This is a genomic window from Nostoc sp. (genome assembly GCF_036917655.1).
GTDB lineage: Bacteria > Cyanobacteriota > Cyanobacteriia > Cyanobacteriales > Nostocaceae > Nostoc.
This window is the reverse complement of sequence record NZ_JBALCY010000079.1, coordinates 1-103,307: the sequence shown is the minus strand read 5'-3', so window position 1 is coordinate 103,307 and position 103,307 is coordinate 1. Positions and strand designations below refer to the sequence as shown.

General features: G+C 42.1%; 90 protein-coding genes, 2 pseudogenes and 1 CRISPR repeat array. Of the genes and pseudogenes, 48 read left to right on the top strand and 44 right to left on the bottom strand.

Annotated elements, in window-relative coordinates; genetic code table 11:
* The 4 genes from V7K30_RS30665 to V7K30_RS30650 all read left to right on the top strand — a co-directional run.
* A partial coding sequence (locus V7K30_RS30665; RefSeq protein ID WP_335005861.1) for a WD40 repeat domain-containing protein occupies positions 1–1,085 on the top strand: 1,085 nt, incomplete at its 5' end.
* Positions 1,078–2,136: an ATP-binding protein gene (locus V7K30_RS30660; protein WP_335005859.1), complete on the top strand. Its 1,059-nt coding sequence runs from the start codon at positions 1,078–1,080 to the stop codon at positions 2,134–2,136. The genes V7K30_RS30665 and V7K30_RS30660, both read left to right, overlap by 8 nt.
* 233 nt (positions 2,137–2,369) lie before the next feature.
* Positions 2,370–2,639, top strand: coding sequence for a YciI family protein (locus V7K30_RS30655; protein ID WP_335005857.1), 270 nt, complete (start codon positions 2,370–2,372; stop codon positions 2,637–2,639).
* Between the two features lie 127 nt (positions 2,640–2,766).
* Positions 2,767–3,561 carry a Tab2/Atab2 family RNA-binding protein gene (locus V7K30_RS30650; protein WP_335005855.1) on the top strand — a complete coding sequence of 265 codons (795 nt, stop codon included), beginning with the start codon at positions 2,767–2,769 and terminating at the stop codon, positions 3,559–3,561.
* A 72-nt stretch (positions 3,562–3,633) separates the two neighbouring features.
* Here V7K30_RS30650 and V7K30_RS30645 read toward each other — a convergent pair whose 3' ends face one another.
* The 4 genes from V7K30_RS30645 to V7K30_RS30630 all read right to left on the bottom strand — a co-directional run bounded on the left by V7K30_RS30645 (position 3,634) and on the right by V7K30_RS30630 (position 8,902).
* Positions 3,634–4,833, bottom strand: coding sequence for a DUF4159 domain-containing protein (locus V7K30_RS30645; RefSeq protein ID WP_335005853.1), 1,200 nt, complete (start codon positions 4,831–4,833; stop codon positions 3,634–3,636).
* A gap of 321 nt (positions 4,834–5,154) precedes the next feature.
* Positions 5,155–6,186, bottom strand: coding sequence for a phage tail protein (locus V7K30_RS30640; protein ID WP_335005851.1), 1,032 nt, complete (start codon positions 6,184–6,186; stop codon positions 5,155–5,157).
* A gap of 104 nt (positions 6,187–6,290) precedes the next feature.
* Entirely contained in the window at positions 6,291–8,492 is a 2,202-nt protein-coding gene (locus V7K30_RS30635; RefSeq protein WP_335005849.1) for a putative baseplate assembly protein, read from the bottom strand.
* Positions 8,489–8,902, bottom strand: coding sequence for a GPW/gp25 family protein (locus tag V7K30_RS30630; protein WP_335005869.1), 414 nt, complete (start codon positions 8,900–8,902; stop codon positions 8,489–8,491). Before V7K30_RS30630 ends, V7K30_RS30635 begins: the two co-directional genes overlap by 4 nt.
* Before the next feature lie 967 nt (positions 8,903–9,869).
* On the opposite strand from V7K30_RS30630, the gene V7K30_RS30625 reads away from it, so the two are divergent.
* Positions 9,870–12,947, top strand: coding sequence for a response regulator (locus tag V7K30_RS30625; RefSeq protein ID WP_335005847.1), 3,078 nt, complete (start codon positions 9,870–9,872; stop codon positions 12,945–12,947).
* Positions 12,940–13,902 carry a GGDEF domain-containing response regulator gene (locus tag V7K30_RS30620; protein WP_335005845.1) on the top strand — a complete coding sequence of 321 codons (963 nt, stop codon included), beginning with the start codon at positions 12,940–12,942 and terminating at the stop codon, positions 13,900–13,902. The genes V7K30_RS30625 and V7K30_RS30620 overlap by 8 nt, the downstream gene beginning before the upstream one ends.
* Positions 13,903–13,986: 84 nt before the next feature.
* Here the strand turns inward: V7K30_RS30620 and V7K30_RS30615 are convergent, their stop codons facing one another.
* The 6 genes from V7K30_RS30615 to V7K30_RS30590 all read right to left on the bottom strand — a co-directional run bounded on the left by V7K30_RS30615 (position 13,987) and on the right by V7K30_RS30590 (position 21,946).
* A complete protein-coding gene (locus tag V7K30_RS30615; protein WP_335005843.1) occupies positions 13,987–14,484 on the bottom strand; it encodes a PAAR domain-containing protein in 498 nt (165 codons plus the stop codon).
* Between the two features lie 84 nt (positions 14,485–14,568).
* Positions 14,569–16,305, bottom strand: coding sequence for a VgrG-related protein (locus tag V7K30_RS30610; protein ID WP_335005841.1), 1,737 nt, complete (start codon positions 16,303–16,305; stop codon positions 14,569–14,571).
* An 85-nt stretch (positions 16,306–16,390) separates the two neighbouring features.
* Positions 16,391–16,948, bottom strand: coding sequence for a CIS tube protein (locus V7K30_RS30605; protein WP_335005839.1), 558 nt, complete (start codon positions 16,946–16,948; stop codon positions 16,391–16,393).
* Between the two features lie 38 nt (positions 16,949–16,986).
* Positions 16,987–21,159, bottom strand: coding sequence for a hypothetical protein (locus V7K30_RS30600; protein ID WP_335005837.1), 4,173 nt, complete (start codon positions 21,157–21,159; stop codon positions 16,987–16,989).
* A 23-nt stretch (positions 21,160–21,182) separates the two neighbouring features.
* Complete coding sequence (locus tag V7K30_RS30595; RefSeq protein WP_335005835.1) at positions 21,183–21,707, bottom strand: phage tail protein; 525 nt, start codon at positions 21,705–21,707, stop codon at positions 21,183–21,185.
* Positions 21,707–21,946 carry a hypothetical protein gene (locus V7K30_RS30590; RefSeq protein WP_335005833.1) on the bottom strand — a complete coding sequence of 80 codons (240 nt, stop codon included), beginning with the start codon at positions 21,944–21,946 and terminating at the stop codon, positions 21,707–21,709. The genes V7K30_RS30595 and V7K30_RS30590 overlap by 1 nt, the downstream gene beginning before the upstream one ends.
* 189 nt (positions 21,947–22,135) lie before the next feature.
* On the opposite strand from V7K30_RS30590, the gene V7K30_RS30585 reads away from it, so the two are divergent.
* Both V7K30_RS30585 and V7K30_RS30580 read left to right on the top strand, forming a co-directional pair.
* Positions 22,136–23,608, top strand: coding sequence for an eCIS core domain-containing protein (locus V7K30_RS30585; RefSeq protein WP_335005831.1), 1,473 nt, complete (start codon positions 22,136–22,138; stop codon positions 23,606–23,608).
* 556 nt (positions 23,609–24,164) lie between these two features.
* Positions 24,165–25,268 carry an AI-2E family transporter gene (locus V7K30_RS30580; protein ID WP_335005829.1) on the top strand — a complete coding sequence of 368 codons (1,104 nt, stop codon included), beginning with the start codon at positions 24,165–24,167 and terminating at the stop codon, positions 25,266–25,268.
* Positions 25,269–25,340: 72 nt separating this feature from the next.
* Here V7K30_RS30580 and V7K30_RS30575 read toward each other — a convergent pair whose 3' ends face one another.
* Positions 25,341–26,780 (bottom strand): sensor histidine kinase, encoded by a 1,440-nt coding sequence (locus tag V7K30_RS30575; protein WP_442941122.1) that lies wholly within the window; start codon positions 26,778–26,780, stop codon positions 25,341–25,343.
* A 475-nt stretch (positions 26,781–27,255) separates the two neighbouring features.
* Between V7K30_RS30575 and V7K30_RS30570 the strand changes: the two are divergent.
* The 4 genes and pseudogenes from V7K30_RS30570 to V7K30_RS30555 all read left to right on the top strand — a co-directional run.
* Positions 27,256–27,904: pseudogene (locus tag V7K30_RS30570) on the top strand (alkaline phosphatase D family protein); the annotation flags it as partial.
* Entirely contained in the window at positions 27,897–28,361 is a 465-nt protein-coding gene (locus tag V7K30_RS30565; protein WP_335005827.1) for a hypothetical protein, read from the top strand. The pseudogene V7K30_RS30570 and the gene V7K30_RS30565, both read left to right, overlap by 8 nt.
* Before the next feature lie 103 nt (positions 28,362–28,464).
* On the top strand, positions 28,465–29,613 hold the full coding sequence (locus V7K30_RS30560; protein WP_335005825.1) for an AAA family ATPase: 1,149 nt from the start codon (positions 28,465–28,467) through the stop codon (positions 29,611–29,613).
* Positions 29,607–30,236, top strand: coding sequence for a DUF4276 family protein (locus V7K30_RS30555; protein ID WP_335005822.1), 630 nt, complete (start codon positions 29,607–29,609; stop codon positions 30,234–30,236). Before V7K30_RS30560 ends, V7K30_RS30555 begins: the two co-directional genes overlap by 7 nt.
* Before the next feature lie 54 nt (positions 30,237–30,290).
* Here the strand turns inward: V7K30_RS30555 and V7K30_RS30550 are convergent, their stop codons facing one another.
* Positions 30,291–30,803: a hypothetical protein gene (locus tag V7K30_RS30550; protein ID WP_335005820.1), complete on the bottom strand. Its 513-nt coding sequence runs from the start codon at positions 30,801–30,803 to the stop codon at positions 30,291–30,293.
* Positions 30,804–31,148: 345 nt separating this feature from the next.
* Here V7K30_RS30550 and mutS point away from each other — a divergent pair, with 345 nt between their 5' ends.
* The 8 genes from mutS to V7K30_RS30510 all read left to right on the top strand — a co-directional run bounded on the left by mutS (position 31,149) and on the right by V7K30_RS30510 (position 42,217).
* Positions 31,149–33,767, top strand: a complete 2,619-nt coding sequence (mutS, locus tag V7K30_RS30545) for a DNA mismatch repair protein MutS (protein WP_335005818.1) — start codon at positions 31,149–31,151, stop codon at positions 33,765–33,767.
* 287 nt (positions 33,768–34,054) lie between these two features.
* Entirely contained in the window at positions 34,055–35,764 is a 1,710-nt protein-coding gene (locus V7K30_RS30540; RefSeq protein WP_335005816.1) for a type I restriction-modification system subunit M, read from the top strand.
* Positions 35,765–36,092: 328 nt separating this feature from the next.
* Positions 36,093–36,350, top strand: coding sequence for a DUF2281 domain-containing protein (locus tag V7K30_RS30535; RefSeq protein ID WP_335005814.1), 258 nt, complete (start codon positions 36,093–36,095; stop codon positions 36,348–36,350).
* Positions 36,347–36,769 carry a type II toxin-antitoxin system VapC family toxin gene (locus V7K30_RS30530; RefSeq protein ID WP_335005811.1) on the top strand — a complete coding sequence of 141 codons (423 nt, stop codon included), beginning with the start codon at positions 36,347–36,349 and terminating at the stop codon, positions 36,767–36,769. Before V7K30_RS30535 ends, V7K30_RS30530 begins: the two co-directional genes overlap by 4 nt.
* Positions 36,770–36,780: 11 nt before the next feature.
* Positions 36,781–37,971: a restriction endonuclease subunit S gene (locus V7K30_RS30525; RefSeq protein ID WP_335005809.1), complete on the top strand. Its 1,191-nt coding sequence runs from the start codon at positions 36,781–36,783 to the stop codon at positions 37,969–37,971.
* Entirely contained in the window at positions 37,968–41,147 is a 3,180-nt protein-coding gene (locus V7K30_RS30520) for a type I restriction endonuclease subunit R (RefSeq protein ID WP_335005807.1), read from the top strand. Before V7K30_RS30525 ends, V7K30_RS30520 begins: the two co-directional genes overlap by 4 nt.
* Positions 41,144–41,476: a M48 metallopeptidase family protein gene (locus V7K30_RS30515; RefSeq protein ID WP_335005805.1), complete on the top strand. Its 333-nt coding sequence runs from the start codon at positions 41,144–41,146 to the stop codon at positions 41,474–41,476. Before V7K30_RS30520 ends, V7K30_RS30515 begins: the two co-directional genes overlap by 4 nt.
* Before the next feature lie 354 nt (positions 41,477–41,830).
* Positions 41,831–42,217, top strand: coding sequence for a hypothetical protein (locus V7K30_RS30510; RefSeq protein ID WP_335005803.1), 387 nt, complete (start codon positions 41,831–41,833; stop codon positions 42,215–42,217).
* Positions 42,218–42,287: 70 nt separating this feature from the next.
* On the opposite strand, the gene V7K30_RS30505 is transcribed toward V7K30_RS30510, so the two are convergent.
* Entirely contained in the window at positions 42,288–42,962 is a 675-nt protein-coding gene (locus tag V7K30_RS30505; protein ID WP_335005801.1) for an ankyrin repeat domain-containing protein, read from the bottom strand.
* A gap of 503 nt (positions 42,963–43,465) precedes the next feature.
* Positions 43,466–44,731 (bottom strand): lipid-A-disaccharide synthase, encoded by a 1,266-nt coding sequence (locus tag V7K30_RS30500; RefSeq protein WP_335005799.1) that lies wholly within the window; start codon positions 44,729–44,731, stop codon positions 43,466–43,468.
* 102 nt (positions 44,732–44,833) lie between these two features.
* Between V7K30_RS30500 and V7K30_RS30495 the strand changes: the two genes are divergently transcribed.
* From V7K30_RS30495 to V7K30_RS30485, 3 genes are all read left to right on the top strand, one after another.
* Positions 44,834–45,604, top strand: coding sequence for an Rpn family recombination-promoting nuclease/putative transposase (locus V7K30_RS30495; RefSeq protein ID WP_335005797.1), 771 nt, complete (start codon positions 44,834–44,836; stop codon positions 45,602–45,604).
* A gap of 1 nt (position 45,605) precedes the next feature.
* Entirely contained in the window at positions 45,606–45,827 is a 222-nt protein-coding gene (locus V7K30_RS30490) for a hypothetical protein (RefSeq protein WP_335005796.1), read from the top strand.
* Positions 45,828–46,014: 187 nt separating this feature from the next.
* Positions 46,015–46,617, top strand: coding sequence for a hypothetical protein (locus tag V7K30_RS30485; RefSeq protein ID WP_335005794.1), 603 nt, complete (start codon positions 46,015–46,017; stop codon positions 46,615–46,617).
* A gap of 15 nt (positions 46,618–46,632) precedes the next feature.
* Here V7K30_RS30485 and V7K30_RS30480 read toward each other — a convergent pair whose 3' ends face one another.
* Together V7K30_RS30480 and V7K30_RS30475 are read right to left on the bottom strand one after the other, a co-directional pair.
* Positions 46,633–46,734: a DUF2283 domain-containing protein gene (locus tag V7K30_RS30480; protein WP_335005865.1), complete on the bottom strand. Its 102-nt coding sequence runs from the start codon at positions 46,732–46,734 to the stop codon at positions 46,633–46,635.
* A gap of 277 nt (positions 46,735–47,011) precedes the next feature.
* Positions 47,012–47,467 carry a hypothetical protein gene (locus V7K30_RS30475; protein WP_335005792.1) on the bottom strand — a complete coding sequence of 152 codons (456 nt, stop codon included), beginning with the start codon at positions 47,465–47,467 and terminating at the stop codon, positions 47,012–47,014.
* A 529-nt stretch (positions 47,468–47,996) separates the two neighbouring features.
* Here V7K30_RS30475 and V7K30_RS30470 point away from each other — a divergent pair.
* From V7K30_RS30470 to V7K30_RS30460, 3 genes are read left to right on the top strand one after another with little or no spacing between them, the layout of a single operon-like run.
* On the top strand, positions 47,997–51,983 hold the full coding sequence (locus V7K30_RS30470) for a magnesium chelatase subunit H (RefSeq protein WP_335005790.1): 3,987 nt from the start codon (positions 47,997–47,999) through the stop codon (positions 51,981–51,983).
* A 58-nt stretch (positions 51,984–52,041) separates the two neighbouring features.
* Entirely contained in the window at positions 52,042–53,439 is a 1,398-nt protein-coding gene (locus V7K30_RS30465; protein WP_335005788.1) for a DNA cytosine methyltransferase, read from the top strand.
* 12 nt (positions 53,440–53,451) lie between these two features.
* On the top strand, positions 53,452–54,291 hold the full coding sequence (locus V7K30_RS30460) for a TdeIII family type II restriction endonuclease (RefSeq protein ID WP_335005786.1): 840 nt from the start codon (positions 53,452–53,454) through the stop codon (positions 54,289–54,291).
* A gap of 67 nt (positions 54,292–54,358) precedes the next feature.
* Here V7K30_RS30460 and V7K30_RS30455 read toward each other — a convergent pair whose 3' ends face one another.
* The 5 genes from V7K30_RS30455 to V7K30_RS30435 form a co-directional block, all read right to left on the bottom strand.
* A complete protein-coding gene (locus tag V7K30_RS30455; RefSeq protein WP_335005784.1) occupies positions 54,359–54,958 on the bottom strand; it encodes a hypothetical protein in 600 nt (199 codons plus the stop codon).
* A 6-nt stretch (positions 54,959–54,964) separates the two neighbouring features.
* The gene (locus tag V7K30_RS30450; RefSeq protein WP_335005782.1) at positions 54,965–55,408 is read right to left on the bottom strand and encodes a type II toxin-antitoxin system VapC family toxin; all 444 of its coding nucleotides are present in this window, start codon (positions 55,406–55,408) and stop codon (positions 54,965–54,967) included.
* Positions 55,396–55,617, bottom strand: a complete 222-nt coding sequence (locus V7K30_RS30445) for a hypothetical protein (protein ID WP_334826188.1) — start codon at positions 55,615–55,617, stop codon at positions 55,396–55,398. Before V7K30_RS30445 ends, V7K30_RS30450 begins: the two co-directional genes overlap by 13 nt.
* 130 nt (positions 55,618–55,747) lie before the next feature.
* Positions 55,748–56,044 (bottom strand): type II toxin-antitoxin system VapC family toxin, encoded by a 297-nt coding sequence (locus V7K30_RS30440; RefSeq protein WP_335005780.1) that lies wholly within the window; start codon positions 56,042–56,044, stop codon positions 55,748–55,750.
* Positions 56,045–56,099: 55 nt separating this feature from the next.
* Positions 56,100–56,363 carry a hypothetical protein gene (locus tag V7K30_RS30435; RefSeq protein WP_335005779.1) on the bottom strand — a complete coding sequence of 88 codons (264 nt, stop codon included), beginning with the start codon at positions 56,361–56,363 and terminating at the stop codon, positions 56,100–56,102.
* A gap of 207 nt (positions 56,364–56,570) precedes the next feature.
* Between V7K30_RS30435 and V7K30_RS30430 the strand changes: the two genes are divergently transcribed.
* Genes V7K30_RS30430 through V7K30_RS30420 form a run of 3 tightly spaced genes read left to right on the top strand, consistent with a single transcriptional unit; the run spans position 56,571 to position 57,456 of the window.
* Positions 56,571–56,960, top strand: a complete 390-nt coding sequence (locus tag V7K30_RS30430; protein WP_335005778.1) for an addiction module protein — start codon at positions 56,571–56,573, stop codon at positions 56,958–56,960.
* Entirely contained in the window at positions 56,957–57,253 is a 297-nt protein-coding gene (locus tag V7K30_RS30425; RefSeq protein WP_335005777.1) for a type II toxin-antitoxin system RelE/ParE family toxin, read from the top strand. The genes V7K30_RS30430 and V7K30_RS30425 overlap by 4 nt, the downstream gene beginning before the upstream one ends.
* Positions 57,235–57,456, top strand: coding sequence for a hypothetical protein (locus V7K30_RS30420; protein ID WP_335005775.1), 222 nt, complete (start codon positions 57,235–57,237; stop codon positions 57,454–57,456). The genes V7K30_RS30425 and V7K30_RS30420 overlap by 19 nt, the downstream gene beginning before the upstream one ends.
* 132 nt (positions 57,457–57,588) lie before the next feature.
* Here V7K30_RS30420 and V7K30_RS30415 read toward each other — a convergent pair whose 3' ends face one another.
* The 3 genes from V7K30_RS30415 to V7K30_RS30405 form a co-directional block, all read right to left on the bottom strand.
* A complete protein-coding gene (locus V7K30_RS30415) occupies positions 57,589–57,894 on the bottom strand; it encodes a hypothetical protein (RefSeq protein ID WP_335005773.1) in 306 nt (101 codons plus the stop codon).
* A 287-nt stretch (positions 57,895–58,181) separates the two neighbouring features.
* Positions 58,182–60,431: a CHASE2 domain-containing protein gene (locus V7K30_RS30410; protein ID WP_335005771.1), complete on the bottom strand. Its 2,250-nt coding sequence runs from the start codon at positions 60,429–60,431 to the stop codon at positions 58,182–58,184.
* Between the two features lie 97 nt (positions 60,432–60,528).
* Complete coding sequence (locus V7K30_RS30405) at positions 60,529–61,287, bottom strand: DUF928 domain-containing protein (protein WP_335005769.1); 759 nt, start codon at positions 61,285–61,287, stop codon at positions 60,529–60,531.
* 174 nt (positions 61,288–61,461) lie between these two features.
* Here V7K30_RS30405 and aroA point away from each other — a divergent pair, with 174 nt between their 5' ends.
* The 7 genes and pseudogenes from aroA to V7K30_RS34460 form a co-directional block, all read left to right on the top strand.
* The gene (aroA, locus tag V7K30_RS30400) at positions 61,462–62,742 is read left to right on the top strand and encodes a 3-phosphoshikimate 1-carboxyvinyltransferase (protein WP_335005767.1); all 1,281 of its coding nucleotides are present in this window, start codon (positions 61,462–61,464) and stop codon (positions 62,740–62,742) included.
* Positions 62,743–63,404: 662 nt separating this feature from the next.
* Positions 63,405–63,956, top strand: coding sequence for a PEP-CTERM sorting domain-containing protein (locus V7K30_RS30395; RefSeq protein WP_335005766.1), 552 nt, complete (start codon positions 63,405–63,407; stop codon positions 63,954–63,956).
* A gap of 227 nt (positions 63,957–64,183) precedes the next feature.
* Positions 64,184–65,800 carry an alkaline phosphatase D family protein gene (locus V7K30_RS30390; protein ID WP_335005764.1) on the top strand — a complete coding sequence of 539 codons (1,617 nt, stop codon included), beginning with the start codon at positions 64,184–64,186 and terminating at the stop codon, positions 65,798–65,800.
* Between the two features lie 298 nt (positions 65,801–66,098).
* Positions 66,099–66,278, top strand: a complete 180-nt coding sequence (locus V7K30_RS30385; RefSeq protein WP_190892099.1) for a chlorophyll a/b-binding protein — start codon at positions 66,099–66,101, stop codon at positions 66,276–66,278.
* Positions 66,279–66,687: 409 nt separating this feature from the next.
* Entirely contained in the window at positions 66,688–67,011 is a 324-nt protein-coding gene (locus tag V7K30_RS30380) for a hypothetical protein (RefSeq protein ID WP_069073361.1), read from the top strand.
* A gap of 358 nt (positions 67,012–67,369) precedes the next feature.
* Positions 67,370–69,856: a CRISPR direct-repeat array (repeat unit 37 nt; unit sequence ATTGCAATTACCTAAAATCCCTATTAGGGATTGAAAC).
* Positions 69,857–70,144: 288 nt separating this feature from the next.
* On the top strand, positions 70,145–70,444 hold the full coding sequence (locus tag V7K30_RS30375; RefSeq protein ID WP_335005762.1) for a hypothetical protein: 300 nt from the start codon (positions 70,145–70,147) through the stop codon (positions 70,442–70,444).
* Between the two features lie 333 nt (positions 70,445–70,777).
* A pseudogene (locus V7K30_RS34460) lies at positions 70,778–70,993 on the top strand (DUF3011 domain-containing protein); the annotation flags it as partial.
* A gap of 704 nt (positions 70,994–71,697) precedes the next feature.
* Here V7K30_RS34460 and V7K30_RS30370 read toward each other — a convergent pair.
* Both V7K30_RS30370 and V7K30_RS30365 read right to left on the bottom strand, forming a co-directional pair.
* Entirely contained in the window at positions 71,698–72,912 is a 1,215-nt protein-coding gene (locus V7K30_RS30370; RefSeq protein ID WP_335005761.1) for a glutathione S-transferase family protein, read from the bottom strand.
* Between the two features lie 196 nt (positions 72,913–73,108).
* A complete protein-coding gene (locus V7K30_RS30365; RefSeq protein WP_335005759.1) occupies positions 73,109–74,164 on the bottom strand; it encodes an ABC transporter substrate-binding protein in 1,056 nt (351 codons plus the stop codon).
* Positions 74,165–74,391: 227 nt separating this feature from the next.
* On the opposite strand from V7K30_RS30365, the gene V7K30_RS30360 reads away from it, so the two are divergent.
* On the top strand, positions 74,392–76,170 hold the full coding sequence (locus tag V7K30_RS30360) for an asparagine synthetase B family protein (RefSeq protein WP_335005757.1): 1,779 nt from the start codon (positions 74,392–74,394) through the stop codon (positions 76,168–76,170).
* A 263-nt stretch (positions 76,171–76,433) separates the two neighbouring features.
* Positions 76,434–76,688, top strand: coding sequence for a DUF7219 family protein (locus V7K30_RS30355; RefSeq protein ID WP_335005756.1), 255 nt, complete (start codon positions 76,434–76,436; stop codon positions 76,686–76,688).
* 660 nt (positions 76,689–77,348) lie between these two features.
* On the opposite strand, the gene V7K30_RS30350 is transcribed toward V7K30_RS30355, so the two are convergent.
* Positions 77,349–78,380 (bottom strand): VOC family protein, encoded by a 1,032-nt coding sequence (locus V7K30_RS30350; protein WP_335005755.1) that lies wholly within the window; start codon positions 78,378–78,380, stop codon positions 77,349–77,351.
* 296 nt (positions 78,381–78,676) lie between these two features.
* On the opposite strand from V7K30_RS30350, the gene V7K30_RS30345 reads away from it, so the two are divergent.
* The 5 genes from V7K30_RS30345 to V7K30_RS30325 are packed head-to-tail and all read left to right on the top strand — an operon-like array spanning position 78,677 to position 83,840.
* Positions 78,677–79,300 (top strand): DUF3859 domain-containing protein, encoded by a 624-nt coding sequence (locus V7K30_RS30345; RefSeq protein WP_335005753.1) that lies wholly within the window; start codon positions 78,677–78,679, stop codon positions 79,298–79,300.
* Positions 79,301–79,305: 5 nt separating this feature from the next.
* A complete protein-coding gene (locus V7K30_RS30340) occupies positions 79,306–81,318 on the top strand; it encodes an asparagine synthetase B family protein (protein ID WP_335005752.1) in 2,013 nt (670 codons plus the stop codon).
* The gene (locus V7K30_RS30335; RefSeq protein WP_335005750.1) at positions 81,319–82,545 is read left to right on the top strand and encodes a diaminopimelate decarboxylase family protein; all 1,227 of its coding nucleotides are present in this window, start codon (positions 81,319–81,321) and stop codon (positions 82,543–82,545) included.
* A 29-nt stretch (positions 82,546–82,574) separates the two neighbouring features.
* Complete coding sequence (locus tag V7K30_RS30330) at positions 82,575–83,198, top strand: hypothetical protein (RefSeq protein WP_335005748.1); 624 nt, start codon at positions 82,575–82,577, stop codon at positions 83,196–83,198.
* Positions 83,199–83,258: 60 nt separating this feature from the next.
* Entirely contained in the window at positions 83,259–83,840 is a 582-nt protein-coding gene (locus tag V7K30_RS30325) for a hypothetical protein (RefSeq protein WP_335005746.1), read from the top strand.
* A 97-nt stretch (positions 83,841–83,937) separates the two neighbouring features.
* Here the strand turns inward: V7K30_RS30325 and V7K30_RS30320 are convergent, their stop codons facing one another.
* Positions 83,938–84,558 carry an rRNA large subunit pseudouridine synthase E gene (locus V7K30_RS30320; RefSeq protein WP_335005744.1) on the bottom strand — a complete coding sequence of 207 codons (621 nt, stop codon included), beginning with the start codon at positions 84,556–84,558 and terminating at the stop codon, positions 83,938–83,940.
* Positions 84,559–85,052: 494 nt separating this feature from the next.
* Complete coding sequence (locus tag V7K30_RS30315) at positions 85,053–85,817, bottom strand: methyltransferase domain-containing protein (RefSeq protein WP_335005742.1); 765 nt, start codon at positions 85,815–85,817, stop codon at positions 85,053–85,055.
* A gap of 118 nt (positions 85,818–85,935) precedes the next feature.
* Between V7K30_RS30315 and hisC the strand changes: the two genes are divergently transcribed.
* Entirely contained in the window at positions 85,936–86,997 is a 1,062-nt protein-coding gene (hisC, locus tag V7K30_RS30310; RefSeq protein ID WP_335005740.1) for a histidinol-phosphate transaminase, read from the top strand.
* Between the two features lie 54 nt (positions 86,998–87,051).
* On the opposite strand, the gene V7K30_RS30305 is transcribed toward hisC, so the two are convergent.
* The 9 genes from V7K30_RS30305 to V7K30_RS30265 form a co-directional block, all read right to left on the bottom strand.
* Positions 87,052–87,264 carry a hypothetical protein gene (locus tag V7K30_RS30305; protein ID WP_335005739.1) on the bottom strand — a complete coding sequence of 71 codons (213 nt, stop codon included), beginning with the start codon at positions 87,262–87,264 and terminating at the stop codon, positions 87,052–87,054.
* Between the two features lie 31 nt (positions 87,265–87,295).
* A complete protein-coding gene (locus V7K30_RS30300) occupies positions 87,296–88,111 on the bottom strand; it encodes a class I SAM-dependent methyltransferase (protein ID WP_335005737.1) in 816 nt (271 codons plus the stop codon).
* Between the two features lie 55 nt (positions 88,112–88,166).
* Positions 88,167–88,730 (bottom strand): NUDIX hydrolase, encoded by a 564-nt coding sequence (locus V7K30_RS30295; protein WP_335005735.1) that lies wholly within the window; start codon positions 88,728–88,730, stop codon positions 88,167–88,169.
* A gap of 40 nt (positions 88,731–88,770) precedes the next feature.
* The gene (locus V7K30_RS30290; protein ID WP_335005733.1) at positions 88,771–89,343 is read right to left on the bottom strand and encodes an O-methyltransferase; all 573 of its coding nucleotides are present in this window, start codon (positions 89,341–89,343) and stop codon (positions 88,771–88,773) included.
* Positions 89,344–89,354: 11 nt separating this feature from the next.
* Positions 89,355–89,741, bottom strand: a complete 387-nt coding sequence (gene hpxZ / locus V7K30_RS30285; protein ID WP_335005732.1) for an oxalurate catabolism protein HpxZ — start codon at positions 89,739–89,741, stop codon at positions 89,355–89,357.
* Between the two features lie 68 nt (positions 89,742–89,809).
* On the bottom strand, positions 89,810–91,063 hold the full coding sequence (locus V7K30_RS30280; protein ID WP_335005730.1) for an MFS transporter: 1,254 nt from the start codon (positions 91,061–91,063) through the stop codon (positions 89,810–89,812).
* Between the two features lie 26 nt (positions 91,064–91,089).
* Positions 91,090–91,866 carry a sulfite exporter TauE/SafE family protein gene (locus V7K30_RS30275; protein ID WP_335005728.1) on the bottom strand — a complete coding sequence of 259 codons (777 nt, stop codon included), beginning with the start codon at positions 91,864–91,866 and terminating at the stop codon, positions 91,090–91,092.
* Positions 91,866–92,525, bottom strand: a complete 660-nt coding sequence (locus V7K30_RS30270) for an HAD family hydrolase (protein WP_335005726.1) — start codon at positions 92,523–92,525, stop codon at positions 91,866–91,868. Before V7K30_RS30270 ends, V7K30_RS30275 begins: the two co-directional genes overlap by 1 nt.
* 129 nt (positions 92,526–92,654) lie before the next feature.
* On the bottom strand, positions 92,655–93,617 hold the full coding sequence (locus V7K30_RS30265; RefSeq protein WP_335005724.1) for a DMT family transporter: 963 nt from the start codon (positions 93,615–93,617) through the stop codon (positions 92,655–92,657).
* A 56-nt stretch (positions 93,618–93,673) separates the two neighbouring features.
* Here V7K30_RS30265 and V7K30_RS30260 point away from each other — a divergent pair, with 56 nt between their 5' ends.
* The gene (locus V7K30_RS30260) at positions 93,674–93,931 is read left to right on the top strand and encodes a hypothetical protein (protein ID WP_335005723.1); all 258 of its coding nucleotides are present in this window, start codon (positions 93,674–93,676) and stop codon (positions 93,929–93,931) included.
* Between the two features lie 517 nt (positions 93,932–94,448).
* Here the strand turns inward: V7K30_RS30260 and V7K30_RS30255 are convergent.
* The 4 genes from V7K30_RS30255 to V7K30_RS30240 all read right to left on the bottom strand — a co-directional run bounded on the left by V7K30_RS30255 (position 94,449) and on the right by V7K30_RS30240 (position 97,701).
* The gene (locus tag V7K30_RS30255) at positions 94,449–95,363 is read right to left on the bottom strand and encodes a TauD/TfdA dioxygenase family protein (protein ID WP_335005721.1); all 915 of its coding nucleotides are present in this window, start codon (positions 95,361–95,363) and stop codon (positions 94,449–94,451) included.
* Positions 95,364–95,445: 82 nt separating this feature from the next.
* A complete protein-coding gene (locus V7K30_RS30250) occupies positions 95,446–96,267 on the bottom strand; it encodes an SDR family oxidoreductase (RefSeq protein ID WP_335005719.1) in 822 nt (273 codons plus the stop codon).
* Positions 96,268–96,390: 123 nt separating this feature from the next.
* Positions 96,391–96,738 carry a hypothetical protein gene (locus V7K30_RS30245; protein WP_335005717.1) on the bottom strand — a complete coding sequence of 116 codons (348 nt, stop codon included), beginning with the start codon at positions 96,736–96,738 and terminating at the stop codon, positions 96,391–96,393.
* Positions 96,739–96,753: 15 nt separating this feature from the next.
* On the bottom strand, positions 96,754–97,701 hold the full coding sequence (locus tag V7K30_RS30240) for a zinc-binding dehydrogenase (protein WP_335005715.1): 948 nt from the start codon (positions 97,699–97,701) through the stop codon (positions 96,754–96,756).
* A 795-nt stretch (positions 97,702–98,496) separates the two neighbouring features.
* Between V7K30_RS30240 and V7K30_RS30235 the strand changes: the two genes are divergently transcribed.
* Positions 98,497–98,898: a VOC family protein gene (locus tag V7K30_RS30235; RefSeq protein WP_335005713.1), complete on the top strand. Its 402-nt coding sequence runs from the start codon at positions 98,497–98,499 to the stop codon at positions 98,896–98,898.
* Positions 98,899–98,982: 84 nt separating this feature from the next.
* Here V7K30_RS30235 and V7K30_RS30230 read toward each other — a convergent pair whose 3' ends face one another.
* Positions 98,983–99,468, bottom strand: coding sequence for a pentapeptide repeat-containing protein (locus V7K30_RS30230; RefSeq protein ID WP_335005863.1), 486 nt, complete (start codon positions 99,466–99,468; stop codon positions 98,983–98,985).
* A gap of 180 nt (positions 99,469–99,648) precedes the next feature.
* On the opposite strand from V7K30_RS30230, the gene V7K30_RS30225 reads away from it, so the two are divergent.
* Entirely contained in the window at positions 99,649–100,563 is a 915-nt protein-coding gene (locus tag V7K30_RS30225) for an ion channel (RefSeq protein WP_335005711.1), read from the top strand.
* A 20-nt stretch (positions 100,564–100,583) separates the two neighbouring features.
* Here V7K30_RS30225 and V7K30_RS30220 read toward each other — a convergent pair whose 3' ends face one another.
* Positions 100,584–100,778: a hypothetical protein gene (locus V7K30_RS30220; protein WP_335005709.1), complete on the bottom strand. Its 195-nt coding sequence runs from the start codon at positions 100,776–100,778 to the stop codon at positions 100,584–100,586.
* Between the two features lie 296 nt (positions 100,779–101,074).
* Here V7K30_RS30220 and V7K30_RS30215 point away from each other — a divergent pair, with 296 nt between their 5' ends.
* On the top strand, positions 101,075–102,772 hold the full coding sequence (locus tag V7K30_RS30215; RefSeq protein WP_335005707.1) for an alpha/beta hydrolase: 1,698 nt from the start codon (positions 101,075–101,077) through the stop codon (positions 102,770–102,772).
* The last annotated feature ends 535 nt before the right edge of the window (positions 102,773–103,307 follow it).

The window sequence follows — 103,307 nt, the reverse complement described above, 5'->3', positions numbered from 1 at the left end:
ATGGAAAAACAGCCGTTTCTGCTTCTTATGACAAGACCCTGAAACAGTGGGATCTAGAGACAGGAAAGGAAATCTCTACCCTGACTGGTCATAACGACATTGTAAGAGCAGTAGCGATCGCCCCAGATGGAAAAACAGCCGTTTCTGCTTCATCTGACAACACCCTGAAACAGTGGAATCTAGAGACAGGAAAGGAAATCTCTACCCTGACTGGTCATAACGACATTGTATATGCAGTAGCGATCGCCCCAGATGGAAAAACAGCCGTTTCTGCTTCTTATGACAAGACCCTGAAACAGTGGGATCTAGAGACAGGAAAGGAAATCTCTACCCTGACTGGTCATAACGACATTGTAAGAGCAGTAGCGATCGCCCCAGATGGAAAAACAGCCGTTTCTGCTTCATCTGACAACACCCTGAAACAGTGGAATCTAGAGACAGGTAAGGAAATCTCTACCCTGACTGGTCATAACGACATTGTAAGAGCAGTAGCGATCGCCCCAGATGGAAAAACAGCCGTTTCTGCTTCTAATGACAACACCCTGAAACAGTGGGATCTAGAGACAGGAAAGGAAATCTCTACCCTGACTGGTCATAACGACATTGTATATGCAGTAGCGATCGCCCCAGATGGAAAAACAGCCGTTTCTGCTTCTTATGACAAGACCCTGAAACAGTGGGATCTAGAGACAGGAAAGGAAATCTCTACCCTGACTGGTCATAACTCCTTTGTAAATGCAGTAGCGATCGCCCCAGATGGAAAAACAGCCGTTTCTGCTTCACTTGACAACACCCTGAAACAGTGGGATCTAGAGACAGGAAAGGAAATCTCTACCCTGACAGGTCATAACTCCAGCGTAATTGCAGTAGCGATCGCCCCAGATGGAAAAACAGCCGTTTCTGCTTCAGATGACAACACCCTGAAACAGTGGGATCTAGAGACAGGAAAGGAAATCTCTACTTTTATTGGTGATAGTTCTATATATTGCTGTGCATTTTCCCCAGATGGATTGACAATTATAGCAGGAGAATCCTCAGGGCGTGTTCATTTACTCCGTTTAGAAGGGGGTTCAGAAAATGAATAACATCACCCAAAATACAATTAATATCCCCAGATATCCCCCAGAATTTCAGCAAATCATTACCACCAAAAACCACAATTTTGTCGGTCGTGAATTTGTCTTTGCTGCTATCAACAACTTTCTCAATCAATCTGACCGAGGCTACTTTACTATTATCGGTGAGCCTGGAATTGGTAAAAGTGCCATTCTTGCCCATTATGTCAGCCAAAATTCGGGAGTTGTTTATTACAACGTCGAAATCACAGGTAAAAATCGCGTTGAGGAATTTCTGACGACAATTTGCACTCAATTAATAGAAATCGCCCACAATCAAGGCATTAAAAATTTCACCACTAACTTTACTAAGTCTACCACAGAAGACAGTGGTTTTTTATCGTTATTACTGCAACAAATCAGCAATAGATTGCAACCAAAACAACGTTTAATTATTACTATAGATGGCTGCGATAGAATTGATATCAAAAATCAACCACGCGGCTCAAATATTTTCTATTTACCCCGTTATCTCCCCGAAAAAGTTTATTTTATCCTGAGTCGTCGTCCTTTTTTGACAGATAAATCAGGTTTATTAATTGAAACACCAGCCCAATCTTTAGATTTATCAAATTACCCTGAACAAAATCGCGCTGATATCCAGGAATATATTAAAAATTATTTAAATTCTCCCAATATTAATCATCAATTATTAACGCAAATTAGCAAAAATGAAACTAATTTTCTGTATGTTAGGGAAATTTTAGCAGATATTAATGAGGATATTTACCACCCAAATTTACAACTTTATTACCAAAATCACTTAGAAAAGATGAATTTAGCAACCAGTAAACAGCAACTAATGGCTTTACAGGTGTTAAATATCTTAATTCAAGAGCAATCAATATCAATAGAAATAATAGCAGAAAGATTAGATGTAGATGAATATGAAATCAAGGTAATTTTAGACAAGTGGCGAGAGTTTTTACATTTAGAATCAATAGCAGCCGAAATGCATTATAGTCTTTATCATGCTAGTTTTCGTGATTGGTTGAGGCAACAAAGTGAGTCTAAATTTTGAGTTTGGCATAGTACTAACTCTTCTTTTCTAGAGAAAATTTAGGGTGAAAGCAAGCAATATCTTACGCGATGCGCGACTTATTGTTAAAACCCCACTTCCATTCCTCTCCCCGAAAGGTCGAGAGCCTTTGATTCTAGCTCCCCTTCCCTTGTAGGGAAGGGGTTGGGGGTTAGGTCTGAGAGTAAAGTTGCACACGGCGTTATCTTATTAATCAGTAGGAGTAACAAGGAATTATGCCTAAATATGTAGTCTGGGGAACTTACTGCGAAGACGTTCTCGAAAAACGCGCCCCCCACCGTCAAGCTCATTTAGACGGATTAGCAAAACAGAAAGAATCGGGTGTGCTGATTACTATTGGCCCCACCAAAGATGTTACAAAAGTTTTTGGGATTTACGAAGCCGAAGACGAAGCCACCGTGCGCCAGTTAATTGAAAATGACCCCTACTGGAAAAATGGCATCTGGACTGAATATTCTGTCAAAGAATGGATTCAGGCTTTTTAAATTAAGTATGGGGAATAGGGTATAAGTCTTTTACACCCGCTGACGAGTCTTTGATACTCGTGAATGAGTCTTTGAACTCCACTCCTCTGCTCCCTCTGCTCCCCCTACCACTCCCCACTCCCAGCGTATGAAAATTTGGCAGGCTGATTTTTATCGTCGTCCCTTACAGGATGCATCTGGACAAATTTTATGGGAGTTGTTGATTTGTGACGCAACTCGCAGCTTTAAATATGAAGCTACCTGTCTCCAGTCAGCAGCAAATTCTAATTGGGTTGCGGCTCAACTTGAGTTAGCATCTGGCGACAAATTGCCAGAAGTGATTCAGGTGTTTCGTCCTCAATCTCTAAGTTTAATTGAGGCGGCTGGACGCAATTTGGGTATTAATGTCGAACCTACCCGCCACACTTTGGCACTGAAGCAGTGGCTACAAGAAAAACAATATCCCTCAACGCTGGATAAACCGCCCCCAGCACCATTATCAGAAAACCTCTGGGGAGAACAATGGCGTTTTGCGACTCTAGCTGCTAGTGATGTAGAAACGAGATTTAGCGATCGCCCCATTCCCATTTTGCACATCCCAGAATTTCTCAAACCCATCAATTTGGGTTTAGCGTCAACAGTGCCCGTCCCTGGTGTGGTAATTTATGGTGGACGGCAATCGATGCGCCTAGCACGGTGGTTGCAGCAAGCCCGTCCCGTAGGCTTAAACTACATTTCTGGCGCACCAGACGGCTTAATATTAGAAGCTGGCTTGGTAGACAGGTGGATTGTTGCCACATTTGAAGATTCAGAAGTTACAACAGCAGCCCAAGCATATCAACAACGGAAACAGCAAAGCCGAGGATTGCATTTTTTGTTAGTGCAACCAGATGATTCCGGGATGACTTATAGCGGCTTTTGGCTGTTGCGGGCAGAAGATTGATATTAATTGCCAAAAAAATGTGGAATAGGTGCAATATTATTTAAAGCAATGCCCATCCTACTAACTTGGCTTTCACCACTGCCCGGAATTATCTTCCTGTTGCAAACCTATCAACTGTCGCCGTTTCCAAGCATAGTGAAGAATATTAATTCCGAGTTCCTGAGCTGTACGAATGGTCAATCTGGGTAAACTCAAATCTCTATCCAGTCCCCAAGCAGTTGCTAAATCTCCAATCGCTAAAATAATTCCTCCACCGATTAATAGTTTAATCTGCTGTTGATTAACCATTGGCAAGGCAGCAAATAAGAAAGGTTTTGTCCTTAAAGGATGACTCCGTTGCAATTCTTCTAAAGGTCTTAACGGACTTTCTAACTGTTGTGCTAAAGCTTGAGTACTCTCAATTAGAGCATTAGCATTTGTTGGTGCATCAACTAGAAGTACACCACCTAAATTTAAGTAATTTTTTAGAGATTCAAATTCGAGACTATTTAAAGATATGGCTTGTCCACCTGTCAGATAAAGTATGTCATAGTCTTGGATATTTTCCCCTAAAGAAACCTGACCTGGTTCATCAGCCCCTCGCAAACTGGGATATAGGGGTTCTACTGCTTGTAATAAGTACGAAAGGCTGAAAAAATTACGCGCACATTCAGGATCACTATGATTCGCCTGCGCCATACACACAAGTGCTTGGGGACGCATTTGTGCCTGACGGCGATAACGTAAATCAATATTGTTATATCCAGGAAAGAAAGCATCCGCAGGTTGGTTAATTTCAGTATGTCCGGGTTGCAGAAGTATCCGGCATATTTCTATTTCTGAACTGACTGGTGTGGAGTTTATTTGGTCAATTCGATAAGTTTCTTGAACGATATCTCTTTGCTGTCCGCGCCGCAATTCATCAGGGTCTACATAGCTAACGACTAAATAGATCATCAGCGGTTCTGAACTTGCTACTTCTATATCAATGGGAAAATCATAAGAAGTCGGTATAACAATTAGATTACCAGCTAAATCAATTGCAATACCAGGTTGAATTTGCACCCAACGTCCATCTCGATATTTAGCTTCTACTTGGCTTGGGGCAGTCACATCTCGGACGCCTAAACCGCAGACAATTCCTGGTTGGTTTAAACTTTGATATTGAGCATTTTGCCGATTCCGGTGGTAATCATGGGCTGTGCGCCAGCGTTCCGCATTGATTAGTAACCCGTCTGCGGCTTGCAGGCGTTCAAAGGATTTAATTGGTGGGGGTGGGAAAGGATGGGACATATCAATTTTGGATTTTAGATTTTAGATTTGGGATTAAAAGCCTGTTCCAGCAATTTTAAACAATACTAGCTATTCAATTTTGGATTTTAAATTAGATGTAGATGTAGAGTGTGTTATGCAAAAGGCTAGCGCACCTTGAATTATTGATATAGCAATCCTAAATCATTTGTGAGAAAGAAAATCGCTGAAAATCCTATATATATGTACTTTTAATCTCCGTATTTTCTCAGTTTCAATTCGGATTGCTATAGTGGGTTACGCTAAAGCGATAACACACTCTACAATTTAATTTTACTTACTTAATTACGAATTACGAATTATTTAATTAGGGGAATTTTCGATAGATAATTCATAAGTGCAGAAAGCAGGTTTTTCTTGTTCTATAATTCTTTGGATAAGCTGTTCATTGATGATGCCACTAGCAATGTTTGAACGCAAACGCACTATAAAGTGATATGGCTGCCCACCTGCTAAAACTGCATTTCCTAATTGTGCGTCTCCTATAATGAAACTTGGGCCAAAAGGTTCTGTAATACTAATATGCTTATCAGCTTCATTAGGTAAATGTTCGTCTAGAGGTAAACCAGTATAAAGATGTAAATAAAGACGTAATCCTTTACGAGTTCCTCGCCAGCGATAAAGTTCTACAGCCCGGCGAATTAAACGCCGCTGTTGCTGGAGATCCCAAATTGAATCTACTTGCCAAGCAACCCAATGAGCCATAAAGGGTAGTAATGCTTGCGGTGCTGTCAAGGGATCGAGGTTTGCCCACATGACTTTGTAACTATCAACTATTGGTTGAAAAGCTTGCTCAAATATCTTCATGAAGCGACCAATAAAGTCCACTTCCCGATACAAAATTGGCAAGAATTCCATGTAGGCAGTGTAGGGACGGATATATAAATCAAAATACTCGCTTCTCTCGATTTTTTCGTTGTCTGCGCCTGGGTCTATATGTAGAGTAATTAGGCTGCGAAAATTGAGAGTTAGTTTGTCTTTTTTTCCAGGAGCGATCGCTTCTTGGTCTTCAAAAAATGTGTCGGGAATTGAGAAGTAGAGGACGGCATCCATTTGTCCACGAGGCGGTATCTCACTGCCTTCTGTGCCAATCTGACACCACTGGGACGGAAAGTTTCCTTCAACGCTTAATCTCACCCGCAAAGGACGTTGTTCTAAGTTTTGCACTTGCACAATCATCTCGCTGGGATGCCCAGGATGCAAGAGTAAACTACGTCCAGCTACATCCATGTTTTCCGCATTTGCAAATGCTAAACCTGCCACGGGTAAAGCTTCGGGGATTTGCATTGGCGTTAATTGAATGCGTACAGATGGACTAGAGCGACTTTGAACCATAACTTATCTACCAATTTTGGATTTTAGATTTTAGATTTTGGATTAAAAGTCTTTACTACAAGGCTGTTCCATAAATTTCAAACAATACCAATTACGAATTAGTATCAGCGATTAATGATCTGGATATCGTGATTAGAACGCAGATTTGTATCAGCCCAAGAACAGATTAAACCTTCCGATCCTGGATCAATCAGCTGTTCTGGCGATGGTTGTCGTCGCCAATTTTCTCCTTGCTTGCGGATGGGAAACAGCAAGACGGGGCCTAAATGACGCACGCCTGGGCTTTGTTGCAGTAAGGCTACAATATCCGATGTATAAACAGGTCGCCCAAATGGCCAACCTTTCCCATCCATTCCTCCAGTTAATGGATTTAAATATTTATACAGCGATACCCTTAAATTCCGGCGAATTTCCTCTCTGGCAAAAGGGTTGTCATAGGCAGGCTCTAAAGCAATTTCTGTTTGTACAGAAACACCAACATAATTCGGTTCTTGTAATTCTATTTGTACCCCTAATAAACGTCTTTCATCCAAGTAAGTCAAAATTTGCTCTTGGAGTGCATTACTTAGGGCAAATTCTTCAGGTGTCATCCCATCGCCTTGAGCGATCGCATCTGTGTTTGCATAGGGAACTATCAGTAAACTAACTATACCAGCTTGTCTACGAGAATTTGCTGGCAAACAGCGGACGCGAGCGATCGCACCTGCACCTGCTTGTTGAGCTAAAACTTCAAAATCTTCGGCAGTGACGGCGCGATCGCGCGTGCGGAGGATGCGGGGAGCCTTGATCACAGCTTGCTCCAGTGATTCGGCATCGGCACCATTGATTGCTGGTACACGATTTATCACACTAGCAACATAAGGATATGCAGACTTCAAAAACTGGATTGCCCCAGCTTGAACATTGCCTTCTCTACCACCACCTGTACGATAACCAACCATTTTAATCTCTGAGCCACGCGGAGGAATTGCGCCGTACTGGTGTTCAGATTGATTGTTTTCCAGGGTACTAACTTGTACAGATGTGTCATCTAGTTGTGGTTGCTGGATTCGCGAGCGCACCTGAGTTTGCTGTTTAAGTTGGCTAGGTTCACGAATTAGCGGCCCAAATTGGATTGTACCAGTCAGCGAATCGATTGTGTAATGAAAGTGATAGGGCCCAGAATCAGCAAAATCTCTCACCTCAGTCCACTTCTGAGGCAAACCACCAGCGGGAGTAACTAAAATATACTCATTTTCTCTGCGTTCTAAAATTGGTGCTGTTTGTAACTCGAAAGTCTGACCGGGTGTACCATCACTAATTCCCAATCGCTCATCTTGAATCAGCGCACTGTGACTAGCCCTAACTGTACCGCCAATTGACTGCACTGCTAAACCAATAATCCTTGGTGGACGATTGTAACCAGATTGATTGGCTTCAGTAGTAATAAAGCTACAGCGTAGCCAGCGACCCCGGTAAGAGGTAAAGTTGGTAACAGGCCAATTTTGCGGTAAATGCAGACGGACATCTGCTCCTTCAGATGGATTACCACCCTGTTCTGCGAGTTCGTAAAAACTGAACCCGCGAGTCTCATCATCTGACTCTTGCAATAAAACCGATTGCCAATTTTCCCCATCCCAGGCTTCCCACTTCCGAGGTGGTTGATTGGGGTTAATGCCAGCAGGCGTAGCCGCAGCTCCTTGAAAAGTAATATCTAGAACATTACTATCTAGAGGATCATCAGAATTGATCGCTAAATAAAAGCAGTTACCAGGCTGAGGTTCCTCTTCAAATATCGGCTGTTCATTACCTGTCCAGAAACCGTTAGATTCACGAGTCCATAAACTTGTGACTCTTTCTCGCAGAGATTGGGGAATATCTTCGGTGGTTTGGGCAGTTAAGAAGTGTTGTATCCGGGGTTTGCCGATAATTAGAAGAGAATCTGTGCTAAAGGTAATAGCTTCTGTGGTTTCAGTTTGGATAGTTGAAGCTTCTAATCCTGCCGGAATTGTGTAGGCTTCAGGTAGTGCAGCGCTTAAATAAAAAGTTAATTCTGTGCGGGCTGGGGCGGGAGGCTGGAGACGAATACCCAGTAATTCTAGAAAAGCTACATAATTTTTTCGAGGTACTTGGTTAAATCTGAGCAACATTTGGTCAGTTAACCAAGCAAATAACTCAATGAGCGTAATTCCAGGATCGCTGAGGTTGTGGTCTGTCCATTCTGGACAGTAGCGAGGAATACGCATAATACATTCTTCCACCAAATCATCGAAGGCGCGATCGTCTAAGTTGGAAGAAGGTAATTTTGGTAGAAAGTCAAAGTTCACGATTCCTCCCCAGCTGAAACTAAATAATAAGGATAAACAAAGCTATAAATATTGGGACTGTCTTTAAGTCGATAATTGATGATGATATCCACTCTGCCACGCACAGGATCAGGATCGGTGAGAACTTCATCGATAATAATGCGTGGTTCCCAAACCTCTAGCGCTTCCAAAACATAAAGGCGGATTTGCAGCAAGGTCTCGCTATTCAAGGTTGCAAACGCCAGTTCTGACAAGCGCGAACCAAACGTAGGTCGATAAACTCGCTCACCTACTCCCGTGCGGAGGATAATCCAAATAGATTCTTTAACTTTTTGATCTTCACGGCTAAGTTGTATCCCACCTTGCACACTTAAATGCAGTGGATAAGCCCAACCTGTTCCCAAATAGGCTCGTTGACGACCATAAACCATATCTGGCACTTAGACAGCTGTTACATGGATATCTTCAAAGATATCGGCACAGAAGGTTTAAGCCTATTCGCCAAAGGTCGAGGTTGAAGAGGCAGGCGATCGCTAGGGCTGAATAAAATTTGACTTTATAGTTTTGATGTCAAATCTACGTACTTGATCACGATTCAATTCGGATTGCTATATCCGACATTCTGCACTTCAATATGTAATACATCGGTATTCAAGAATATTTCCTATAATGGTTAATTATTAAGTATTAATACTGACAATATTGGTGATTTATGATTGCTATTTAACTACCATTAACTAGATGTTGCCAATCTCAGTGGATTACACGATGATGTGCGGAATGTGGGCTATATAATTTTTGGCGTAATTACTGAGTACTTACGAATTCAAAAAGGTGAATCTTAAAGAGCGACCTTTTATTATTGGGCGAACTGTCCACCCAACTTCCCCCAACTTGCGATCTATTTAAAGGCAATACTTCTCGGTTAACGCAATTAGTCGTTGCAGATCGCCCCAACCCACGCCAGTCGCTCCACTTGGGGAAACCCCAGACGCTCTCTACGAGACGCTGCGCGAACGCGGACTCGCTAACGCTGCGCTATGCGCGCCATCGTCTCCCCTTCTCCCAAAGAGAGAGACTAGCGCCCGCCGTAGGATGCCCGAACGCAAGAGCGTCTCCTTTAGGAGAAGGGCTGTAGGGAGAAGACCGCGCTGGCTCCCCGATAAATTAGGGGGCTTCTAACCCTCTTTTACCCCCTTAAAAAGGGGGTCGCCGTAGGCGGGGGGATCTGAATCTAGGACGACTCAATCCTTATCCGAGAAGTATTGTATTTAAAATAACTTGCCAGCAAATATTAGTTTAAATACAATACTTCAACTGATTCAAGGCAATTCTCCTTGTCTTAATTTTCAACTTAGATTCACAACTTTTGATTTCCAAAACGGCTTACTATCAGTTATGCAATCACCAAATCCGATCTCACTTTCCTCACTCACCTCTATGCTGACGGGTTTAGAAGTGTGCAGTGATGAATCAGTATATGCTCCCGGTTATATTCAGCCGCATGGAATGTTGCTGATGCTGCAAGAGCCACACCTGAGAATTTTGCAGATTAGTGAAAATGTGGAACAGTTTTTTGGGATTTCGGCAGAGGCATTGCTGGGTCAACCCTTACAACGGTTGTTTTCTGGCGATCAAGTGCAGCGACTTGCTGGCTATCTAGCTGAAGATAACCTGGAGCATTGCAATCCGTTTGAGCTAAAAACGCGGCGGAGGGTTGCCGAGACTGATTGGCAACGGAAAAATCAGACATTTACAGGTGTAATGCACCGGATGGTAGATGGGTTGATCCTGGAACTAGAACCTGTGCGATCGCTCAAAAGTACCGATTCAACCCAGTCCTATCACCGCCTGCAAGCCGCGATCGCCAATTTCCGTAATGCCACTAGCCTGAAGAATCTGGCTCAAACCCTTGCCAGAGAGGTGAAAGCAATGACTGGGTTTGATCGGGTTATGATCTACCGCTTTCTGGCAGACGGCAGTGGCGTGGTGATTGCGGAGGAAAAACAGAGGCGTTTAGGAAGCTACTTGGGACTGCACTATTTAGCGATAGACATTGCCGTGCCAGCCCGCAAGTTGTTTTGCCGCAACTGGATGCGATTCATTCCCGATATCAATTACACCCCTGTCTGCCTGATTCCCACCAACCATCCTCTGACGGATACACCCCTTGATCTGAGTAATTCTGTGTTACGAGGAGTGTATCCCTGTCACATTGAATACTTACAGAATATGGGAGTTGCTGGGTCGATGACGATTTCGTTGATCAACGACAAAGGGCTTTGGGGATTAATTGCCTGTCACCACTACAGCCCGAAATTAGTGGATTATGAAACTCGCAAAGCCTGTGAATTTTTAGGACAGTTTGCCTCAATTGAAGTGGTGCATCAGCAAGAACGAGAATCGGATGTTTACCGAACGCAGGTGAAAGGGATTCAGGATGAACTGCAACAGACGTTATTGCAGGAGTCCAATTTTATTGAGCAAGTGTTGATCCGAAATACTTCTCACTTGCTGGATCTAGTTCATGCTCAAGGAGCCGCGATTTTGCTTGACGGTCATCTGACATTAGTTCGTCAAACGCCATCGGCTACCCAGGTGGAGGATCTGGTGACGTGGTTAGTGCAACACAAGGGGGAACGAGTGTTTACTACCGATTCCCTCTCACGTTTATATCCAGAAGCGAAGGCATTCAAAGATCAAGCTAGCGGCATCCTGGCAATTTCAATTTTATTCAACCATGTCAAACAAAAGTCTTACCACATTATCTGGTTTCGACCGGAGCAAATCCACACAGTGAATTGGGCAGGCAACCCCCAGTATACGTTAACAATCAACGAAATTGGAGAGATGCTATTGTCTCCCCGGAAGTCCTTTGAAATGTGGAAGGAAATCGTGCGGGAAACTTCCTTACCTTGGGAGGTTATGGAACTGGAAGCCGCTACTGAGATGCGAAATACGCTGATGTTGGCAGTGCTGGAGTTTTCCCAGATCGCCCTAGAAAAAGCAGCAGAACAAGCCGCGATCGCCAGCCGCGCCAAAAGCCAGTTCCTCGCTAAAATGAGCCACGAACTACGGACTCCCCTAAATGCCATTTTGGGATTTACTCAGTTGATGAATCGCAACGAGAAGATTCCATCTGAGTTTCAAGAAGATTTAGGCATCATCAGCCGCAGTGGAAAACACTTGCTAACTCTGATCAACGATGTGCTGGAAATGTCCAAAATTGAAGCGGGTCAGTTAGAGTTAACAGAAAGCTCTTTCGATTTGCATCAGCTAATCCACTCCATCAGGGATATGGTTGCTCTCAAAGCTTTAGAGAAAGGAATTGATCTGATCACAGAGCAGCATCCCAGCGTTCCTCGCTATGTGTATGGTGACAAATCAAAATTGCTGCAAATTCTGCTCAACCTATTAAGCAATGCGATCAAATTTACGACAACAGGCAGTGTGACCCTGCGATTCCAAGCTTTGACCAGGAGAGTGGCCAGCGTCAACTCACTTGATTCAATTTCTACCGATAATTCCAAACCAATCATCACTCTTCATTTTGAAGTTGAAGACACTGGATGTGGTATCGCTCAGTCCGATATCGAGACTGTGTTTGAAGCCTTCACGCAAACAGAACCAGGTCGCTATGTTCAAGGTACAGGCTTAGGCTTATCAATTAGCCGTCAGTTTGCCCGTTTAATGGGTGGTGATATTACAGCGCGAAGCACCCTGAATCAGAAGTCAACCTTCATTTGTGAGGTTTTACTGAGTCTGGTAAGCTCAGTGGATATCATTGCGCCGGAAACGACTCGCACTGTTATTGGTCTGGAACCGGGACAGCCCACTTATCGCATTCTGGTGGCGGAAGACTTGAGAGAAAATCGTCTGTTGCTCGTCAGGCTATTGGAATTAGTTGGGTTCGAGGTCTGTGCAGTCGAGAACGGAAAGGAGGCGATCGCTCTGTGGTCAGAATGGCATCCCCATTTGATTTTGATGGACATTCAAATGTCCGTGATGGATGGCTACGAAACTACCCGGCAAATTCGAGGGAACGAGGGAGGTAAAGAGGTAGTGATCATTGCGGTGACAGCCTATGCCTTTGAGGAAGATTACACCACCAGCATTCAAGCAGGCTGCAACGACCACATCACCAAACCATTTACAGAAGCCATCCTATTTGATCGGATTGCCCACTACTTGGAAGTCCGCTACCGCTACCGCGAAGAAGCTTTACCAGGGTTAGAACAGCAAATCTTACTTCAGAAATCCCTAACCGCCAAAGATTTACAAGTAATGTCGCCAGAGTGGATTATTCAGGTGCAGCAAGCAGTTCTGGATCTCAACGATGCCAAACTATACAATCTCATCGCCCAAATCCCCAACCAGGAGCAAGTTCTCGCCAATGCTCTGAAATCTCTGGTAGATAACTTCCAGTTGGAAGCGATCGCAACTCTGATCCAAAATCAAGAGAAAGACTATGGTTAATTTAATTAAATCCGCTTCGGAAACGAATATCTTAATCGTGGATGATACCCCCGACAATCTCCGGTTGTTAACCAAAATACTAGAGTCACAGGGTTATACCATCCGTAAATCCCTCAACGGGAGAATGGCACTACAAGGTGCTGAACGACATCCGCCGGATCTAATTCTGCTTGACATCAATATGCCCGTAATGAATGGCTATGAAGTTTGTAAACAGTTGAAATCATCAAAAATAACAGATCAAATTCCTATTATTTTTATTAGTGCCCTTGACCAAACCAATAATAAAGTGCAGGCATTTGAACTGGGTGGACAAGACTATATCACTAAGCCTTTTCAAGAACTTGAAGTGTTAATACGAGTCAAAAACCAGCTACTCATCAAACAGCAACACCAACAACTTCTTGAACAAAATCAACGCCTAGAGTATGAAATTCAGCAACGCCTGAAGGCTGAAGCAGAGGTAAGACATCTATCCCTAACTGATGAGTTGACAGGATTATATAATCGACGTGGTTTCTTTTGGCTGGCAAATCAGCAATTCAAAATTGCCCAACGCACACAAATCTTCTGCTGTCTTTTGTTTGTTGATTTAGATAGTTTAAAGCAGATTAATGACTCTTTAGGGCATGAAATAGGAGACAGAATGATTGTTGACACAGCCCAATTACTAAAGCAAACCTTCCGTGATTCGGATATTATTGCCCGTTTAGGAGGAGATGAGTTTGTAATATTTATTATTGTCGGCTCCAGGAATACAGATGAATTTCATCCTCGATTACAAGCAAATATTGATCGCTATAATCAAGAGCGTAATTACTCATATCAACTATCCATAAGTGTTGGTGTGACACAATGCGTCTTGAATGAAAACGTTTCACTAGAACAATTGATAGAAGAGGCTGACAAGCTAATGTATGAGCATAAACGTGCTAAACGCCTCAGAGATAATTAATTTTTTTATCCTAATACTAAATATAACTGCTTAGAAATAAAGATTCGTTAATGAATTTTTGGCTGGTGAGAAGTCCCACCCCAATCAGCCGCCAATCAAAACAGTAGGATTACCTTTGGTAATTTTATTCGGTGGGCCTAATGCTTCTAGAATAGTATCGCCCATACGACAGGCAGGCAGGTTGTTAATCAGCACTGTCTTGCTACCGTCAATTACAACACCGGGGCCGTGGGGAGGTACGGGCGAGGGTGTGACGCAATTATGAATATCAGCACCTGCGGCAGCAGCACTGATTGCGCTACCCATAGTAGATGCTGCTGTTGTCTTTACAGTTTGTTCGGCGGCTAGGGCAGCAGGTGCCCCTGGTGTACCAGCCGCTGCCTTGGTAGCAGTCTCAGCTGCTAGGACAATCGTATCAGAAGCTGTTTTGGCAGATAGCAAACCCGGTACTGCTAGTGCAAGCACACCCCGCCACGCAGGTAAAGACCCAATCAAGACATTGCGACTACCCGGCCCTCCTGTCAATACTGGCGGTAAGGGATGCGCTACATTGTCAGTAATTCTTGCTGCTGGTCTACCCATGACAACCTCCTAATAGTGTTTCTCATTACCAAACTTTAAAAAAGCCCAATTAAAATAATTCCCAATTAAATTACGAATTACGAATTAATTAAGGCGAATCATCGCACCTTTGACTGTAATCGTACCCCTGGCTGAAATGTCTATATTTCCAACAGCATCTAATGACAAATTACCTTTTGATTCGACTGAAATAGACTTAGCGATATCATCCATTGTGATTGTATGACCGCCTTTGGTTTCAATCACTATACACTTTTGACTATCATTGAGATAGATTTTGTGACCGTATTTAGTTTCTAGGCGAATCCCTGTTTTACTAGCTAGTTTATCTTCGTCGATAAACTGTAGAGTATGTCCGACACGAGTTTGAAAGGTGCGTAATCTTACGCCACGTTTAGTAACTGAGTCACGCACCTTTTCCGGTGGTGCATCCTGCCCGTTCCATACTCCGCCAATTATGTAAGGACGGTGGATATCGCCATGCTCAAAACCTACCAGTACTTCATCGCCTATCTCTGGTAAACAGTCGAAACCTCTGTTTGGCCCTGCTCCCAAAGCTACAACTCTCGCCCAGTCACTTGTATGTTTTTTTGTGAGGGTGGGAAACTCGACCTTCACTCTACCCCATCCCTCTGGGTCTTGGTTATCAGTTACAATTCCTACTAATAAAGTCTCAGATGGCTGTAGACGTTTTTCTGTAGATAGAGTTGTGAATAAGTCACCAGAACGTAGTCCCCGCACGCTGAAATCAGTTTTATAAACACGCTGACTGTAGAAATGGCGTGTTTCTGTAACATAATACTTACCACTATAGCGATCGCCCATACCCTGAAGATCAATAACTTGCCCCGGTCGAATGTCAGGATTACCCTCTGCCTTGGCATCTGCATAAACAAATTCTCCTCCCAGTTCATCACACAGAGCCTGAGCCATAGTCTTTGCTTGTTTTGCGCTGGCAACGGGTTTATCTACAACAATCATTTCCTGGGGCTTAAGATTGGTAAATGCAGTACTGGTACTACTTCCTAGCTTATTACCTGTTTGAGTTAGTTGCTTCTCTTTCTTAACTGTTTCGGTAATCAATTTTTTCTTGGTATAGTCCCAGGCACGTACTTCCACAGAACTCACCTGTTCAGCACTGGTGACGCGAGTACTAAATTTATTAATATCAACTAGCCATTTTAGTGGTAAAGCGCCCTGAGCTTTTGGTTTGCAAAAATTTATTTTGCCATCTGTAATAAATAATTCAAAACCAATGCGGGCAGCCCTTTCCCGCAAAAACTCCATATTAGTTTGGTTTTCTTGGAAGACATACTTATGGACTTCGCCACTTGGATCTATATTGTCAAGTTTTATCCCTACTTCTTTAGCTATTTTTTTGACTATATCGCTATCCCTTTGATTCAAAAAAGAACGATTATAACGACCTCTGTGAAGACGATGAGAAATATCATAGCCGCGAACAATGATATCAGCTTCAGATTTTTCATTGAAGTGAACTTCCATCCCTGTAATTTCACCTTCAATCAGGAATTTGTCTTCCACATCTTGAAAATTCTTATCTAGAGTAGTACTCGAAGTAAAACCCAAATTCACTTTTTTACCAATCTTAAACAATTGCTCATATCGCCAAGGCTTGTTTTGTGGTCGGTCAGATGTGGGAATATAGCTATTATGTATGACTAGCGTAAACATTGCTGGCAAATGAAGGCTTTCTTCTATTGTGATTTGCAACAAATCCTTCATTAATTCAGGAGAAGCAGCTTTTCCTTCTATCTGGATTTTAGGTTCACTTAAATAAAGGTTTTTTTTAGGAGGCATAACTATTATTTTATAACCATGAAATGTTCAGAGTAGCCTTGAATGATAAAGTAGTGATAAATTAGTATTTATCACTTTAGTTCTTTTACTTAATAAGTGTTTGCCCCTTTTTATCTCCCTCACGAGCATCGTTTGTAGAAGCAGATTCACGTCCTCCAGGAAGGTTATGTTTATCTACTTCTTGCAAGGCTATATCTACCAGTGCCCTGACTGGTGTACCATCGCTCAGAAACATATTTAAAGTGTACGTTAAACTCGTGATTACACAATAAAAATACTCGTTTCCCCATGTAAATATGTAAACAGGTGGACGTTTATCAGGTGTTTTATTGATAGTTTCTACACTTTTCTTAATATTGTCTATATACTTTTTCATCACCGACTCTTTCGTTTCATAAGTATCATAGAGTAACTGTTTAAGTGTGAACTTGTAAGGCTCAACGCTAGAAAAGTTAACTTTAGGGAGAAGCTCGCTACCTCTATTACCTGGTTGACTCTGCCAGTTAACAGTTCGACTAAAACTAATATCTGTGGGATTAAACATTAATTCAATATCTGGCGCTTCACCGTTATAAGCTACAAGTTTGGCTTTCTCAAGTTTTGGTTGACGCTTTTGAATAACAATAATTGCTGGACTTGCCATTTGAGTATTTCTCCGAAAATTAATTATTGAATGAAAATTTACCAAGGTAATCGACCTGAGGAACCGCCATGACGCTCTCGCTCAATTTCTATCCGTTGTCGTAATCTGTTATAAATTTCACGGGCTAGAGCTTCAAGATTAGCCGGATCATTTTTATCATCTGCTTCAGAAGTCGAGGATGCACTCTCTATCGTCTCAGTTACTGGTTCTATTTCTCTAGATATGTCGGGTGGAGTGACCTCTCCACCATCAGCAAAGCCTCTAGGAAGGTGTTTAGCAAAAATTTGTGGCGATTCGGAAACCTGAGAAAATTCAGAATTTTTGCTGTTAGATTCCATATCACTAAAGTTGAAGCTAGTGAACTCTTCATTATTTCCATTTAGTAAATCTTCCACACTTGACCATTGAGAAGGTGTATTTGACCATTGGGAAGGTGTCTGAGTGGTGGAATTTGCTTTTCGGAAAATTAGGGGAGGCGATGAGTATTGAGGTGAAGGTTCACCCACATCGATTGTTTCGTTTTGAAGAGGATTAAGCTGTGGAAAATTGAGGATCGAAAGCTTCTGTTTTCCAATATCCAACCCCAAGGAAGAAGGAATTAAAGAATTGGATATCTGAGGTGAGGGAGTCTGGGCGCTTTTTAGCTGTAATGAAGTGTCTGCAAAAGAATCGACTTTAGTCGGAGTCTCTAGAGAAGTTTTTTCTTCTGGTTCCGTGGGATTGGGTGTCTGTAAACTTGGAAGGATAATATCGTGCGGTGTCCCACCAGTGTTGATGTGATGTAGTAGAGGTAAATTCTTCTGTGCATTCGTGGTATTAATCACAAACTCCCCAGGCGTAAGCATTGCAGGTACAGTATCCGAGGGTGCTATCTGCTGACGATTTTCAACGTGGAAGTCTGTCACATGACCACTAGTAGCATAACCTTTAGGTGCTGGCAAATTTTTAATGGTCGTATTTTGCTCAACTTCAGGTGGTGTGCTTACCTCATTTTGCGGGGAAGTTGCTTCTTCTGGGATATCTGGATTATCTGAGGTATCAAGAAAGGTTGATATTTCAGGATTTGTTACCGCAGAGGGAAATTCTGATTCTACTGTTTGTTCATTGTCAATAATTTTCCGGAAAATACTTGCAGTTTCAGGAATTTCAGGTGAGATGGCGGTAAGTGGCGCGATCGCAGTTTCAGCAATTTCAGGCGATGTGGCGGTAAGTGGCGCGATCGCAGTTTCAGCAATTTCAAGCGATGTGGTGGTAAGTGGCGCGATCGCAGTTTCGTCAATCTCAGGTGATGTGGCGGTAAGTGGTGCGATCGCAGTTTCAGCAATTTCAGGTGATGTGGCGGTAAGTGGTGCGATCGCAGTTTCAGCAATTTCAGGTGATGTGGCGGTAATTGTTGGCGCGATCGCAGTTTCACCAATTTCAGGCGATGTGGTGGTAATTTTTGGTGCGATCGCAGTTTCACTAATTTCAGGCGATGTGGTGGTAATTAATGGCGCTTCAGCAATTTCAGGTGATGTGGTGGTAATTAATGGCGCGATCGCAGTTTCAGCAATTTCAGGCGATGTGGCGGTAATTGTTGGCGCGATCGCAGTTTCAGCAATTTCAGGTGATATGGGGGTAAGTGGTGCGATCGCAGTTTCAGCAATTTCAGGTGATGTGGCGGTAAGTGGTGCGATCGCAGTTTCAGCAATTTCAGGCGATGTGGCGGTAATTGTTGGCGTAATCGCAGTTTCAGCAATTTCAGGTGATGTGGCGGTAAGTGGCGCGATCGCAGTTTCACTAATTTCAGGCGATGTGGTGGTAATTAATGGCGCTTCAGCAATTTCAGGTGATGTGGTGGTAATTAATGGCGCGATCGCAGTTTCAGCAATTTCAGGTGATATGGCGGTAATTGTTGGCGTAATCGCAGTTTCAGCAATTTCAGGTGATGTGGCGGTAAGTGGCGCGATCGCAGTTTCAGCAATTTCAGGTGATATGGCGGTAATTAGTGGTGCTTCACCAATTTCAGGTGGTGTAGCGGTAATTTTTGGTGCTTCACTAATTTCAGGTGGTGTAGCGGTAATTTTTGGTGCGATCGCAGTTTCAGCAATTTCAGGTGATATGGCGGTAATTAGTGGTGCTTCACCAATTTCAGGTGATATGGGGGTAATTAATGGTGTTTCAACAATTTCAGGTGATATGGGGGTAATTAATGGTGTTTCAACAATTTCAGGTGATATGGGGGTAATTAGTCGTGCTTCACCAATTTCAGGTGATGTGGTGGTAATTAATGGCGCGATCGCAGTTTCACCAATTTCAGGTGATCTGGTGGTGAGTGGCGCGATCGCAGTTTCACCAATTTCAGGTGATATGGGGGTAATTAATGGTGCGATCGCAGTTTCACTAATTTCAGGTGATCTGGTGGTGAGTGGCGCGATCGCAGTTTCACTAATTTCAGGTGATCTGGCGGTAAGTGGTGCGATCGCAGTTTCACCAATTTCAGGTGATATGGGGGTAATTAATGGTGCTTCACCAATTTCAGGTAGTGCTAAGATGGGATGACTTTCTATAGACTCGCTGGTAGTATTCTCAACATTGCTGTCATGTTGCAGTGAAGTCACATTTGCTGAGACATCTGAGACATCTGAGACATTAATTATCATAGCAGACTGTGACTCTGAAGTTACTAACTGTTCATTGCTATCAGAGTTTCTGAATAAACTAGGTGTATCTTCAATATCGGTTGAGGTGGGTGTTAACTGAACAGGCGCACTGGCTGGAAACTGACTCGTAATGCTGGAATCAATTTCTTGTTGTATTACAATAGGGCTTTTTGCAACTGAAGACTCAGAATTAGGTGCTGTAACATGCGGTAGTGGCGCATAGCTATGTGCTACTACCGCATTTTCATCATTTGCTAAAGGATGGAGTAACGTAGGTGCTTCATCGACATTAGGTGAGGGAAGTGCTGACGACAAAGTTAGAGAATTATCAACGATCGCATTATCTGTGACAAAATCATTTGCGGTGGTTTCTAATATTAAGTCTGGTTCAATGGCTGTAATTGCCTCAAAATTACTATTGGTATTTAGTAATTCTTCCTGCGATGGAGAGTTTAAGCTTGGTGAAACCTCTTTCGCTTGGATTAAATTTGTTTTGGAAGCGGTGCCTTGATTATCAACTATAGAAGTAAATTTATCTGTTTCAATACCCTGTTGTGGTGGCGTTGGACTGACTGGGATATCTAATATATTAAATGATTCTGATGCTTCAGGGATTACTTTTTGTTCATTATTGGTAAAGTTACTAGATGGGGTAAATATTTCCTCCACATTATTATGCAAAGGAAGTTTTATAGGCAAATCTATGGCTAAGTCACTTGTATTCTTGTCTAGTTCAATCTTTTCTGGTGATGACAGAATGCTTTCTTGTACAGACGAATCTGCACTGGAAAAGCTAGATTTTATCTCAGAATTGATTTGCGAATTATCGTTAGCAATATTGCTAAGTAAACTTGATTCATCTTCAATAATAGGCAAAGTTGATGCCGTTATGCTACTAATATGCTCATTATCATTTGTAGTCTTTTCTGAATAAATATCCCGTTGTAATGTGGGGATATCCGAATTAATTTCAACAGATAAAGGCTCATTTGATGCTAATAAGCTATCTTCATTAGAACTAATAGAAATCTTACTTTCATCAACAAATTGCTCAACATTCTTAGCTGCTGATGATTTGACTGTTTTTTTAGTCTTAGATTTCGGTTTTGATTTTTTTTCTGGTGGTTGTTGAGATTTATTTGCTTTTGTTGATTTAGATTTACCTCTAGTATTTAGTTCTTGTGAGATATCATTAATCTGATTTTTATCCGCGCGACTTGGCATTATCTCTGGAACACTGTCTTTTCCTGAGTCGCTACTATTAATATTACTATTTTCAGGTTGAGCTATTGAATCAAAAGAATCAAATTCAAGTAATGGAAACTCACTATTTATATCCTGAGTATCCCAACCTATTAATGGTTGGATCGACGGTTCATGTTCACCAGACAAGAAAAATTTCGAGGATGTGATTAATGGTGGTTTAGTTTGGATGGGGCTGATAAAATTATTTCGTGAATGCAGAGAATTAGACTCTTTTCTCAATACCATTCTGTGAGGATGAGACAAGGATGATATTACCCCAAGGGGATGAATATTGTTTCCTAATGGAGATTGAAGAATTTGCATAGTTATAGTTGAAAAATAGCCAATTAACTAGAAACGAAATATCCTGTTTTTTGATTTCGTTGTACAGAAATGCCTCCTCCTGTAGTTCTTGCGACTTGTAAACCTTCATAAGCTAAAGTTAATTCTTCAATAGCAACTGCCTTTCCATCTGCTTGTAGTGCAGGTGTTTTCCAGGTTATAGGAATAGCACCAATCAAAGTCCAACTCATCATCGTTTCACCAGCTTGATTGAAAATCAGAATATTGACATTGCGTCGAGATGTTTTCTTTTTTTCATCAAAAACTGCATTCATCCAGTTCCAAAAACCTGGATGATCGGTAACTCCACGTTTAAGAGTTATGTCTGTAAATTCTGTATGACCTAAATAAATTCTTTGCTGATCGTTAACACCACCTTCCTGAAAAACATTTTTCTTAATTTGAACACTTAATCCTGTACATTCAGCGAAAGATGCAGCAATAGAACTGTCTATTTCTACGTAGAAACGATTAGTAGTGACATAATTTAATTCGTGAGTAATGTTGCCGTTATTAGCGCCTGTAGCCATCACAACCACCTTTGGGAACCATAATTACCTAGCCTTTCCCGCTGCGATCGCAGGTCTTCTAGCAAAAGTTTATACACATGCTCTGTGAGTTCATTCAAAAGCCGTGAGTCGTTGAGGTATTTACTTGCAGCAATAGCTGCCTTGCTAGCATCAGATGTCGCCGAAATCCCGGCGTATCCAGCAGTGCCGCCAACATCTCCATCGAACGTGAAAAAACTTTGTTGTTGATTTGAGTCCATAAAAAAATCTCTCCTAAAATCAAGGCTAAAGGTACTGCATCAGAATCAAAAGTAGCCAAAAGTCGAACTTAGCCTTTGCCTGGATTCAGACTTTTGAACAATTGTATTAAAAGTGCGATCGCAGTACTCTAGATTGTTAGCAACAGCAAAATATTCATCAAGCGACTGCTTGGGCATCAGGAGAAGAAAATGAGAGAACACGTCAGCCGGCAGAAAAAAACTACTACAGGCTTCTCAATCCCATCCCTGAAACACCCGACACGCGGCTTTGGTTTAGAGTCGTCGGCAATTTCACGCCAAGCGATTCCTGAAATACAACCACTCCATAAACCAGTTACTCACGATATAAGTCGCATACCACTGCGTTCCCAAGCAAAACTCTCAATTAGCCAGCCTGGAGACATTTACGAACAGGAAGCTGATAGCGTAGCACAGCAAGTAATGCAAAGAATGGCGCAGCCTGTAAATCGCCAGTCTATTCAACGAGAAGCATTGCCAGAGTCAGAAGAAGAATTGCAGATGAAACCTCTGGCAAATTCCATCACGCCTTTGGTGCAACGAGAACAAGTGCCAGAGGATGAGTCAGAATTGCAAAAGTCGCCGATGGTGCAGTGTCAATCTGAAGGTGGGATGGCTACTACACCAGACTTGGAAGCGTCCATCAACCAAGCAAGAGGTGGTGGACAGCTGATGGCGGACAATATCCGCCAACCAATGGAACAGGCATTTGGCGCTGATTTCAGTAGGGTGAAGGTTCACACGGATGGTCAATCTGACCAGTTGAATCGGTCAATTCAGGCGCGTGCTTTCGCGACGGGACAGGATGTGTTCTTTCGGCAGGGGGAATATAATCCTGGGAGTCGGGGCGGTCAGGAGTTGCTGGCACATGAGTTGACCCATGTTGTGCAGCAGAATGGGGGGGCGGTGCAGCGATCGGCTCTACCATCGCAGCAGTTACCGCAACACCCCGCCACCGAAACCCCATCTGCACCTCCTCTTCAACGTGCTCCGGCAGCACACTATATTCCTGTTAATCAGAGCACGGATTTAGGCGGAACCCCCAGCTTAGTGCAAAGGGTAGGCTATGATCGTGCTGATGGTTCATGTATTTCCTCGGATGTGGCGGTAGGCGCTAATCAGATTACGATGACCGGGGATTTGCGGCGTGATGCCATAAGTGTAGACCCTATCCAAGCACATTTAGATTTTACCAGGACATCCGTGCCACTTGCAAAGGTGGACAACAGCGCATTAGGGGCTGCTTATCGAAAAGCGACGGTCATCGAGATCAAGGTCGTCGATGCAAGTCCTCGAAGCAAGCGAATTGGTCAAATTTTGGCCTACCATCTCGGATTGCTTGCACAGCAAGAAAATATTAAGTATATCATCGCAAGGCATGTGACCGATGCACGGGCACCATTCTATACGCCGCTTGCCTTTCGAGATGCGATGGATGAACCGCAGTGGGCAGATTTGGTCAACGAAAAAAATCAGATTGAAAACACAATACGTGCAAACCAAATGGTGCCCAACTTGCAACAACTTCTGGAACGACAACAGGAGATCGTGGGTTTGATGGAAGCAAACACGATTTTTATCAGCACAGCCAATTTGATCCAAAATGCGTACGGTGCTTTTTCCGCGCAGTGGAATCCTGTTTAGCGCGTGACTACTAGGAGTCTGTCCGGAAAGTTTACGCAGCTTCCGAGGTGTTCTCCTATAGTGCGATCGCCGATCTTGTCGGTAGGGTTGAGTACCGACACTAAACGATAAAATTACACCTAATTTATTTTCCAATAGGGACTGATAAAAAATAAATTATCCAAAATTATTTGTATATTTGTAGGGGCGCAAGGTCTTGCGCCCCTACCCGTGTACCTCATTCAAATGAGAATCGCCATAACTAACAATTCTCTTAGGCGCAAGTCCATTAATCTAGTCTGGGCTATGGGTTTTTTGTCATTGCTATTTTTGCAGGTATGGGATTATCTATGTCAGATCAATATAATAGAAGGCAGTGCGATGCCTACGGCAACCCTTTCAGGGAAGGCACTACTACATCCACTGGATACAAAAAGAGTTTGATTCTCAGTTTACCTAACTAGATAATTTAATATTCTATAGTTTGCTGACTGACAGCCCTATCTTTTAGATAGCGATATGCCTTTTTATGAGTCTACTAGCCAAAAGCCAAAATAAACTTGTGGAGTCACCACTAATGCAATCAGCAAACAAACTGCCACGATGGTTAACTATAGGATTGGCATTTCCTATTGCCATTCTCAATGGTTGGCTATTGCTCCAGGTTGTGCAGTATTTTCAACCCTTGGTCAGCATTATTGCCGCCGCCATCTTACTGGCTTTTGTTTTGAACTATCCAATCCAGTTTCTCCAGGAACAAGGGGTAAAAAGCAACCTAGCGATCGGAGGAGTGTTGCTTTTGACTGTGGTGCTTTTAGTAGGTTTAGGCATCACCTTGGTTCCCCTGATTATCCAACAGCTCAACGAGCTAGCTAATATTTTGCCTAGTTGGATTGATTCTGGTACTCAGCAGCTGCAAGCTTTCCAGGATTGGGCGTTAAGTCAACAACAGCTTCCGATTAATTTAAGTGGTTTATTTACCCAAGTTCTCGACCGATTATCTAACCAACTTCAGTCCTTCACTGGTAGAATTCTTGGTTTTGCTGTCGATACCATTGGTATTGTCCTCAACGTGCTGCTGGCGGTAGTGCTGACTATCTACCTAATATTGAACGGCGAACGTCTTTGGGACGGAATTTTTCAGTGGTTTCCCCCTAACATTGGGTCAAAAGTGCGGGAATTACTGCGAGAGGATTTCCACAATTACTTTATCGGTCAAGCAACATTGGGAGCTGTGTTAGGGGTGACAATTACACTGGCGTTTTTGGCGCTGCAAGTTCCCTTAGCGCTACTTTTTGGCATCGGTATTGGTTTGTTTTCTCTCTTCCCTTTTGGTACGGGGGTAGGTATCGCCATAGTAAGTTTGTTGGTGGCGCTGCAAAATTTTTGGTTAGGAGTTGAAGTCTTAGGTGTAGCTGTTGCGATCGACCAAGTTAATTCTAATTTTGTTGCACCTCGAATTCTTGGTAATTTGACTGGTTTAAATCCCGTGTGGGTAGTGATTTCTTTGCTGTTGGGGGCAAAGTTGGGAGGAGTCCTGGGTTTGTTAATTGCGATCCCTATTGCCAGTTTTATCAAGGATATAACAGATAGCTGGCGGGCTGGAGAGTTTAGTAAAATAGATGATATCGAGTCAGAACCTGTAAAGATCATTAGTGAGAGAGCAGGAACTTTTAGTTAAAATTCAATATATAAGTAAAGGAAAACTGACTGAAAATGTCTCTCATTTGCTTCTTGTTTTTTTCCTAAATTTTTACGGCTTGTTTTTCTGAACTTGTTCATAATTAAGTGGAACTGGAATTTTAATAATAAACTCAGTCCCTTCGCCAAAAGTCGAGATGCATTCCAACTGACCACCGTGTTTTTCCACAACAATTTGATAGCTGATAGATAGACCTAATCCAGTTCCTTTCCCAACGGGTTTAGTCGTGAAAAAGGGATCAAACAATTGCTTTTGCAAACTCTCTGGAATTCCGGGGCCATTATCGGAAATGCGAATAATTACTTGCTTGTCATCAGTGAGTTGAGTCCGAATACAAATTTTTCCTTTATCCTTTACTAAGGATGGATTATTAATGACTAATGACTCTTCTAGAGCATCTATAGCATTCACCAAAATATTCATAAATACCTGATTGAGTAACCCAGCGTAGCACTCAACTTGGGGAAGATCACCGTATTCTTTAATTATGTTTATGCTTTCACCAATTTGGTGATTTTGGAGACGACTTTGTAAAATTACCAGAGTGCTATCAATACCTTCATGGATATCAACTAATTTTTTGTCAGATTCATCGAGACGAGAAAAATTTCGTAAGGAAAGAATGATTTGCTCGATTCGCTTGGTGCCAACCTCCATAGAGGTGAGAAGACGGGGGAGATCGGTAGTCAAAAAATCCAGTTCAATTTGGGCGATCGCAGTTTTAATTTCCGCTTCTGGTTCAGGGTAACATTGTTGGTACAATCTAATGAGATGGAGGAGATTTTGACTATATTCGATGGCGTGAACAAGGTTCCCAGCAATAAAATTTATCGGGTTATTGATTTCGTGTGCAATACCAGCAACCAGTTGTCCTAATGCAGCCATTTTTTCATTCTGAATTAATCTGGTATAGTTTTGCTGAAGATCACGAAAGCCTGCTTTGACAACTCTAGATTGTTCCTCTACCTGTTGTAGTTGAACAAGTGTTAATACATGAATTTGGGAGTAGGCTAAGAGTAATTGATGAAAATCGACCAGCTTATATTTTCCAGACGTAGTTTTAACTAAAATCGGCTCATAGGTAATTTGGGGTGGTTGTTGCAAACTTATCTGAGTGGCTTTGACAATGAGGGTATCTTCAGAAAATGCTAATATCTCTGGCTGGAAAAACTTGTAAAGAATTCTAATCGGTTTTAGAGAAAATAGTGCCAGACTGTAGGGGTAGCTCATTTGCTCAAAAAATTTCCGCCGCGAAATCATCCCCACATACTGTTGATTATTATTGAGGATAATTCCTGGCAATAAAGGCTCTTGCTTAAAGAGCATAGCTAAATCATTGCCCGGACGCTCTACTTCGATGTTAACTTGCCAAGAGGGTAATTCTTGCAAAGTTGACTCTAATCGCAAGTTTGACTTATTAGCATTTGTCATGCCACCGATATTCAGCAAACTCTCAAGGCTTGACTGCTGAGATAATATTTCTGGTAACATCTTGAATATCCGTCTCTATAATTTCAAAGTTCATCAATCGTTACAAACTTATCTTTCCCAGATTGCTACCGAAAGTTCACAGTGTAGATGTGGGAATATAGAGTACTTCAGCGAATCCAATACTTTTATGAGTGCGTAGACGTTTAGCGGCTTGTCGTTAGAGGCTATTTATAAAGTAAATCTTAAGTATGGTGCGTTATGACTAAAGGCATAACGCACCATATCCTATGGCAATGCGTTAGGCGCTATGATCATGTTTTTGATTACAAATCATATCGAAATATGCGCCCAATATAAAGGTTAAACTTTAACCTGCTTTATTGATGTTGCCTTTCTCTTTAATATCTAACCAAAACCACAAGCAATATTACGGATGTTTTATTAACCATTGGATAACTCAATCTTTACTTGTTGTAATAACAGAATGTGGTAAAAATTTATCCTGTAATACTTCTTAAGCTTGCCATTATTTAGCATGAAATCTAATCACTCATTGAAGCTAAACCGCCGCCAGTTTTTGCTCCGTTCAACGATCGCAGCAGGTGGAATTATTGCCACAAATCTTGTATCAAAATCACAAGTTTTTGCCCAAGCACCTGCCATTATCACCTCTGATAAAATGCGTCCTGGCATACCTTATGGCGTAGCTAGCGGAGATATATGCAACGATAGCATTGTCATTTGGAGTCGCAGCGATCGCCCCGCCAAAATGATCGTAGAATATTCTACCAGCGAATCTTTTAAAAATGTGCAGCGAGTTGTGGGGCCCAATGCATTACAAAATAGCGACTTTACAGCCCGACTTTATCTGAGGAACCTGCCCCCAGACCAAAAATTATTTTATCGGGTAATCTTCCAAGATTTAGATTATCAAGGCACCTACAGCGCTCCTGTTCATGGCACTTTCCGAACTCCCTCCAAATCTGGGCGAGATGTATTCTTTGTTTGGAGTGGAGACACTGCTGGTCAGGGATGGGGGATTAATCCTGAGTTCGGTGGGATGAAAATTTACGAAAGTATGCGTCAACTTAATCCCGACTTTTTCATCCATTCTGGCGATAATATTTATGCTGATGGCCCCATTCAAGCAGAAGTAACTTTAGACGACGGCACTATTTGGATGATAATGATAAATGGGATCAGAAAAGAGTTAAAGCCCGTTTTAAAGAAGAAGAAAAACAAAGTGCAAAGTTTATACTACCACTAGCGACAATTATAGAAACTGGTAATCACATTGCACAAGCTAACTCTAGGCGATATGAAATTGCTCAAGCTTTCGCTGATATTTTAGTGAAAGTAGCAGATGGAGTTATACCTTGGGGAATTTTTGAAACCCAAGTGGGTGAACTTTGGAATTCAGCACAATTGAAACAGTTGGCTACTGAATGGCCGACTCTAGCATCTAGAAAGTTTTCTATCGGAGATGCCACAATTAAGACTGTAGCTGAATATTACGCTAAAACCAGTAGCACATTTCAAGTAGAAATTTTCACAGGTGATGGGGGACTGAAAGCTTATGAACCAGCTACCCCAGCACCTACGCGTCGAAGCGATCGCACCAAAAGGGTAAAATATCCTTGAGCGATCGCAATTTCCATATAACATCACTTTATTATCAGATATTATGGTAATTCCGTGCATAGTTATTTCTAGCAACTATAAATTAGCTAAATAGGTAAATATAATGGAAGGTAAAAGATTTATCCATACCTTACGATTAGAAAACCTCCTTTCTTATGGAAGTGAGGGTAAAGAAATTGAACTGCAACCGCTGAATGTCTTAATTGGGGCTAACACTTCGGGTAAATCAAATTTAATTGAAGCAATTGGAATTTTAAAGGCAACACCCACAGACTTACCTGTTCCATTTCGGCAAGGGGGAGGGATTAGTGAGTTTCTGTGGAAGGGTGGACAGGAAACTCCGGTAGCTAAAATAGAAGCTACTTTAAATTATCCTCAAAGATCCCAGCCCTTACGCTATGAGTTGAGGTTCACAGCCACTAGACAAAGACTAGATTTGATAGACGAAGTAGTTGACAATATTGCCATTTTTTACTATCGCTATAACAGTGGTTATCCAGATTTGCGTAGGGGAGACTTATATGTTAACCCACTCAATCTCAAACCAGACCAATCTATTTTCTCTCAGCGAACAGATCCAGATTTGTATCCAGAGCTTTCTTATCTCAGCACTGCATTTTCTAATATAGGTTTATATCGTGACTGGCAGATGGGGCGGTATTCAATACCAAGAAATGCTCAAAAACCTGACTTACCCGAACATCCTCTACTAGAAGATGGAAGTAATCTTGGTCTATTTTTAAACAACTTAAAAAATAGAATAGGTCATAGAAAAATCATTGAGAAACTGAAAAAATTTTATGAATCAGCCGAAGAACTGGGTGTAATAATATCTGGTGGTACAGTACAGATAATTATTCGTGAAGAGGGTTTTATTGAACCAATTCCTGCAAATCGTTTATCTGATGGTACACTCCGTTATTTATTTTTAATGGCTTTACTGCTTGACCCAACTCCACCACCACTTATTTGTATTGAAGAACCAGAGATTGGTTTACATCCAGATATTCTACCGACTATTGCAGAAATGCTAATCGAAGCATCACAGAGAACACAATTAATAGTTACAACTCATTCTGATGCTTTAGTTTCTGCTTTGAGTGAATATCCCGAATCAGTGTTGGTGTGTGAACGCGATGAAAAAGGCTCTCATCTGCGCCGCCTTGAACCTGATAAACTAAAAAACTGGCTAGAAAATTATACTCTTGGCGACATCTGGCGGATGGGTGAAATTGGAGGAAATCGATGGTAACAGAGGTGAGAATTTATATAGAAGGTGGTGGAGACGGAAAGAATACGAAAGCTTTAATTAGGCAAGGATTTAGTCAATTTTTAAAACCACTTGTAGAAATAGCTAAAAGTAAAAAAATTAAATGGGATATTACTATCTGTGGTTCTCGTAATAACGCTTTCCGTGATTTTAGGAATGCTTTAAAATCTCATCCAGAAGCCTTTAATTTGTTGCTTGTTGATGCGGAAGCATCTGTTACCACACTGTCTCCTTGGGAGCATCTGAAGTTTAGGGATAATTGGGATGCACCATCAGGTGTTGATGATAGTCATTGCCACTTAATGGTACAAGCAATGGAAGCTTGGTTTATTAGTGATATGGCAACTCTGAAAAAATTTTACGGACAGGGATTTAAAGAAAATTCTATTCCCAAGAATGCTAATGTGGAGATTATTGACAAAGATAGTTTAGAACCAAGCTTAAAAGCTGCAACTCGTAGCACTACAAAGGGTGAGTACCAAAAAATCAAACATGCCTCGAAGCTTTTAGAATTGTTAGACGTAGACAAAGTACGTCAGGCTTCGTCATACTGCGATCGCCTGTTCACCACTTTAACAGAAACAATGGGTAGATCAGCAAGCTAATATAACGAAGGGTAAAAAAACTTTGAGCGATCGCAATTTCCATATAACATCACCTTACATAATCCCCATTCTTAGGGGAACATAAAGCAGCATCGCTTGTGGTTCGCAATCTTGTCTACGCCAAGGGTCACTGTTGCAATACAATGTGAATCTGGTATAAATAGTAATCGCTATAATACTGTAAGTTACAGCCAGCATCACTAGAAACACTTGCTCTTTGCGCTTTTGAGAAAGCTTGAGTCCACAAATAATGCCTGCTACTGCTCCACAGACTACTCCTAGAGGTACTAAGAATATAGCCATTTGAATTATTGTTAGCGCCCCAAGTCCCCCACCACCTGATAACCCTGGTGTAGACAATATAGGCAACATGGCAATCAGCATTATGCCGAAAAATGCTCCAATAATAGCAGGTAAAATTGTACGCTGGTTGTGATGAGAGATTGTCCTTGCTAGTAATCCAATGACACCTCCAATCAGAATTGCAATCACAACACTAAAAATTGAGCTAAAGATTAATCTCGACAGAACAGTATCAAAAATCAAGTAAACATTAAAATCAAACATTCTGGAAAATTTATATATTTATTGTCCAATTTTAATTAAGTAAAAATTTTAACATGATCCAACAAGTTAAACCCTTATTGAGAAGTTACTAGTGGTCTGGCAAAGGTAGTTATAAAAGCAGGTTAATTTTTTGCGTAAATTTACTGGGATACTTAAGTCATAGTAGCCACGAGTTGCCAAGCTTTGGCGAAGTCATCGCCTGTTCACCACTTTAACAGCAACAATGGCTACATCAGCAAGCTAATATAACGAAGGGTAAAAAAATTTTGAGCGATCGCCATTCCTCTCTAACATCAAGCTATCATCGAATATTGGGGAATTTCCGTGCGTAACTCAGTAGCATCTATGACCGCTTCTCACTCTGAAACTCCATCTAATAAACCCGACGCGAGTACTTTTATTTCCGACCATCGACAGGTAGACCGCAGCAAGCTAAGTCAAATGTACCTGCACTATGTCGAGACGAAGGATAAATATCCTCACGCCGTATTGCTGTATCGGGTAGGAGATTTCTTTGAATGCTATTTCCAAGATGCTGTAAAATTAGCACAAGAATTGGAATTAGTTCTCACTAGTAAGCAAGCTGGGGAACAGGGACGAGTAGCGATGTCTGGTGTTCCGCACCACGCATGGGAACGCTACGCGACGATGCTAGTCGAAAAAGGCTATGCAGTGGTAATTTGCGACCAAGTGGAAGATGCTTCGGAAGCTGCTGGTAGATTAGTGCGCCGGGAGGTAACGCGCATTCTTACCCCTGGCACTTTGCTGGAAGAGGGAATGCTGAAATCAAGTCGCAATAATTACCTTGCAGCAGTAGTAATTGCCGCAAATCATTGGGGTTTAGCTTATGCAGACATCTCCACAGGGGAATTTGTTACTACTCAAGGTAGTGATTTAGAACATTTGACACAGGAATTAATGCGCTTGCAACCATCAGAGGTGTTAGTTCCGACAAATGCGCCCGATTTAGGTAGTTTGCTGCGTCCAGGAGAAACTTCGCCGCATCTACCGGAGTGTTTGCCATCATCATTTTGCTATAGTTTGCGATCGCAAGTTCCATTTTCCCAAGGCGAAGCTAGACCTAGATTATTGCAGAAATTTAAGGTGCGATCGCTCGAAGGACTCGGTTGTGATCATCTTCCCCTCGCCGTTCGTGCGGCTGGCGGTCTTCTAGAATACTTGGAAGATACTCAAAAAGAAAACCCTGTCACCCTTCAAAGACTCCGCACCTACACTGTCACCGACTACCTAATTGTTGACAATCAAACCCGCCGTAACCTGGAAATTACTCAAACTGTCCGGGATGGCACTTTTCACGGTTCCCTACTCTGGGCGTTAGATAAAACTAATACAGCGATGGGCGGGCGGGCTCTGCGACGGTGGTTATTGCAACCGCTACTCGATATTAAAGGCATTCGGGCACGTCTTGATACCATCCAAGAATTGATGGAAAATACGCCCCTGCGTCAAGATTTGCGGCAGTTATTACGCCAAATTTATGATTTGGAACGTCTTACAGGAAGGGCGGGTTCTGGTACAGCTAATGCTAGAGATTTAGTAGCTTTGGCAGATTCCCTCTCACGCTTACCAGAATTATCCAGCTTAGTAACTGAGGCGCGTTCCCCCTTTCTCAAAGCTTTGCAGAAAGTCCCAAGTGTGTTGGAAGAATTGGCACAAAAATTACACGCGCATCTTGTGGAGTCGCCACCCATACTAATCAAGGAAGGCGGATTAATTCGCCCTAGCGTAAATCCCCTGTTGGATGAAAGGAAGGCGACTGTAGAAGCAGACCAGCAATGGATTGCCAATTTAGAAGTTGATGAGAGAGCTAAGACGGGAATTTCCACACTGAAGGTAGGATTTAACAAAACTTTTGGTTATTATATCAGTATTTCCCGCACCAAAGCTGATCAAGTACCCGCTAATTATATCCGCAAGCAAACTCTGACGAATGAGGAACGTTACATCACCCCTGATTTGAAGGAACGAGAAGCCCGGATTCTTACGGCGCGGGATGATTTAAATCAGTTGGAATATGAGATTTTTACGGCGTTGCGGGAAGAGGTAGGACAAGAGGCGGAACTAATTCGCAATCTGTCTCGTGCAGTGGCGGCGGCGGATGTGTTGTGTGGTTTAGCTGAGTTGGCAGTGCATCAAGGTTACTGTCGTCCAGAAATGTTGCCAGGAAGGGAGATAAACATTGTTGATGGGCGTCATCCGGTGGTGGAACAGTCTTTACCTGCGGGTTTCTTTGTGCCGAATTCGACTCAATTGGGGAATGGGGAATCGGGAGTAGGGAGTAGTGAAGAACAAATTTCCCCACTCCCCACTCCCTACTCCCCACTCCCCGATTTAATTATCCTCACCGGGCCAAACGCCAGTGGCAAAAGTTGTTATTTGCGTCAGGTGGGATTGATTCAGTTAATGGCGCAGATTGGTAGTTTTGTACCAGCTAGGTTTGCCAGATTGGGAATATGCGATCGCATTTTCACCCGTGTAGGTGCAGTGGATGATCTTGCAACTGGTCAATCTACGTTTATGGTAGAGATGAATGAAACGGCAAATATTCTCAATCATGCCACATCGAGGTCGCTGGTATTGTTAGATGAAATTGGCCGCGGGACGGCAACATTTGATGGTCTTTCCATAGCTTGGGCGGTGGCGGAATATATAGCAGTCGATATTCGGTCACGAACGATTTTTGCTACTCATTATCATGAATTGAATGAACTGGCCAGTATTTTACCGAATGTGGCTAACTATCAGGTGACAGTCAAGGAATTACCCGACCAAATTATTTTTTTGCACCAAGTCCAACCGGGAGGCGCTGATAAGTCTTATGGGATTGAAGCGGGAAGGTTGGCGGGTTTACCTGCGGTGGTGATTCAACGAGCAAAACAAGTTATGGGGCAAATTGAGAAGCATAGTAAGATTGCGATGGGGCTGCAAAATCTCGATGGGTAAGCAAGTTAGTAGTAAGGACTTTAGTCCTTATTTTCTAAGCACCCAAAGTGCTTACTACAAATCATCATTAAAATTTAGAGACACAGAAAAGACCTCTTGCAAAAGTCCCAAACACCCCAGCCTTAATCCCCTCCTCGCTTGCGGGGAGGGGAGACAAAGCGTAGCTTTGGCGGGGTGGGGTTCTTATTTCTAATTTATGCAAGAAGTCTAAAGAAGGCGATCGCCTGCGGCAAGCCGCTACGCGTCTATGTTACTCCGTAACTCGTGCGTAAGTCCTAACTGAAAAAATGGATTCTCGAAATAAAATAAAAGCATCGCAGGAGTTAAGTACAGTGCCGCGTGGAACAAGGAAAAACAGTAAAAAGCCAGCAGAGAAAAACGGTTCTGAAGATTTACCACTTCTGGAGTTAGCGAACCAAGCTGGCGATCGCTTGGACATTCCCGCAATGGAACAATGGCTGTGGGATGCTGCTTGTAAGATACGCGGTGCAACGGATGCGCCAAAATTCAAAGATTTTATTCTGCCGCTAATTTTCTACAAACGGCTGTCTGATGTGTTTGATGATGAGTATGAAAAGTGCGCCGAGAAATTTGGCGGTGGAGACTTAGCCCGTGCTTTCATTGAAGCGGATCACAAAGATGCAATTAAAAATAACCGTCAGCCGATTGTCCGTTACTATGTCCCCCACGAATACCGTTGGGATACGATTCGCTTTCATCCGAAAGATGACTTAGGAGAATTTATCACAACGGCGATGCGGGAGGTGGCAAAGCGCAATCCTGGGTTATCGGGAACGCTGACGCTGAAGGATTATAACGAGAAGCAAAGCAATCAGCGCGTTTTGGATGATGATCGTTTAAAGGACTTGATTGAAGTCATCAGTCGGCATCGGTTGGGGTTAAAGAATACCAATGCCGATGTTTTGGGGGAAGCCTATGAGTATCTGCTGCGGAAGTTTGCCGAAGGACAAGGGCAAAGTGCGGGGGAGTTTCTGACACCATCAGAGGTGGGTTGGTTGATTGCAGAAATTATTGACCCTGAACCCTACACGAAGATTTATGACCCCACTTGTGGATCGGGGAGGTTGTTAACTAAGCCGCGTCTGGTGTTCAACCGCAAACATCCAGGAGAGGAGAGTAAAGCACCTCGGCTATTTGGGCAAGAGTTGAACCCGACAACTTTTGCGATCGCTAAAATGAATATGTTCTTGCAGGATTTTACTGATACTCAAATAGAGATTGGCGATACATTCCGGCAACCTAAATTTACGGTTGACAAGAAGGTGATGCGCTTTGATTATGTGGTTGCTAATCCGATGTGGAATCAGGACAACTACGGCGCAGATGCTTATGATGAAGATTCTTTTGAACGGTTTCAGGACGGAATTGCATCCAAATCTTCAGCAGATTGGGGATGGGTGCAGCATATTTGGGCATCGCTGAAAGATAACGGACGGGCGGCGGTTGTTTTGGATACAGGGGCGGTATCTCGCGGTTCGGGGAGTCAGAACAAAAATCAAGAAAGGGACATCCGCAAGATGTTTGTAGAAAGGGACAGAGTTGAAGGGGTGATTTTGCTGCCTGAAAACCTGTTTTATAATACGACTGCACCAGGGGTAATAATTTTGTTAAATCGCCTGAAACCTCTGAATCGTAAGGGCGAGTTTTTGCTAATTAATGCTGCTGATTATTTTGTGAAAGGCGATCCGAAGAATATTTTGACGAAGGAAGGGATTAAAGCGGTTGCTGAGGTTTATTGTAATTGGGAAACGCGGGAGAAGCTGAGTAAAGTTATTAAGTTAGAAGAATTGAGGGAAGCGGATTATAATCTTAGTCCCTCGCAGTTTGTGGATGTTAGCGAGAAGTTTATTCATCGTGATATTACAGATATTTTGACAGATTTGGCCGTAGCCAGACAAGAGAGAGAATGGGCAGATAAAGATTTAGCTGAGGTGTTAGCAAAGTTAAATTTCAGCGTAAGTTTTACCCCTCCCTAACCCTCCCCTTGTAAAGGGGAGGGAACAAGATTTATTATTTCCCCCCTTTACAAGGGGGGATTAAGGGGGGTAATTCACAGCGTAGCCTCGCTTAGGTTGGGATTCTTGTACCTCATGCCAAAAGCCTTAATCTGCGTAGGTTGGGTTGAGGAACGAAACCCAACACTTAACGTTTAATGTTGGGTTTCACTTCCCTACGGGACGCTGCGCGAACGTTCAACCCAACCTACAATTATCCTTAACCCAAACGTATTGGTTTCTAACCGCCCTTTTAGGTAAAATTAAATCAGCTACAAGTATCATTTTTATTTTCATTGAGGAAACAGCAATGACTCAAGCAATTGATAAAGAACAAATAATCATTGATGAAGTTAAAAAGTTACCTCCTGATAAGCTGGACGAGGTAATTGATTTTATTCAGTTTTTGCAATATAAGGAGAAGAAAAAGCAGGATGTAGAACATAAAGAAGAGAAAGAACCTATTTCCGCCTATGAAGCAGCCAAAGAGTTTGCTGGCTGCGTTGATGGAGGCCCTGGTGATTTAGCTACCAATAAGAAGTATTTAGAAGGCTACGGTTGGAAATGAGGAAAAAGGTACTTCTAGATACAGGACCCTTAGTTGCATTTATCAATAATCGGGAAAATTCGCATGATTGGGCGGTTAATGAATGGAAAAAGATTGAACCGCCGTTTTTAACTTGCGAAGTAGTAATTAATGAGGCGTGTTTTCTATTGCGAGATTTTTATGGTGGACAGGATACGGTTATGTCTTTATTAGATACTGGCTTAATTCAAATCCCTTTTAATCTCAGTGATGAAATAAGAACGGTTAGAGAGTTGCTGAAGCGGTATGAAAATGTTCCTATGTCTTTAGCTGATGCGTGTTTGGTAAGGATGAGTGAGTTGATTTCAGGGAGTTGTTTGTTGACGTTGGATAGTGATTTTCGGGTTTATCGGAAGAATAAGAATGAGATGATTGATTTGATTATTGCTGATGGGATATGAGAGAGGTAGGAATGGGTGAGATTCAATTACCGCCTCATTGGAAACTTGTTAAATTAGGAGATGTGTGTGAATTTATTTATGGTAAAACACTTCCCAAATCTCAGCGTGAAAGTGGTTCTATACCTGTTTATGGTTCTAACGGTATTATAGATTGGCATAATCAGGCTATTACTTCTACTCAAACTATTGTTATTGGTAGGAAAGGTTCTATAGGTAAAGTGAATATTAGTTCTATACCATGCTTTCCAATAGATACAACTTATTATATAGATGATGTTAAGCAGCCATGTGATTTTTATTATCTATACTATACTCTTTCAAGACTTAATTTATCTGCTTTAAATAGTTCAGTGGCTGTTCCAGGACTTAATAGAAATGATGCCTATGCAAAAGTTATCTACCTTCCCCCGCTTTCTGAACAAAAAACGATCGCACACACTCTGCAAACCATCCAGAAAGCCAAAGAAACCTGCCAGCGAGAGTTAGAACTGGAACGGGAACACAAAGCAGCACTAATGCAGTATCTCTTTACACATGGTACTCACAACGAACCCCGCAAGCAGACTAAGGTTGGCGAAATCCCGAATAGTTGGAAGGTTATAAAACTTGGACAAATATGTGAGTCCAGTGCTTATGGGCCTCGCTTCAGTGGAAACCTATACAATCCAAACGGGACTATAGCAACTTTAAGAACAACTGATATAGATAAAGATGGAAATATTAACTATTCAACAATGCCATTTGCAAGTTTAGAACTTCGTAAATTTAAAACCCATTTAATCCAAATAAAAGATTTACTTATTACACGTAGCGGGACTTGTGGAATTGCTGCTGTGTTTGAATCATATAATAGTCCGGTTATTCCTGGAGCTTTTTTGATTCGGTTTAGATTAAATGAATATGCAGAACCGTATTTTCTGAGATACTACATCAATTCTCATCTAGGGAGAAAACGAATTACTCAATTAGCATCAGGGGCTGTTCAAAAAAATATATCAGGAACATCTCTACTAAATTGGTTAATTCCTTTGCCAACGATACCTGAACAGCTAAAGATTGTGGGTATACTACGTACCTGCGATCGCAAAATACAAGCCTTAGAAAAAGAAATCGCCCTTACTGACGAACTCTTCCACGCCATGCTAGAACAACTGATGACGGGTAAAATTTCCACCCAACCCTTAACCGAGACTTACGTATGAGTGAAACTTCCGCCGTTCAAAAACCGATGCTGAAATATGCCTATCAAATTGGCTGGGAATATCTAACTCGAAAAGAAGCATTACAACGGCGGGAAGGGAAAGGAGAGGAAAAGCTCAAAGAAAGGTGCTTTGCTGATGTTCTCCGCACTCAACTAATTAAACTAAATCCTGGCGTTGTCACCTCTAACAATATAGATGAAATTCTCCGCCGCTTGCGAAACATTGACAACACCATCGAAGGCAACCGCGAAGCCTTAAACTGGTTGCAAGGCAAACAATCTATTTTTGTCGCCGAAGAAAACCGCGACAGAAACATTACCCTCATCGACTTTAACAATCCAGAAAATAACATCTTCCAAGTCACAGATGAATGGTTGCAAAAAGGCGTAATATTTCCCAACCGCGCTGATGTTATTTTCCTAATAAACGGTATTCCTGTTGCGATCGCGGAAACCAAAGGAGAACAGAAAACAGATGGTTTAGCACTAGGCATTGACCAAATTCGCCGCTACCACAACCAAACCCCCGAATTACTCGCCTTTCCCCAAATCTTTGAAGTCACAGAACTGTGGAATTTCTGGTATGGCTTAACCTGGAATACCAACCGCAAAAACCTGTTTGAATGGAAACAGACCTCTCCCCTAACCCCTCCCCTACAAGGGGATGGGAACAAGATTACTCCCCCTTCCCTTGCAGGGAAGGGGGCAGGGGGGTTAGGTTCCATTATTCAAGAAGGCGACTATGAAGAGAAAATCAAAACCTTCTTCGACCATCAACGCTTTTTAGATATTCTCAGATATTACATTGTTTTCCTAGAACGCGATGACGGCTTAACGAAAGTCGTCTTACGCCAACACCAGACCCGTGCAGTCAAAAAAGTTCTGCAACGCATCCAAGACCCGAATAAAAAACGCGGACTAATTTGGCATACCCAAGGCAGTGGTAAAACCCTCACCATGATTACAGTTGCCGCCCAACTCCGCAATATTAGCGGCGATAATACTGTAATCATGATTATTGACCGCAACGAACTAGAAAACCAACTAGACAAAAACCTCAAAGCCTACGGCATCAAAAGCTATGAAGTCGCAACCAGTAAAGCAGACTTAGAAAAACTAATCCAAGACGATTATCGCGGGTTAATTGTCGCCATGATTCACAAATTCGACAAGATGAGAGTAGAAAATCAGCGTTCTACCATCACCGTCTTAGTCGATGAGGCACACCGTAGCACAGGCGGTAATTTCGGCATATATTTAATGGCTGCCCTCCCCAACGCCACATTTATCGGTTTCACAGGTACACCTGTCAGTAAAGCAGCTAAAGGAAAAAGCACTTTCCAAACCTTCGGCGAACCTAGTGACGACAACTACAGCCTAGATTCCTATTCAACCGCCGACTCAGTACGAGATGGCACAACCCTGAAGCTAAATTATGCCCTTGCTAAATCAGAGTTTCGCGTTCCCAAAGAAATTTTAGAAAAAGAATTTCTCCAACTCCAAGCCGCAGAAGACATCAACGATATAGAAGAACTTGATAGTATTCTCGATCGCGCGGTTAAATTAAAAGAGTTTCTCAAAAGTGAAGATAGAGTAAATAAAGTAGCTAAATTTGTCGCCGAACACTTTGGCAACTACGTTGAACCAATGGGCTTTAAAGCCTTTATGGTTGGTGTAGACCGGGAAGCTTGTAGACTTTACAAACAAGCTTTAGATAAATATCTCCCTAGCGAATATTCAACCGTCGTTTATTCCCGAACTACAGCCGAAGGACTGCGGGAGTATAACCTGACTGATGCCGAAGAGAAAGAAGTCCGCAAAGCCTTTATTAAAAAATCCGTCGTTTCTGCCAGAATATCCTTACCCAATGCAGTCATCGACTTTATCGAATCTCGCCCGAAAGATTTTAACTACGACACCACCAAAACCCTAACTTTTACGGGTTATTGTTCTGCTGAAGATGCCCAAACTTTAGAAACCCTTTGCGGTGACGATGCTGATGCTGTGACAAAAATTCGCCAACTTTCCGAAGACTACCGCAAAGCCTTGCCGAAAATTCTCATTGTCACCGAGAAACTACTGACGGGGTTTGATGCGCCGATACTTTATTGTATGTATCTCGACAAACCGATGCGCGACCACGTTCTCTTGCAGGCGATCGCCCGTGTGAATCGCCCCTACGAAGACGCACAAGGTTTAGTCAAGCCCTACGGCTTTGTTCTAGATTTTATCGGTATCTTTGGCGACAAACTAGAGCAAGCCCTGGCCTTTGAGTCGGGAGAAATTAACGACATCATCCAAAATGTCGATGTGATCAAAAACCTCCTGCAAACGATGATGGCAAATACTGCACCTGAGTATTTACCGCTAACTAAGGGATGGGACGACAAGGCAAAAGAACGGGCGGCGGCGCATTTTGCAGACAAAGATTTGCGCGAGAAATTCTTTAAATTTGTCCGCCAACTCCAATCAATTTACGAAATCCTCTCTCCTGACCCTGACCTGCGTCCCTTCATGGAAAATTATCAAAACGTCGTCAGGCTTTACGCAACCATCCGCGCTGCTTACAATACCAGTCCCTACATTGATATTCAACTCACCGCCAAAACCAAAGAATTAGTACGCCGCAACGTCACAATCGGCGAGTTGGAAATGCCAGGGACTATCCACGAACTCAATAGCCAACAATTAGAACAATTCCGCCAAAGTAGCACAACCGATACAGTAAAAGTTCTAAACTTGAGTAAGGCATTGTCGAAAGCAGTACAAGAGCAAAGTCAGCGATCGCCTTTCTTGCTAAATATTGGTGAACGTGCCGAAATTGTCCGCGCCAGCTTTGAAAAGCGCCAAATAGACGCACAACAAGCTTTAGCCCAACTAGATGAAATTGCCAATGAATGCGTAGAAGCAGAAGAAGAACGGCAACGGCTCAAGGTTGATGAAAACACCTTTGCGATTTACACTGTGATCAAGCAAGCAGGCGATCGCCTTGATATCAACCAAGCCGAAGGCATCAACGCCATTTATAGCAACTTCCCTGATTATTGGTGGGATGCGCGTCAGGAAATTGATTTAAGAACCGAACTTTACGCTACTATTTATCCTATTACAAGCTCAGTTGAGCAAACCATTGAAGTCACCAACAACCTGCTGAAACTCGAACGAGTCGAATCATGATTGCTACCTGCGACAATCTCAAATGGAAAGACGCGCAAGCATTTAAGGACGCTGTGGGAGAATGGAGCGATCGCATTAAAGTCCAAGTTAAACAAATTCAACTGCGTCCGATGAAGCGCAAATGGGCATCTATTTCGACTACAGGACGCTTAACGCTGAATACTGAACTGCTAGATTTACCAAAAGAGTTGGGTGAGTTTGCGATCGTTCACGAACTGGTGCATTTACTCGTTCCCAACCACGGCAGGGTTTTTAAGTGTTTTATGTCTGCTTATCTGCCAAACTGGGAGGAATTGGAGAAACGGTTACAAAATAGTTTTCAGAGATGACTGCCCATTCATTATGAGCTTAAATTATTTATTAATTCATCTAAAGCAGAATGTTTTATATCTTCAGGTAGATTGACAGAAACGCTCAAAAATAACACACTGCAACCTTATACAATTGAAATGTCTGACGCTGCCCACGAACTAATTGCAGGTGTGGAATTAGAGGATGAGTCATTAGAAGATGGCTAATGTTGTCAGTAATGGGTGGGGAGTTTACTTTCATCCACAACTATTTGGTACTGAAGTTGTCAACTAGTTGAAATCTTGTTAACCTTTATGCTTAAAATTGCACAAGAGGTTTGTTTAGCATCTACTGACAGCTAAAGTTAACCCTTTGTAGGACTCACCCAAGCAATGCTAACTGAAATTTTGCCTTTTTCCTTTGAGTTAGACACGATCGCGATCGCCGGAGCGAGTTTGTGGTCATTGGCGCTATATCTAGGTTTTTCAGGAGTCAGTGAATGGGTAATCAAGCAACTCAACCGCTGGTTTAACTTTGCGGAGCGATCGCTTTACACCAGCCAGACAGAGTTTGAAAAGACTCGTAAAGCCAGAGAATCCCAAAACGCTTTCTATGCCTCATTATTTAGCATCGGGCCTTTTTTGGTAGTTGGTGCTTTATGTAACTGGGGTGTAGAACTCAGTTTAGGGCCTAGTTGGGGAATCAGCTTAGGTATACTTGCGTGTATTAGTTGTGGCATTTTTGAACTAGGACGACGCAATGGCGAATCTTCGGATTAAGTGCTGGCCGATTAGAAGTTTACCAAGATTGTTCGAGAAGGTTTTTAAGGGTGGCTTGATATCATAATACCTATTCTTGTCCTCCATAGCTTTTCAGTAGCCTAATCATTTCTTGAAAATTGATTGATTTTGCATAAGCAAGAGGAGTTTTGCCATTACGATCTTTAGCATTTATATTTGCACCCTTAGATATCAAAAATTCAGATGTTTCTAAAATATCTTTTAAATAAATACGTGCCTTACCTTCTTTAGTATTAGTTTGCGCTTTATAGTGTAGTGCAGTTAAACCTTTATCGTTTGTTGCATTAATATTTGCGCCTTTTGCAATGAGAAGTGCAGCAATATCTTTTTTATATGCAAAATCAAGTGGTCTTAAGCCCTCATCACTCACATTGTTAACATCTGCGTTCATGGAAATTAGTAATTCGACGTATACTTTACAACCAAATCCAACTGCTGTATGCAATAAAGGAAATGGCGAACCCCAAGCACCTGGGGCATATTTAGGTATCGGCTCATTAATCATCTGAGGATATTTTTGAACATCTTTAAATAAAGACTCTATTATTTCCTTCTCTCGACATGTTTCTCTTCTTACAGGAGGAATTAATATTAATACCTTTTCTTCTTTGATAATTTCTTTTTTTGTAGCTTGCTGTTTTGCATAACTTAAATTATTACTATATTCAGCAATTTTTTTCTGAGCCATCACATAATTTTCGCTATTATCTGGTATAGTTCTCATCAAATTTATTGCTTCTTGCCATTTACTATAAACTAAATTCCAATCATCTTTAGATACAGATGATTGACTTATAGTAGTAGCGCTAGTAGCTGTATCTAGTGCATCTTGAAAAGTATTTTTAGGCGATTATGATGAAATTTTAGAATTATTTAGAGGCGGAGATGATTCAGCGTTTGGCGAGGAAATGGGTGATTGTACTGTTAATTGCACTTTTTCTGGTGATGAACACCCAGCTAAAAGAGTTACCAATAAAATACTTGTATAAGCGGGTACTACAAAAAATCGCATAAAGATAATTGTATTTAAAGTATATATTTATTACTTTCTATAATTCCCAACCTAAAGCGTAAAACAACACGGCTATACCTTTTCGATTTTTTGATTGGTTTAGCATCCATCGTGACGTGTTTGTTGCTTATAAAGCCAGTTTGGGCTACATTTGGGCTTAATTTTTGTCTTAGTCCCACTATTCAAAATTCAAATTAAATTCTGCCGATGTGTTCCTACTTCTCAATTTCCTCACCAACAATCTGTGCTATCTTCCGGGCTGCACCGCTTTCACCGCGAATATTACGGAGTTTAGCGCGGATATTATCCAATCTTTCTGGATGCGCCAAAAAGTCTAAAACCATTTCCCCAACTTCTTGCGGTTGAAGTTTACCCATAAGTTCTGGCACTATCTCTTCCTGTGCCCAGATATTTGGCCATGCTAATAAACCTTTGCGTCTGACAAATCTCAGGAATAACCAATTAATCACCTTAGCAAAAGGTGTACCGACTCCTGGCAGATTTGCCAACAACCCAGGCAAACCATCCCAAGAACGCATCGCGTCAAGTTGCTGAGTTGGTAGCAAAACAATCATTGGTACTCCTAAAGCACCGAGTTCGGCAGTGTTTGCCCCCACTGTAGTCAAGCAGATGCAGCACTGGGATAATAAATCATATGCAGGGTTTTCTTGCCACAGTTCCACAGTTAAGCCCGTTGTTGTTTTGAGCAATGCCTTGCTTTTAGCATCCTCCGGGACAATTAAAGAAGCACTGCCAAAGCTAAAGATTTCAGCAATAGAGTTCTTTTGGGGATCAGCAAAACTAGCTAAAGTTTGTAAATCCAAAGTTGGGGCTACAGGAATTACAAATTTGGTTTGTGGTTTTTTTGCGTGGATGTATTCGGCGATCGCTAAACATAATGGCACACCTTGAGCTAATTTTGCCGCCTTTGACCCAGGTAAAATGCCTATTAGTTCGGTCATTTGTCCTTTGTCCTTTCCTAAAGACGAATGACTACTAGCTTCTACCATCAAATCTCCGACAACGGTGAATTTGTGAGCATATTTCTGGGGGACACGGGCAGCAACTTGAGCTTTCATGACGCCAAAGCGATCAATCCAGTTATACCAACGGGCTTCCCATTCCGCGTAAACCACTGTACGATATCCCAGCTTTTTGCCTATAACTACGGGGAAAATTTGATCGCCACCGAGGAAAACAACTACACCGCAACTTTTCCAGTCCCAATTATCAAATGTTTTACCCCAAAGCAAAAATTGCCAAAAATGCTCTGCTCCTTGAACTCTATCTACTTCTGGGTAAGAAAGTGCGATCGCGGCTTCTTTACCACTGGCATTTGAGCAAGGCGATAATACCACAGAAATCCTCACTACAGAACGGTCATCCCCTAGTTCTTGCCGCAACGCCTTCACTACTGGGCGCACCCAGGTTGTTACCTCACCTGGGCCATTTGATAAGATGAGAATATCTACTTTAGTCATTAGTTAATGGTTAAGAGTTAGGGGTCATTAGTCAAGAGGCAAATATTACTTAATTCGTTCCTAATTTATAGAGGCACAACATTAATGATATAATTGCGCACTATGTTCGATAATGTCTGCAAATTTCTCGCAGAGTCCTTTTCAGCCGACTTTGCAAGATGGCTACTCGGTGAACCAATTACACTTACCGAACTTAGTCCATCTGAATTATCCCTCGAACCCATCCGGGCCGACGCACTAATTTTATTGCAGTCGGATGAGGTTGTTCTCCATCTTGAATTCCAAACTGTACCCAAAGCTGATATTCCCTTTCGCATGAGTGATTATCGTTTGCGGGTGTATCGAAAATTTCCCCATAAACGAATGCGTCAGGTAGTGATTTACCTCAAACCAAGCGATTCTGAGCTAGTTTATCAAACGGAATTTGTTCTAGAAAATAGCCTGCACAGATTTGAAGTAATTCGACTTTGGGAACAGCCAACTGAAATATTTTTCAATTCTCCAGGTTTGCTACCGTTTGCAGCGTTAAGTCAAACTGAAGATAAAACGCGAACTTTAGAAGAAGTTGCCCAAGTTATTGAAGCACTAAAGGACACTCGAATCCGCAGTAATATTGCTGCATCAACAGCAGTATTAGCTGGGCTAGTATTAGATAAACAGTTGATTAAAAGAATTTTGCGGAGTGATATTATGCGCGAATCTGTGATTTATCAAGATATTTTGCAAGAAGGGCTTGAACAAAAAGCTCAAGAAATTGCCATCAAAATGATTAACAAAGGTATCGATATTGAAACAATAGTAGATGTGACAGGTTTAACTATTGAACAAGTTCAACAATTACAGGCTAAAACTCTCACTAATCAAGCCGAGTGATATGATGCGCGAATCTGTGATTTATCAAGATATTTTCCAAGAAGGGTTTGCACAAGGATTAAAACAGGCGCTTGCACAACGTATTGAACAAAAAGTTCTAGGAATGTCCATCAAAATGATTAACAAAGGTATCGATATTGAAACAATAGTAGATGTCACAGGTTTAACTATTGAACAAGTTCAACAATTACACGCTAAAACTCTTGGTAATCAATCCAAGTGATATCATGCGCGAATCTGTGATTGCTCTAGATATTTTGCAAGAAGGGCTTGCACAAAAAGCTCAATAAATTGCAGTAAATATGCTCAATGAAGGAGTAGCGATCGCTCTTGTTGATCCCATTCCCAACAAAACAGGTATAAACGCGATAGGATCAGTACTCATAGATTAATATTTAATCATATTGATAATGTCTTATAGCGATTTCTCGCTTTCAAAAGTCAAACGCGACTTTAACTTAACTACGGTTGAAAATGGACGGTTTTTACCCGAAACGCAGTCTATAGAACCTAGTCTTTATCTCAAAGAAGCATTAAACGAAGGACTACCGCTAGCAACAGCGACTGGTTCAGAAAAAGCTCGCTCAGAGTTAATTATTAGTCCTATCCTCGTAGAAGTTCGGAAAATTCTCGAACGCAAAGTCAGCTTTTTTTCGGGTGAAGATTTTACCGTTGCATCGGATTTAGGCTTAAGTGGAGTGTGTGATTTTTTAATTAGCCGCTCACCCGAACAAATATTTATTGAAGCTCCTGTCATCGTGATTATAGAAGCGAAAAAAGGTGATTTAAAACCGGGTTTAGGGCAATGTGCAGCAGAAATGATTGCCGCACAAAAATTCAATGAAATCAATAATATACCAATTAAGATAATTTATGGCGGCGTCAGCAGTGGTACGGCTTGGCGATTTTTGAAATTAGATGGGCAAACACTGAGTATTGATTTGAATGATTATCCCGTTCCCCCTGTGGAAATATTATTGGGAATGTTGGTTTGGATGGTGCGCGAAGGTTGAAGAATAATGCAGAATTCAGAATATCGAATACTCTAGGGAACGTGGATTATCGATTCTTTTGGAAGCGTCTAATATTTCTAGCCCGATAATATTTCCATCTTCGTCGTAATCTAAAATTACCCCTGGCTTTTCTTCGTCACATCTTCTATGGGTACATTAATCAATATAATTCTTAATATATTTACTTCTGGGTCATAGATAATTTTCATATTTTTCAATCTTACTGGTTTTACTGGCAACACGGCTACCAAAAGCATCGTAGATATACTTCTGCTGGTAAGTACCAGAAGCAGAAGAACTAGTCACCCCAATCGACCGATTTTCCCCGTCATTAATCCAATCATAGTTAATTGTCTAGCTGCCATCAGCACGTTGCTTGATTAAACCATTATTGCTATAGATTAAATTGCTTTTTAAATTCTTCTATGGAAATTGTCAAATCATTTTTAACAATTTCCTTTTCATTAAGTGAATGACCATACTTTAACATAAATAATTTTACTTCCTTCCAAATATCTTCAATGAGTTCCAACCGTGTAATTTCATCAATTTCCTCCTTTTTTACGCTAGTTAGTATCAATTTACTAGCTCCTTTTTTAACTAAAAAAAACTGAAAAGAGCTACCAACTCCCACAAAATGATATGTATTTTTAATTGGATTAATTAAAAATAAACGAACACCATCAAGAAGATCGCATAAAGATATAAAAACCATCATCGAATGATTTATATTTGATAGTTTTGAGGATATGATTCCATATCTTCCTTGAACAGTAAGATGACCTCTGCTGTAACTATCAATTTTTTCTTCAAATTCAATTTGTTCTAGTTCTATTTTAAAAATTAGCATATCAGAATCCAGAATCAATTAGTGGAGGATTCAGCCGAAAGTTAAGCCAGTTGCTTGGGCAGGTTTTGAACAGGGTATTGAACAAAAAGCTCAAGATAAGAACGATCCGAAGAAGATTTTGAAACAATTAGAAGCTAAACTTTATTCTTAGTTAAGAAATATAGTAATTAGGCGATTTCTACCACGAGCTACGCCTACGCATTTCGCCAAACATACCAATTTTACAGCCTGCACAAGCGGGTTTTGTTTTGTCATTACAACACTATATTTATATAACTATTTAACGATTAAATAAATATTACAAAAAATTTACAAATAGGTGAGCAAATACTTTTATACACAGTAAATAATTACAAAGAAATATTTCGTTTTTTATATCAATTTGTGTCAGATACAGGATAAAATGCCCAGTGGGCAAGCGTTTTCTGATAAAAAACACATATTGCCGAAAAATAACGAAGTCAACTGTGGCTGATCATGCCGCTATGAACTTCGAGTCGAGAACACGCATCAAAGGAGCCGAAGAAGCATGTTCACACACGTCAAGTCCACCATTAGACACATTGCGCCAGATAACTTACGCGGACGTAATTTAATCAAGGTGGTCTATGTCGTGCTAGAGTCCCAGTACCAGAGTGCTTTGTCGCAAGCGGTTCGCACGATTAACGCGAACAATCCCGACTTGGCGATTGAAATCAGTGGGTACTTGATTGAGGAACTCCGCGACCCAGAGAACTATGAGGAGTTCAAACGAGAAATTGAGAGTGCGAATATCTTCATCGCTTCCCTCATTTTCATTGAAGACTTAGCACAGAAAGTAGTAGCAGCAGTAGAACCACACCGCGATCGCCTGGATGTTTCCGTTGTCTTTCCCTCGATGCCAGAAGTAATGCGCCTGAGTAAAATGGGCAGCTTTTCTCTGGCACAATTGGGTCAGTCAAAAAGTGCGATCGCGCAATTCATGCGGAAACGCAAAGAAAAATCCGGTGCGGGATTCCAAGATGGAATGCTGAAGCTTTTGCGAACCCTGCCGCAAGTGCTGAAGTTTTTACCAATGGAAAAAGCCCAGGATGCCCGAAATTTCATGCTCAGTTTTCAGTATTGGCTAGGTGGTTCTCCAGAAAATCTGGAAAACTTCTTGCTGATGCTAGCTGATAAATACGTATTTAAAGGTTTAGAGAAACAAAATTTTGCACCTTCTACATATCAGCAGCCGGTGGTTTATCCCGATTTAGGGATTTGGCATCCTTTGGCTCCCAGTATGTTTGAGGATGTCAGAGAGTACCTCAACTGGTATACATCTCGTAAGGATATCTCTAACGATCTCAAAGATCCCTTAGCTCCTTGTGTTGGGTTGGTATTGCAACGCACTCACCTAGTTACAGGCGATGATGCCCATTATGTAGCAATGGTGCAGGAGTTGGAAGCATTAGGCGCACGGGTATTACCTGTGTTTGCTGGTGGCTTGGATTTCTCCAAACCTGTTGAAGCCTACTTCTACGAACCAAATACCAACACCCAGTTAGTAGATGCAGTGATCTCGCTGACTGGTTTTGCTTTAGTGGGTGGACCAGCCAGACAAGATCATCCCAAAGCAATTGAATCACTCAAACGCTTAAACCGTCCTTACATGGTGGCGTTACCCTTAGTTTTCCAAACCACAGAAGAGTGGATGGATAGCGATTTAGGGTTACATCCGATTCAAGTAGCTTTGCAAATTGCGATTCCCGAATTGGATGGGGCAATTGAGCCGATTGTATTATCAGGTAGGGATGGGACTACAGGGAAAGCGATCGCATTGCGCGATCGGGTTGAAACTGTGGCCGAACGTGCCTTAAAATGGGCTAACCTCCGTCGCAAGCCGAAGCTGGATAAAAAAGTCGCCATCACCGTTTTTAGCTTCCCGCCAGATAAAGGCAACGTCGGAACCGCCGCTTACTTGGATGTATTCGGCTCAATCTACGAGGTGATGAAAGCCCTCAAAAATAACGGCTACGACTTACCAGAATTGCCAGAATCAGCCGAAGCGCTGCTGCAAGAAGTCATCCACGACGCCCAAGCGCAGTACAACAGCCCAGAACTCAACGTTGCTTACAAAATGTCGGTTCCTGAGTATGAGGCGCTGACCCCTTACTCTCAACGTTTAGAAGAAAACTGGGGACCACCTCCGGGACATCTCAACAGCGATGGGCAAAACTTGCTGATTTATGGTAAGCAATTTGGTAATGTCTTCATCGGTGTCCAACCCACATTTGGTTACGAAGGCGATCCGATGCGGCTGTTGTTCTCCCGTTCAGCTAGTCCTCACCACGGTTTTGCTGCTTACTACACGTACCTAGAGCAAGTTTGGAAAGCTGATGCAGTACTGCACTTTGGTACTCACGGTTCCTTGGAATTCATGCCAGGTAAACAGATGGGGATGTCTGGTGATTGTTATCCAGACAACTTAATTGGTTCAATTCCCAACTTGTATTACTACGCAGCCAATAATCCGAGTGAAGCGACAATTGCCAAACGTCGGAGTTATGCCGAAACAATTTCCTACTTGACACCTCCGGCAGAAAATGCTGGTTTGTATAAAGGTTTGAAGGAACTCAGCGAATTAATCGCTTCTTACCAAACCTTGAAAGATAGTGGACGCGGTGTTTCCATTGTCAACAGCATCATGGATAAATGCCGGATCGTGAATCTGGATAAGGATATTAATCTGCCAGAAACCGATGCCAGAGAGATGAGTGCCGACGATCGCGATAATATTGTTGGCAACGTCTACCGCAAGTTGATGGAAATTGAGTCCCGGTTGTTGCCTTGTGGTTTGCACGTCATTGGTAAACCCCCAAGTGCAGAAGAGGCGATCGCAACTCTGGTGAACATTGCTAGTCTAGATCGTCAGGAAGAAGGACTTCAAGGCTTACCGGGAATTATCGCCAATAGCATTGGGCGTAATATTGACGATATTTACCAAAGTAATGACAGAGGCATTTTAGAAGATGTCCAGTTATTGCAAGATATCACCTTGGCAACCCGTGCAGCAGTTACCGCCCTTGTCCAAGAGCAAATAGACGCGGAAGGACGAGTTTCTCTGGTTTCCCGGTTGAATTTCTTCAACATGGGCAAAAAAGAACCTTGGGTAGAAGCATTGCATAAAGCAGGTTATCCCAAAGTTGATACAGCCACACTCAAACCCCTATTTGAGTATTTGGAATTCTGCCTGCAACAAGTTTGTGCCGACAACGAACTAGGAGCATTACTCAGAGGCTTGGAAGGTGAATACATCCTACCCGGCCCTGGTGGCGATCCCATCCGCAACCCGGATGTATTGCCCACAGGTAAGAATATCCATGCCCTCGATCCCCAATCCATCCCAACAACAGCAGCAGTCCAATCAGCCAAAATCGTCGTAGATCGGCTTTTGATCCGTAACAAGGCAGAAAACGAAGGAAAATGGCCAGAAACCATCGCCTGCGTCCTCTGGGGAACCGATAACATCAAAACTTACGGCGAATCCCTAGCGCAAATTATGTGGATGGTGGGCGTGCGTCCAGTTCCCGATGCCTTGGGACGGGTGAACAAGTTGGAATTGATATCTTTAGAAGAGTTGGGACGCCCCAGAATAGATGTGGTAATCAACTGTTCTGGTGTATTCCGCGATTTGTTCATCAACCAAATGAACCTGCTAGACCAAGGGGTGAAAATGGCAGCCGAGGCAGATGAACCCTTAGATATGAACTTTGTTCGCAAACACGCTTTGCAGCAAGCTGAAGAAATGGGGATTAATCTGCGTCAAGCAGCGACTCGTGTTTTCTCCAATGCTTCTGGTTCCTACTCGTCAAATATCAACTTGGCGGTAGAAAACAGCACTTGGGATAGCGAAGCCGAGTTGCAGGAAATGTATCTCAACCGGAAATCCTTCTCCTTCAATTCTGATAACCCCGGAATTATGGACGAATCGCGCGGGATTTTTGAAAGTACATTGAAAACTGCTGATGCAACTTTCCAAAATCTCGATTCTTCGGAGATTAGCTTAACGGACGTTTCCCACTACTTTGATTCCGATCCCACCAAACTAGTTGCAAGTCTGCGGGGTGATGGTAAAAAACCAGCATCTTATATTGCAGATACCACCACAGCTAACGCGCAAGTGCGGACATTATCAGAAACCGTGCGCTTGGATGCTCGTACCAAATTGTTAAATCCCAAGTGGTACGAGGGGATGCTGTCTCACGGTTACGAAGGTGTGCGCGAACTCTCCAAGCGGTTGGTGAATACAACAGGTTGGAGTGCGACAGCTGGCGCTGTGGATAACTGGATTTACGAGGATACTAACGAAACCTTCATCAAAGATGAAGAAATGCAGAAACGGTTGCTGAACCTTAATCCCCATTCTTTCCGCAAGATTGTATCAACTTTGTTGGAAGTGAATGGACGCGGTTATTGGGAGACTAGCGAGGACAATTTGGATCGTCTACGCGAGTTGTACCAAGAAGTTGAAGACCGAATTGAAGGGATAGACTAGTACTAGTTGGGCAGGCAAGATGCCTGCCTAAATTTGCTATTTTATTTATGAATCCGGCATGATCAAAAAGAAACACATCGAAACAGGTGTTTATGCTCAACAACTAGAATTATTTCAGTTATTTGAACCTGTAAATGTTATAAGTTCTCAATCAAAATTTACATTTATAGATTTATTCGCTGGCATAGGTGGATTTAGAATCCCTCTGCAAGAGTTAGGAGGAATATGTCTAGGCTATTCGGAAATTGATAAAGAAGCTATTAAAGTTTACCAAAATAACTTTATTCGTGATGCCAATGCTAACGAAGCATATTTAGGAGATATTACTAATTTAAATAAGCTCCCATTTGAGATAGATTTGCTAGTCGGGGGTGTTCCTTGTCAACCTTGGTCAATCGCTGGGAAATTACAAGGCTTAGACGACCCCAGAGGTAAGCTATGGATTGATGTTTTTAGAGTGGTAAAAGCTAACCAACCGAAAGCATTTATATTTGAAAATGTTAAAGGTTTAACAGAGCCAAGAAATAGAAAAAGCCTGGAATATATACTTAATAATTTAACAGTATGTGGTTATGTAGTAAAATACCAGGTGCTTAATTCCTACGATTTTGGTTTACCTCAAGATAGAGACAGGATATTTATTGTTGGAATTAGAAATGATATTGAAAAATGCTGGGCTTTTACGTTTCCTAACTCTTTAAATAAACAGCTAAAGCTTTATGAAGTAATTGCTGGTATTCAACATAGTAATTTTGCCAAAAAAAGATTTTCACCAGAAACTTTATTTCCTGATGGTAAAATTCCAGCTTCTAGAGGCAGATTTCAAAAAATAGATGAATTAAATGATTTTTTCACTTTTGCTGATATCAGAGATGGACATACTACTATTCATTCTTGGGACTTAATAGAAACAACTTTAAGAGAAAAGTTCATTTGTAAAACTATATTGAGAAATAGAAGAAAGAAAATTTATGGACTTAAAGATGGTAATCCTTTAGAATTTAAAATATTACAAGCTCTCATTCCTAGTTTACAGATTGAAGAAATAAATATTTTAGTAGCCAAAGAAATTTTACATCTTGTCGAGGGTAAAGGCTATGAATTTGTTAATTCTAAAATTTCTTCAGGAATTAATGGCATTTCTAAAATATTCTTGCCTCATGCTGAGGCTATTGCAACTTTAACAGCAACTGGAACTAGAGACTTTATTGCAACTATATCTATAGAATGTCAGGAGCCAGAAGCATATAAGCAAATTTTTATTCAAGAAATTTATGTCAAAAAGAACTATAAACATTTAACAGCCACAGATTACGCTAGATTACAAGGATTTCCAGAAACTTTTAAAATCGCTGAGAGTGAGAGTACAGCCAAGCATCAATTTGGGAATGCGGTTTCTGTTCCTGTCGTTTACCATTTAGCAAAAGCTTTGTTAAAAATAATCCCCATAGATTAAATAAATTTAAATATGGCAGCTATTAGTTCAAACACTCGTGCAGTAATTAAAGGTTATTTAGAAGGATTTATTAAAGCTCTTGTAGATGAGTATAAAGGGCGTAAAATTTTAAAGCCAGATAATGCAGCAGAGTATTTATCAAGATTCTCATCTAATGGAGAATTAAAACCATTTCAAGCAGCACTAATTCCACCAGAATTAATACGTATCAACCAATTTGAAAGAGGTTTGAGTACAAAGCTAGGTAATTCTTTTGAAGAATGCGCTCGCTTAATTGCTCTAGAACATCATCAAGATGTACGTCGAGGTTATGATATTAAATCGGAAGTAAGTCTTGCTGCTTTTGCACAAGCTGAACTTCAAAAACAAAATTACGAATCGGCTGCTAAAAAAGAACAAGCAAAGCCATCTTTTGAACAGATGATAACAGCAGTTATTAATGCTTGTCGTAGTGATGATTTAGAAATAAAGGTTGTTCGCGCTGATCTTTATATTCTGGCGAAAGACGGCACAGAATTTTTATTTGAAATCAAAGCTCCTAAACCAAACAAAGGACAATGTTTAGAAGTCTTGCAACGTCTGCTTAGATTTCATTTATTGCGCGGTGTAAATCGTCCTCAATTACAAGCTTACTATGCTATGCCTTATAATCCATACGGTGTCACCAAAGCTGATTATAAATGGACACAGGCAAAAAGCTATTTACCTTTTGAAGAGGCTGTAATTATCGGAAATGAATTTTGGAATATTGTAGGGGGAGCAACTGCTTATGAAGAATTATTAGAAATCTATCTGGAAGTGGGGCGGGATAAAAGTAAATATATGTTGGATGCTTTAGCTTTTGGGTTTTAAGAGTTATTTAACAAACACAACCAGAAATATAATAACAGGCGATGTCTAACGACAAGCCGCTACGCATCTACCCATTGTTTTTGAGATTTTCTGTAATGCGATCGCTTTTGGGAGTATGCGAAGTGCGTAGGCGTAGTCCGTCGTAGACATCGCTTATTTTGAGGTTTTCTGCAAGGCGATCACACTCACTCTTCCATAACAGGCGATAGCATTGTTTTTGAGGTTGTCTGCAAGGCGATCGCTCTTGGGAATGTGCGAAGTGCGATAGCTGTGTTGTTGAGGTTTTCTGCAAGGCGATTGCTTTTGGGAATATACGAAGTGCGATCGCACTTACTCTTCCCCAACACGCGATCGCATTTGCTATTTCGGCGACTACATTTGCTACTTCGGCGACTACATTTGCTACTTCGGCGACAGCATTTGTTATTTCAGCGATCGCTCTTGGAAATGTGCGAAGTGCGATCTTCGTAGCTTGCTGTAGGTATCGCTCTGTTTTTGAAGTTTTCTGCAAAGCGATCGCACTCATTCTCGAACAACAAGCGATCGCCTTATTCTTGAGGTTTTCTGCAAGGCGATCGCTGACTCTGGAACAACAGGCGATCGCTTTGTTTTTGAGGTTTTCTGAAAGGCGATACCTTCGGTAAGCTACGAAGATCGCAACATACAAAAAGACTCAAACTATTAATCTATCTAACACTAATACTGATAACGCTGGTAAAGACGGCAACCGCGCATCATTTGTCAAGAAAAATGATGCACCTCCACGAATAGCAGTAGCCATCTGAATAGCATCTGGGGTTCTTAAGTTATAATCTGCCCTCAATTGTGCCGCATTTTCAGCGATGTCGGGAAAAACTTCCATAGTAGTCAAACCTTGGGAATTGAGCAGAATGTCACGATATTGTTGAGCTAATACTGTGTTTCCTTGTCGCAAGGGATAGACTAACACTTCCGTGATAGTCAAAACTGATGTTACAACGCTAAACTCACCACGAAACATAGCTTCAAAAAAAGCACCTGTAACATTCAAATAATTAGGATTTTCTTCAATAAAGTAAATCAGTGGAGCAGTATCCAAACCCACAATTTGCCCCTGTAGCTGGACTAGCCATTCCATGAATCACGTTCCTGATTAACGTATTCTTGAGCATCAACGCCATTCCAGATTTCTTTACCTAACCCACGTAATTCGAGGATGCTACGCTTTGGCTTAGGTGTCATAGTCACCTGTTGACGAATTAAGCTTGACAAGTCTTCAATTAAGCGTATTTGCTCTTCAGGAGTTAGGCTTTGAGCTTGCAGTAGTACTTCTTGATAATTAGACATAAAATTTACACTTCCACTTGTCTGGATTCTAAGTCAAATATGAACAGACAGACTGCGTTTATTTTCTTCATGGAAAAATCTCAAAGCTATTGCAGTGCTTAGGTCGAAATAATCTAAAATCTCGCTAGATCTAAGGTAAATAAAATATTTTTTTAATACCATAGCGTTCAGCTATAGCCATAACACTTGCATCTACAAAATCAATCCGACTATCTGCATACTCATCCAATATTTCTGCCACACGAATTACATCTTGGTCTGTCAAAGCTACCAATCTAAATCGACTTGCAGATAGCCCTTGTAAAAAAGCTACTACCGTCGCTACACCTGCATTACGTCCGACCAAATAAGCTAACTCCGCCAATACTGTTTGTGGCAACAGAATTTGTTTTTGTTCTATATATACTGTTGTGACAATACTGTGCATAAAACTGAACGGTTTAACAATGCTACAACAAAACCCGTATCAGCCACCACTGAGGTTATTTCCACGTCCAACCAGATTTTTCAGTAATTTCCTGCTGGAGAATATCTTCAGAATTTGTAGCAAAATCAGGTGTTCCTGCAAATAAGCCAATTAATGGGTCAGATCCATAGTTATCAACTGGTTCTACCAATTGGGTTTCGAGATACAGTCTAACAGCTTCACTAACAATTGATTCAGGAGATTCTCCTCCTTGACTAGCCACATTTATTACTTTTTCAAGTAAAGTCTGTTCTGGTTTCCAGTTAAATGTAGAATCCACAAGATAACTTCTCTCTGATTAGTAACAAATGACATTCTAACAAATAACGTTTGATACTCGTTATCATACTTTTTTGTTTTAATTCAAATATACACACAGCACTTGCTTTTCCATAAAAGGCGATGTTTAACGACAAGCCCGGAGCTTTCGGAGTCTCGCCTGGGCGCTATGCGTCTACGCTTTATTTTTGAGGTTTTCTGAAAGGCGATGCCAACTCTTGGAGAGGCTACGCCAACGCCTACGCTTTTGGGAATGTGTGAAGTTTTTAGACGGTCGGATTGTCAATTGCAGCAGTTCAATTTGATAGCCAAAATCTTCTCCGTTATATTTGAGGTGTATCAGTCGCTTACTTTTTCCTCCAAATTAATCAGCATGGATATCACAGCTACCTTGAACGAAATTGCAACTCTGAGTGTTGAAGATAGAATCCGTATTGTGCAGGCAATTTGGGATAGCATCGCAGCAGAGAAAGTTTACCCTGATTTAACCGACGCACAGAAGCAAGAGCTTGATCGTCGAATAGCTGATTACGATTCAAATCCAGACAATGTGCTGACTTGGGAGGAAATCAAAGCATCAATTAAGGGACAGCAATGAATTATGTCCTGGTATTTCGCCCAGAAGTTCAAGAAGAACTCAATGAAGCGTACAGTTGGTATGAGAGCCAGAAACCTGGTCTGGGCAACGAGTTTTTGGACTGTGTAGACGAGACGGTGAATCTAATTTGCCAGATGCCAGAATCCTATGCAGTTGCCTACCGTGATATTCGACGAGCATTAGTACGACGATTTCCCTATGCTGTGTACTATCGAATTGTTTCGAGTCGAGTGATTATCACAGCAATTTTTCATGGTCGCAGAGATCCAAAATCGTGGCAGACGCGAACCTAATACTGCAATGCAGTGGACAGATAAAAGCCCCTATGCGTCTACGCTTTGTTTTTGAGGTGGCGATGTCTAACGACAAGCCCAGAGCTAACGGAAACGTCTCCGGCTCCGCGTTATGCGTCTACGCTGTGTTGTTGAGATTTTCTGAAAGGCGATCGCTTTTGGGAATGTGCGAAGTGCGATCGCACTCAATACGGTTCGGTTAAGCTCTAAGCGGTATTGAGAATAGAAAAAGATTGGTAAATCAAAAAAGCAACTCTTGCCTTGGGCGCAGTAGTTCAAATAAAAATCCCTGCCACAGTAGACAGGGATAGTAATTTTTAGCTAGGGCTTGTCTGCTAACTAACAAAATCTTTGTGGGCAGCGACAAGCATCTGAGCCTGCCTTAAAACGTTTCCGAATAAATAAATAGGAATCTGCCAAGCAGCAACGGTAACTTCTTTGACTATATCCTGTACACTAATTGCGATTAATTCATGCTCTGGTGGCTCTCCTTCAACTGTACCAGACCAAGTAAAAGCTAATAAGAAATCATCATCTCCAGGCAAGGAGCCAATCAAACATTCTTCTGGTGTGGGCTGACAAATAATTCCATGATCATTTGCAAGTTCCACTAGTCTTTGAAAGTTGTTTAGGTGCGTCATTTGTCCTTTGGATGTAATTTAATCTCAGTTTTAGAAGAAATCATATTTTTATCTCCATAACTCAAGTTAGTTGCTCTATACCTTAAATTACGAATTGTTAATTATTCGGTCAGAGTTAGGAGTTATTGGAGTTGGATCAGGCTTAAGTCCAAAATCTTACCGCGATCGCTTGGTTCTATCAGCAACAATTGCTACTGTTTTAAAAAAAGCTAGACTACCTACTTTTTGGGTTGACCGTATTTACATCCACCTCCCTTCGTTACCATTTCAATATTGATCCCCTAATCTCACCCAGGCTGACGGAGTGCATTGAGAAATGCGTAGACGCCTAGCGACTTGTCGTCAGACATCGCTTTTGGGGGAACAGCTGTAAACCGAAGCAGAAAAAGATGCTCGTCAACATTAGATTGTTGGATCACCTTGGCATAGATATGTTCTTCTTCTGTTGCTAGTCCTGGTTGAATTAATAACTTGAGTTTGAGATTACTCAAGAGTTCTAAAGAGTGTGGTGAGCGCAATTGCGCCCCTTTTTCTGAGAGGCTAATCAATGCTCCTAGAAATACTGTTCCCACGACATGTTTCCCCTGCAAAATACTGTATTCTACAGGGACTTCTTGATTAAGAATGACCATTTTTTCATCATCTTTAGGCAAGAATAAATTATATTGACCGCCAATGCCACGAATTTCACAAATTGTCACAAGGTGTTTCATTCCCTTAGGTTCTATTTGTAGTTGTCCAGCAATTTGGAGGTCAATATTGGCATCTTTCCAGGTATTTTCGGAAATTAAAATCTGTCCTCCTACGGTATAAGACTCAATTCGGGCAGCCAAATTCACATGACTGCCAATAACTGTATATTGAGCGCGTTTTTGAGAACCGACATTTCCCGCCACGGCTTCGCCTGTATTAATTCCAATTCCCATTTCGAGGATTGGGAAATTCATTTGTTGATTTTGTTTGTTCACTTGCTGCATTGCCAATTGCATCGCAATAGCACAGGCGAGCGCTCGTTGAGAATCATCTTTACGACTAATTGGCGCACCAAATATCACAAAAATCCCATCACCCATAAACTCATTAATCGTGCCTTTATACTGGTTAATCACATCCGTCATTGCTCCCAGATAAAGATTCAAAATCTTTACTACTTCTTCAGGTGGCAATTGTTCGGAAATAGCCGAGAATCCTCTTAAATCAGACACGAGAACCGTAACTTTTCGGCGTTCTCCCCCCAGCTTTAACCCAGAAGGAGTTTCCAGGATATTGGCGACGATTTCATCAGTTAGATAGCGACCGAGGGTTTTTCGCATCTCGGTAGCGCTTTGGGCAATATACTGAGTGAGTGCGATCGCAGAACCTGCAAATGCCAACAATGAAGGGACAACGGGAATCCACCAACCAGCCAAAAACGCCAGAAAACTACCACCAATTAACCCGCCACCCACAAGACTTACACTAATAGCCATGAGGGTTTTCTGGTTGCTACTGTGGCGTTGGTGCCAGCACAAGCTAGCACCAATAATTGACCAAATCAAAATTAATAGCCATTCTGCCGGCTCAGGTAAAGACTTGATTAACGGACGACCTTGCATTGCTGCACTTAAAATTTGACTAATCAAATTAGCATGAATTGTCACACCCGCCATCCGTTCCGGGTCAGTAAAGACATTACTGCTGTAAGGCGTATAGAATAAATCCTTCAAACTCTCAGCAGTAGCACCAATTAATACCACTTTGTCTCGCATTAAGTCTCGTGGGATGAGGTTATCTTGCACTCCGGTGAGAGAGACTTTAGTAAACTGCTGTATCCGCCCTCGATAGTTCAACAGCACTTGATAACTCCCCGCGTCTGCTCGGACATAACCCCCATCATTAGCTTCAAAAATCGGGAAAATACCCCGATTTAACTGCAAGTAATTGGAGTTAGTTGCTGCTGGCTTCGCGGTAATACCTTCAGGTTTCAAGTACAACAATGCCAGTTTTAAGGCAAAGCTTTCCAGAATCTCGTCATTATTTAAATTTACGTATAATAATGCTCGCCGAATTTTGCCATCCCCATCTATGGGTAAATCGTTTGACCCAATTTGATGAAGTTGCTTCAGTTCTGGAGACGAATCAACCGCCGAACTATCAATAGTATCGGAGACTTTTTGTACTCCAATCAAATTGGGAGTAGACTTAAACACCTTAAGCAAGTCTTGATGACCGGGATTGACGGGTAAATCACGATAAATATCTAAACCAATTGCTCTGGGTTGCTGCTGTTTTATTTTCTTTAACAAACTGGCAAGTGTTCCATCAGACATAGGCCACTGACCCTGCTTGCGGATATCTGCCTCATTAATCTCAACTATGACGATGCGGGTATCAGGCGACTCTCGTGGACGGACGAGAAAAAATTGATCTAGTGCCGCCAATTCCAACAATTGCAGTAATCCAGTCAAGCGTATTGCAATCACCAGGGCTGTAATATTGGGAACAGCGAGTAAAACACCTCGCCATTGCCAGATTTGCGGTTTCAGCTTTGCCCACATAATATTTAGTGCTGAGTGCTGAGTGCTGAGTTAGGAGTTAGGAGTTAGGAGTTAGGAGTTAAGAGTTTAGAATTCTCCCAATGTCCAATGCCCTTTTTTAATTTGGTGCTGAATTCTTAGATGTGCAACAATCAATCAATGGTTCTGAAGCGATCGCACTCAAACCTACTGACTTGAAAAATTGTCTCCAATCCAGCCTCGCTTTGAAATTATTCGGCTCAGTCTGGCGTAGCTTCACCAAACTTGTCAGCGCTTCATGCCAAATCCCAGCTTCTGCATACATGGTGGGCAACTTGTACAAATTTGCCTTTGCTAACGCCTCCGACAAGGGTAATCCTGGTTGAGTGCGTTCCACCCAACCATCTACAGTCGGATTTTCGCTGGAGTCTTGAGCATCACAAACAATTGTTAGATACCAGTGATAAGTTTTACCTACAGCGAGTGCAGGGGCACTTTCAGGAAGTTTGAAGCTAATAATTCCGGGTTTATTGGGAAGTGTAAAAGATGTTTCATAAAATACATTCTGGTCTTCAGCTAGCAGCATAAACTTGGCTGTTTTGACTTGAGATGGAGGTACATACCAGAAAAATGTTGGACGTTGAGCAAATGTCAGCCCTAATTTATCTGGAGGTATTAAGGGAATTATGAGTTTTTTCCTTGTTAGGCAAGAGCCACCACGGGTAGAACCACCAGCACTTGCGGGAGGTTTTCCCCGCTGTGGTGGCTTAAATGTCTGACTAATTTGCCAAGTTTTATGGGAATGGTATGACTGAGCCTGTACCTGTACTGTCAAAGCAGAAACCAAATACAAAGGTAAGAAAAAGGCTACATATAGAGATGGTTTAATCCATTTCATATTGATAATGCCTGGGTTCTAGATTAGTCAGGTGAATAAATAGAGTATTCCCAAAAGCAGAGTCAGATTTTTCACTCAACTACGAATTACGAATTACGAATTGTTATCTGCCCCTTTTAGTCACAATATGGCAATATATAAAGTTGTAGCTGACCGCCCACATAGAGGTTGAACGTGGATACCATTGCAATTCCTGCTCTAAATCGGCCAGTGGATGCCACGGTAGAAATTCCCGGTTCTAAAAGTCTTACCAATCGGGCCTTGCTTGTCGCTGCTTTGGCGCAAGGTGACTCTATTTTAGAAAATGCCTTATTTAGTGAAGACAGCGAGTATTTTGCCAAATGCGTAGAGCAATTGGGCATTTCCATTACGCTGAATCCTCATCTGGCTGAAATCCAAGTGGCGGGAAGAGGAGGCGACATTCCAGCTAAACAGGCAGATTTATTTGTGGGTTTGGCAGGTACAGCAGCACGGTTTATTTCGGCGCTGGTGGCACTGGGAAACGGCGAATATCGGCTAGATGGCGTTCCCCGAATGCGAGAACGACCGATGGGTGACATGCTGACGGTGCTGGAAGCGGGCGGAGCAACCATTAACTTTGAGGGAAACTCCGGATTTATGCCCTACACCCTCTATAGTCGGCAATTCGCTGGCGGAAATTTTCGGTTGAAAGCGAACCAAACAAGTCAGCAACTTTCGGCATTGCTGATGATTGCGCCTTATGCTCAACAAGATACGAGCATTGAGGTTGAGGGTACACTAGTTTCTCAATCTTACGTCAAAATGACCTGTCGTCTGATGGCAGATTTTGGCGTGAAGGTGATTCAAATCGGCGATAATCAATTTCAGATTAAAGCGAGTCAACGTTACCAAGCTCGACATTACACAATAGAACCCGATGCGTCAAATGCCTCTTACTTTTTTGCCGCCGCCGCTGTCACAGGTGGACGGGTGCGCGTCAAACATTTGACTAAACAATCCTGTCAGGGTGATATTCTGTGGCTGGATGTTTTAGAACAGATGGGTTGCCAGATTAAGGATTCGGATGATTACACCGAAGTGACGGGGCCGAAGCAATTGCAAGGCATCGACATTGATATGAATGATATATCAGATTTGGTGCAAACATTAGCTGCGATCGCGCCTTTTGCCAGTTCACCTGTTACCATCCGCAATGTGGAACATATTCGATATAAGGAAACCGATCGGATTAAAGCTGTTGTCACAGAGTTACGTCGGCTAGGAGTTAAGGTTGAAGAATTTGCAGATAGACTGAAAATTGAGCCTAGCCCTATTACCCCAGCGGCGATTGAAACCTATCACGATCATCGAATGGCGATGGCTTTTGCTGTCACTGGCTTGAAGGTTCCAGGAATTGTGATTAAAGATCCTGGCTGTACAGCGAAAACCTTTCCAGATTACTTTACCCGATTCTTCCAAATGTTAGAACAATAGGAAGAGAATATCAAAGTATTCTCGTAGGGTGTGTTATGCCGGAGGCTAACGCACCAACTCTTTTTAACTTTCAAAGCAGCGCTACCAACCTTCAAGGATAGGGCTGAAACTCCTGAAACTGGATGCGTAACAATCACTCCAAAACTTTTAATAAGCTGAGAAACATCTAATTTGTATAACCAAATTAGATGTTTCTCTTGTGGGGTGGTCATCTTGCCCGCCCTAATTATGCAAGTTAAATGTGGAACAGCTTATCATGTCCGCTTGATTACTTATAAAACCCGAAGAACCCCACCCCGCCAAAGCTACGCTTTGTCTCCCCTCCTCGCCTGCGGGGAGGGGTTGGGGGTGGGGTTCTTTTATTATGGGTAATTTGACGGACATGATATTAGTTATCGCCTAAGTCTTTCATTAGGAAACATAAATTCGATTTTATTTTTACCTCTAATTAAAGTTTGCTTAAACTGATCATTCTAAAATATGGTGACTCCAATGACTTGGAGACTTATCTTTTTATCTTAAAAAGGTAAAAATCATTGATTCTGATTACTGTTGTAATCAGTGATGAATACCCATTTGGGAAATAAGTAAGTTAGAAACTAATTATTTCTATACCTTGCAGCGTGGATTGCTGACAAAAGTTTATCGAGAGGAAAACTGAGATGAAATTTTTTCCACAATTAGTGCTTGCTGCTGCTACTTTGACTTTAGGTTTTGCTACTCTAGATGCAAAATCTGCATCGGCTGCAATTATTAATTACGCTTTCACAGTTGATAGCCCCGTAACTAAGGGAAATGGCTTTTTTAGCTTTGATGACTCAACTTTTAGTAATGAAAATAATCCCGAAGCTACTATTAAGTCACTGTCTTTCAAATTTGACGGTAATTCTAGCGTTTACACTGAACAAGATGATACCAAATACCCAAATTTTCCTGTTGTCTTTCAAACCACATCCTTAACAGGAAAAACATCTTTAGCATTAAACTATCTGTTCAACGATAAAGCTAATCCTTCCAGTTCTATCAGTTACGAAATCATTGGTGATGATTTTACAATTTTCTCTAGAACTTCTCCAGATGATGAACCGATATCAGGTATAGTTTCGTATACACAAGTACCTGAACCTACACCCTTAGTTGGCGCTCTCTTTGCTTGTAGTCTAGGCTGGATGATGAAGAGAAAAGTAACATCTATAAAAAAGGTTAAAATCTAATCTTGGTTAAGTTGATATTAACGCTTTCTTTGCCAAGGATTAATCTCTTACTAATATGCTTTTATGTGGCAAAACAACATCTAATAAATTGATGCCAGAAGAAAAAATTGGGAATTAAAACCTGATTTTGGTAAGGGAGTTACTTACGAAGTTTGCCTAAGACCACCCTGCCTTCTTCGTGCTAGCTGTTGCTGCGCTTTAACTTACCTGTTAGTCAGGAGTAGAGAATGGTAGATTACCGGAATTTTGAGCAGTTCCTACACAGTCGAATCAAACGACGCAACTTAATTATCGGGGCAGGAGCATTGTCTGGGTTAGCGATCGCTAACCAATTTTCTGATCAAAGAGCGATGTCTGCTGACAAGCCGCTAGGCGTCTACGCTAAAAGCAGATTTTCCAATTATCCTTTCACTTTGGGTGTAGCGTCGGGTGATCCCTATCCCACCAGCGTAGTGATCTGGACTCGTCTAGCTCCCGAACCCTTAAATGGAGGTGGAATGCCACCTGCTAATGTGCCAATTCGCTGGGAAGTAGCTACCGATCCCGACATGAAGCGCATTGTCTCCAGAGGTACGGTACTGGCAACTCCACAACTAGCTCACTCAGTTCGAGTTGTGGTAGAGGGACTGCAATCTGATACTTGGTACTGGTATCGCTTTCTTGTCGGCCAAGACGCTAGCCCCATTGGTCGCACTCGTACAGCTCCGCTAGCAGGTGGCTACTTAAATAAATTAAACTTTGCCCTTGTCTCCTGTCAGCACTATGAGCAGGGCTACTATACTGCTTACAAATATATTGCCCAGGACGACCTCGACTTGGTAGTGCATGTTGGCGACTACATCTATGAAGGAGGAATTTCAAGCGATCGCCCCAGACAGCATAATAGTGCAGAAATTGTGACCTTGGAAGATTATCGCAACCGTCACGCCCTCTATAAAACTGATACCAATCTGCAAGCAGCTCATGCAGCCTTTCCCTGGATTGTCACCTGGGATGACCATGAGGTAGAAAACAACTACGCCAACGATATCTCAGAAATTGATACTGAACCAGATCAGAATCGGGCAATCTTCTTAAAACGGCGGGCTGCTGCCTATCAAGCTTACTACGAACACATGCCACTGCGCCCCTTCTCGCGTCCGGTTGGCCCTGATATGCAACTTTTCCGTCGGCTCTCCTTTGGTAACTTAGCCACCTTTCATGTCCTAGATACCCGTCAGTATCGCACCGATCAGCCCTGTGGTGATGGTACCAAAGAACGTTGCCCACAAAATTTAGATCCGAATGCAACGATTACTGGCAAGCGTCAGGAAAATTGGCTATATGATGGTCTAAATAGCTCACAGGCTAAGTGGAATGTTTTAGCACAGCAAGTTGTAGTTGCTCAGATAGACACAAAACCAGGGAAAGGCGGAACCTACAGCATGGATAAGTGGGATGGTTATGTGGCTTCCCGCGATCGCCTCATGCATTTCTTAGAACAGCGCAAACCATCTAATCCAGTAGTTTTATCAGGCGATATCCATTCCAACTGGGCAATGAATTTAAAGGCTGACTTTAATAACCCAGAATCTACTACAGTCGGGAGTGAATTCGTCTGTACCTCAATAACCTCCGGTGGAGATGGGGCAGATACCAATCCAAATGTTGAAGCTTACTTACCCGATAACCCACACATTAAGTTCTTCAACGGTCAACGCGGATATGTTCGCTGTGCGCTGACTCCCACAAGCTGCAAGACAGACTATCTAGTTTTATCAAACGTCACAACCCCATTTGGCACAATTAGTAAGCGGGCTTCATTTGTGGTTGAAAATGGTCGTCCGGGAATACAACAAGTCTAATCATTTAATTCTCAGGTATTGAAACCAGACAATCACAGATGGATACAGATAAATACTAATGATTTATGTGTATCCATCTGTGTTTTCATTTTCAGAAAATTGGCTTTTGCAAGTCGATGCTTTCTAGCGTCAACCCAATCGACAAGATCAACATCTACAAGATTAGCGATCGCACGATGTTTTCAAACTCAACCTGCAAGCAGAACTATTAGTACTCGTTGCATTTTCTTAAACATCTGTTACATTACTTTACAGACGGTTATAACTGCTACAACACTTGAACTTTGGAGTTTTACTTATGTCAGGTTTTAAGAATCCTGCGCCTATTGTTTCAGAAGATCCTAATGCCGTGCGTTTTGGCTTCACTCCTCAGAGTGAAAATTGGAACGGTCGTCTTGCAATGATTGGTTTTCTATCTGCAATTTTGATTGAAGCTTTTTCTGGTCAAGGCTTACTCCATTTCTGGGGCATCCTCTAAATTGATGTAGGCTTTTCGCCTTTACTTGACACTCATCTCATGTCTGGCAAATTACTTGTGATATCATGTCCGCATAATTAGTTACGATTCCCACAGTAATTGCACCCCACCCCTTAATCCCCTCCCCGCAAGCGGGGAGGGGAGACAAAGCATAGCTTTGGCGGGGTGGGGTTCTCTTGAAAGTTAGCCGAGTCTTGCCTTCACCCACTCCAGAGGGGAGACAAAGCATAGCTTTGGCGGGGTGGGGTTCTCTTATTATGGGCAATTCAACGGAGATATCAGATTGAAAATCTCTTTCCCTATTCCCTGTCACCTGTTTTCTATTTTCAAGCTAAATATCAGATTTTTCCGGTTGAGCCAAAATATAACTGAATAATTACTTTACATCGAATATGTATAGCTAAAACTCATGGAAATACCCCAACGCGTATCAGTTCGCTACAAAGACGCGTCCTTCAATACTAATGAAATCCGCTTGAGAACCTTCCGGCTTGGGTTACAAATATGGGAAGAACAAACCAAACCTAGAAAAACAGAGCTTTATCAGTTTATATCGTCTTGCTTGAAACAAGTTGACCGCCAAGATCGTTTTATGTTTTCTCTACTGTTCATAGAATTAACAGACCTCATACGCAATTCTTCGCTGGAAAGAGGAACGAAAGAGGTTTTGATTAAAACAGCTTTTAGGGAGTTTGCTTGTGCGATAACAGACTTTGAAGACGTTGCCAAATAAAGTTGGTCATGGGGGTGCTGGTATTGCGTAGGCGTAGCCCAATCCAGGCATCGCCCTGAGGTCAGCTAACCTAATCGAGTAGAATATCTATTAAGTAAGCAGCTTTCCAATCGATTAGTTTTTTTGCTAAATGCGCGGATGGGTAGGTGTTGGGAAAAGGGTAACTAGAAAAATGGCTGAATTGCCCTATATGCAATAACTTGAAAGCTTTAGCATTTGGAAACCATCCGCGCACCTTATGGGGACTAGTTTTCAGCCATTTGCCTCTAGCCAACTCACAATTCCTCGTGTTATGATTTGTACATTCGCGCAACCGAACCTTGAAAACCAAATAAGGCAAGGCTTTCAGAAGCCAGCTATTGCAATTACCTAAAATCCCTATTAGGGATTGAAACGAAATTCCCTCAAATCTACGATCCAACAACACTTAATTGCAATTACCTAAAATCCCTATTAGGGATTGAAACCGCCAATCTATGCGCCATAAACAAGGATTGTATATCATTGCAATTACCTAAAATCCCTATTAGGGATTGAAACCCATCTGGGTAGTATTCTGATTCTATTGTATATAGATATTGCAATTACCTAAAATCCCTATTAGGGATTGAAACAGAGATTTGAAAAAATTAACACAAGCGATCGCCTATTGCAATTACCTAAAATCCCTATTAGGGATTGAAACCTCAAACCCCGCCTGATGAATCGTAATTGCGATATTGCAATTACCTAAAATCCCTATTAGGGATTGAAACAATAGAAAAAAAGGGGATAAAGAATGGCACTTATTATTGCAATTACCTAAAATCCCTATTAGGGATTGAAACAGGACAAGTTTCGAGTATATCAGAAGGATTCCACTCAAATTGCAATTACCTAAAATCCCTATTAGGGATTGAAACGCTGGACCAATTGCTACAGCCACAGGGATTACAGATTGCAATTACCTAAAATCCCTATTAGGGATTGAAACGGATGATTGGAGAGAGAAACTCTAAAACACACGCATTGCAATTACCTAAAATCCCTATTAGGGATTGAAACGGCGGTGGCCTGCCGGTGGAAGGAGATGGTTGAATTGCAATTACCTAAAATCCCTATTAGGGATTGAAACTCTCAGGATTATTTGAGTGGAAGTACTAAGCCTTATTGCAATTACCTAAAATCCCTATTAGGGATTGAAACTCACATACACGCTCATCTTGGTATCAACTAGCGATTGCAATTACCTAAAATCCCTATTAGGGATTGAAACAGATTAGACCAGCTTTACCAAGTTGATTTATATTATTGCAATTACCTAAAATCCCTATTAGGGATTGAAACACGGGCAAAGCCTGAGTGTCGCCGCGGAGGTATTGATTGCAATTACCTAAAATCCCTATTAGGGATTGAAACAAATGAATGGGTATTTGATATCAATGGAAAATTATTATTGCAATTACCTAAAATCCCTATTAGGGATTGAAACCCGCTATCTCCTTTGTCCCCTTTGTCCCCCTTGGATTGCAATTACCTAAAATCCCTATTAGGGATTGAAACTCCACCAAGCTTCAAACTCATCATTTGTTTGACTCATATATTGCAATTACCTAAAATCCCTATTAGGGATTGAAACCAGTTGTTACGCAAATATCCTTTAACAAATCAATAATTGCAATTACCTAAAATCCCTATTAGGGATTGAAACATGAGAACATGGTGTTTTAGTAGGCAGTGAAACAAAAGACACTATTGCAATTACCTAAAATCCCTATTAGGGATTGAAACATGAGAACTTACTATAAAAACTTTACCTCCCCAATTGCAATTACCTAAAATCCCTATTAGGGATTGAAACATCCAGGGTATGGAAGCTGGACTGATGAAAAATATCATTGCAATTACCTAAAATCCCTATTAGGGATTGAAACGAACTCCTCCAAACGTATCAACTCTAGAGTATAATTGCAATTACCTAAAATCCCTATTAGGGATTGAAACGAATGCGATCGCCCTGCCATTCAAGGTTGATTGCAGTATTGCAATTACCTAAAATCCCTATTAGGGATTGAAACAAAAAACTAGACAAGTACCAGTACACCCAACTCTTAATATTGCAATTACCTAAAATCCCTATTAGGGATTGAAACCGGGAGATTTTTACCGCCGCGATAACGCCGCAATTCGAATTGCAATTACCTAAAATCCCTATTAGGGATTGAAACTTTAACAATTTCTGTATTTGGCAATCTATCAACCATTGCAATTACCTAAAATCCCTATTAGGGATTGAAACGAATCGCAGGTTGTAGAGACAAAAGTAATCTATTGCAATTACCTAAAATCCCTATTAGGGATTGAAACTTTAAAATCTGATTACCACAGAAGAATTGCTGCATTGCAATTACCTAAAATCCCTATTAGGGATTGAAACTATGCTTGATTTCCCACTCTGTATAGCTTCAGAAATTGCAATTACCTAAAATCCCTATTAGGGATTGAAACCTCCTGGGTGGAAGCGATCGCGCTTTGAAAAATTGATTGCAATTACCTAAAATCCCTATTAGGGATTGAAACAGTTGTAGGATCAGCACCAAGATAAGGACGTAAAATTGCAATTACCTAAAATCCCTATTAGGGATTGAAACTGCTTATATCTCTAAGTTTGAAAATATTAAATCAAATTGCAATTACCTAAAATCCCTATTAGGGATTGAAACTGAGCTTGTGGCTTATAAAAAAGAAGTCACAGAAATTGCAATTACCTAAAATCCCTATTAGGGATTGAAACCTCTATCTTTGCGTGCCATTCAATCAAGTCTGCTAATTGCAATTACCTAAAATCCCTATTAGGGATTGAAACATTGAGATGTGTAGACTAATGCTCTATCCCACCATCGCTAGGCGATGGTTTTGAATAATCACCTCTAATATAGGAATCCGACTTGAGTTTTACTAGGCATACTGAGGGTATAACCCATCTCAGGTAAGGTTTCTACCGTTACACGATTTCAAAAATCAAGTATAAATCTTAGTAGTAGTGACAAAAGTAACTATTTAAACATGACTTTTTTCACAGGCGTGTGCCTGATTATTTCGATTAGATTGAGGCTATACAAATCAAGTAGTGCAAGGCACATTACAAAGATATATGAATCGTTTTAAATCTATTCTTCTTGGAAGCTTATTAGCAGCTGCTTCAATTGCTGCTCTTTCTCCAAATGCTAATGCTGCTGAATTTAAATATGAGCATGATCATTTTAATCGTAATACTACTGTAGGTTTTAATAACAATAAACTCCAACACGAGCGTCAAGTCCGTGAACAACGCGCTCGTGAATTGCGTGAACGTCAAGCCCGTGAACGACATGCTCGTGAATTGCGTGAACGTCAAGCCCGTGAACGACATGCTCGTGAATTGCGTGAACGTCAAGCTCGTTTTCGTAACTAAGCTATAAATTTTCGCTCATATTACCTTAGGAGAGTAGCAATACTCTCCTTTTTTGATTGGCATAAATCTGCTCAAATCAATGCCGTTATTATCCTTTAAATAAATCTATTAAATATTTTCGGAGATCGGGTTGCTGCCGGCTCGAATGCTTGAAAAAGCTAAATTAAAACTCCAATAGTAGTTATCTGCTTGATGGGAACTGTTGTATCTAATGCTGTTGAGAATGCTAAGAATCTTTGCATTTAATGTGATTTGAAAATTAGCTCTTAATCCAGTTCGCTACAATTACTATAGTCTTTGTTTTTTACTTTTTTAAGAGGTCTAACATTGAATATGGTAATGCGTCTTCCCATAGTTGCTGCCACCTTCATGGTTGCTAGCATTAGTATAGGTACACTTTTGGGCGTTGCAGCTCCCGCTTCAGCTCAGGAGATAATCACTTGTTCAAGCCAGAACAATCACAGGAATACTTGTTCAATACCTACTAGAGGTAGAGTAAGGCTTGTTAGGCAATTGTCTGGCGCCAGTTGTAGAGGAAATTGGGGCTATAGGGGTAATCGTATTTGGGTGAAAAATGGTTGCCGAGCTGAGTTCTCAGTTGGCGATCGCAGAAACGGCAGGTATGACAGAAATGACAGAAATGACAGATAGGAAATTGGGTATTTGGGGTCATGATGCCGAAACGGTCTAATTGGACGCGATTGGCTGTAATCCTTGTACGGCAATAGTTTCAGCAAGGTATATCTAGGGTGATATGAGGCTAATTCCTACTTTCAATCAGCAACACCCAAATTCTAGCTAAAGTTAGAGGCTCCGGCTTCCCTCCCCTAGTAGGGGCTACGGTGTACACACATCTCTATATAAAACCAAAATCGTTGTAGATCCTCCTAAATCCCCCTTAAAAAGGGGGACTTTGAGGGTTTTTGCCCCCCTAAAAAAGGGGGGTTGGGCAGGGTTGTTTCATTCTCGACAGAGAAAAATTAAAACTGGGTTTCAAAGCCTCTCCCCCCGTGGGCGAGAGGTTTGGAGAGGGATAAAAAGCCATGCCACAAAACGAGAAATCAAGACTTATGTATTTTTCTTTGTTCGGATGAAACCACCCTGCTTAAAAAGGGGGGTTGGGGGGATCAAAAGCCTGTGGGGCAACTCTAGAAGACTGGTGTGTACACAGTAGCTACTAGGGGAGGGGCTGCTCTTGAGAGGTAAGGCAGGAATCACAGGTAATTTACCGGACATGATATCACTAGCGATCGCTAATAAATAGATGCCAACACCTTATCTGCTGCTGCCCGGAATGCACTTGCTGCACCAGCGCTCATATCCCGTGGCGCACAGATGCGATTTCTCACATAGGCGAGTGTGATGGCTCCAACCGCAGACACAATCGGATCGGCATTGTCTTTACCACCCACGCGCCCCCACGGTAATGCTGCACCATTGCCATTAATCAAATAGTCAGCCAGCAGTCTGAGGTGAAAATCAACCGCTTCTTTAACGGCTGTTGTGTCGCCATTGACTGCCAATGCTTGTACCCCGGAGTTTTTCAAGATGTCTCCTAAAGCAACTTCTCGATTATCAGTCAACCTCTCAGCCGCTTCTGCCCGAAATTGAATTTCCTGGCTAGTTGCTGGGTCTGGGGGCAAGGGATTGCCGATTGGTGTCACGCCCCATCGGCGACGCAAGAGTAAATTGTTGGTGGTATCATCCGATTTGACGCGGTGATAGGCGGGACGCTGTTTGAGTGCTTCAAACCAAGCGTTGATCCGAGGATACCGGGGATTTCCCTTGAGATGATATCCCCGATAAACGGGTAAGTTAGCCGCCAATCGGTCTAAATGGGGGCTATAGGTAATATCTACGATGCTAAATGTTGACAAAAAGTAGGGGCCAGGATACTTGCCGAGAAGTTGCTCCAACTCGTCTAATTTCGCTTCAAAAGCTGCCTGTAAGCTTGCTAATTCATGAGGATCTTCAGGGGCTTGTCTGAGAAATTTGTAGGCGATATGTACACCATTGGTTTCAGCATCCTCAAGCCACTGCCTAGCAACGGCGTTTTCCTCTGGGTCTTCAGGGAGCAAGCTAGGCCCAAATCGTTCTTCCAATGCTAAGAGAATGTCTTTGGATTCATAGACTAACTTTCCCTCAATTTTGGCAGCCGGGACAAGGCCAGTAGGAACTATGTCAGTATACCATTTAGGCTTGTTAGTCAAGTCGATAAACTCTGTCGCAAAAGGAATTTCTTTTTCTTCGAGAGCAAACCAAACCCGTTCGCAAAATGGACACCAAGAGTTAGTATCTCGGTAGAGCAGTACTGGCGGTTCTGTATCTGGCGGCAGTTTATGGAGACTGCTAGGGATGGGAGCAGTAGAAGGGGATTGCCCTGGTCTACGCACCCGTCGAGCAGGGGTATTTTTTTGGGCAATTTCTAACAGTTGTTCCCAATTAGATACTGTGTCTTGAATTGACATATTTCACCTTAGTTTTAGTTAATTTTTTTCAAGAAATCAGTCTGGATTCAGGAGTAAAATAGGCTTTATATCTGGCTTTCAAACTTAGGTTCTGTACCTCCCTAATTTACAACTACTGTTAAGATAGCAACATTTTTACCATTACAGGCACGTCTAATTTAGAAGCTTCGATACTGTCAGCCAAACCCTTGATTGACTATTTGCATTGATTAATCGCATTCGTAAAGCTTCCATCCCATAATGGTTTTACGTCAACTCTCGTTGGGATGACACCCGCACGATAAAATGTATCAGCTACATCTTGCTGGGAAGCGATCGCTTGTTGAGAAATCGGCAGCACTTGCGATCGCCGCTGTTTTAACCCCTCTTTGGCTTCTTTAAGGACAAAGGTTTGATCAACTCCAATTGCTTTTGCATAGTTCTTTGACCACGCTTCTATATGCGATGCTTGCCAATCTTGCGATTTCTGGATGCGGCAGAGGAAGTCTGCGATCGCCGCTTTTTTGTCGGGGTCTGCGATCGCACTCGGCGCTGCTACAATCGTAAAATTGCCGCTGAGAATATTTTTCGCTGATTTGAGTACCTTGGCCCCATCTTTCTCGGCTTGCTGGATTGCGTAACCGTAGGTAGCCCAGGCATCTAAATCACCTCTCCTGAAGGCAGAGAGTCCGTCTGGAATAGTTAGCGCCACGGCATTAACATCTTTGAGCGTCAATCCTTCTTGTGCCAACATCTTAATCAGGAAGTAATGAGCTGTAGTAGCTTTGACATAGCCGATTTTCTTACCTTTGAGGTCAGCAAACTTTTTCGCCTTGGAATTTTTTGGCACAAGTACGACTTGACCCACTGTTGGGCCCTTGATGGAAGCGATGATTTTCACCGCCCCTTGGGATTGAACCGCAAAAATGGGTGGGGTTTCGCTAGCACTACCGATGTCGATGGCGTTGGCGTTGATTGCCTGGACGATCAAGTTTCCCCCAGTAAATTCTGTGAACTCAGTTTTATAGGGAAATTTATCTTCCCCAGCTAACTTGAGTTGCAAATCCCAACCGCCTTTGTACTTAGAAGCACGTAGAGTCACGTTTGACAAGTTGGCCGCAATCGGGTATGCGGCTGTAGCATTTTCGGAGTTGCTGGTAGTAGTGGCGATCGCTAAACCCAAACAAGAACCGAGTGCAAAGATTGCCGAAAGACTTCGGCATAAACCTTTTTGGTTTTGCCCTACATACTCTTGTTCTTTAAACCGACCCAAAGCTGACTTGCTTGGGCGATCGTTTTAGGGATAAAATCTGCTTGCATGTTGGAAAAAGGTATGAGAGTTATTCATACTGCAATTACAGCGATTTTTGGTTAGACCTAACCCCCTAGTAGAGAAAGGGGAAATTGAAAGCTTATCTCCTTTTAGGAGAGAGGTCTATTAATTTTAAAACTGCATTAAGCAATGCCCTAAAATTACTGATTATGCGTTGAAAATTTCCCATGCTATTTGATGCGTTTAAAAATCGTAAATCCCCTAAAATCGAATTTATCAAAACTGACCCAACCTGGCGCGTAGCTTGGGGAACAGTTGATCCAAATTATGAAGAAATCGCTTGGCGAGATGAAAAAATTTCTGTAATTATACCACGCACAGCTTCTGGATTTCTGACGGAGAAATTAGCAATCAGTTCTGGAGGACGATTTGTTGTTGTTGGTGATGTTTGGTTAACTAACCGAGTGCAGTTGCTGCAAAAGTTGGGAATTGAACCAGATAGCTTTAAAGGAAGTTCTCTGCAACTGGTTGCCAATCTTTGGGAACGATGGGGTTTTGAATGTCTTAGCCAACTTGTGGGGATGTTTGCGCTAGTGATTTGGGATCGAGAAAAACAGGTGTTGAGGTTGGTTCGCGATCGCATCGGTGTTCGTACCCTCTATTACACTACCACTGGTTCGGTTCGTTGGATTGCGCCTCAACTGAGAACTTTATCACCCCATCGTTCATCCGATTTAGATTTGGTGGCGTTGCGAGATTATCTTTGTTGTGCCTTTGTTCCAGGAGAACGAACGCTTTGGGAACAAGTGCGGGAACTGCGACCTGGAACCGTTTTAGAATTTCCCGACCACAAAGTTGAAGCTTATTGGCAGCTTCAAGAACAGATTATAGCCATAGATCAACCTTTATCATGGCATGGCGATCGCTTGCGAGAACTCCTAGACCAAGTTGTTCAAGAATATTTACCACCAGCCAATGAACCCGTTGGTGTTTTTCTTTCTGGTGGTTTGGACTCTAGCGCTATCACTGCTTTGGTAGCAAAATTTCACAAAGCACCAGTTCACACCTTCTCGATTCATTTTGGTGCTGAATGTCCCAATGAGTTAGAATTTTCCAGTCTCGTCGCATCCCATTGCCAGACGCAGCACCACATTTTGGAAATTACTTTTAAGGATATGTGGTCACGGCTGCCGGAAACAATGGCCTATTTAGATGACCCGATTGGCGACCCACTGACTGTTCCCAACCTTTTGCTGGGACGACTGGCGAGAGAAAGCACAGAAGTAGTTTTAAATGGTGAAGGTGGCGACCCTTGTTTTGGTGGGCCAAAAAATCAGCCAATGCTAATTAATAGTTTATATGGTTCTGTCACCAATCAGGATGCATTACAAGCTTATTTAATTTCCTTCCAAAAGTGCGCTGTCGACTTACCGCAACTTTTAAAACCAGAAGTTTGGACAGCAGTACAAACAGCACCTTGGGTTTTTGAAGAAGATTTATATTCCCAAGCCAGCTATCTGAATCGTTTGATGGCAATGAACATCAAATTTAAAGGTGCTGACCAAATTCTGACGAAAGTCAGTAACTTGACTCAAGCAGCCCTTTTACACGGTCGTTCTCCCCTGTTTGACCAACGAGTAGTAGACTTAAGCATGGCAATCCCTCCAGAGTATAAGCTTTCTGGAGTGGAAGAAAAAGCAGTTTTAAAAGAAGCGATTACCTCCGGTACGTCTTCGACGAACGCAGATATTTTACCAGACGCAATTATTCATCGTCCCAAAAGCGGCATGATGGTGCCGGTACAGTTAGGATTTCGGAAATATTGGCAGCAAGAAGCCAGAGATTTATTGCTCAATCGGAATGCGGCTATAACTCCTTACTTGAACCAGTTGCCAATTCGCAATTGGTTAAACTATCAAGGAGATACTTGGAGTCGTTATGGCGTAAAGCTGTGGTTGCTAGTGAGTTTAGAAATTTGGTTACAAGTGAATCAAAAAGCGCAGTAGTCAAAGCAAGAAAAGATACGCAATGACTAGTACACTGTGGCGTCAGTTTGCCTGCCTTTAACAAAGGGCAAAATCCCCTTGTTAAGCCCCGTGTATGGTTAATTGAGATGGTGGCTAGATATCCGCCCTGCTGCACTAGCCATAAAATATATTTTTAACTACAATGTTAACTTATTCTGGAAATTGAATTTTCTGGTGTGTATTTACACTTAGATAAAAATCAAGTCTAGAACTATTAAGAAAAAATTACACAGATCAAACTAATGACACAGCCTAACTCGGAAGACAAAAATAGCTTTCTTTTCCCTCGTAGTCGATATTATGGTAAGTTCCAGCCAGAGACCTTAGCGTTTAATGCCAACCTCCAAGAATTTACCCAGAAAATTAGTTACATTACTTGCCTAGAAACAGGCGGAAAGTTGTCTCCAGAAGAAGCTTACCAGCAAATTAAGACGCTTTGGAAACAGTTGAAATATAGCAAAAAGGAACTGGCTATTGGTGGAAATCAAGAAATTTAAGCTTTTAACATAATGCGCGAACTATTAGACCTCTTGCAAAAAAGTTTTGTGGTATTATTAAGGGTTTTATAAAAAATCCATACCAGAACCTATACAGAGAAGTTTTGTTACCTCGCTGGGATGTTTGATAAAGATAGAAAGGAAATTTTTAAAACCAGAATCATACCATAATTTATTTTTGCAAGAGGTCTATTATAAACTTTTATCTGATTTTACTCTCACTAGAGTCATAAAAGAAGGTTAGCCCAGTTTCTATGCTTATCTCTTCGTGATAGAAATTTTGTATCAAAACTCATAATTATATTTAACTACGAGCATTCCTTTTGAAGGATGTTACTGCTAACAGCGGCTATTATTGTGCTGATTAATAGTATTGTTAGCTGAAATTAGTTTACTCAATCTAGTCTATTAGCAATTCAGTTCAAAAATCTAGGGTTTTCCTTAGTCAAAGTTCTGTAATAGTTCGCTGAGAGGAGATTTTGGGCGACGCAGCCTAATAACGTTAATTGGCATAATTGTGGAAGAGTCTTTGGAAATGATCGGAATTGTGATTTTTATTTATGCGCTGCTAGCTTACCTTAGCAGGTTGAGAGAAAGCGTTCAACTGAAAATCTATATATCTGAAAAGTAATATCATGTCCGGCAATCAACTAATGATGGCTACTTAGCTTCTAGCAAAGTCCAAAAGTAGCCATCTGGCGCAACAAAGGAAAAACTTGTCTCGCCAAACTCATTACTAATGATGTCTGTAACTTTTTGTCCAGTACTTGCTTTAATGCGATCGCAATACTCCTGTATTCCCTTAACCCGATAGGTATATAAAGACATACCCAAGCTACCTGGTTGGGCAGCCTCAAAGCGCGATTCTAAATTAATATTTTCTGGGAATCGAATGATATAAAGTCTACCACTGCGTGCAGCCATCAGGTCAGACTTAGAAGAACGAGGATCATCAAAGGTAGTGACAATAAACTTTTCGCCAGGGTTAAGGTCAAAAATATCTCGACCGGCTAGCGAAGATTCATAGCTAGTTTCGACATCATCACGCACACGCAGCAAACCCAAAACTTCTTCATAAAACTTCAGGGTTTCTTTGCTGTCATCTTGAACGATGATTCCCATGTGGGTAAACTGACTAGCCTTAAGAGCAGCATTATGGTTAACTTGTCCGTAATCCGGCAGTGTATAGCCAAACCGTTGAAATAAAACCTGTCGGGCTAAGGGTTGCAGTAGCAGCATTTCGCGCACACCAACCGCTGGCTCAATAAAAGGACGGCTTTTCCTCTCTTTGTTGTAGATGACTTCCCAATAAGGGTTAGTATGCCGAATAGGCAAACCTGCGGCTTTAGCATCCTCTATATGATTTAAGATACTCAACACATCCGCCGTTAAGCTTGTTGCCCAGCGATTTCCCTTAATTTTCATCGACGCAATTCCCAAACCTTGATGAGTGGGGTTTTGCCAAACCATTAGCCGAATCAAACCATGATCTGCATTTTGGTGATAGAGGCGGATTGAGCGTAAAGATGAATTCACACCATATAATTGATTGGCTACATCTGCGGTTAATTCACCTACTTGACCAATACGATAGCCAAATTGCTCCCAATACTGAATTGCAGAAATTGGCTCTGGGATGCCGATACAAACTTCATAGATCCCTTCAATTGCGGTTTGTTGTTCTTGAGTCATACCAATTTTGGATTTTAGATTGGGTCAAAATTACTCGTTTCCTCGTTCCCATGCAGAGTATAGGAATGGCTGATTAGACGCTCTGCCTCTAGTAATATATTTAGTCAGCAGCCCACATGAATACATTCCCATGCGGAGCATAGGAACGAGAGAAAGTGTTTACAAAAGTATCTCAGAAAGAATCCGAAAAGCAACAACTTTATTTTGTAGCTTATGATGTACCTACAAAAGTGAGACGGAACTGAATATAGACGTAATCAGCGATCGCCATAAAGTTTTTTTATAGGAGTTAAGCTATGACGCAGCGACTGACTCAAGAGCAATTATTACAAATAGTCACGGAAGTAGAAGGTCTACAAGTGCGTCGGGAAGCGGAACTAGACCAACAGCAGGTTAGAGAAATTTTACAGGAGTTGAATTTACCGCCAGAGTTACTAGATGAAGCGCTGATTCAGTTAAATCGCCGCCAAGCACTAGAGGTACAACAACGCCGGAATCGATGGATTACCTCTGGAGTAGTGGCAGTCTTAGTAGTTGCGATCGCATCGACAATATTTTTCATGCAGCAGCAAAATTCTGTACTCTCTCGTGTTTCTGCTCAACAAGACCGCATCACTTTGGTACAAAATAGTGGCGGTGACTTGAAGACAATTTCCCGTCAAACCAATCCAGAAGTTTTTTACGGTGTCACCTTGAAGGATGCACCCTTGGGTAAAAAGCTGGCTCTCTCCTGTAATTGGATTGACCCAAGCGGTCAAATTGTCAAGCAAAACAACTATCAAACCCGCGAAATTAGTACGTCTGTCTGGGATACCCAGTGTCGCTACACTATTAATCCGGCTGCAACTGTTGGCAATTGGAAGGTGCAGATGTTCCTGGAAGGTCGGCAGATTAGCGATGAAACCTTTGAAGTGAAATAGTCCAGATGGGCAACATCCCGCATCACTTTCTTGGCTATTGGGGTTACGGCGCTCAACATGAGTTGGAAGCACTGTTAAGTAATGTTCTGGAAAACCTCTCTCCAAACCTCTCCCCTAGAAAGAGAGAGGCTTTGAATTTTCCCCCTTCCCTACAAGGGTTGGGGGTTAGCGGGTTAGGTCTGAAAAATCAGTTATCTCCACAAGAAAATTATCCTTTTCCCATCTGGAATGTTGTTTATATAGGATTTGATGGAAATTCCCCATTGCAACAAAATCAGAACTTATACGCTGAACACCTGAAACCTCGATCCCCCCTAACCCCCCTTAAAAAGGGGGGAACCTTGAAAGCCCAGCTTAAAAACGAGGAAACCTTGAAAGCGCCCTTTTTAAGGGGGTTGGGGGATCTCTTCTGCATAAATCCTAATAATCAAATTGCTGCCATCTCAGCATCAGGACTATTGACTTCACCTGATGCTTGGGTAAGTCTACAGGAAAATAACTGCCTAATTTTGGGTAGAGAACCTTTCGGAAAGATGCCTTTGTATTGGACTCAGCAAGGACAAGTCATCTGGTTTGCATCCCAACTGCAACTACTCTTAGCGATTTTGCAACAGTCAGAAGTTAGCATTTCTGGCTTATATGGCTATAGCTGTTTTTCCTACGTTCCTACACCTTTAACCCCCGTTAATGAAGTGTTTGCAGTTCCGGCCGGAACTGAACTAGTTTGGCAGAGTAATTACCAATTAGGTAAGCTGCAAACGCCTGAATCTAAAAACATCCACTCGTGGCAGGAAGCCCCAGAACAGTTAACAGATAAAACTACAGCAATTACCGAATTGCAAACTCTCCTTAAAGACTCGATTGGGCGACAGATTGCCGATTTAAAAGATGAGCCTGTTGGGGTGTTTCTCTCTGGCGGACTCGATTCTTCAGTGGTGGCGGCGTTGCTGGTGCAAGCAGGGGTGAAAGTCCGCGCCTACACTCTAGATTTCGGTGATGTAGGCATTCCAGAATATTCTTATGCTGAACAAGTCGCCCAGTTTCTCAAAATTCCGCTGATTAAAGTTGCAGTAACCCCAAGTTCTATCAAAAATGCCCTAATTCCTACTGTACGAGCATTAGATTTGCCCTTTGGAGATGGTGTGTGTGTTCCGTTGTATCTCCTATCTCAGAGGGCGAGTCAGGAAACTCAAGTAATTTTTAATGGCGAAGGTGGAGATCAATTGTTTGCCGGTTGGACGAACAAACCTTTAATTGCCGCAGGTGTTTATCAGGCAGAAAATCCCGCCGGACAGGAAACTTTTATCCAGCAATATCTCCGCACCTTTCACCGTCTTGGGGGATACGAATCTCAAGTTTATCAGCCAGAGGTATATGCACACATAGAAAATTTGCATCCCGAAGATTGGTTATTGGCAGCTCTTGATAAAGATGAGTGTCCATCTTTGCTGCATCGCCTCCGCCGTGCCAGTCTGATGCTCAAAGGAGCGCAGAATATCCATCCCCGTGCGACTGCATTGGGGTTTGCTCATGGATTATGGGTGCGATCGCCTTTTTGTGACTTACCTCTAGCAGAATGGACATTCCGCCTATCTGGAGAACTCTGTTTGCAGGGAGCTTGTGAAAAATATATCCTCAAGCGGGCTGTAGAAAATTGGCTCCCGCCGGAAATTGTCTGGCGACAAAAACGTGGGATGGGGGTTCCCTTAACTTCTTGGTGTTTAAACGATTTTTGGCATCATTTGGGCATCTGGCTCAATCCAGAAATACTTCGCGCCAACAATCACTTTTATCCTCACATTGCGGCGCAAATCGTTGAAGGCAAACTGGGAGCAGCTATTCAAGGCCGGCGGATTGGTGAGACACTCTGGTTACTTATTATGTGGCAACTTTGGCGATCGCACGTCTTAAATGAAAAACTCAGCAAACAGTCTTGGGATCATCCGTTTTGGTTGCATCCTTGGCTATGGAGAAATTACAAAATAATTCGTAATTTACTGTATCAGGATTCTCGGTAAATGTTATCAAATAATCTAATTCAAAATCGCCTTACTCTGCCGTTTTCTGAGGAACTTGCTCAGGAGTTAATAAATACTTATGGTTCTCCACTTTATGTTTATAATGGCGCTCGCTTAGGCGAAACTATTGAGCGGATTACCAAAGCAGTTAGATATCCGCGCACGCAATTTTGCTTTGCCAGTGTTACCAATGGCAATATTGCGTTGTTAAAAATTTTTCGCTCATTTGGGTGGGGACTTCACGCCAATACACCAGGAGATATTTACCTGGGATTACAAGCTGGTTTCGATCCTAGTGAAATTGTTTATAGCGGTAGTAATTTGAATCGGGCAGAGATGCTACAAGTCCTGAATTGGGGAGTTACAACTCTCAATCTCGATAGCCTCACTCAGTTGCAGTTGTGCTGCGAAGTTTTGCCCAAACGCAGAGAGAAAAATATTCGGCTGGGTTTACGTCTCAATTTACCGGAAATTACGGGAGATAGTCGCATTGGTGTGCGTCCAGAAGAATTTGGTGATGCGATCGCTTTAACTCGTGAGGTTGGACTAAAGCTGAGTGGTTTACACTTCTATCGAGGGACGGGAACTAATGCCACAGAAGCTTTTACCCAAGTGATCGATACGGTAATCGCCACAGCACAACAGTTACCAGATTGGGAATATTTAGATTTTGGTGGTGGCTTTGGCTACCCCTATCACCACCACAAAACAGCCTTTGACTGGGAAATATTTGGGGCTGAGTTAACCCAGAGAATTAGTCGTTTAGGACGGAAAATTGATTTGGTGATTGAACCAGGACGAAGTGCGATCGCTGGATGTGCAACTTTGCTTGCTCAAGTTGTTTCTGTGAAATGGCAAGGACAAAAACAGATTGTTGGAGTTGATACCACCGTTGCGAATCTTTCAGTACCATCAGTACATGGCGGCTACCGAAAAATTATCACTTGGAAGCAAGCAGACAATCCCCACTCCCTATTCACAACTGATATTTGTGGGAACACCACATATTCACGAGATTATCTAGGGAAAAATTGTCAACTCCCAGCCCTAGAAATTGGTGATATCGTTGCCATTCTAGATGTGGGTGCTTATGGTTATGCCATGTCGTCTCACTTTTTACACCGCCCCAAACCTGCGGAAGTCTTGCTAGAAAATGGCACAAACCGCCTGATTCGCCAACGGGAAGAATACAGTGTTTTGCTAACAAATCAGGTGCTGGATAACTAACAATTAAGAACTAACATAAAACAACCATTATGAAGTGTATTAACTGTGGAACTGACAATAAACTAAAAGACCGGACAGCTAATCAAGGTCGGTGTATAAAATGCAATCATCCCTTTGCCTTTGAACCCACCACGATGAGTAATGTTAAGATTACTGACCCTTTTTTTGCAAAGGCGATCGCTGACATTTCTGCAAATAACACCTTATTTTTTACACCCAGGCAACTTTTGTATTTGTTAGATAATCGTTTGAGGGCTAAATCATTTTCAGGATTTATCTGGTTGGTTCCATTTCTAATATTTAGCTTTTTTACAGCCATTTCTAGTTATTTTATAACCCCGTTTATTTTAAGTTTTATTTCTTTTATAATATTTTTTAAATCTAGCAAATCTAGCAAACTTAATAACAAAGCTCGTCAAGCAAATGCCAGGGCTTTACAAATTCTAGGAGGAATCATTATAGCTGGAGGAATTTTATTTAGTATCAGCGTGAATTCATTTGCTATATTTGTTATTTTCATTAGTATGGGGATGCTATCCATATACTTAGGAACTCGACAGTTAGGTAGAATCAGATTAGTAACACAGGAATTGTTCTTTTCGCAATCTCAAGTTAAAGATTGGCTAGATCGCTGGCAGCAAATCAATGGTTAAATTCTCAAAATTCTCCCTTCTCCAAGCCAGGAGAATACACCAGCCACGGTTAATCCTGATGTGACTGCTTACAGTTTTGATAGATTAGTCGTTTGTGATAGTGCTGCCATTGCTCAACTATTAATTGCTAATAATTTTCACTTTGAAAATAACTGTGCAATTCTCAGCATTACTGGATATCCCCAAAGCATTTTTGACATCACAATGCAAATGCTGCGCCGCAACCCTGATTTGAAAGTCTATGCAGTGCATGAGTGCAATCCACGAGGAATTGGTTTAGTTCATAATTTGAGAACCAACGCTAATTGGTTTCTCAATAGCGAGATTGTGATTATTGATATCGGACTAATGCCACGTCAAATTATCGCTACTAAGCGCGGAATGTTCATTCAATCTTCTCCAGAGTCGGCGCAAGCAGCTAAACAATTGCCTGAAGAAGTTCGTCAAAGTTTATCTGCTGAAGAATTAACATGGTTAGAATCAGGAAATTTTGTGGAATTGGAATCTTTCACTCCCCAAAGAATAATTAAAGTTCTCCAAAAGGGTATTACTGGCAGTCTAAATTTAGAAAGTGATGACAGTAGCTTGCTTTTAGTGGGCGATACGGGTAATGATATGTATATTGTTCAAAGTTTTGGTTGAATCTAGCGAGAATGCGATCGCTGCGATCGCATTCCAAATGTGCAAAATGTCCCTCAGACTGGAAGTCACTGGCTCACAATAGAAAGTCGAATTCCTGTTAGAGAGCATTCGCCTTTGGAGGAAAAGTTTTCGATTTACTGAAATTATGCAAAAATTGGAGTTCAGATGTGGTGAGATCGCGCCATTCACCCAATTGTAAGTCATCTAATTGTAGGTGGGCAATGCTGACCCTGACCAGCCGCAAAGTCGGAAACCCAACAGCCGCAGTCATCCGCCGTACTTGGCGGTTTTTTCCCTCTGTCAAGGTTATTTCCAGCCAAGCTGTCGCTACATTTTTGCGAAATCTAATCGGCGGGGTGCGTTCAGGTAGCTGTGGCTCTGTTGGTAAAAGCCTAACTTCTGCTGGTTGAGTGCGGTAATCTTGAATTTCCACACCTGTTTGCAACCTTTTTATCGCATCTGCATCTGGAATTCGCTCTACCTGTACCCAGTAAGTACGTTTATGACCAAAACGCGGATGGGCGAGGCGATGTTGCAATTGCCCATCGTTCGTTAACAGCAGCAACCCTTCACTATCCCAGTCTAAACGTCCCACAGGATACACATCAGGTACATCAATATAATCTTTCAGGGTGCTATGTGTGGGAGCATCTTTTGTAAACTGGCTGAGAACGCCATAAGGTTTGTAAAAAATAATATATTGGTAATGATTTGTCATTTGTCATTGGGCATTTGTCATTGGGCATTTGTCATTGGGCATTTGTCATTGGGCATTTGTCATTGGGCATTTGTCATTGGGCATTTGTCATTGGGCATTGGGCATTGGGCATGGGGCATTGGGCATGGGGTATTGTTATTCTTCTCTTGCTCCTCTCTTCTCTGCTTCCCCTGCTTCTATTCTCTAACGGGACTTCCAGTTTTATAGATTATCTCGTATCTCGTTCCCAGTCGGAGACTGGGAATGCCTCTCATTGAGGCTCCGCCTCAAGACTCGCGGCAGAGCCGCAATTGAGGTGCATTATCCAGCCTCTGGCTAGAAACGAGGTTTAAAAGCAATACGCTTGGGTTAAAGTCAAAAACCAAAACCAGCGTAGGTTGGGTTGAGGGACGAAACCCAACATTTTCGGTACTTTGTTGGGTTTCACTACGTTCAACCCAACCTACAATTATCCTTAACCCAAGCGTATTGGGTTTTAAAGGGGTTTGAAGCCTTCAAATACGTCCCCACATTAAGATGCGTTTATAGGGGAAAAAGAACGGACGCTCATCTTCTACCAACTCGAACAGTTTCTGCTGATAACGTTCTACAAATCGTTCATAGGTTTGGGCATCTAGCTGCGATTCATATGCCGTTAGCAGTGTCCCGCGATACCACTCTACTACGGCTTCTCGTGAAGGCAGCACATGTCCATAAATCTGAAGCTTTACTTCCTGCTTCACAAAACCTAATTTATAAAGCAGTTTAGCGTATGTTTCTGGAGAAAGTACCTCTAAACGCCGCACATATCCTCCCAGTTCTTGACTAAATTCTTTTGCAGTCTCAACTGCTATCTTATGCACTGGCTCATTATCCATCGTTGGTATTTGTACAGCAAGCTGTCCACCAGGTTTTAACTTACCCCGCAATTTATCAAATAACGCCTCATGTTCCGTCAACCACTGCAATGCCGCATTAGAAAATATCACATCAAACTCCCCATATCCTGGGTTTTCCTCAATTTTTCCTTGCTCAAACCGTAGTCCGTTACCTTCAAACTGACGAGCCTTTTGCAGCATTTTCTCAGAAGCATCTATCCCTAAAGTCTCCTGTGCTGCTAAGGTGTCGTGCAGATACTTCGTTAACTTTCCGGTTCCACATCCTAAATCGAGAACTCGTAAGTTTTCTTGCGGATGTATCATATCTACCAAGTCGTAGAACGGGCGACTTCTCTCTGACTCGAATCGTTCGTATAGTTCTGGATTCCATTTATCTGGCATCTCTTGATAATTCCTAATTCGTAATTTATAAAGCCGTATTTTTTGATGTAAACGATAAAAAACGATATCGTCAGAAATTGTGGGTTGAAATTTACTTAAGATACACACCCAATGCCCTATGACTAATTACTTTCGCTCCAACGTTGATGCAATGGCTAGCTATGTCCCAGGTGAGCAGCCCCAACACGGTACACAGATTATTAAACTCAACAGTAACGAAAACCCCTATCCTCCTTCACCTGCGGCATTAGCTGTGTTACAAAATATCGATGGCGAGTGGTTGCGGCGATATCCAGAACCTTTCGGCGGGGAGTTCCGGCAAGCTGCAAGTAAAGTTTTAGGAGTTCCTAGTGATTGGATAATTGTCGGAAATGGTAGTGACGAATTGTTGAGTGTGGTGATTCGAGCCTGTGTAGAACCTGGGAAGAAAGTAGTTTATCCAATGCCAACTTACGTGCTATATCGCACATTAACAGAAATGCAAGCTGCGGAAATTATTGAGATTCCCTACAGCGAGGACTACAGTTTACCTTTAAGAGAACTGGTTGCTGTCAATGGTTCTGTGACATTTATTGCATCGCCTAATAGTCCATCGGGGCATGTGGTAGCAACAAATGATCTACGAAAACTAGCCAGCCAATTATCTGGAGTTTTAGTGATTGATGAAGCATATATAGATTTTACCGAAGAGAATGCATTGGCTTTGGTAAAGGAATACGAAAACGTCATCGTGATTCGGACACTTTCTAAAGGGTACTCATTGGCAGGATTACGACTGGGCTTTGGGGTGGCGAATCCCAAACTCTTGCATGGGTTGTTTAAGGTGAAAGATAGCTATAATATTGATGCGATCGCTTGTGCAATTGGCACGGCTGCTATTACCGATCAAGCTTATAAAAATGCTTGTGTAGCAAAGATTAAAGCATCACGAAATCAGCTAGCAACAGACTTAAAACAATTAGGTTTTCATATCTGGGATTCCCAAGCTAACTTTTTGCTGGCACAACCTCCACAAAGAAACGCAGAATATCTATATCAAAAACTAAAGGAACGGGGAATTTTAATCCGCTACTTCAAGCAGCCTGGACTAGATGATAAATTACGCATTACTATTGGCACCAATGAACAAAATCAGGCTTTAGTGGAGGCGCTGATTTATTTGTTGAGGAGTAGGGATTAGGGAGAGAGAAATTTCCCGTAATAGTAAGCGATCGGTTTCTAATATCATGAGAGTTTAATCCAATTTTAAGTACAGCATTTCATTAATTCGTAGCCAGTTAAATTTGGCAATACCCTGCAATGCCAATGCATCGGCTTGCATTGTTAATGCGTCGGCTTGCATTGTTAATGCGTCGGCTTGCATTGTTAATGCATCGGCTTGCATTGTTAATACATCGGCTTGTATTGTTAATGCATCGGCTTGTATTGTTAATGCGTTCCCCTGCATTCAAAACGCTACGTTTCTATGCAAAACTGTATTAAGCCCAGTTGCGTACTACAACAATCTTGAACCTACTTTCACCAGACAAATCGTAGTCTAAAGAGCCATAGTGTTGCAAAGCCCAGTCTTGCAAATCTTGAATTGCACGGGCAAAGATATCATCCGGGATGTGCCAGGTATTGCGATAAACCTTGTTTCTATAATATTCAAGCAATTTACCCACAGTCAGTTCAGATTGCCATTTGGCTGCAACCACTGTTTCTAAATTTGCTCCTTGTTCGTGCAACTCACCTAAAATCTCTTCTTCTGTTGCACCATAGCCAGGTAAAGGGTAATCATAGCTAGAAATAATATCTTGCCAACGTTGCTGAAAATCAAACCTACCCTGATTCACATCTTCATTAACTTTGCTAAAATTCATATTACCGTGAGTGTAGAGGTAAATTCCCCCTGGTTTGAGGACTCGGCGAATTTCTGCTAGTGCTTGTTTCCAAGCAGAAACCAAGTGAAACACATGAACTGTCAACGCCACATCGAAAGAGTTATCACTAAATGGTAGAGAAGTTGCATCTCCCTTGATTGCTGTAAGTTGGTGAGACACACCCTCTAGTTTTTGGTGCAACTCAGCTAGCATTTTTTCAGAGATATCGACACCAGTGTAGGAATAGCCTTTTTTTGCGATCGGGACAGCAATTCTACCAGTGCCGATACCTGTTTCATAGAATTTGGTTTCTGCTGTTGGTGAAACTAGATTGAGGATAAAATCTGTGATTTGCTCGGAAATACCTGGGGGTAGTGCCCGTGTAGCATCGTAGATATCAGAAACGCGATCGAATGAAATTGTTGCAGTCATGCTATCTTTTATCCTTTCTTGATGGTTATTGACAAAGGCAAATACAGTCAGATGACTAAGAAAATTGCACTTTACCAAGTTTTTTTAGAGCAAAGAATAATGAACTAATATGTAATGTTTGTAGCAAGATACCATTATCAATATTTTCTATTAGCTTTTTTATAGGCAATATAACTACATCAATTTGTTCTGTAACGTCTAACTTCAAATCAGCTACACTTTCTACATTTATTGCTAAAAAACAATGGGTTAAATTGGTATGATTAGCTGGATTTGGTGATAATATACCAGTTTCAATAAAATTATTGCTAGTGTAACCAGTCTCTTCCAATAATTCGCGTTTTGCAGCTTCCACTGGTAAAACATCTTCAGCCTCTACAGCACCACTAGGCAATTCTAGAATTGTCTTTTTCAGACCGTGGCGATATTGCTTTACTAAAATAACTTCCTGATTTTTCGTTAAAGCTACAACATTGACCCATGTCGGATATTCAAGAACATAATAGGGGTCAACTATTGTTCCGTTGGGCATTTGGCAAGTATCAGACCGGACTGAAATCCATCTATCTTTTACTATCTGTCTAGATTTTAATATAATCCAATCAAATGAATTTACCATATTTAAACCTCTATTCGTCTGCTTTTTACAGTAATTATTTCTATTGAATGCGTGTTGCTAGAATCACTGAGTTTTTTGCGGTCACGCGGATTTCTGTGGCAGCAATCCGAGCATCTTTGAGCCAAAATTCCCTGATTGGATCTGTTCGTCCGTGCCATTCTGGAGGCCAGTATTCTTCGGGTGTGAGATCGTCTAGCAAAATAAAGCCTCCTGGTTTGAGAGCATTTATTAATGTTTGAGGTTCGCTGAGTTTTGCCTTTCCGCCATCAGCAAATAACAAATCAAAGGGAGCATAAGTGAGCAAGTCGCGCCAGTCGCCTAGAAGTGCGAGGACATTAGACTTATCTGCAAATAGCTGTTGCACAAGTTGGGCAAGGTGGCGATCGCTTTCAATCGTAATGAATGTACTATCTGGATGTAATGCACTCACAATCCACGCTGCACCAACCCCGCATCCACTACCAATCTCGCCAATTTGACCCTGTGTAATGTGGCTGGTGAGGACGTGCAACAAGCGACCAACTTCCGGGAGCGAAGATTGGGTAAACTCAAGTTGTGCAGCTAAGGATTCTGCTTGTTGCACCACTGGGGCAATTTCGGTAATGCTAGTCATAGTTTTTAAATTTACACTGGCAATAATGAAACATGGGCTGAAACCACTTTCCATCCTTCGGTAAACCTGTACCAAGTCTGGCTTTGTCGTCCGAAACGTTCTACACCATTGATATTGCGGCGAAACTCCAATGTCACTGTTGCTGCATCTTTCCCAAAGGTTACAACCTTAAGATTCAAGATTTCTCGCTCTATTTTCGGGTTTGATCGAGAGGCGCGAAAGTTACGAATTTCATCACCGCCATAGAGGTTTTCTGTGATGCCAAACCGCACTACTTCGGGTGCATCCCAAAATAAGCTATCCATCACCTCCAAATTGTTATTACCAAGGGCTTCTTCATACTTGAGGTACAAATCAGTTACTTCAGTTACAACAGCAGGATCATTTATAGTATTCATTGTTTTTAGAAATTTTTGGTGTTATGGCTGATTATGCACTTTTTCAAATAGTCAGAGCTATTTTTCTTTTAAGCTCTTTCAGTATGTAGATTCAGACGAACCAGATCACGGAAGGCGGAGATTTGCTGCATAAAGAAAATTGAGCCTGCAATACAAATACTTGCACCGAGGATGACAGTATTGCTACTACCAATTTTGCTTGCTAGTGCGCCAGCTATTAAGTTGCCTATAGGTACTGCGCCTGTAGATGCCATAACGTAAAGACCTGTAATTTGTCCGCGATTGCGATCGCTCACCAACAACTGAAGCAGAGTCCGTCCCGCAATTATCTGCAAAATAAAGCCGAAACCAGCCGCCGATAATGAAAGCAGCGAAAGCCAGAACACGCGGGATAGGGCAAAGACAATCAAGCTTATCCCCATAAAACCTATGCCCAATGCCAGAACTTTACCTGACTCCAGTACATTGCTATGCTTAGTTAAATAAATACCACCAGCTAACGTTCCCAAACTGGAAGCTGTCATCAAGAAGCCGAAGTTATTAGGCCCGCCCTGCAAAATCTCTTTGGCAAAAATCGGCCCCAAAGCTAAGTAAAATCCCCACACGCAACAGACTAAAGCCGAACCAATCAAGACTGATCGAATTGGTAAAAACCCAAAGGCATAGTTAAAACTAGCTTTCAATTCTTCTAAAGGTTTGCGTGTGGAAATGACGGCTTTTCTGGGGGCAAGCCGCATCGCCAAGAGGGCAAAAATTACAGCGATATAACTGATAGTATCAATCAGAAAACAAGCGCCCGAACCAATGGCCGCAATTAATAGACCCGCGATCGCAGGCCCAAGCATTACCGAAACGCTGACAAGGGAGGAGTACAAGGCGATCGCATTGCCAAGATTTTCCTTGCTGACCGTTTCTGGTAGAAATGCCTGTCGGGTCGGAATATCGAAGGCGTTGATTATCCCTTGTAACCCACCAAGAAGTGCAATCTGCCAGACATTAATAGTACCGCTCAGAGCCAGCCATGTCAGAGCCAAAGACTGAAGCATCCCTAGAATTTGGGCGACAGTCAGGATGCGATGGCGGTTGGAGCGATCGGCAACAATTCCACCCAGAGGAATCAACATAAGCGTGGGAATTTGGCTGGCAAACCCCACTAGACCGAGTAACCAAGGGGAATCGGTGAGGCGATATACAAGCCAGCTAGTAGCCACCTGGGTCATTGACGTACCAATCAGAGAAATTGCCTGACCTGCATAGTAGAGGCGAAAATTTCTGGAACTAAAAGCACGCAGCATGACTTGTGATTTTTTTGATGCTTCCATATATCACCCCTGAGTAGCTCCAGTTTTTAACCGTGAATAAAAAAGTAGGCAGTCATAGTGAAGGCAACAATCATCACAAATTTCCGAATTAAATGGGGTTCAAGTTTACGAGCATAGTGGGCGCTTAAATAACCACCAAGGGAACCACCCACGGCCATCAAAATAGCTTGATGCCAAGCAATCACACCTGCAAAAATAAAAGGAACGATCGCAATACCATTGATACAGCTCCCTAAAAATGTCTTAAAAGCATTCATTGTGTGAATACTTTTGATACCTAAAAATGTCAGAGTTGCCAGCATTAAAATTCCTAAACCTGCGCCGAAGAAACCGCCATAGATTGCGATCGCTAGTTGAGCCAGTACCAAATTAAACAAGGGTACAGATTTCGGTGATTTATCCTGGTTTTGACGCTGCAACCACTTTTTGAACGGTTCCCCAAAGGTAAATACCAGAGTTGCCAGCAGCAACAGATAGGGAATCAGCTTTTTAAAGACATCTGGCGATGTATATAACAAAGCTATGGAGCCAATCATGCCACCAACTAAACTGACACCACATAGAAGTAAAAAATCTCGCCGCTCGATGCCTAAATCTTGACGATATGCTCCAGCACTTGCTAGAGCCGCCACCCACATCGCGGTATTATTGGTGGCGTTAGCTGCGATCGGCGGTACACCAGTAAAAATGAGAGTTGGAAATGTAATAAAGCTTCCACCACCCGCTACAGCATTTAACCCGCCTGCAATGAAAGCGGTGCTAAAGAGAAGTAAGCTATGGATAAATGTTAATGATGGCGGCATTATTTTAAATTACGAATTATCAATCCGGGAATATCACTTGGAGAATGGGCAATCAAGTCAGCACCATGAGCTTTCAATTCCTCCTCAGTTCCATAGCCATAGGTAACACCAATTGAAGCAATGTGATGGTGCTTGGCTCCAATGATGTCATGTGAGCGATCGCCTACCATCACCACAGTAGAGGCTAAAAGTTTTTCTGTTAGTAAAATATATTGAATTAAGTCGCTTTTTATGCTTCGCGTTCCGTCAAGTTCACTACCATAAACACCATCAAAAAGCAACGACAATCCAAAATATTCAATAATCTGCGTAGCATAAATGTATGGTTTAGAAGTCGCAACAAAAGTTTTATAACCAGCAAAACGAATCGCTTTTAGGATTTCTGGAATCTGGGGATAAAGAGAGTTTTCAAATAATCCAATCGTGGCAAAGCGACGACGATACAGTGAAATAGCTTGTTCAATTACTGTGCTATCTAAAGTTTTCAGCAACTGCGAAAAGCTATCTTTTAGTGGTGGGCCAATACACCAATGCAATTCATCAGCATTCGGTGGTTTGTAACCGAGTTCAGATAGCGCATACTGAATGCATCGAGTAATGCCACGTTTGGGATCTGTTAATGTCCCGTCTAAATCAAAAAGGATAGCAGAGGAAAGCATATCTTATATTAATTCGTAATTCGTAATTAAGAAAGCCAATTTTAATCTGGGTTCCCAGGTTTGCATCTGTAACTTTCTTGGGGATAATTGGTATTACATGAAAGTATTTTCCAATGCCCAATGCCCAATTTAACTTCTAATTTTGAGCGATTTAAAAAAGCCTTCTGCACTAAGTAACGCAATCCCCAATGTGACAACACCAATCCCCACGCTCTGAATCACATTTAAAGTTTCGCTAATCGTTACCCATGCAACTAGCGCCGTTAATGCTGGACTGCTAGAACCAATTATAGAAGCGGTAGATGCGCCAACCATCCGAATCCCCACATTGTTTAGAGTGTGGCCGAGAAAGCTGACTAGACCCGAAAAGATACTGCCAATCCATAGGGGTGTCCAGTCAAGTTGGGCGATCGCAGCTGGCCAGAATAGTAAGCTAATACCAGAAAGCAGTAGAGTAGAGGCAAAACTGATCCAGGTAAAGGGAACTGGATGGAATTTTTCTAAACATTTTTGAGCAATGATGCAATAAAAGGCGTAAACGATCCCAGCGCCAAAACTAGCGAAAATGCCGATCGCAATGGTATGACTGCTGTAGGTGGCAGAAGATTGAGGAATGGTGAGAGCGCTTCCTACTAGGATAATACCCATCACCAGCCAACGGAAGCGGGTGGGGCGATCGCCAAAAAACCTCCAAGATAGCAGTGCTGTAAATACGGGATAGGTGAAGAAGAGGGTCAAGGCAATGCCTGTGGGAATCAAGCCAATAGCAATGTAGAGTGAGGCAATATACACAAACATCAGTACCCCACAGCCCAAAGCTTGGATTAGAACATCCCTGTGCTTCGAGGTGAACAAACCTTTTAATTCAGTCCAAGCAGATGGATATAGCTTGAATGATAGAGATGCCATCAGTGGAACCACTAGCAGCATTCGCATGAACATCAGCAAGAATGAATTCTGCAAATCCGGTTTAACGTATCCACCGAGTAAAAATAAACCTAGTACGAGATGTTCTGAAAACAAAACTCGGACAGTAACGTTGTGAAACGTCAAAACAAAGGAGGATAGAAGAACCGTCAAGATGCCCAACACGATAAAAAGTTTCCTTAGAGACGACCTGATTGTATTGCTAAAACCTAACAAACCAGATGAAGTTTGAGGAAATCAAAGCCGTCGCTGTAAAAACACTGCCAGTTGTTCAATCAAAACTCAGGACTTACACAAAAAATAGCCCAAACCTTGATTTTCCTGTAGGGGCAATTCATGAATTGCCCTTACCGCGTGTAGTTTTTATCTCGTTCCCAGTCTCCGACTGGGAATGCCGTTCTAGAGGCTCCGCCTCCCTTGCTGGCGGCAGAGCCGCAACGATCAACATTTCCAGCCTCTGGCTGGAAACGAGCTTTTAAAGGGGTTTGAGCTTAAGTTGACACCAATGTTGATGAATTGCCCCTACCGCGTCTAGTTTTGCGTAATTCCTAAAAACTATCCAAAGGAACCGGCGCTCACAGGTTCATTTGCAATATTTTTGGCGAACTGGTTTCCCGGACGGGGTAAACCGAGATTTTCGCGCAACGGGTAAAAATGCTCCGAGTTTAAGTTGTTTTTTCGTACTCATATTTCTATCTGCGAGGGCGTACTCATGCTTTTTTCGTTCTCTTGTTTAGAACAAGAAAGTGTCGGTTATTAAGACTCTGGTATTGTTACTTGCGGTTCATAAAGAAAAGAGGGGTAGGTTTTTCAGATTAGACCAATTTTTTGGGTTTTAGAACCAAAATGATTGTCTCAAACCTTAAAACTACGTTCAATAATTGGGAATGTTCTCAATTATTTCTCAGAAACCTAAATACCTACCCTTGAAAGCAGAGGAGCAAGGGGAAACAACTAATGCCCAATGCCCCATGCCCAATGCCCAATGCTCAAATATTACGCAGTCACTGCCTCACGTCGATTGTACTGAGAAGCATCTCCCTTGATGGCCTCACTTTGTTTACCATCGATGCCCACTGGGAGGTCGCCGACAATTGTGACTCGTTGAACGTGGCGGGGCTGGTCGCCATAATCTGCGATCGCATAATGTTGAGTAGCCCGATTGTCCCAAAAGGCTACGTCACCAACTTGCCAATGCCACCGGACTGTGTTCTCAGGACGTGTTACATAAGCTTGTAAGAGTCTGAGAATTTCATCTGATTCAGTCGTTGATAAGCCACGGAACTGGCGCACAAATCCGCCGATGAATAGCCCATGTTCGCCAGATTCGGGATGGATGCGTACAACTGGGTGCAGAGTCTCGTATACAGTCGAGGTGAAGACAGCCCGGTAAGCCTTGACATCTTCGGGTAGGTCGAATCCAGTTGCATAGTCATATTTATTGCTGTGTACTGCCCAAAGTTGATCCGCGAGATTACGCAGATGGGGAGGTAAATCTTGGTAGGCAGTCACGGAGTTTGCCCAGATTGTATCGCCACCGGTCGGGGGAATATCAAGCGCTCGTAAGATAGAGCCGAGAGGAGGACGGTCTATGAATGTCACATCGGTATGCCAGCTATTGGCGCGGGAAGCAGTGCGGCCATAATTCAGGTCTAAGACTTCTGGGTTTTCTGGAAGCGATGGTACAGTGGGGTGGGCTGTAGTGACTTCACCAAAACGACGAGCGAAGGCGACTTGTCCATCAGCATCGAGCTGTTGCTGACCACGGAAAAAGATCACTTTGTATTTGACTAGAGTCTTGCGAATATCGCTGATAATGTCATCGCTGAGGTTATAACTCAGATTAACACCGATGATTTCAGCACCGATACGTCCTGCAACTGGTTTGATGTCAAAGTGTTGAGAACCCATGTTTTTTATCTCCAAGAAGTTTATGTTTTTACAATGTAGAGACGCGATTAATCGCGTCTGCTAAACAGATTCATCGCGTCTGCTAAACACCAGGGGTAGAGCCGCCATCAACGATAATCTCTGTTCCTGTAATCGATGCAGCAAGATCAGATACCAGAAATAACGCCAGCGCGGCAATTTCTTCTGGCTGGGCGATTCTTTTTAAAGGAATACTTTGAATGGTTTGTGCCTTCACTTGCTCAACGGTGATCCCTTGCGCTTGGGCGTTCTGCTGGGCTAAACGTTCAGCACGCTCAGTAGCTGTAGCACCGGGCGATATGGCATTAATCCGAATCTTGTACTCGGCTAACTCTTTAGAAATGCCCTTTGTAAAGTTGAGCAAAGCCGCATTGCTTGTACCACCAGCTAGGAAGTTAGGGCGAGGTGTACGTCCTGCACCGCCGACTATATTGACAATTCGACCATCACCGCGACTTTTTTGATGGGGGACGACGGCTCTAACTAGGCGGATATAGCCCAATAATTTTAGGTTCCAAGCATCCAAAAATAAATCATCAGTGGATTCTAGGAAAGACCCAGCACGGGCTGATCCGGCATTATTAATCAAGATATCAATCTGACCAAACTGAGCCAAGGTGGTTGAAACAACTTTCTCAACATCCTCTGCTTTTGTTAAATCAGCGCTGATGGCAATCACTTTCGCCCCTGGCGTGGGTAAGGATTGGATGTCAGCTAGTGCATTTTCTAGTCTTTCTTGATTGCGGGCTGCGTAGGCGTAGCCCGTCGTAGACATCGCAACATTCACACCTTCACTATAAAGTGCTTTGGCGGTGGCTAAACCAATTCCCGCACTTCCTCCGGTAACGATCGCTGTTTTACCTGATAGTTTTAGTTCTAAGCTCATACAAACTTACCCTCAAAAATGTAATTTACTCAGGACTTACGCAAAAAGGTTCTGAAGTAGCGGTAATTCATGAATTACCGCTACGACAAATCAAGTTTTTGAGACAATTTTGCGTAAGTTCTATTACTTGCGAACCAATAATATTGCTGATTGAGAGCCTGTATTGTGGATATCCAAGATGACTTGATTTTCCCCTGATGTACAACCCAGAAGTATCTTGATTTCTGTATCTCGCTTTTCCAAATCAACACTGAAAATAACGGCAGTTACTGTTTGACTAGACAAGCTACCTATCCAGACATCAATATCATTTCTATCTCCAGAGCAAGTGTTTTCTAAGTATCCATAGTCCAGTGGATAAACGAAGGATGGATAACGTGGATGTGATGTCCCTTTTGGACGATCTATCTTGAGATTACTAGCAGCTACAAGTTGATCTAGTTTGAACCAGAAGTCAGTACTATCCCCCATGCCATCAGCTAATACTCAATTGGAAATGTGTAACACAGCCTTCCCAGGAAAACGCCTGTCGAGTAGTTGTTGTGCTACATCAGCTATTTGTGTCCAAGAAGCTTCTAAATCAATGTGAGGACGCAAATGTCCTGCTTCTACTAAACTCAAAAGCCGTTTTAGACCGACTGCGGCTGATTCAAATCTCAGTTCATCGAACAGACGTAAACCATACAAGCTCACGCTACCAGTCCCAAAAAATTGAGCGGCGTTGAATGTCACTTCTGCTCCCCCAGATACTCCATACAACACAGTTTTTCCATCCTGTGCCAGTAAGCTAAGGGCTACCCCCAAAGTCTTGCCACCGACTGACTCTATAATTAGATCATAGGGGCCATATTCGCTTGCGGGTGAGAGGTCTTCAGCAATCACCACTGATTCTGCCCCTGCTTCTCTAACCAAAGTTTCATAGCCAGCTTGACGAATGTATGCTACGACGTGCGCCCCTGAAAGTTGCGCCAATTGGATAGCAAAGTAACCAACACCTCCTGATGCACCTGTAACTAGAACTCGACGACCTAACAGCGAACCACCTTTGAGTACTGCATGATACGCGGTTAAACCCGCTACAGGCAGTGTGGCAGCTTGAGCAAAGGATACCGATGGCGGTACTTCTGCTAAGGCGTTGGTGGGAACAGAGACAAGTTCTGCCCAAGCACCGGCACGGCGCAAGCCAACTACACGCGCCCCTTGAGGAAGCCCTGAACCATCGGCAGCCGGGGTTTCCACTACACCTGCCAAGTCCCAACCTGGCTGCCAACCAGCCTCAGCAGAAGTTGAACGTTTCACCTCTCCCCGATTCAGGGAAATTGCTGCTACCCGCACTAAAGCTTCATCTGGGGCAGGCTTTGGTGCAGTCACTTCACTCAATGCCAAACGCCCCGGCACATTGGGATCAACAATCACAGCACGTATTTTACTCATAGAGAATGCCCTGGCTTAGAGATTAATTTCTAGTTCGTTGGATCGCAATGTACTGCCTGCAATAGATAAGCTCGATAGATTAACTATTTCTTCTTAACTGCAAATCCTGTAACTAGGTTAACGAAAATTCATAAACTACGGTAAGTCAATAGATTTATAGTATTTTGTAGAACGTAAAAAGAAACCTATCACAGACAGCCAAAAGAATCAAGCACCTTGCGAAAAAATTTGTTTCATCAATACTTGCATCTATTGGTGTGTTGTAAGCTAGTCGCTGTCAACCTCCTACCTGACTACGAGAAGTCGCCCTTTAGACGTATATGGATTATGGTGTGCAGTATGAGGGAATTTAAAATTAAGAAATCTTATCTGTTTTATCCGATGAAAATCAAGCGTTATTTATGGATAAATATTTTACCCATTGCTGTATTATTGGCTATCATTTTGCTAGGAAAAACTCATACCGATTATCTGTGAGGTTGCATAGAACCAGTTGCTCAAGCCCCTTATCTTATCAAAGTTGATTTTGTGCAGCTTCAGATAGAATTTATATCAGTAAAATACGTCATCAAATATCCTATTTTAAACATCATATCTTGATGGGGAAATAATTGGATTTGATGGCAAGTTTTATCAGATAAAAGCTCATGGAGTTACTACAATTCCAAAATGCTAAAGTAGAACTTGATACTCTATCAAAGATTGAGATAAATTTGACCAAGCTGATTTGGGAGATGGCAAACTTACTGAAGTCAACAGAGTTAAACGGTAACTAAATATTTTTGGATTAAAGCGATGTCACTACCAGAAACTATTGCAAAAGAAAAAGATACCCGTCCCGCTGTGGCGATTGGGCATGTGAGATTATATGTGAGTAATGTACCGGAGGCTAGCGATTTTTTCGTCAGGATAGGGCTGCGGTTGATTACCCAATCAGAACAATTAGCTGTTTTAGAATTACGGGGAGGAACGCACTTAGTTTTGAGAACAAGTTCAGAGACTATTGCTCCTGGAATCAACGCGCCTTTTGATCTGATGGTAGATGATGTTTGCGCCACCCGAGATACTTTTAGGAAGTGGGGACTGACTGTTTCTGAGATCGAAACAGGCAGAATCCACAGTTCATTTACTTTGACTGGGCCAGACGGCTATCTATTGACGTTAACTTCCTCACATACAGGCGGTAGAGAAGTTTAACAAAAAAAAAGAAAGGTGTCAGCCGTCAGAATTGGGCATGAATTGGAGTCAGACTTAGGGCGTGTCATCAATAGCGATCGCGCCTTAGCGACGCAACCCAATTACCCGCTCTAAGTCTGCTCCTGTAAAAGTTGCATCGGTTACATTAGCATTGGTCAGATTTGCATCTTCTAGATCAGCTTTCGTAAAATTAGCTCTACTGAGATTTGCTCCCGTCAAATTTGCCTTTCCTAAATCTGCATCCGTTAAATCAGCCCCACTGAAGTTAGCATTACTCAGATTAGTTTCATCCAGGTCAGCGTCAATCAGGATGGCATTACTCAAATCTACTCCGTTGAGGTCAACTTTATCTAAGTCAGCGCCTCGGAAATTACAGCCTTGACATTTTCTGGTAGATAGAAGTTGTTTAACTGAGTCGCCTGTCGCAGTTACAAGGGTAGAAGGAGTTGAAAGCCTTTCTGGATTTTGCTGATTTGTTCGTAGGGGTGTATTTGGAACGGAGGCTAGATTTGGTTCTGCCGCCTGGGGTTTTTCCGCTCTATAACATCCGAGTAAAACTCCTGAGTGCAGCCTTAACCACAGCTTGAAAGGGCTAGTTCTGAATTAGTAGGGTGGGCATTGCCCACCCTATTTTTTTGCTAATTTAAGAAAAGAAAGGTGAAGTTTCCGTTCCCTTGCGGGTAAGTGGAATGTCTTCAAAGCAACTTAATTTACAATACTAAGCAGTTGCCGTTCTTTTGGCTACTTGCAATGAAATTTCGACTGAAGAGACTTTCACTGAAGAAACGACAGCGTCTGATCCCACCTATTCAGATTCAAGTTCGAGATGGAAAATTTGAGATTATGGGTATAGGTGCATGGCATTCCTACTGGCGCGATCCTTACCATTTGCTGCTAACGATTCCCTGGACTGGCTTTCTGATCCTGATTTGTACTTTCTATATAACTATTAATGCTCTATTTGCCCTAGCTTACTTGATAGGAGGGGATTGTATTGCCAACGCCCGACCTGGCTCTTTTTTAGATGTCTTTTTCTTTAGCGTGCAAACCCTAGCATCCATCGGCTATGGGGCAATGTATCCTAAAACAACTTACGCCAACATTATTGTCACGATTGAAGCAATGATCGGTTTGATGGGAATTGCTGTGATGACGGGATTAGCGTTTGCTCGATTCTCCCGGCCCACAGCCCGTGTGGTCTTTAGCCGTGTTGCTGTAATTACACCTCATAATGCGATGCCGACTCTCATATTTCGCAGCGCTAATAAGCGTCGCAATATAATTCTGGAGGCGCAGATGCGAATCTACTTGATGCGCGACGAAGTGACTCTAGAAGGGCAGTTCATCCGTCGGTTCTACGATCTCAAACTGCTAACGAACCAAACACCTAGCTTCACGTTAAGCTGGTCAGTGATGCATGTCATTGATGAGTTTAGTCCTCTATATGGGATGACACCAGAATCGTTAACCCAGACAAATACTATACTGATCGTCTCTTTGAGTGGCATTGATGAAACGGTTGCACAAGTCGTCCATGCCCGTCATACTTATGCTGCTAATGAGATTTTGTGGAACAATCAATTTGTCGATATCTTCTACCACACACCCGATGGACATCGCTACATTGATTACAACCGTTTCCACGATGTTTTCCCTTTAGATTAAAGGATTTAAATTCCTGAAATTTACTCGGAAGTCTGATTGAGTGGTGGTTGCAACGGTTTAACGACAACCCGACCATTTTCAACTACAGTGTAACTTTTAACCATGCTCTTGCTGTGGTTAACTGGCACATCCTGGCACTGGTTTTGGTGGGAGACATTTTGCTCTTGTTGTTGGTTGAGGACGACAACACAACAGGGGCAGGAGGCGAAGGACATATAAAATATTTTGATCTCTATATCTATTATCGCTCTACTGATGCTGTTTGGCTGAAAAATTTGCTACCTATGTGTTTTGATAATTGAGGACAACTGTGCGCCTCTTGCATCCCGCAATTTGGTTCAGTGCTGGTTATTGCCTATGTGCGAAACTATGGATGTAAATACTTGCTTTATTGTGCTTGTAGCCTGTTTGATGTATCTAAACCAATTAAATAGGAAAGCGGTTATAGATCCCGCCCCGCTTTCCTCCCTGCCCAAACTTGTTTGGCAGGGTTAGACAGTGGGTTTTTCTAATGAAAAAATTTTTGAGATATCTGGGTTTAGGTTTGCTATCTACGTTCTTGACTGCTACTCCCGGATTGGGAGCTGAACGCATTAGCTTTTTTTATCCTCCCTTCGGCGAATTTTCCTTATCCGTGGACTCGCTGGAAACTTTTGCTAAAGAAGGCAAAATCGATCAAGATTTTTCATTTTATGCTAGTCGTGCTACTCCTCAACAACTCGCTCAACTGCGGGATCTGCTCCAGCAAAGGTTCAATGTCACTCCTACACTAGTATCTCAAGTTACCTACTCACCTATAGGTGAGCAACTGGTGCAACAACTGGGAAAATTACTTCTCACTGAGTCTCGAAAGAATGGCTTCTATGCCATACGTGCCTCTTTGATTTTGTCTGCTGCTGATCAAAAGGGCTTAACAGTTGTGAATTTGCTGCGGAAATTTCCTAGCAATACTATCCGGGTGAATTTCACGGAGGGGTTAAGGTTAGTCGATGACTTGTCACAATTGATCAAAAAAAAGGATGAAGTTTTTGCCTCTCTTCAAAAAGAAGCGATCGCCGAAGCAGCCAATTCAACCATTGACTTCTCCAAACAACCAGATTTGCGATCGCCAGGAAAATACCGTTGGCAGAAAAAAACCCTAGATCTAAATGACATTTCTCGCTCGCGCCGTCTACCCGTGGATATCTATCTCCCGGAAGCCGGTTCACAAAGCACTAAAGACGTGCCTTCGCCTCCCTTTCCCCTGATTGTAATTTCTCATGGCCTCGCCTCAGACCGCTCTACCTTTGTCTACCTGGCTGAACATCTAGCATCCTATGGTTTTGCCGTTGCTGTACTGGAACACCCTGGTAGTAATGCCGAACGCTTTCAGCAATATTTTGCGGGTTTGGCAGGGCCGCCAGATGCAGCAGAATTTATCAACCGACCTTTGGATATCAAGTATCTACTTAATGAACTCCAGCGTCTAGACAAATCTGATCCTACCCTCCAGGGAAAACTTAATTTTCAGCAAATTGGGGCGATCGGTCATTCCTTTGGCGGTTATACTGTTTTGACTCTAGCAGGAGCAAAGATTAACTTTCAGCAACTGCGCCAAGACTGTAATCCCAATAATTCATCCTTTAATTTGTCGCTCTTTTTGCAGTGTCAAGCAACTGAGTTACCCGCGACAAATTATGAACTCAAAGATGATCGCATCAAGGTGATCATGGCGATTAATCCGATTGACAGCTCAATTTTGGGTGAGGGTGGTCTGAGTGAAATTAAAATTCCGGTAATGCTGGTAGCAGGTAGTCAAGATATTTTCGCCCCACCTGTATTTGAGCAAATTCGCCCCTTCACCTGGCTTTCTGATCCCAATAAGTACCTGGCTTTGATCGAAAACGCTACCCACTTTTCGGCGATCGCCGAACCCACTTCTCAAAACGATGTCTTACCTGTGCCACCTGCCTTACTGGGTCCTGATCGTGCTGCTGTTTATTCCTATCTCAAAGCCCTGAGTGTAGCTTTTATGGAAACCCATCTCCTCAATCGCCCTGAATACCGCTCCTATTTGCAGCCTTCCTACGCCACATTTATCAGTAAAGAGCCGCTTCATCTCAGTATTTTACAGTCGTTATCGGCAGATCAATTCAATCAAATTTGGAGTGGGTCAACTGCCCAGTCAGCCAAACCATCAAAACCTCAACCTACCCCTACCCATCCGTGAGGGCTTAAGGTAAAGCGCTTTTTGTCAATCAGTTAAAATACCCAAAATATTTAAATAAAAATGATAATCGTGCGTGGGGAGAGGGGGACTAGGCTAGCCTATTTCGCCTACTCCCCCTCTTTTTGATTATCATTATCCTTAAAGTCTTTGACAACTTAAATAGGGTATGAAGAAATATTGTAACGACAGAATAACTTTGTAAAAAATAAAGCTCACTTCTTAAGTAAATTCAATTATCAAACGAGGTCATGAAAAGTTTGGTTTACCACCATGCCCAAGCGACCAAAACAAAACTATGACCACGCATAAGGGGAAAACGTTGACTGTAACGCAGTTGGTGAACTTTTGTAAAGAATTGGCTGGGTCTGCATAAAACTTATAAGCCGGAACTGATAACTCAACAGACACTGCACTGTCCAATTATCAGGGAGGATTTTTTATGAACTTTTGTAAAGAATTGGCTGGGTCTGCATAAAACTTATAAGCCGGAACTGATAACTCAACAGACACTGCACTGTCCAATTATCAGGGAGGA

Coding starts and splice junctions, on each gene's coding strand:
- V7K30_RS30660 (WP_335005859.1), top strand. CDS start 1,078: ATGAATAACATCACCCAAAATACAATTAATATCCCCAGATATCCCCCA.
- V7K30_RS30655 (WP_335005857.1), top strand. CDS start 2,370: ATGCCTAAATATGTAGTCTGGGGAACTTACTGCGAAGACGTTCTCGAA.
- V7K30_RS30650 (WP_335005855.1), top strand. CDS start 2,767: ATGAAAATTTGGCAGGCTGATTTTTATCGTCGTCCCTTACAGGATGCA.
- V7K30_RS30645 (WP_335005853.1), bottom strand. CDS start 4,833: ATGTCCCATCCTTTCCCACCCCCACCAATTAAATCCTTTGAACGCCTG.
- V7K30_RS30640 (WP_335005851.1), bottom strand. CDS start 6,186: ATGGTTCAAAGTCGCTCTAGTCCATCTGTACGCATTCAATTAACGCCA.
- V7K30_RS30630 (WP_335005869.1), bottom strand. CDS start 8,902: ATGGTTTATGGTCGTCAACGAGCCTATTTGGGAACAGGTTGGGCTTAT.
- V7K30_RS30625 (WP_335005847.1), top strand. CDS start 9,870: ATGCAATCACCAAATCCGATCTCACTTTCCTCACTCACCTCTATGCTG.
- V7K30_RS30620 (WP_335005845.1), top strand. CDS start 12,940: ATGGTTAATTTAATTAAATCCGCTTCGGAAACGAATATCTTAATCGTG.
- V7K30_RS30615 (WP_335005843.1), bottom strand. CDS start 14,484: ATGGGTAGACCAGCAGCAAGAATTACTGACAATGTAGCGCATCCCTTA.
- V7K30_RS30610 (WP_335005841.1), bottom strand. CDS start 16,305: ATGCCTCCTAAAAAAAACCTTTATTTAAGTGAACCTAAAATCCAGATA.
- V7K30_RS30605 (WP_335005839.1), bottom strand. CDS start 16,948: ATGGCAAGTCCAGCAATTATTGTTATTCAAAAGCGTCAACCAAAACTT.
- V7K30_RS30600 (WP_335005837.1), bottom strand. CDS start 21,159: ATGCAAATTCTTCAATCTCCATTAGGAAACAATATTCATCCCCTTGGG.
- V7K30_RS30595 (WP_335005835.1), bottom strand. CDS start 21,707: ATGGCTACAGGCGCTAATAACGGCAACATTACTCACGAATTAAATTAT.
- V7K30_RS30590 (WP_335005833.1), bottom strand. CDS start 21,946: ATGGACTCAAATCAACAACAAAGTTTTTTCACGTTCGATGGAGATGTT.
- V7K30_RS30585 (WP_335005831.1), top strand. CDS start 22,136: ATGAGAGAACACGTCAGCCGGCAGAAAAAAACTACTACAGGCTTCTCA.
- V7K30_RS30580 (WP_335005829.1), top strand. CDS start 24,165: ATGCAATCAGCAAACAAACTGCCACGATGGTTAACTATAGGATTGGCA.
- V7K30_RS30575 (WP_442941122.1), bottom strand. CDS start 26,780: ATGTTACCAGAAATATTATCTCAGCAGTCAAGCCTTGAGAGTTTGCTG.
- V7K30_RS30560 (WP_335005825.1), top strand. CDS start 28,465: ATGGAAGGTAAAAGATTTATCCATACCTTACGATTAGAAAACCTCCTT.
- V7K30_RS30555 (WP_335005822.1), top strand. CDS start 29,607: ATGGTAACAGAGGTGAGAATTTATATAGAAGGTGGTGGAGACGGAAAG.
- V7K30_RS30550 (WP_335005820.1), bottom strand. CDS start 30,803: ATGTTTGATTTTAATGTTTACTTGATTTTTGATACTGTTCTGTCGAGA.
- mutS (WP_335005818.1), top strand. CDS start 31,149: ATGACCGCTTCTCACTCTGAAACTCCATCTAATAAACCCGACGCGAGT.
- V7K30_RS30540 (WP_335005816.1), top strand. CDS start 34,055: ATGGATTCTCGAAATAAAATAAAAGCATCGCAGGAGTTAAGTACAGTG.
- V7K30_RS30535 (WP_335005814.1), top strand. CDS start 36,093: ATGACTCAAGCAATTGATAAAGAACAAATAATCATTGATGAAGTTAAA.
- V7K30_RS30530 (WP_335005811.1), top strand. CDS start 36,347: ATGAGGAAAAAGGTACTTCTAGATACAGGACCCTTAGTTGCATTTATC.
- V7K30_RS30525 (WP_335005809.1), top strand. CDS start 36,781: ATGGGTGAGATTCAATTACCGCCTCATTGGAAACTTGTTAAATTAGGA.
- V7K30_RS30520 (WP_335005807.1), top strand. CDS start 37,968: ATGAGTGAAACTTCCGCCGTTCAAAAACCGATGCTGAAATATGCCTAT.
- V7K30_RS30515 (WP_335005805.1), top strand. CDS start 41,144: ATGATTGCTACCTGCGACAATCTCAAATGGAAAGACGCGCAAGCATTT.
- V7K30_RS30510 (WP_335005803.1), top strand. CDS start 41,831: ATGCTAACTGAAATTTTGCCTTTTTCCTTTGAGTTAGACACGATCGCG.
- V7K30_RS30505 (WP_335005801.1), bottom strand. CDS start 42,962: ATGAGAACTATACCAGATAATAGCGAAAATTATGTGATGGCTCAGAAA.
- V7K30_RS30500 (WP_335005799.1), bottom strand. CDS start 44,731: ATGACTAAAGTAGATATTCTCATCTTATCAAATGGCCCAGGTGAGGTA.
- V7K30_RS30495 (WP_335005797.1), top strand. CDS start 44,834: ATGTTCGATAATGTCTGCAAATTTCTCGCAGAGTCCTTTTCAGCCGAC.
- V7K30_RS30490 (WP_335005796.1), top strand. CDS start 45,606: ATGATGCGCGAATCTGTGATTTATCAAGATATTTTCCAAGAAGGGTTT.
- V7K30_RS30485 (WP_335005794.1), top strand. CDS start 46,015: ATGTCTTATAGCGATTTCTCGCTTTCAAAAGTCAAACGCGACTTTAAC.
- V7K30_RS30475 (WP_335005792.1), bottom strand. CDS start 47,467: ATGCTAATTTTTAAAATAGAACTAGAACAAATTGAATTTGAAGAAAAA.
- V7K30_RS30470 (WP_335005790.1), top strand. CDS start 47,997: ATGTTCACACACGTCAAGTCCACCATTAGACACATTGCGCCAGATAAC.
- V7K30_RS30465 (WP_335005788.1), top strand. CDS start 52,042: ATGATCAAAAAGAAACACATCGAAACAGGTGTTTATGCTCAACAACTA.
- V7K30_RS30460 (WP_335005786.1), top strand. CDS start 53,452: ATGGCAGCTATTAGTTCAAACACTCGTGCAGTAATTAAAGGTTATTTA.
- V7K30_RS30450 (WP_335005782.1), bottom strand. CDS start 55,408: ATGGAATGGCTAGTCCAGCTACAGGGGCAAATTGTGGGTTTGGATACT.
- V7K30_RS30445 (WP_334826188.1), bottom strand. CDS start 55,617: ATGTCTAATTATCAAGAAGTACTACTGCAAGCTCAAAGCCTAACTCCT.
- V7K30_RS30440 (WP_335005780.1), bottom strand. CDS start 56,044: ATGCACAGTATTGTCACAACAGTATATATAGAACAAAAACAAATTCTG.
- V7K30_RS30430 (WP_335005778.1), top strand. CDS start 56,571: ATGCCAACTCTTGGAGAGGCTACGCCAACGCCTACGCTTTTGGGAATG.
- V7K30_RS30425 (WP_335005777.1), top strand. CDS start 56,957: ATGAATTATGTCCTGGTATTTCGCCCAGAAGTTCAAGAAGAACTCAAT.
- V7K30_RS30415 (WP_335005773.1), bottom strand. CDS start 57,894: ATGACGCACCTAAACAACTTTCAAAGACTAGTGGAACTTGCAAATGAT.
- V7K30_RS30410 (WP_335005771.1), bottom strand. CDS start 60,431: ATGTGGGCAAAGCTGAAACCGCAAATCTGGCAATGGCGAGGTGTTTTA.
- V7K30_RS30405 (WP_335005769.1), bottom strand. CDS start 61,287: ATGAAATGGATTAAACCATCTCTATATGTAGCCTTTTTCTTACCTTTG.
- V7K30_RS30395 (WP_335005766.1), top strand. CDS start 63,405: ATGAAATTTTTTCCACAATTAGTGCTTGCTGCTGCTACTTTGACTTTA.
- V7K30_RS30390 (WP_335005764.1), top strand. CDS start 64,184: ATGGTAGATTACCGGAATTTTGAGCAGTTCCTACACAGTCGAATCAAA.
- V7K30_RS30385 (WP_190892099.1), top strand. CDS start 66,099: ATGTCAGGTTTTAAGAATCCTGCGCCTATTGTTTCAGAAGATCCTAAT.
- V7K30_RS30380 (WP_069073361.1), top strand. CDS start 66,688: ATGGAAATACCCCAACGCGTATCAGTTCGCTACAAAGACGCGTCCTTC.
- V7K30_RS30375 (WP_335005762.1), top strand. CDS start 70,145: ATGAATCGTTTTAAATCTATTCTTCTTGGAAGCTTATTAGCAGCTGCT.
- V7K30_RS30370 (WP_335005761.1), bottom strand. CDS start 72,912: ATGTCAATTCAAGACACAGTATCTAATTGGGAACAACTGTTAGAAATT.
- V7K30_RS30360 (WP_335005757.1), top strand. CDS start 74,392: ATGCTATTTGATGCGTTTAAAAATCGTAAATCCCCTAAAATCGAATTT.
- V7K30_RS30355 (WP_335005756.1), top strand. CDS start 76,434: ATGACACAGCCTAACTCGGAAGACAAAAATAGCTTTCTTTTCCCTCGT.
- V7K30_RS30350 (WP_335005755.1), bottom strand. CDS start 78,380: ATGACTCAAGAACAACAAACCGCAATTGAAGGGATCTATGAAGTTTGT.
- V7K30_RS30345 (WP_335005753.1), top strand. CDS start 78,677: ATGACGCAGCGACTGACTCAAGAGCAATTATTACAAATAGTCACGGAA.
- V7K30_RS30340 (WP_335005752.1), top strand. CDS start 79,306: ATGGGCAACATCCCGCATCACTTTCTTGGCTATTGGGGTTACGGCGCT.
- V7K30_RS30335 (WP_335005750.1), top strand. CDS start 81,319: ATGTTATCAAATAATCTAATTCAAAATCGCCTTACTCTGCCGTTTTCT.
- V7K30_RS30330 (WP_335005748.1), top strand. CDS start 82,575: ATGAAGTGTATTAACTGTGGAACTGACAATAAACTAAAAGACCGGACA.
- V7K30_RS30320 (WP_335005744.1), bottom strand. CDS start 84,558: ATGACAAATCATTACCAATATATTATTTTTTACAAACCTTATGGCGTT.
- V7K30_RS30315 (WP_335005742.1), bottom strand. CDS start 85,817: ATGCCAGATAAATGGAATCCAGAACTATACGAACGATTCGAGTCAGAG.
- hisC (WP_335005740.1), top strand. CDS start 85,936: ATGACTAATTACTTTCGCTCCAACGTTGATGCAATGGCTAGCTATGTC.
- V7K30_RS30305 (WP_335005739.1), bottom strand. CDS start 87,264: ATGCAGGGGAACGCATTAACAATACAAGCCGATGCATTAACAATACAA.
- V7K30_RS30300 (WP_335005737.1), bottom strand. CDS start 88,111: ATGACTGCAACAATTTCATTCGATCGCGTTTCTGATATCTACGATGCT.
- V7K30_RS30295 (WP_335005735.1), bottom strand. CDS start 88,730: ATGGTAAATTCATTTGATTGGATTATATTAAAATCTAGACAGATAGTA.
- V7K30_RS30290 (WP_335005733.1), bottom strand. CDS start 89,343: ATGACTAGCATTACCGAAATTGCCCCAGTGGTGCAACAAGCAGAATCC.
- hpxZ (WP_335005732.1), bottom strand. CDS start 89,741: ATGAATACTATAAATGATCCTGCTGTTGTAACTGAAGTAACTGATTTG.
- V7K30_RS30280 (WP_335005730.1), bottom strand. CDS start 91,063: ATGGAAGCATCAAAAAAATCACAAGTCATGCTGCGTGCTTTTAGTTCC.
- V7K30_RS30275 (WP_335005728.1), bottom strand. CDS start 91,866: ATGCCGCCATCATTAACATTTATCCATAGCTTACTTCTCTTTAGCACC.
- V7K30_RS30270 (WP_335005726.1), bottom strand. CDS start 92,525: ATGCTTTCCTCTGCTATCCTTTTTGATTTAGACGGGACATTAACAGAT.
- V7K30_RS30260 (WP_335005723.1), top strand. CDS start 93,674: ATGAAGTTTGAGGAAATCAAAGCCGTCGCTGTAAAAACACTGCCAGTT.
- V7K30_RS30255 (WP_335005721.1), bottom strand. CDS start 95,363: ATGGGTTCTCAACACTTTGACATCAAACCAGTTGCAGGACGTATCGGT.
- V7K30_RS30250 (WP_335005719.1), bottom strand. CDS start 96,267: ATGAGCTTAGAACTAAAACTATCAGGTAAAACAGCGATCGTTACCGGA.
- V7K30_RS30245 (WP_335005717.1), bottom strand. CDS start 96,738: ATGGGGGATAGTACTGACTTCTGGTTCAAACTAGATCAACTTGTAGCT.
- V7K30_RS30240 (WP_335005715.1), bottom strand. CDS start 97,701: ATGAGTAAAATACGTGCTGTGATTGTTGATCCCAATGTGCCGGGGCGT.
- V7K30_RS30235 (WP_335005713.1), top strand. CDS start 98,497: ATGTCACTACCAGAAACTATTGCAAAAGAAAAAGATACCCGTCCCGCT.
- V7K30_RS30225 (WP_335005711.1), top strand. CDS start 99,649: ATGAAATTTCGACTGAAGAGACTTTCACTGAAGAAACGACAGCGTCTG.
- V7K30_RS30220 (WP_335005709.1), bottom strand. CDS start 100,778: ATGTCCTTCGCCTCCTGCCCCTGTTGTGTTGTCGTCCTCAACCAACAA.
- V7K30_RS30215 (WP_335005707.1), top strand. CDS start 101,075: ATGAAAAAATTTTTGAGATATCTGGGTTTAGGTTTGCTATCTACGTTC.